At 59.3% G+C, this 115,343-nt stretch carries 83 protein-coding genes, 2 tRNA genes, 4 rRNA genes and 4 pseudogenes (2 of these 93 cut by a window edge); 35 read left to right on the top strand and 58 right to left on the bottom strand.

The window, feature by feature from the left end; genetic code table 11:
* On the bottom strand, positions 1 to 87 hold the beginning of the coding sequence (locus AB4O05_RS05785; protein WP_460132359.1) for a hypothetical protein. Its footprint begins 534 nt before the window's first position; the window shows 87 of its 621 coding nt (coding positions 1-87); its start codon is at positions 85 to 87; its stop codon lies beyond the left edge, outside the window.
* 652 nt (positions 88 to 739) lie between these two features.
* On the opposite strand from AB4O05_RS05785, the gene AB4O05_RS05780 reads away from it, so the two are divergent.
* Positions 740 to 1,486: a sulfite exporter TauE/SafE family protein gene (locus AB4O05_RS05780; RefSeq protein WP_460132361.1), complete on the top strand. Its 747-nt coding sequence runs from the start codon at positions 740 to 742 to the stop codon at positions 1,484 to 1,486.
* Positions 1,487 to 1,677: 191 nt separating this feature from the next.
* Here AB4O05_RS05780 and lepB read toward each other — a convergent pair whose 3' ends face one another.
* From lepB to AB4O05_RS05725, 11 genes and pseudogenes are all read right to left on the bottom strand, one after another.
* The gene (lepB, locus tag AB4O05_RS05775) at positions 1,678 to 2,463 is read right to left on the bottom strand and encodes a signal peptidase I (protein WP_460132363.1); all 786 of its coding nucleotides are present in this window, start codon (positions 2,461 to 2,463) and stop codon (positions 1,678 to 1,680) included.
* Positions 2,464 to 2,488: 25 nt separating this feature from the next.
* Complete coding sequence (locus AB4O05_RS05770) at positions 2,489 to 3,181, bottom strand: hypothetical protein (protein WP_460132365.1); 693 nt, start codon at positions 3,179 to 3,181, stop codon at positions 2,489 to 2,491.
* Positions 3,182 to 3,258: 77 nt separating this feature from the next.
* Positions 3,259 to 3,651 (bottom strand): DUF2846 domain-containing protein, encoded by a 393-nt coding sequence (locus tag AB4O05_RS05765; RefSeq protein WP_198140481.1) that lies wholly within the window; start codon positions 3,649 to 3,651, stop codon positions 3,259 to 3,261.
* 380 nt (positions 3,652 to 4,031) lie between these two features.
* On the bottom strand, positions 4,032 to 4,262 hold the full coding sequence (locus AB4O05_RS05760) for a hypothetical protein (RefSeq protein WP_460137754.1): 231 nt from the start codon (positions 4,260 to 4,262) through the stop codon (positions 4,032 to 4,034).
* 125 nt (positions 4,263 to 4,387) lie between these two features.
* Positions 4,388 to 4,798 carry an SCO4402 family protein gene (locus AB4O05_RS05755; RefSeq protein WP_460132367.1) on the bottom strand — a complete coding sequence of 137 codons (411 nt, stop codon included), beginning with the start codon at positions 4,796 to 4,798 and terminating at the stop codon, positions 4,388 to 4,390.
* A 355-nt stretch (positions 4,799 to 5,153) separates the two neighbouring features.
* Entirely contained in the window at positions 5,154 to 5,819 is a 666-nt protein-coding gene (locus AB4O05_RS05750; protein ID WP_460132368.1) for a hypothetical protein, read from the bottom strand.
* Positions 5,820 to 6,281: 462 nt separating this feature from the next.
* Positions 6,282 to 6,758, bottom strand: a complete 477-nt coding sequence (locus tag AB4O05_RS05745; protein WP_082036824.1) for a lytic transglycosylase — start codon at positions 6,756 to 6,758, stop codon at positions 6,282 to 6,284.
* Entirely contained in the window at positions 6,758 to 7,153 is a 396-nt protein-coding gene (locus AB4O05_RS05740; RefSeq protein WP_078482009.1) for a hypothetical protein, read from the bottom strand. The genes AB4O05_RS05745 and AB4O05_RS05740 overlap by 1 nt, the downstream gene beginning before the upstream one ends.
* Positions 7,154 to 7,239: 86 nt before the next feature.
* Complete coding sequence (locus AB4O05_RS05735) at positions 7,240 to 7,644, bottom strand: hypothetical protein (RefSeq protein ID WP_460132371.1); 405 nt, start codon at positions 7,642 to 7,644, stop codon at positions 7,240 to 7,242.
* A 432-nt stretch (positions 7,645 to 8,076) separates the two neighbouring features.
* Positions 8,077 to 8,421, bottom strand: a complete 345-nt coding sequence (locus AB4O05_RS05730) for a hypothetical protein (protein WP_460132372.1) — start codon at positions 8,419 to 8,421, stop codon at positions 8,077 to 8,079.
* Between the two features lie 1,270 nt (positions 8,422 to 9,691).
* Positions 9,692 to 12,044 (bottom strand): annotated as a pseudogene (locus AB4O05_RS05725) (DUF637 domain-containing protein); the annotation flags it as partial.
* Positions 12,045 to 12,314: 270 nt separating this feature from the next.
* On the opposite strand from AB4O05_RS05725, the gene AB4O05_RS05720 reads away from it, so the two are divergent.
* Positions 12,315 to 12,584 carry a hypothetical protein gene (locus tag AB4O05_RS05720; protein WP_460132373.1) on the top strand — a complete coding sequence of 90 codons (270 nt, stop codon included), beginning with the start codon at positions 12,315 to 12,317 and terminating at the stop codon, positions 12,582 to 12,584.
* Between the two features lie 210 nt (positions 12,585 to 12,794).
* On the opposite strand, the gene AB4O05_RS05715 is transcribed toward AB4O05_RS05720, so the two are convergent.
* Together AB4O05_RS05715 and AB4O05_RS05710 are read right to left on the bottom strand one after the other, a co-directional pair.
* On the bottom strand, positions 12,795 to 13,508 hold the full coding sequence (locus tag AB4O05_RS05715) for a hypothetical protein (protein ID WP_460132374.1): 714 nt from the start codon (positions 13,506 to 13,508) through the stop codon (positions 12,795 to 12,797).
* Positions 13,505 to 17,374: pseudogene (locus AB4O05_RS05710) on the bottom strand (DUF637 domain-containing protein). The gene AB4O05_RS05715 and the pseudogene AB4O05_RS05710 overlap by 4 nt, the downstream one beginning before the upstream one ends.
* A gap of 264 nt (positions 17,375 to 17,638) precedes the next feature.
* Here AB4O05_RS05710 and AB4O05_RS05705 point away from each other — a divergent pair.
* Positions 17,639 to 17,893 (top strand): hypothetical protein, encoded by a 255-nt coding sequence (locus AB4O05_RS05705; RefSeq protein WP_460137663.1) that lies wholly within the window; start codon positions 17,639 to 17,641, stop codon positions 17,891 to 17,893.
* A gap of 146 nt (positions 17,894 to 18,039) precedes the next feature.
* Here the strand turns inward: AB4O05_RS05705 and AB4O05_RS05700 are convergent, their stop codons facing one another.
* From AB4O05_RS05700 to AB4O05_RS05690, 3 genes are read right to left on the bottom strand one after another with little or no spacing between them, the layout of a single operon-like run.
* The gene (locus tag AB4O05_RS05700) at positions 18,040 to 18,705 is read right to left on the bottom strand and encodes a hypothetical protein (RefSeq protein ID WP_460132375.1); all 666 of its coding nucleotides are present in this window, start codon (positions 18,703 to 18,705) and stop codon (positions 18,040 to 18,042) included.
* Positions 18,705 to 26,816, bottom strand: a complete 8,112-nt coding sequence (locus AB4O05_RS05695; protein WP_460132376.1) for a two-partner secretion domain-containing protein — start codon at positions 26,814 to 26,816, stop codon at positions 18,705 to 18,707. Before AB4O05_RS05695 ends, AB4O05_RS05700 begins: the two co-directional genes overlap by 1 nt.
* Positions 26,817 to 26,848: 32 nt before the next feature.
* Positions 26,849 to 28,567, bottom strand: coding sequence for a ShlB/FhaC/HecB family hemolysin secretion/activation protein (locus AB4O05_RS05690; protein ID WP_460132378.1), 1,719 nt, complete (start codon positions 28,565 to 28,567; stop codon positions 26,849 to 26,851).
* A 72-nt stretch (positions 28,568 to 28,639) separates the two neighbouring features.
* Here AB4O05_RS05690 and AB4O05_RS05685 point away from each other — a divergent pair, with 72 nt between their 5' ends.
* The gene (locus AB4O05_RS05685; RefSeq protein WP_460132379.1) at positions 28,640 to 28,861 is read left to right on the top strand and encodes a hypothetical protein; all 222 of its coding nucleotides are present in this window, start codon (positions 28,640 to 28,642) and stop codon (positions 28,859 to 28,861) included.
* Positions 28,862 to 28,959: 98 nt separating this feature from the next.
* Here the strand turns inward: AB4O05_RS05685 and pgaD are convergent, their stop codons facing one another.
* The 18 genes and pseudogenes from pgaD to AB4O05_RS05595 all read right to left on the bottom strand — a co-directional run bounded on the left by pgaD (position 28,960) and on the right by AB4O05_RS05595 (position 54,790).
* A complete protein-coding gene (gene pgaD / locus AB4O05_RS05680; RefSeq protein ID WP_460132380.1) occupies positions 28,960 to 29,442 on the bottom strand; it encodes a poly-beta-1,6-N-acetyl-D-glucosamine biosynthesis protein PgaD in 483 nt (160 codons plus the stop codon).
* 2 nt (positions 29,443 to 29,444) lie between these two features.
* Positions 29,445 to 30,785 (bottom strand): poly-beta-1,6-N-acetyl-D-glucosamine synthase, encoded by a 1,341-nt coding sequence (pgaC, locus tag AB4O05_RS05675; RefSeq protein WP_460132381.1) that lies wholly within the window; start codon positions 30,783 to 30,785, stop codon positions 29,445 to 29,447.
* Between the two features lie 2 nt (positions 30,786 to 30,787).
* On the bottom strand, positions 30,788 to 32,782 hold the full coding sequence (gene pgaB, locus AB4O05_RS05670; RefSeq protein ID WP_460132383.1) for a poly-beta-1,6-N-acetyl-D-glucosamine N-deacetylase PgaB: 1,995 nt from the start codon (positions 32,780 to 32,782) through the stop codon (positions 30,788 to 30,790).
* A gap of 12 nt (positions 32,783 to 32,794) precedes the next feature.
* Complete coding sequence (pgaA, locus tag AB4O05_RS05665) at positions 32,795 to 35,275, bottom strand: poly-beta-1,6 N-acetyl-D-glucosamine export porin PgaA (RefSeq protein ID WP_460132385.1); 2,481 nt, start codon at positions 35,273 to 35,275, stop codon at positions 32,795 to 32,797.
* A gap of 334 nt (positions 35,276 to 35,609) precedes the next feature.
* Positions 35,610 to 37,106, bottom strand: coding sequence for a YdgA family protein (locus tag AB4O05_RS05660; RefSeq protein WP_460132386.1), 1,497 nt, complete (start codon positions 37,104 to 37,106; stop codon positions 35,610 to 35,612).
* A gap of 148 nt (positions 37,107 to 37,254) precedes the next feature.
* Positions 37,255 to 37,887 (bottom strand): NADH:ubiquinone oxidoreductase subunit N, encoded by a 633-nt coding sequence (locus AB4O05_RS05655; protein ID WP_460132388.1) that lies wholly within the window; start codon positions 37,885 to 37,887, stop codon positions 37,255 to 37,257.
* Between the two features lie 81 nt (positions 37,888 to 37,968).
* The gene (locus AB4O05_RS05650) at positions 37,969 to 39,411 is read right to left on the bottom strand and encodes an efflux transporter outer membrane subunit (protein ID WP_460132390.1); all 1,443 of its coding nucleotides are present in this window, start codon (positions 39,409 to 39,411) and stop codon (positions 37,969 to 37,971) included.
* Positions 39,408 to 40,298 (bottom strand): efflux RND transporter periplasmic adaptor subunit, encoded by an 891-nt coding sequence (locus AB4O05_RS05645; RefSeq protein WP_460132392.1) that lies wholly within the window; start codon positions 40,296 to 40,298, stop codon positions 39,408 to 39,410. Before AB4O05_RS05645 ends, AB4O05_RS05650 begins: the two co-directional genes overlap by 4 nt.
* Positions 40,295 to 40,504: a DUF1656 domain-containing protein gene (locus AB4O05_RS05640; protein WP_003187469.1), complete on the bottom strand. Its 210-nt coding sequence runs from the start codon at positions 40,502 to 40,504 to the stop codon at positions 40,295 to 40,297. The genes AB4O05_RS05645 and AB4O05_RS05640 overlap by 4 nt, the downstream gene beginning before the upstream one ends.
* Positions 40,501 to 42,579: an FUSC family protein gene (locus tag AB4O05_RS05635; RefSeq protein ID WP_460132393.1), complete on the bottom strand. Its 2,079-nt coding sequence runs from the start codon at positions 42,577 to 42,579 to the stop codon at positions 40,501 to 40,503. The genes AB4O05_RS05640 and AB4O05_RS05635 overlap by 4 nt, the downstream gene beginning before the upstream one ends.
* Positions 42,576 to 42,986, bottom strand: coding sequence for a MarR family winged helix-turn-helix transcriptional regulator (locus AB4O05_RS05630; protein ID WP_460132395.1), 411 nt, complete (start codon positions 42,984 to 42,986; stop codon positions 42,576 to 42,578). The genes AB4O05_RS05635 and AB4O05_RS05630 overlap by 4 nt, the downstream gene beginning before the upstream one ends.
* Positions 42,987 to 43,173: 187 nt before the next feature.
* Positions 43,174 to 43,431 (bottom strand): annotated as a pseudogene (locus AB4O05_RS05625) (Fic family protein); the annotation flags it as partial.
* Positions 43,432 to 43,461: 30 nt separating this feature from the next.
* Positions 43,462 to 43,707 (bottom strand): DUF2789 domain-containing protein, encoded by a 246-nt coding sequence (locus AB4O05_RS05620; protein WP_460132396.1) that lies wholly within the window; start codon positions 43,705 to 43,707, stop codon positions 43,462 to 43,464.
* A 9-nt stretch (positions 43,708 to 43,716) separates the two neighbouring features.
* Positions 43,717 to 44,328, bottom strand: coding sequence for an adenylyl-sulfate kinase (cysC, locus tag AB4O05_RS05615; RefSeq protein ID WP_460132398.1), 612 nt, complete (start codon positions 44,326 to 44,328; stop codon positions 43,717 to 43,719).
* Positions 44,312 to 45,826 carry a TolC family protein gene (locus AB4O05_RS05610; protein WP_460132399.1) on the bottom strand — a complete coding sequence of 505 codons (1,515 nt, stop codon included), beginning with the start codon at positions 45,824 to 45,826 and terminating at the stop codon, positions 44,312 to 44,314. The genes cysC and AB4O05_RS05610 overlap by 17 nt, the downstream gene beginning before the upstream one ends.
* 41 nt (positions 45,827 to 45,867) lie before the next feature.
* Positions 45,868 to 52,182 (bottom strand): Ig-like domain-containing protein, encoded by a 6,315-nt coding sequence (locus tag AB4O05_RS05605; protein WP_460132400.1) that lies wholly within the window; start codon positions 52,180 to 52,182, stop codon positions 45,868 to 45,870.
* A 51-nt stretch (positions 52,183 to 52,233) separates the two neighbouring features.
* Entirely contained in the window at positions 52,234 to 53,067 is an 834-nt protein-coding gene (locus AB4O05_RS05600) for a sulfotransferase family protein (RefSeq protein ID WP_460132402.1), read from the bottom strand.
* Positions 53,068 to 53,185: 118 nt separating this feature from the next.
* Positions 53,186 to 54,790, bottom strand: coding sequence for a glycosyltransferase family 39 protein (locus AB4O05_RS05595; protein ID WP_460132404.1), 1,605 nt, complete (start codon positions 54,788 to 54,790; stop codon positions 53,186 to 53,188).
* 197 nt (positions 54,791 to 54,987) lie between these two features.
* Here AB4O05_RS05595 and AB4O05_RS05590 point away from each other — a divergent pair, with 197 nt between their 5' ends.
* Both AB4O05_RS05590 and AB4O05_RS05585 read left to right on the top strand, forming a co-directional pair.
* Complete coding sequence (locus tag AB4O05_RS05590) at positions 54,988 to 55,575, top strand: phage tail protein (RefSeq protein WP_460132405.1); 588 nt, start codon at positions 54,988 to 54,990, stop codon at positions 55,573 to 55,575.
* A 56-nt stretch (positions 55,576 to 55,631) separates the two neighbouring features.
* Positions 55,632 to 55,940 (top strand): hypothetical protein, encoded by a 309-nt coding sequence (locus AB4O05_RS05585; RefSeq protein WP_460132407.1) that lies wholly within the window; start codon positions 55,632 to 55,634, stop codon positions 55,938 to 55,940.
* On the opposite strand, the gene AB4O05_RS05580 is transcribed toward AB4O05_RS05585, so the two are convergent.
* The 4 genes from AB4O05_RS05580 to AB4O05_RS05565 are packed head-to-tail and all read right to left on the bottom strand — an operon-like array spanning position 55,916 to position 60,605.
* Positions 55,916 to 56,431: a GNAT family N-acetyltransferase gene (locus AB4O05_RS05580; protein WP_460132409.1), complete on the bottom strand. Its 516-nt coding sequence runs from the start codon at positions 56,429 to 56,431 to the stop codon at positions 55,916 to 55,918. The genes AB4O05_RS05585 and AB4O05_RS05580 overlap by 25 nt on opposite strands.
* 15 nt (positions 56,432 to 56,446) lie before the next feature.
* On the bottom strand, positions 56,447 to 58,546 hold the full coding sequence (locus AB4O05_RS05575; RefSeq protein ID WP_460132410.1) for an efflux RND transporter periplasmic adaptor subunit: 2,100 nt from the start codon (positions 58,544 to 58,546) through the stop codon (positions 56,447 to 56,449).
* Complete coding sequence (locus tag AB4O05_RS05570) at positions 58,543 to 59,862, bottom strand: efflux RND transporter periplasmic adaptor subunit (RefSeq protein ID WP_460132412.1); 1,320 nt, start codon at positions 59,860 to 59,862, stop codon at positions 58,543 to 58,545. Before AB4O05_RS05570 ends, AB4O05_RS05575 begins: the two co-directional genes overlap by 4 nt.
* Positions 59,859 to 60,605 carry an efflux RND transporter periplasmic adaptor subunit gene (locus AB4O05_RS05565; RefSeq protein WP_460137665.1) on the bottom strand — a complete coding sequence of 249 codons (747 nt, stop codon included), beginning with the start codon at positions 60,603 to 60,605 and terminating at the stop codon, positions 59,859 to 59,861. Before AB4O05_RS05565 ends, AB4O05_RS05570 begins: the two co-directional genes overlap by 4 nt.
* 184 nt (positions 60,606 to 60,789) lie before the next feature.
* On the opposite strand from AB4O05_RS05565, the gene AB4O05_RS05560 reads away from it, so the two are divergent.
* From AB4O05_RS05560 to AB4O05_RS05530, 7 genes and pseudogenes are all read left to right on the top strand, one after another.
* A complete protein-coding gene (locus AB4O05_RS05560; protein ID WP_460132413.1) occupies positions 60,790 to 62,952 on the top strand; it encodes an outer membrane assembly lipoprotein YfiO in 2,163 nt (720 codons plus the stop codon).
* A complete protein-coding gene (locus tag AB4O05_RS05555; protein ID WP_460132415.1) occupies positions 62,949 to 63,671 on the top strand; it encodes a DUF3142 domain-containing protein in 723 nt (240 codons plus the stop codon). Before AB4O05_RS05560 ends, AB4O05_RS05555 begins: the two co-directional genes overlap by 4 nt.
* A 552-nt stretch (positions 63,672 to 64,223) precedes the next feature.
* Positions 64,224 to 64,934, top strand: a complete 711-nt coding sequence (locus AB4O05_RS05550) for a GntR family transcriptional regulator (protein ID WP_460132417.1) — start codon at positions 64,224 to 64,226, stop codon at positions 64,932 to 64,934.
* A 386-nt stretch (positions 64,935 to 65,320) separates the two neighbouring features.
* Positions 65,321 to 66,079 carry a DUF3050 domain-containing protein gene (locus AB4O05_RS05545; RefSeq protein ID WP_460132418.1) on the top strand — a complete coding sequence of 253 codons (759 nt, stop codon included), beginning with the start codon at positions 65,321 to 65,323 and terminating at the stop codon, positions 66,077 to 66,079.
* Positions 66,076 to 67,014 carry a diiron oxygenase gene (locus AB4O05_RS05540; protein ID WP_460132420.1) on the top strand — a complete coding sequence of 313 codons (939 nt, stop codon included), beginning with the start codon at positions 66,076 to 66,078 and terminating at the stop codon, positions 67,012 to 67,014. The genes AB4O05_RS05545 and AB4O05_RS05540 overlap by 4 nt, the downstream gene beginning before the upstream one ends.
* A pseudogene (locus AB4O05_RS05535) lies at positions 67,011 to 70,441 on the top strand (amino acid adenylation domain-containing protein). Before AB4O05_RS05540 ends, AB4O05_RS05535 begins: the two are co-directional and overlap by 4 nt.
* Positions 70,407 to 70,871, top strand: a complete 465-nt coding sequence (locus AB4O05_RS05530; protein ID WP_460132422.1) for an SRPBCC family protein — start codon at positions 70,407 to 70,409, stop codon at positions 70,869 to 70,871. The pseudogene AB4O05_RS05535 and the gene AB4O05_RS05530 overlap by 35 nt, the downstream one beginning before the upstream one ends.
* A gap of 36 nt (positions 70,872 to 70,907) precedes the next feature.
* Here the strand turns inward: AB4O05_RS05530 and AB4O05_RS05525 are convergent, their stop codons facing one another.
* The 9 genes from AB4O05_RS05525 to AB4O05_RS05485 form a co-directional block, all read right to left on the bottom strand.
* Entirely contained in the window at positions 70,908 to 72,788 is a 1,881-nt protein-coding gene (locus AB4O05_RS05525) for a methyl-accepting chemotaxis protein (RefSeq protein ID WP_460132423.1), read from the bottom strand.
* A 378-nt stretch (positions 72,789 to 73,166) separates the two neighbouring features.
* A 5S ribosomal RNA gene (rrf, locus tag AB4O05_RS05520) occupies positions 73,167 to 73,282 on the bottom strand.
* 109 nt (positions 73,283 to 73,391) lie between these two features.
* A 5S ribosomal RNA gene (gene rrf / locus AB4O05_RS05515) occupies positions 73,392 to 73,507 on the bottom strand.
* Between the two features lie 170 nt (positions 73,508 to 73,677).
* Positions 73,678 to 76,569: ribosomal RNA gene (locus AB4O05_RS05510) — 23S ribosomal RNA — on the bottom strand.
* A gap of 240 nt (positions 76,570 to 76,809) precedes the next feature.
* Positions 76,810 to 76,885: transfer RNA gene (locus AB4O05_RS05505), tRNA-Ala, on the bottom strand.
* Between the two features lie 10 nt (positions 76,886 to 76,895).
* Positions 76,896 to 76,972 (bottom strand) — tRNA-Ile (locus tag AB4O05_RS05500).
* A gap of 123 nt (positions 76,973 to 77,095) precedes the next feature.
* Positions 77,096 to 78,632 (bottom strand): 16S ribosomal RNA (locus tag AB4O05_RS05495).
* The 16S, 23S and 5S rRNA genes sit together here with 2 tRNA genes alongside, the layout of an rRNA operon.
* Before the next feature lie 564 nt (positions 78,633 to 79,196).
* The gene (locus tag AB4O05_RS05490; RefSeq protein WP_460132425.1) at positions 79,197 to 80,417 is read right to left on the bottom strand and encodes a CaiB/BaiF CoA transferase family protein; all 1,221 of its coding nucleotides are present in this window, start codon (positions 80,415 to 80,417) and stop codon (positions 79,197 to 79,199) included.
* A gap of 13 nt (positions 80,418 to 80,430) precedes the next feature.
* A complete protein-coding gene (locus AB4O05_RS05485; RefSeq protein ID WP_065886800.1) occupies positions 80,431 to 81,612 on the bottom strand; it encodes an acyl-CoA dehydrogenase in 1,182 nt (393 codons plus the stop codon).
* Between the two features lie 156 nt (positions 81,613 to 81,768).
* Here AB4O05_RS05485 and AB4O05_RS05480 point away from each other — a divergent pair, with 156 nt between their 5' ends.
* From AB4O05_RS05480 to AB4O05_RS05385, 20 genes are all read left to right on the top strand, one after another.
* Positions 81,769 to 82,668, top strand: coding sequence for a LysR family transcriptional regulator (locus AB4O05_RS05480; protein WP_460132426.1), 900 nt, complete (start codon positions 81,769 to 81,771; stop codon positions 82,666 to 82,668).
* Between the two features lie 452 nt (positions 82,669 to 83,120).
* Entirely contained in the window at positions 83,121 to 84,242 is a 1,122-nt protein-coding gene (locus tag AB4O05_RS05475; protein WP_460132427.1) for a Re/Si-specific NAD(P)(+) transhydrogenase subunit alpha, read from the top strand.
* Between the two features lie 15 nt (positions 84,243 to 84,257).
* Positions 84,258 to 84,578, top strand: a complete 321-nt coding sequence (locus AB4O05_RS05470; RefSeq protein WP_191949018.1) for an NAD(P) transhydrogenase subunit alpha part 2 — start codon at positions 84,258 to 84,260, stop codon at positions 84,576 to 84,578.
* Positions 84,578 to 86,014 carry an NAD(P)(+) transhydrogenase (Re/Si-specific) subunit beta gene (locus tag AB4O05_RS05465; RefSeq protein ID WP_460132429.1) on the top strand — a complete coding sequence of 479 codons (1,437 nt, stop codon included), beginning with the start codon at positions 84,578 to 84,580 and terminating at the stop codon, positions 86,012 to 86,014. Before AB4O05_RS05470 ends, AB4O05_RS05465 begins: the two co-directional genes overlap by 1 nt.
* 180 nt (positions 86,015 to 86,194) lie before the next feature.
* The gene (locus tag AB4O05_RS05460; RefSeq protein WP_460132431.1) at positions 86,195 to 87,688 is read left to right on the top strand and encodes an acetyl-CoA hydrolase/transferase family protein; all 1,494 of its coding nucleotides are present in this window, start codon (positions 86,195 to 86,197) and stop codon (positions 87,686 to 87,688) included.
* 318 nt (positions 87,689 to 88,006) lie between these two features.
* A complete protein-coding gene (locus AB4O05_RS05455) occupies positions 88,007 to 88,219 on the top strand; it encodes a DUF1127 domain-containing protein (RefSeq protein ID WP_181081882.1) in 213 nt (70 codons plus the stop codon).
* A gap of 262 nt (positions 88,220 to 88,481) precedes the next feature.
* Positions 88,482 to 88,655, top strand: a complete 174-nt coding sequence (locus AB4O05_RS05450) for a DUF1127 domain-containing protein (RefSeq protein WP_460132432.1) — start codon at positions 88,482 to 88,484, stop codon at positions 88,653 to 88,655.
* Positions 88,656 to 88,791: 136 nt separating this feature from the next.
* Complete coding sequence (locus tag AB4O05_RS05445) at positions 88,792 to 89,112, top strand: DUF2388 domain-containing protein (RefSeq protein WP_460132433.1); 321 nt, start codon at positions 88,792 to 88,794, stop codon at positions 89,110 to 89,112.
* A gap of 103 nt (positions 89,113 to 89,215) precedes the next feature.
* The gene (locus tag AB4O05_RS05440) at positions 89,216 to 89,524 is read left to right on the top strand and encodes a DUF2388 domain-containing protein (protein WP_460132434.1); all 309 of its coding nucleotides are present in this window, start codon (positions 89,216 to 89,218) and stop codon (positions 89,522 to 89,524) included.
* Positions 89,525 to 89,550: 26 nt separating this feature from the next.
* Positions 89,551 to 89,871, top strand: a complete 321-nt coding sequence (locus AB4O05_RS05435; protein WP_027608008.1) for a DUF2388 domain-containing protein — start codon at positions 89,551 to 89,553, stop codon at positions 89,869 to 89,871.
* Positions 89,868 to 91,829 (top strand): DUF7844 domain-containing protein, encoded by a 1,962-nt coding sequence (locus AB4O05_RS05430; protein ID WP_460164846.1) that lies wholly within the window; start codon positions 89,868 to 89,870, stop codon positions 91,827 to 91,829. Before AB4O05_RS05435 ends, AB4O05_RS05430 begins: the two co-directional genes overlap by 4 nt.
* Positions 91,830 to 92,189: 360 nt before the next feature.
* Positions 92,190 to 93,497: a CitMHS family transporter gene (locus AB4O05_RS05425; protein ID WP_460132435.1), complete on the top strand. Its 1,308-nt coding sequence runs from the start codon at positions 92,190 to 92,192 to the stop codon at positions 93,495 to 93,497.
* A 64-nt stretch (positions 93,498 to 93,561) separates the two neighbouring features.
* Positions 93,562 to 94,329 carry a TerC family protein gene (locus AB4O05_RS05420; protein ID WP_460132436.1) on the top strand — a complete coding sequence of 256 codons (768 nt, stop codon included), beginning with the start codon at positions 93,562 to 93,564 and terminating at the stop codon, positions 94,327 to 94,329.
* 211 nt (positions 94,330 to 94,540) lie between these two features.
* The gene (locus AB4O05_RS05415) at positions 94,541 to 96,199 is read left to right on the top strand and encodes a Na/Pi cotransporter family protein (RefSeq protein WP_460132437.1); all 1,659 of its coding nucleotides are present in this window, start codon (positions 94,541 to 94,543) and stop codon (positions 96,197 to 96,199) included.
* A gap of 57 nt (positions 96,200 to 96,256) precedes the next feature.
* The gene (locus tag AB4O05_RS05410) at positions 96,257 to 97,639 is read left to right on the top strand and encodes a M16 family metallopeptidase (protein WP_460132438.1); all 1,383 of its coding nucleotides are present in this window, start codon (positions 96,257 to 96,259) and stop codon (positions 97,637 to 97,639) included.
* Between the two features lie 71 nt (positions 97,640 to 97,710).
* Positions 97,711 to 98,742 (top strand): DUF5924 family protein, encoded by a 1,032-nt coding sequence (locus tag AB4O05_RS05405; protein WP_460132440.1) that lies wholly within the window; start codon positions 97,711 to 97,713, stop codon positions 98,740 to 98,742.
* Positions 98,743 to 98,796: 54 nt separating this feature from the next.
* Positions 98,797 to 99,945, top strand: a complete 1,149-nt coding sequence (locus AB4O05_RS05400; protein WP_460132441.1) for an MlaE family ABC transporter permease — start codon at positions 98,797 to 98,799, stop codon at positions 99,943 to 99,945.
* Complete coding sequence (locus AB4O05_RS05395) at positions 99,942 to 100,745, top strand: ABC transporter ATP-binding protein (RefSeq protein WP_460132443.1); 804 nt, start codon at positions 99,942 to 99,944, stop codon at positions 100,743 to 100,745. The genes AB4O05_RS05400 and AB4O05_RS05395 overlap by 4 nt, the downstream gene beginning before the upstream one ends.
* A 1-nt stretch (position 100,746) precedes the next feature.
* Positions 100,747 to 101,685 carry an MlaD family protein gene (locus AB4O05_RS05390; protein WP_460132445.1) on the top strand — a complete coding sequence of 313 codons (939 nt, stop codon included), beginning with the start codon at positions 100,747 to 100,749 and terminating at the stop codon, positions 101,683 to 101,685.
* Positions 101,682 to 102,293 carry an ABC-type transport auxiliary lipoprotein family protein gene (locus AB4O05_RS05385; RefSeq protein WP_460132446.1) on the top strand — a complete coding sequence of 204 codons (612 nt, stop codon included), beginning with the start codon at positions 101,682 to 101,684 and terminating at the stop codon, positions 102,291 to 102,293. The genes AB4O05_RS05390 and AB4O05_RS05385 overlap by 4 nt, the downstream gene beginning before the upstream one ends.
* A gap of 102 nt (positions 102,294 to 102,395) precedes the next feature.
* Here AB4O05_RS05385 and AB4O05_RS05380 read toward each other — a convergent pair whose 3' ends face one another.
* From AB4O05_RS05380 to AB4O05_RS05360, 5 genes are all read right to left on the bottom strand, one after another.
* On the bottom strand, positions 102,396 to 103,625 hold the full coding sequence (locus AB4O05_RS05380) for a nucleoside recognition domain-containing protein (protein ID WP_460132447.1): 1,230 nt from the start codon (positions 103,623 to 103,625) through the stop codon (positions 102,396 to 102,398).
* Positions 103,626 to 103,723: 98 nt separating this feature from the next.
* Positions 103,724 to 105,055: a glutamate/aspartate:proton symporter GltP gene (gltP, locus tag AB4O05_RS05375; protein ID WP_460132448.1), complete on the bottom strand. Its 1,332-nt coding sequence runs from the start codon at positions 105,053 to 105,055 to the stop codon at positions 103,724 to 103,726.
* Positions 105,056 to 105,778: 723 nt separating this feature from the next.
* Positions 105,779 to 106,246 (bottom strand): inhibitor of vertebrate lysozyme family protein, encoded by a 468-nt coding sequence (locus tag AB4O05_RS05370; RefSeq protein ID WP_460132449.1) that lies wholly within the window; start codon positions 106,244 to 106,246, stop codon positions 105,779 to 105,781.
* A gap of 2 nt (positions 106,247 to 106,248) precedes the next feature.
* Positions 106,249 to 106,413, bottom strand: a complete 165-nt coding sequence (locus AB4O05_RS05365; protein WP_002555679.1) for a DUF1328 domain-containing protein — start codon at positions 106,411 to 106,413, stop codon at positions 106,249 to 106,251.
* A 79-nt stretch (positions 106,414 to 106,492) separates the two neighbouring features.
* The gene (locus AB4O05_RS05360; protein WP_460132451.1) at positions 106,493 to 106,777 is read right to left on the bottom strand and encodes a hypothetical protein; all 285 of its coding nucleotides are present in this window, start codon (positions 106,775 to 106,777) and stop codon (positions 106,493 to 106,495) included.
* 389 nt (positions 106,778 to 107,166) lie between these two features.
* On the opposite strand from AB4O05_RS05360, the gene algB reads away from it, so the two are divergent.
* Together algB and AB4O05_RS05350 are read left to right on the top strand one after the other, a co-directional pair.
* Positions 107,167 to 108,513, top strand: coding sequence for a sigma-54-dependent response regulator transcription factor AlgB (gene algB, locus AB4O05_RS05355; RefSeq protein ID WP_460132452.1), 1,347 nt, complete (start codon positions 107,167 to 107,169; stop codon positions 108,511 to 108,513).
* 10 nt (positions 108,514 to 108,523) lie between these two features.
* The gene (locus AB4O05_RS05350) at positions 108,524 to 110,311 is read left to right on the top strand and encodes an ATP-binding protein (protein ID WP_460132454.1); all 1,788 of its coding nucleotides are present in this window, start codon (positions 108,524 to 108,526) and stop codon (positions 110,309 to 110,311) included.
* Positions 110,312 to 110,314: 3 nt separating this feature from the next.
* Here the strand turns inward: AB4O05_RS05350 and AB4O05_RS05345 are convergent, their stop codons facing one another.
* The 5 genes from AB4O05_RS05345 to AB4O05_RS05325 form a co-directional block, all read right to left on the bottom strand.
* Complete coding sequence (locus tag AB4O05_RS05345; protein ID WP_460132456.1) at positions 110,315 to 111,091, bottom strand: N-acetylmuramoyl-L-alanine amidase; 777 nt, start codon at positions 111,089 to 111,091, stop codon at positions 110,315 to 110,317.
* Positions 111,092 to 111,179: 88 nt separating this feature from the next.
* Complete coding sequence (locus tag AB4O05_RS05340) at positions 111,180 to 113,261, bottom strand: GGDEF domain-containing protein (protein WP_460132457.1); 2,082 nt, start codon at positions 113,259 to 113,261, stop codon at positions 111,180 to 111,182.
* Positions 113,258 to 114,136: an endonuclease/exonuclease/phosphatase family protein gene (locus AB4O05_RS05335; RefSeq protein WP_460132459.1), complete on the bottom strand. Its 879-nt coding sequence runs from the start codon at positions 114,134 to 114,136 to the stop codon at positions 113,258 to 113,260. The genes AB4O05_RS05340 and AB4O05_RS05335 overlap by 4 nt, the downstream gene beginning before the upstream one ends.
* 10 nt (positions 114,137 to 114,146) lie before the next feature.
* Entirely contained in the window at positions 114,147 to 114,782 is a 636-nt protein-coding gene (gene dsbA / locus AB4O05_RS05330; RefSeq protein ID WP_460132461.1) for a thiol:disulfide interchange protein DsbA, read from the bottom strand.
* A gap of 166 nt (positions 114,783 to 114,948) precedes the next feature.
* Positions 114,949 to 115,343, bottom strand: the 3' portion of a protein-coding gene (locus AB4O05_RS05325) for a c-type cytochrome (protein WP_460132463.1). 217 nt of this gene lie beyond the right edge of the window; the window shows 395 of its 612 coding nt (coding positions 218-612); its start codon lies off the right edge, out of view; the stop codon is at positions 114,949 to 114,951.

Genomic DNA, 115,343 nt, shown 5'->3' with positions numbered 1-115,343 from the left:
AAAACTTTGCAGGGCAGGCGCCGCGGCGAAGCTGCTGGTACAGGTCATCAGCGCAGCGAGCGAAATAAACAAACGATGCAATTTCATTGAAAGCTTCCTTGGGTCCAAGCAATGGGTAGGAGCGAACGCGCTAGCTCCTACAGTAACGGGTTAAATCGGTTAAACGCATACCGCGCTTTGAGCATGACGCCATCAGCCTCAAAACCACTGGACGCCTGGCGGGTATAGCGGGCGCCGACGCAGAAGTCCGACACCAAGCAGCTGATTTTTTAGAGCAGCTGCGCTGTCCATAAATGCTGGGCAATTAAAAAGATGGCCCTGAGCCATCAGCGTATCGGCAACCCAGGCAAACACATGAGCGATGGTCGCCAGCCTCGTCGACCAATAGTCGATGTAAGCAGGGCCGGAGCCGTCGCTCCAGATAGGCGTGAGCTTAAGCGAGTAGACGTATCAGGGCGCCAGGGCTTGCAAATAGGCAGGCTGAGTGTGCTTGCGCGCAGGCCAGCAGCGTATCGGGCAGGCTCAACGTGCTAACCGCATAAACAGGTCGAGCATAGTTTCGAAAGAGTTGGGCGACGCCTTTGATCGACGGCGCCCGATCATCGGCGAGTACAGCTTCGTACATACCGCAAAGCTTCATGTGACCGCCAATTCCCGAAACAGAAATTGCTATCACTGGATAGACCCTGCTTACTTGAGCGAGTAAACCGCGCTTTGAATCTTATGCGAGCACCTCAACATGATGAGTCATGAGTGGTTGACGGGCGTCGGCCTGGTTTTCCTCGGAATAATAACGGGATTCGTCGGGACCAACACCGGTGGAAGTGTGTTCTTAACCGTCCCGGTGATGATCTGGCTGGGGATTCCGCCTCAGTCGTCGATCGCCACAGCGCGCTTGGCCTCGGTAGGCACTATGGTTGCCGGACTACGGCACTTCCATAATCAGGGAAAGGTCGATTATGCGCTGGCCTTTCCAGCTGCGGCGTTGGGGCTGGTTGGGGCTCTGGGAGGAGCGAGCCTTCTTCTTCAAATAGATCCCGCGCTGCTGCACAAAGTAATTGGCGGCCTGACATTGATGCTCGTCGCATTATCCCTGATAAAAAAACCTCGTAGCGACGAAACACCTCCCTCAGCGATCAGGCGTCTGTTTGGCTATATCCTTTTTATCCCAGTAGGAATGATCGGCGGGTTATTCGGTGGACAAGCCAAACTTTCGACGTATTTATTCATTATCTTTTTCAGAAAAACCATCAGTGAATCGGTGGGTACCCGAAAAGTCGGCGGGCTAGTGCTCTCTGTGGGTTCACTAATAATTTTCGGCGTCAGCGGCATCATTAACTGGCAGTACGGATGTTGCCTAATTATTGGCACGCTATTGGGTGCAAATGCCGGCGCGAAGTTTGCGTTAAAGAAGGGCGACCAGTGGATGGAGTCAGTTTTCAATATGGTTGTGGTCACGTTGGCATTGAGGATGCTGTTCTGGTGAGCAGAAATCACGCAGCTCATCCCGATCGGATGGTGTATTTCCTAATCCGTCAATGTGTTGCCGATGCCGAGTTGACCCTTCAATTAAATAAATCTGTCCCCTTTTTTTGCCCAGGACGAATGCAGTGGCGCTGACGAACATCACCAGCAGGCACAGCCACTGGGCGATCCGGCATCCCATGCTCGAAAGGCTCATGGAAACGTCGTCCCGATGCGCGCCCGCTCATTCGAGAACCAGATGCCGGTGACCTTGCCCACCACATCATCAAGCGCGACCGGGCCCATGAAGCGGCTGTCGTTGCTGTTGTTGCGGTTATCACCCAGCAAAAACACGTGGCCCGGCTCGACCTTGACCGGTGCAAGCGTCAGCGACTCAGGGCCTTTGACGCGCTCAGCCGGTGCGTGAAACAAACCCAGGTTCTCACCGTTGCGGATCACCTCGCCATTGACGATGGCCAGCGTGTCACCACCAATGGCCGCCACCCGTTTGACCGCCTCAGTGCCATTCCAGCGATACACCACGATATCCCCCACGGTGGGCACGCCTGCCCGCAGGTCCGCCATGATGAAGTCGCCAACGGACAGCGTCGGAGCCATCGAGCCCGACGGAATGTAATAGTTCTTGAAGCCCAGCAACGGCACCCGAAAAACGTCAAGCATCAGCACCAGGATCAGCACCACCCCGACGTAAAGGGCATGGAAACGTTTACGCGGCACATTGGGCGGGCCGTTGTAGCGACGGGCCAACACGGCGGACACCATGGCAGAGGTCAGCTTGACCGTGATGACGAAAGCGAAGAAGGCATACAGCCCAAGTGGCGTGGTGACCACCCCCAAGGCGCCCATCAGCGCGACCCCGCCGAGCAACAACGCCGCCACCCGGATACCCCACTGCGTGCGGCCCACATACACCAGGCCCCAGCCGGGTATGAGGCAGGCCATCAGGAAGGCCTGGAGAGAGAGTTTTGCGGGTTTCATCGAAAGTCCTTGATCAAGCGGATGCCTACTTAAGCTCTTGCACCAGATAACGCGCGGAAATCTGCGTGATACCGGTGAGCGCCCGGCGCAATGCCTCGGGGTCGGTGCGATAGGTGAGCGGCGTATAGCCGTAGACATTCTCGCCATTGAACGGCGTGACCGCCTCGCTGGTGCGCCAGATCATTTCATCGCCGCGATTCATCTGCGCCAGCACGTTGAGGGTGGGGTAAATCACGCTGCTGAAACCTTGAGTGAGGCGAAAGCCCCATTCGGCCACGGTCAGCTGGATCTGCGCATCGGCGGGCTCGTCGTCGCCCACCACCTTGAGCGTTGAGGTCTTGCCCAGCGCATCGATAAAGCCCTGCTTGAGCAACACGCCTAGATCGATTTTTTCCGCCTCCATCACCGTCAGAATGGCCATGGGCGTCGGCATCTCAGCCAACTGCCCGAGCTTCATGCCGCCTGCAAAACCGGCACCGGTCAACGCCGCGGTACCCACCTTGGATGCACCGCTGGCCATGCCAACGCCCGCACCAAGCCCAGCCCCCAGGGCCGCGCCCCAGGCTTGCTCACGGCCGAAGTACACCATGTTCCTTTCCCACTTCACGGGCAGAACTTTAACGGTCTTGATCTGCGCACGGTTTTCGGGAGTGAGAGGGTGGCTGACGCAACCGCCGAGGATGAGGGTGGTGAGAAGGATGAAGAGGAGGTTTTTCACATCAGTCCTTTAATGTTTGCCGTTGAACAGCGACTGCCGGCAGAGCCTCGGGCCCGGCCGGCACCCAACGTGTTAACTCATTTGCTTTCTTTGGCAATGGTGCCCAAGGACGCATCCTTGACCAGATAGCGGCCTTCCAGATCGCTCAGCACTTTGAGACTGTTGCGCGCCACGGCGAAGCCCATTTCGACTTCCTGCTTGAGGTAAACCACCTGACCGGCCTTGACGTCGATTGGCATGTCCGCCCAGTTTTCAGCCTTGGAACTGATCACGTGCTTGCCCGGCGTCACGAAAAAATAGATGTACTGGTTACCGCGGTTGTAACCCATCTCCGAGTTGGCTTCCTTGTCATCCAGGAACACATTGAACCGTACCAGCATCCCAACGTTGCTAGGACGAACGACGTACACCAGGCCCTTATCGGCCACGGCAGCCTTGGGCAACGAATAGCTCGCCACGTCAGCCTGCATCTTCTCCACCGACGGCGTCGAAGAACAGCCAAACAGCGTGGCCAGGGACAGAACGACAGCGGCTTTGCAGAACAACTTGATCATGTATTTCTTCCTTGTGGGTAGCGGTGGGGGGGTTTCGAAAACGCCGGCGAAGGCCGGTTCAGGTTTTTGATGCGCCTGTGCATCGCCGGTGTGTCGGCAGTGGAAGGCACAACATGAGGCATTATGCTATCACCCTGATACCTTGCACGGTTTTGGGTGAGGGGCTTATAGACCGGCCGTCGCTCAAAACGCCACCGGGTTTGGCGACCCGAAGAACGAGCCCTCAATAATCAATAGAGAGCTTAATGATGAATCGATACATGCCCCTAACCGGTCACGACTGCACCGTCCCCGCCCTACTCATCGACACCCAGGCGCCCCTCGACGTCCTTCACGACGCCGCCGTGCACCGCATTCAGGTCGTTACCCAACTGCTGGAAAATCTGGCCTTCCGCGAGCAGCTCAGCAGCGACGCCGTAGTGCTTTCGGACGAAAAAGGGGACAGATTTATTTAATAATTCACAAACTAACACCACGCCTAAATAAATCCGTCCCCTTTTCCCTCTGAAATCGTTATCGCTGCGCACAACGATCTGGCCTGGCCCTTTTGCACCTCATTTTGTGTCGACATCTAATGCCAGTCGAGACAATACCATGCGAGACAGATTTATTTAACTCAGACCATTTAAATAAATCCGTCCCATCTTCCAGTTTAAATAAATCTGCTCTCTTTTTGTCTATTTGAAAGCAGAACATTTAAAGCACCCTTAGATACACTAACAACCCGCAACCATTCCTCTTTCTCCAAATATTCCTTGTCAGAAAGTCCAGTACCATACTTATCAAAAATGACGTCAAGTGCATTTACCATGCTTTCAACGGACATTGCTTCTTTTTCATCCTTCAGGACCAAACCAATCCAATCGGAAGCATTTTCAGCCAATCCTGTATCATCGTACAAAAAATGTACTGTGTAATTAAACTCGTCATAACCTAAATCCGGCGATGACCGCTCTACCCAAGCTTGGTACTGATAGTCAATGTCCGATAACCCGCTCAAGTATGAGATAAGCTCCTCCCTCATACTAGGAAATTTTAGTTCGGAGAGTTCCAGCCTTTCCATTTTTTATACTCGCTCAGAGGTATATGGACTTGTTCCGCATGTTCTTTAATCGATCCACTAACAAACAAAAAGGGGACAGATTTATTTAAATAACACAGCACTTCAATTAAATAAATCTGTCCCCTTTTCTTCCCAGACTTCGCCCATTTGCTGGCCATTCCGCTGCGCGATGGGTGTGATTTGCTGGATGTTATCAGTCGCAGGCTTAATGCTGATCCGTCCTGAGTGAAACCGGGCGGCCGTAGTGTCGCCCGCTTTATGCGTGAGCAGTAAAACTAAATAAGTCAATCCCCTTTATCATCAACCAAACCCAATTAGAGCAACATTTCACGTTCCACCTTGGCCAAACTAAAAATCAAACCATTAATTCCCTCAGTCTACCACCCACACTGATTAACTCGGCTGTAGAAATCGGGATATAGCTGATCACAATCAAGATACCTCCTTCAAACTCTCGCACTTCTTCCACATAACCACTCAACAATTCAACAAGTTGTGCTGGATCCCTTCCAAAGGCGCGAAGACACAGTTCTCTATCGAAATAGTTTGCTGCATTTATACGGAAAACGCCGTCTCTCCCATTAATGTCTTTCTTTGTAGCATCACAGGCTTCTAATACTAAGGGCCAATCGCCTCTCGTAATATCCCAATCATGCAAAACCGCGCGATAGGAACCAAATGTCTTGACATACCTCGGGAAAACAACCTTTAACAAATCCGAATAATTAACCTTATAGCGTGAAAACTCAATAAAGAGCGTATCATCAAACTGCGCGTCGTCTTCTAGGTGCTTCTTGTCACGCAGAGCATATGAAATTCGACCTTTAACACCGGTTGGAAGTAATTTATCCAAGGAGACTGAAACTACTAACTCACTGCCAATAGATGGAACTTCAAGAGGACCGTTCAAATTCCATGGAACGCCTAAGTCGCCTATAGCCTTCAAAAAATTTATATGCCTTTCTTCGATAGACTCTGAAACACTAGGTCTATGTCGAAATTCAAGCTTATATTTAGTCATTAATGAGGCTCCCTAAAAATAGCAAATAGGCGAAAAAGTTGACCAACCTACTTAAATGGCAAAGCTTTCAGTTAAATAAATTTTCAAACCTCATGCAGCTGATCAAATTCGAGATTTTCACAAACTTATGCAGCACAGAGATAAAGGGGACAGTTTTATTTAAATAACACAGCACATCAATTAAATAAATCTGTCCCCTTTTCTAGAGGTGCGTGTTGTGTATTGAGATTTTGCTCCTGTTAAGGAGCGAAAAATCATGCTCAAAAAGGGCGTATTGAGCAGCTAGACCGTAGGTCGTCAGGGTGGGTGCAAAAGGGATGCAACTTGACTGCAGAAAGGATGCAAATAGGATGCAAGAAGGCGGCAAAAAGGGTGCAGACAGGGTGCAAAAACACCGGCGCAAGGCCGGTGCCATATCAACTCAGACCCCTTAAAATTTATAATGGAACTCACCTGCCTGTTTCATCTATCAGCTTTTGTTAAATTAGAGTAACAACCAAACTTGGGAATTTTTTCATAATTTCGAGACGGTTCGAAACTTGATCTAGCCTCTTCAATCTCATGAGGATTAAATTTTTCTCGCCTAATAACAAGACCGCCTTCCTCATTGAAAATATAGGACTCCCCACCTATGACCTCGTCTCCATCCCCTTCAAACTCACGATGAGTCGCCATAGTCAAAAATAAGTTATCCGAATCTGTTACTTGAAATTGGTAGGTCAGGTACTCACGACATTTTTTATCTAAAAAACCGACACCAACCATTCCTTTATCTATGGAGAACTCAACAAAGCAAGATGGCGCAGAGTCCGAGCCAATGAGAGCCGTATATGACTCACCCGAGAGATGCCTAGAATGCGCCAGAGATTCATCCATAGGCTCTATCGCAAACTTCTTCATCCGAAACCAAGTTTTACAATAATAAATAGGTAGCTCCATCAATACACCTTCCCATTAGTATCTCTAATTAAAACCCCTGCTTTATTGGCAGAGTCCAAGATGGCTTTTGGAATTACTCCATTCTGTGGAGGAACCTCCAGAATAACAGTACCTTGCAATTTTTGACCACCCAAAGACCCACTAGATGGAACTTTCGCAATGGTCGCACCAGAAGGGTATTTCGTAATGGCCTCATTTATGTAGCTCTTTGCTGTCGCCTCTGAAACCTCAGAAAGCTGTGTCAATTTACGAGAGACGATTTCGCCTTTTATGGGATTATACGAATCAACACGATAATAGCCATTCCCGTCAGGTCGCTGAATATATACTTCGTTATTCGGGTAGTTTTTAGACTGTACCTTATTAAACTCATTACCCGCATCAAGCCGTTGCAACCATTCAGGTTTAGACGATGGAGCTGCAACATCATCTACCTTTCCAGCAGCGCCACCAGTAGCTTTTGGACCGCTTTACTTTGTGTTCAAAAACCTATATTTTCAACCATAATTCCGTGCGCAGCTTTCATATAAAAGCAATATTCTTCTCCTGCACGAATCAATACACCTCTCTCCCACCATTTCTCACCCGCCCTTATAAAAAGGTCGGGCTGCAGCAGACTCTTAAACATATCATCAAGGCAAGCCAGCTCATAAAAAATCTCTTTAAACTCATCTGCGCTAGAAATTTTTGGCTCTTCTAGCAATCGCTGCAGCAAGGACCTACATCTAATATCATTAAGGTATTCAGAATAATCCCAACGATATCCATCTTTGCACTCCTCAATAAAAAACCTCCACTTCTGAATTAAAGACACCAAACTTTCACCACCAAACCCAAGGCGCGTTAAAATACTCGCACATAGTTCAAATATACTTTCATCTTTCATAACTGATCCTTGAAGTATTTTAGCTGTGCGGCAGCATCACCGCTTGGCCTAAAGAACGTATTTATTTTCCCTCCTCTCATAACACCAAAGTATCCAGTCGCCGGTTCGAATCTAAGCATGGAGCCATCTGCCCGAGTTCCTTGCATTACTCCTCCGCGAGCAGCGGGAGACCAAAAAGATCGTGCGGCACTAACGTAAGAGTCTAACGAAGTAAATTCTGGTACATCCGCACCATCTGGCTTCGCTGTTGCTTTACCCTTTCCGCCCAGTATGACCCCTTGAGAATGTTTGGCATAATGCTCAAATGCTTTTCGCCCATTTGAAAAATCAGCTAATAACTGAAGTTCTTTAGGTCCTTGGTTGGCAACAACATCTACACCTTTAGCAGTACTTGGGCCGACTTCGCCTGTCGCTTTTGGACCGTTGCTTTACTTACTTCTCCGCCGCTAATTCCATCGCAATGGCTAGCTTCAACAGAGAATTACGACCTCGTAAAGTTTTACGATACTGTTCAACTTCAATAGTGACGAAGTTTTCAGGCTTCGCATCTTCACAGCTTCGAGACAGCTCAAAATTGACTACAACAGAGCCATTTACCAGAACCACGTAAAAGTCTTCCCCTTGGTCGGGTGTGTGGCTAAGCACATAGGCAGACGAAATCGGACCGAACATCCCCTCAAGAAAGGTCAAAACGACTACATTATTAAGTATGTAGCATGCTGAATAAATTAGCGTCTCTCTAATTTTAGCCTCAGTCACACTGCCTATAAGTTTCATTTGAGTACCCCAGGAAATGCGGACACTAAATTTCCAGCCTCATCTGTCAGCACGCTCATTTTCGTCGTTGGGGAAAAATTATTAAATTTATCCGTCCCAATATTTTTCCCTACGTCAACCTCCCGTACAAACCTTGGGCCATCTGCGCTAGGCAGCACTTTAGTCACTGGTGTGCTTACAACCTCTTTGCTTTGCAAAATTTGACGTAACTCATCTTGGGGAACAGTAAACTGACTCTTATTTTTCACTGCGGAGTAGTGCTCATTTGTCAAATGATTCCAGCCTGCTCCTTCTGCCTGGCTTCCATTTCGCAAGTTTACCCGGCTTTGCACTCTTCCAGGTACTTGCAAAGCAGCCTCTGTGGCTTGTATTCCTTTTGCACCTCTTAGTGGATTATCTCCATACAGAGCGTAAAACTCCGCACTTCTGAGGTTAACGATATCTGGACTGAAAGAAGTCCCTTCTAGGGTCGGTGTACCACCCGAAAATTCAATAGGCTTGCTGGGCAGTGTATTTGCGCTGCTACGTAGAGTCCAACGCCCACCAATCCACTCAACTGCCTTGCCGCCCACGCCCGCGGTAATTGCCCCCGTGGCTGCGTCAAACACAATTCCGCCAAGCTTATCCGGGGTTGCAAAAATCAGCTCGTCGCCGGCCCGCTCGAGGCTCTGTGCTGGTATGGGGCTATTGATCCAATTGACACCATCCTTACCCGCCTGAAGTAGATTTGCCGGGATGTCCGTCAGGTGAGTGATCGTGTCATAGACCTTACCTGGCCAATCTACAGCCCTCTTAACAAACCCAGACCCCATTTCGCCGGCGATATATCCCAGCTCATGAGCGGGTTCATAGCCAGTCCAGACTAGCTCGTTTTTATCGATTCCATTCCAATAAGAATCCAAGGCATCCTTGTACTCTCCAGGTGTCATTCCTTCTTGATAGTTAGCTAAATCCACCTGACGAATCTGATCAGCTCGCTCCATATTTCGAGCTTTATCAAGACTGTCCATCGCTTGCGTGATACTTCGCTTACAACCAGCGACATCTCCTCCACGTGCATTGCATCCTTCACGCGCTTTGTCCGCCGCTTCTATCTCCCCATGCAATAGCCAGTTGTACTGAGTAGCGTTGCCCGCAACCCAAGCCCCGGTCTGCAAGCTTTTGCCATCAGCATCACTGTCCACCGACGCCGCAAGCACACCAATCAACTGCGAGCTCATCACCAGCAAACCTTTTCTCTTATCCTCCGGCATGCTGGCGTACTGTTTGGCGAGGCTGTCTACAAGAGCTTCATTCACACCTGCTGCCAACGCACCGGTACGAAAATCGCCGCCAGCCGCTTCAGCTGCCAGCCCGCCCATCAATGCATGCAGCCCAATCTTGGTGATACCGCCGTCGGCGAACCGATTCTTAGAGACGTCACCAATCATGTTGAAGCCATAAGCAGCAAATGCATTGGCAAGGCTGCTTTGCAGTGCATCCCCAAGGCTGGCCTCTCCTCCCAGCGCTTTAGTCAGGATGGCCGATGTGCCGTTTTGCAGAACCTGATTCGCAGTAAATTGACCAACACCTTGCCAGGTACTCAATGGGCTAGCAGATGTCACTACACCCGAGTTCGGCAGCGCAGTAGTAGTGCCTGTCTGAGTGCTGGTCCAGTCGTCGTAGAACCCCGCGGTTAACCCCGCAGTAACGCCCGATACTACATAGCCTCGCATCGCGTCGCTGGAAGTTACGTCCTTAAACACTGCGCTCAAATTGCCACGGTTATTGATCGTGCTGATTGCACCATTACTGGCCATGCCGCCAAGCACGACGCTGCCGGCAGCATTTGCCCAGCCTGCGGCAGACGTGGCGGTGGCAGCAGCCGTGGCCCCAGCCATCGACGTACCCGTTCCAGCGGCGGCGATTGCGCCGCTGGCAGCCCCCATCGTGAAGTAGGTAACAATGATCGCTATGATAATTTGCGCGCCGGCACCCAGGCCCGAGTTGCTGTATTTGAAAGAATCATGCAGTTCTTTGACCTGACGCCAATCCACATCCCCGCGCTTCTCGGCTTCCTTGAGCCAGGCCAGTTGCGGGTCGGCCTTGACCATCGCGTCGATGGTCTGGCTGACGGTTTGCTGGTCGACTTGCTTCACGTCGATCTTCAAACCATTGACGGCCTGGATGACGGTCTGCCCCTGTGCTACCAGCTCACTCTGACGCAAGGTTTCATCGGTCTTGCCTTTGCCCTTCATCGAGAACCAAGCCATGTTGCTCTTGCTCTTGGTATGGCTCTCGTCGTGATAGTCCTTCACGCCTTCAAAGGTGATGGCCCCGCCGCTTTTCAGAATCAGGTCATTGCCGCTATTGAGCTTGGCGACTTGGTAGCGCTGGTCACCGTTGCTGACCAGCGTGAGGTTGCCGGCGGTTTTGATTTCGGTGCCGACGTTGGTGGTCTGGGTGACTTCGTCGCGCTTGGCTTTTTTCGCGCCCCAGCCACCGTTCTCCTTCATGTCATACAAGGTATGCGTGCTGTTCTGCGCCGCCAGCAGGTTCAACTTATCCCCGCTATACAGATAAGCCTCATTCCCCGCACTGATCCTGCTCGCCACCAGCGTCGTGTCACGCCCGGCCTGGCTGGTGAAATTCCCACCCGCCGTCAGCACGCTCGCCACTTGCGTGGTCTGCTCGTCCGCTGTCTTGATGCGTTTTTTGCCGTGCTTCTCCTTGCCCTCGACGTTGTGCACGTCGCTGACCGATGCCACGTTGAAGTCACGCCCGGCGTCGACGTTGAAGTCTTTGCCGGCGGTGGCATTGCTGCCGATGATGTTGACGTCCTGCCCGGCCTTCATGTTCAGGTTGCCGCCTGCGGTGACGGTGGCGGCGCGGTTTTTGACGTCGGTGGTGATGCTGGATTTGTGCCCGCCGTCGCTGAAGGTGTGTTTCACGCTGGTGTCGCTGACAGGCAGGAGGCTGATGTCGCGGCCGGCGGTTAAGGTCACGTCGGTGCCACCTGTGAGGGCGCCTCGGGTGATGAGGTCGCGGCCAGCGTTCATGGCCAGGTTTTCGCGAGCGACGATGAGGCTGGAGCCATTGTCGGTGAGGGTGCGCATGCCGGCGCCGTCGCGCACCTGGATGGCGGTGTTGTCGTTGGTGATGTCACCTCGAACCGCCGCCATGCTCACTTGCTTGCCGCGAATTTCGCCGGCCATGGCGTTGCGGATGCTGTCCTGAGCCAGCAACGTCAGGTTGTTGCCGGCTTCGATCAGGCCGCCGTTGTAGAGGCTGCCGGCGGCGGTCGCGGAGAGGTTGTTGCTGGCGCGCAGGGTGCCGACGTTGATCAGGTCGCCGCCAGTAAACAGGTTGAGGTCGCGGCCCTGGATCAGGCTGTTGCCGCGCACGTTGCGCGACTCCGCCTGGGCCAGGTAGAGCACCGGCATCAGGACGGTCTGGCCGTCGACCACACGGTTTTCCATCCACACAATGTCGTGGGTCAGGGCGCCGACTTGCTGGCGGGTGAGGGTGACACCCAGGCTCAGGCGCAGCGCGTCTTTGCTGGCCAAGGCGTTGTCCATCAGGTAGCGGAACTGGTCGGCGTCGCTGTAGAGGCCGCCAGCGAGGAAGCGTTGGCCTTTTGATGCCTTGCGCGTTTTTACGCGAAGGACTTATGTCTGCCGGTTGCCCCCATGGCGATTCAGTTTTAACGACCTGACGGTAGAGAATGCGCAAGCTGGTGGCTTTTTTGCAGCCACTTGCGCGCCTGCAAAGTCGTTTTATGACGGCTGTGCGTGGGAGACCTCGGATCTGCCGGTTTTCTCTACTGCCGGTTCGCCAACCTGCGTATAGCTGTCACCCATGCGTTTGACGACATTTGAGTGATGGCATTTATCACTTAAGTAGAGAGCTTAAACATGAACCGATACATACCATTAAGAGGCCATGACTCAACCATTCCCGCGCTGATGATCGACACGCAAGCGCCCATTGATGTTCTCTATGACGCCGCCGCGTATCGTATTCGCGCAGTGACGCAATTTTTGGAGAATCTGGCATTTCGGGAGGAGATCAGCAGTGATGCCGTTGTGCTACATGATTGCGCGCTGTTGCTAGCTATCCCGCTGAGGGATGGGTGTGATCTGCTGGATGTGGTTGGACGGAAGCTGAATACGCAAACTCTGTAAAAATGGGGGCGGTTAATAGATAACCACCCTGTTTATCAAATCTAAAGTAGATAAAAATGAACACCAAATTTTTAAAGAACTATTCAGACCAACCTTATAAAACATAAACACTAAAATATTTTCTATATTTGATTTTTCACCTAACGGTTCCACGCGCAAATAGATTTGCCATTTTTTCCTCTATTCATCTTTTTCTTCAAGATATACCCACTAGACTAGCCCCAAGATTGGCTTGAACTGCTCATTCATTTCTACAAAATTTTCATATGACATATTCGGGTCATCGTTAAGAACTAAATAAACCCCATCCATCAGACGTACCGCCATACGACATATGCCTTGCAGTCGCGCAATTACTTCATCAGGGCCATAGCCTAGAGCACGCTGACAAAGAGCCGCATCCCAGAACTGGGCAGGATAGAGTGTATAGATATTGTTGCGCCCATCAATATCTACAGTTTTGTCCTCACGCAACCGTTTATAAATCGAATTATCATCGTTCAGTCCCCCTTGATAATACAGACCGTACAGATCATAGGATACGTGAGCCTTATACCCTCTGAACGCCTCAACCATATTCGGAAAATGTTCATTCAAGACAACGGCATAATTAATAGCTTTGTTTGATATCTTAAACCCGAAACGCAAGTGCTCGTCATAGGAAGCCATATCTTCATATACGTATCGATCACCACGATACGTATAGTCCCCCACAAACCGGAGCCCTCTGATGGGAAGCTTAACTGTATAGGTAGCAACCAACCCGTCGCCGCAATCCGGGGTAGCCGGAAGCTCAAGACCTGCGAAGCCTAAAGGGGCACCAATCCGAGACAGCCTATTCATGACATCAGCATGTCGCTGGCTTATAGATAGTGTTCTGTCAGGACGCGCGTTAATCCATAGTTCTATATCTGCTGCACTCATTGGGCTCTTGTCCTAGTACTAACAACCTTATCAAAACCATTGGAACGAATAAAAGCCTTAGCCTGCGCCTCAACTTTTTGGTTCGGAAACTCATATACAACTTTATACCCGGGATTCTGATCCACGGCGGCTTTCACACGCTGCAAAGTATCCATAACCGACTTTTGCGTTGAAGGGCTCCAAATAGCCAATTTTGTCTTTGCATCAATTAACATAACGGATGAACCATCAACAGCCGCCTCAATTCCGTCAAACTTAATGAAATTTACACCTTTGTCGTTAGGATTAGTATAGCGCAGAGCCGGCCCCCCTCCTTTACCGGTAGTTAAATCACTAAACGCGCCATTGGTACCGGCCTGAAAGTCCTGCGCAGCTGGCTTCCCTTTCGGACCTTCAGCAACATAAATCAGACCTTTATTCTCACCACCTAAGGCTCTTGCTTCAGTCTCGGTAAGTACGCGGGTATTGAGGTTTGGCAGTAAGTCATCAACCTCACCTCCAAGCCTTTTTGCGCTTTGCTGATCAAGTACCGAATGAGGCAGTTTCTCCGTCAAATCAGGCCCTTTCGGGTTGCCTCCGATGCGCTCCAAAGCGGCCTTTTCAGCATTAACTAAAGCCTCTACCTCTTTTGCATCAGGATACCCATCAGGAGGTGCTTCAAATTTCGGGGGAGTATCCTCTGCCGCTTGACGGCTAGCTTTAAACTCAAGCACACGCTCCTTCAACGTCTTCGTTTCGGTTCCGGCCAGTATTTCTCGGCCTACCAACTCTTTCGTCGCAGTAGGAAAGGTAGCTTCTGCCGGTCGCCCTTTGAACAACAATGCTGCCAGCACTTCTAAATCTATATTTCCATTAGCGCTGTCGTTAGAGTGGAGATGGTTTCGCAACGTCGTCCATTGCTCTGTCGAAACTTCAACATCGCTGCTGACGGCACCAATTTCACGAAGTTTTTTAGTAGCGACGGCTTCACCGTACTGTTCCACCCATTTATCAGGGACAATGCTCGCGCCACCATCAGCATTTTTATAAGTAGTTCCACTTGAAGAATTAAACAGAAGCGAATCGTCGAACTGCTTTGAAGTTGCGCCAAATGCATAAACTTTCTCACCATGGGCTACGATAGGTGAACCATCAGACCATGTAAGTAAAACCTTTTCGTTCTGTATTTTAGAAATAACATTTTGAGCTGTGTCCAAATCTTCAAGCAGTCGCTGACCCGTTGGATTGTTCGGACCGTACTTATCCAATGCATCACTTAATTTCCGAGAGGACTGATCGTCAACTTCGCCTTCCGCAACATAAGTAAGCAGGTCGCCCCACGCTAACCCGGAGCGACTTTTAACGTGGGAACCTTCAAGCTTTTTCGCTTCTTCATCTATACGTTTTTGCTCAAGCGCATGAAGTTTTCGGTTATAAGATTGCGCATTGCCGGCAATTTCAGAACCCATGGCAACATCGCCATCGACTGTTGCGGCAGCGAGCAATCCCACCAGCTTGGACGCCGCATTGACTAGCCGATCATGCTCTGCGGGATCATTACTACTTAGTAGCGGTGATTTGTCCAGCGCCACAATGAGCGCCTCATTAGCACCTGCAGCAATCGCTCCTGTTTTGAAGTCTCCGCCCATTGCCTCTGAAAGCAACCCACCTACGACGGCATGCAATGCAGTTTTGCTTAAGCAACTGTCTTGCAGTTTGAAAGCAGTACCGAAATCACCCACACCTGTGAACGCAGTAGCCTGCAGCACATCGAAAAGACTTCCTTTCATTGCATCCTTGAAGCTGCCTTGCCCCAGCGCTTCAGAAAGTGTCCCGCGTACTGCACCACCAGCCAGTTGAATCGTTCCAAAACGACCAATAGCTGCCGGGTCGTTCCAATGAGGCACGACGCTAGGGCCGCTTACTTTGTTAGTTACGGGGTCACTCTGCGCGCCGAACCAATTGCCGCTGGCGTAATTCACAAAGCCTGCGGAAGCACCCGCGATCAGCGATTGTTTCAGGCTGTCGCTGCTGAATGTTTCCTTGAATGCTGCTCCCAGGTTGCCTTTATTATTTATGGTGCTAACAACGCCGGTGCTAGCGAGCGAAGTCAACGAGGCCGTTGCGATAACGTTGCCCAACCCAGCCGCAGTTCCTGCAACTGCAGCGGTGGTCGACGTCGCAGCAGTAGCGGCTGTCGCAGCTGCCATGGTCGAGCCCGCGCCGACTGCGCTCCCTGCAGAGGCAGCAAGTGCACTGGCCGCTCCTGCCGTCAACACAGTGACAACAATGATGATTGCCAGCATTGCGCCTTGACCGAGGCTGGAGTGGCTGTATTTAAAGGAGTCATGCAACTCCTTCACATGCCGCCAATCCACATCCCCACGCTTCTAGGCCTCTTTCAACCAAGCTAACTGCGGATCCGCCTTGACCATCACATCAATCGTCTGACTAACCGTATTCTGATCGATCTATTTGATATCAATCTTCAGCCCGTTGACGGCCTTGATTGCCAACGCCCCCTGCGCCACCAGTTCACTCTGGCGAAGCGTCTCGTCGGTATTACCCTTGCCCTTGGCGCTGGTCCACGCCAAGTCACTCTTGCTCTTCTCGTGGCTTTCTTGATGCAGGTCTTTGACCGCCTCGAACGTCACCGCGCCGCCACTGGTGATCGCCAGGTCCTTGCCGCTGTTTAGCTTGGCTCGCTGATACAACTGATCGCCGCCGCTGATAAGCGACAGATCACCACCAGTCTTGATCTCGGTCCCCACATTCGTGACGCGGGTGACTTCATCCCGCTTGGTCTTCTTCGCGCCCCAGCCGCCCTTCTCCTTCATGTCATACAAGGTATGCGTGCTGTTCTGCGCCGCCAGCAGGTTCAGCTTATCCCCGCTGTACAGATAAGCCTCATTCCCAGCACTGATCTTGCTAGCTACCAGCGTCGTGTCACGCCCGGCCTGACTTCTGAAATCCCCACCCGCCGTCAACACACTCGCCACTTGGGTGGTCTGCTCGTCTGAGGTCTTGATGCGCTTCTTGCCGTGCTTCTCCTTGCCCTCAACGTTGTGCACATCGCTGACCGACACCACGTTGAAATCGCGCCCGGCGTCGACATTGATGTCTTTGCCAGCGGTGGCCGTGCTGCCGATGATGTTTACATCCTGCCCAGCCTTCATATTCAGATTGCCCCCCGCCGTAACGCTGGCGGCGAGGTTTTTGACGTCGGTGGTGATGCTGGATTTGTGCCCGCCGTCGCTGAATTCGTGCTTCACGCGGGTATCGCTGACGGGCAGCAGGCTGAGGTCGCGGCCAGCGGTGAGGGTGACGTCGTTGCCGCCTGCGAGGGCGCCGCGATTGATGAGGTCGCGACCGGCCTCCATCACCAGGTTGTCGCGGGCGCTGATGGTGCTTGTGCCGTTGTCGGTGAGAGTGCGCATGCCGGCGCCGTCGCGCACTTGAATCGCGGTGGTGTCGTTGGTGATGTCGCCTTTGAGGGCAGCGAGGTTGACTTGGGTGCCGCGAATTTCACCGGCCATGGCGTTGCGGATGCTGTCCCGGGCCAACAAGGTCAGGTTGTTGCCGGCTTCGACCAGGCCGCCGGTGTAGAGGCTGCCGCTGCTGACGGCGGAGAGGTTGTTGCTGGCGCGCAGGGTGCCGACGTTGATCAGGTCGCGGCCCTGGATCAGGCTGTTGCCGCGCACGTTGCGCGACTCCGCCTGGGCAAGGTAGAGCACGGGCACGAGGACGGTCTGGCCGTCAATGACGCGGTTTTCCATCCACACGATGTCGTGGGTCAGTGCGCCGACTTGCTGGCCGGTGAGGGAGACGCCGAGGCTCAGGCGCAGCGCGTCTTTGCTGTTTTGATGCCTTGCGCGTTTTTGCATCAAGGACTTATAGTCCGCCGGTCGCCCCCATGGCGATTCAGGTTTGGCGACCTGACGGTAGAGAATGCGCAAGCTGGTGGCTTTTTTGCAGCCACTTGCGCGCCTGCAAAGTCGTTTTATGACGGCTGTGCGCGGGAGACCTTCGGGTCTGCCGGTTTTCTCTACTGCCGGTTCGCCAACCTGCGTACAGCTGTCACCCATGCGTTTGGCGACGTTTGAGTGATGGCATTTATCACTTAAGTAGAGAGCTTAAACATGAACCGATACATGCCATTAACAGGCCACGACTCAAGCATTCCCGCGTTGGTGATCGACACGCAAGCGCCCCTCGATGTCCTCCATGAGGCTGCAGCGTATCGTATTCGTGCGGTGACTCAGTTTTTGGAGAATCTGGCATTTCGGGAGGATATCAGCAGTGATGCGGTTGTGTTGCATGATTTTGCGCTGCTGCTGGCTATACCGCTGCGGGATGGGTGCGATCTGCTGGATGTTATTGGACGGAAATTAAACTCGAAGATCTAAAGCAGAATCCGGGCAGTTAAACCATAACTGCCCGGCCGATATATAAAACCATTTTATTAAAGAACCATAAAAGCAGAATCTTCCCAACAACTCTACCAGGCCCAGTCAAAACAGCCCTACACCGACCATCTTGACCAAAAAAACAATCAAATCACCAAGCTTTTTAGTCGATCACCCGCACTGAGGAGCTCGTCGGCAGATAGCGGATCATAACTAATCACAATCAAAACTCCATCTTCAAACTCACGCACTTCTTCTACATAGTCACTTATTAAATCAACAAGTTCACGAGGTCCCTTTCCAAAAGCACGAAAACACAATTCCTTATCGAAATAATTCGCTGCATTTATACGAAAAACACCATCCCTACCATTGACGTCTTTCTTTGTAGCTTCACAAGCTTCTACCACTAAAGGCCAATCGCTTCTCGTAACACTCCAATCATGCAAAGCGGAGCGATAGGAACCAAACGCCTTAATATATCTAGGAAAAACAACTTTCAACAAATCTGAATAGTCGACTTTTGAAGCAGTAAATTCAATAAATAGAGTATCATCAAACTGCGCATCATCTTCCAGATACTTCTGATCTCGCAGGGCGTATGAAATACGACCTTTAACGCCGACTGGAAGTAGCTTATCTAATGACACCGAGGTCACCAACTCGCTTCCAATAGGGGGAACTTTAAGGGAATCGTTCAAACCCCATGGAACGCCCAAATCGCTTACAGCTCTCAAAAAATCATTATGCCTATCTTCGATAGACTCTGAAAAATTAGGTCTATGTCGAAATTCAAGCTTATATTTAGTCATTAAGGTGCCACCCTTACAGAAATATTTCTGATATTTTGCTCAACAAGGATATCTGTTGCCCTATCAGCTGCTTTTTGATTGGGAAACTCAAAAACCGCCTTAACTCCCGGATTCTGCTTTAGCGCTGCCGATACTCGCTGAACGCTCTGTATCTGTTTATCAAATGTAGTTAGCGCCGTTTTTCGATCAATCAAGGTGATACCGTTAATATCCTCTATACCGTCAAACTTCACAAAATTGTTGCCGTTCGGATTGGGATTGTCAAATCTTATTGCCGGGACTGCTTTACGCTGCGATAGAACATCAGAAAATGCCCCTGTTGTACCCGCTTCGAACTTAACGAACGGTTTAGCAAAGTCTCCTTGAGGCTCCTGGACGAAAATCAGACCTCTGTTTTCGCCATCTAATTTCCGCGCATCCCTTATAGTCAAAACGTCGACCTTGGAAAGGTCCAACCCACTTCGATTAGGAGCCGGAAGTTCTTTCGTAGCCGCTGCGCTGGACGCTTCTCCAGCTAATTTTCCACTAAAATATTTACCAGCCCCGCCGAACAACGCCGCCAGCGCTACCGATTTAGCTGTACGGGTTGCCAAGTCAGACGTCGCACTTGACTCTCCCGGAAAGGTTTCAGGATAAAAAGAAGCCGCAACTTTTTCAGGCTCGCTGGACCTGAAATCCGCCGTAATTTGGCTCGCCGAGTCCCAGGCACTCACCATTGAAGTGGTGCCCAGTGCACCCAGGCCGACCGGTAACGCACACGTAACTACGCCGACACAGGCAGGTGACGAAACCAACATCCCTGCATATGCCGCGGCTCCTCCCGTGAGCCCGAGGGCAGTATCCTTGCTCGCGCCAACGACCTGTACGGCCTTGCCATGAGCATTAAGTGTGTCATCGCTCCAATCCTTCCAACTACGCCCACCGAACTGGCCGGTTGCTTGAAGCAGCGCAATCTCTTCACTATAAGTAGCCCCGCTATCCTGAAGTGCCTTGAACTTACCGTAGGTAGGATCGTCGGTCGGAATCGACTCTGCGCAGCGAGCCAATGCGCAGGCAGCTGCGTTCAAACGATCAGCTTTCTCAGGATGGAAGCGTCGCTGCTCATCCAGCGCATCGGTTTGGGATTTGTGAAGAGCATGGTTGTACTGCGTGGCGTTTTTCGCCACCCAGCCACCCTTTTCCAACGATTTAGCGTCGGCATCCTGCTGCGTAGCAGCCGCAATTACACCTACGATTTGAGAGCTCATCGAGAGAAGGGTCTTGTTGCCCTTGACTAGGGTGTTCAAGTGGCCAACTACAGCTTCATTGATTCCGGCTGCCAAAGCACCAGTTTTAAAATCGTCCCCAGTAGCCTCTGCAAGCAAACCACCCACCATTGCATGAACGATGATTTTCGGAGGATATCCGTCGGTCAAACGCCCTTTTGTATAGTCCCCCACAGCATTAAAGCTGACTGCCGCAAGCGTGTTGAATAGCGCGCTTTTCAGTGCGTCACTGCCACTTCCACCTTGTCCTAAAGCCTTGCCAACAAGCATCGACGTGCCGTTCTGCAACGTCTGATTCGCAGCAAACTGCCCAGCCCCGGCCCATGTATTCAAAGGCGGAGACGTAATATTCCCTGTCCCGTACTCGGTCTTGGTACCCGTCCAACCATCGAAATAAGCGGCAGTCAAACCGGCTGTTGCTCCTGCAATAACGTACCCCTTCATCGCATCCGAAGAGGTTACGTCCTTGAATACCGCGCCCAGGTTGCCTCGGTTATTAACGACACTGACGGTTGCATTGGTCGCTGCCCCTGCTGCAACGGCACCTGCCGCAGCTGAAATGCCGGCCGCCGTTTCTACGGAAATGGTTCCGGCAGCAACCATGCCTCCAGTAGCGGTGCCCATTGCGCCTGCCGCCAGCGGCCCAACCACTGCCGCCATCACAATCGCAATAATGATCTGCGACGCCGGCCCCAGCCCCGAGTTGCTGTACTTGAAGCTGTCGTGGATCTCCTTAACCTGCCTCCAGTCCACATCGCCACGCTTCTCAGCATCCTTGATCCAAGCCAACTGTGGATCGGCCTTAACCATCGCATCAATGGACTGGCTGACTGCCTCCTGATTGACTTGGTTGATGTCGATCTTCAAACCGGCAACAGCTTTAATCGCAACATTGCCTTCGGCGATCAGCTGACTCTGGCGGACGGTCTCGTCGGTGTTGCCCTTGCCCTTGGAAGAAACCCAAAACGCGTTGTTATTGCTCTTCTCATGGCTCTCTTGATGCAGATCCTTGACCGTTTCAAAAGTAATCGCGCCACCACTATCCAGGGTGATGTCCTTGCCGCTTTGAAGCTTGGCAAGTTGATAGGTCTGATCTCCTTCACTCTTGAGTATCAGGTCGCCGCCGGTCTTGATTTCAGTGCCGACGTTGGTAATGCGCGTTACCTCATCGCGCTGGGTCTTTTTGGAACCCCAGCCGCTGTTTTTCTTCATGTCATACAGCGTGTGCGTGCTGTTCTCAGCCGCCAACAAACTCAACTTATCCCCGCTATACAGATAAGCCTCATTCCCCGCACTGATCCTGCTCGCCACCAGCGTCGTGTCACGCCCGGCCTGGCTGGTGAAATTCCCACCCGCCGTCAGCACGCTCGCCACTTGCGTGGTCTGCTCGTCCGCTGTCTTGATGCGTTTTTTGCCGTGCTTCTCCTTGCCCTCGACGTTGTGCACGTCGCTGACCGATGCCACGTTGAAGTCACGCCCGGCGTCGACGTTGAAGTCTTTGCCGGCGGTGGCATTGCTGCCGATGATGTTGACGTCCTGCCCGGCCTTCATGTTCAGGTTGCCGCCTGCGGTGACGGTGGCGGCGCGGTTTTTGACGTCGGTGGTGATGCTGGATTTGTGGCCGCCGTCGCTGAAAGTGTGTTTCACGCTGGTGTCGCTGACAGGCAGGAGGCTGATGTCGCGGCCGGCGGTTAAGGTGACGTCGGTGCCACCTGTGAGGGCGCCTCGGGTGATGAGGTCGCGGCCAGCGTTCATGGCCAGGTTTTCGCGAGCGACGATGAGGCTGGAGCCATTGTCGGTGAGGGTGCGCATGCCGGCGCCGTCGCGCACCTGGATGGCGGTGTTGTCGTTGGTGATGTCACCTCGAACCGCCGCCATGCTCACTTGCTTGCCGCGAATTTCGCCGGCCATGGCGTTGCGGATGCTGTCCTGAGCCAGCAACGTCAGGTTGTTGCCGGCTTCGATCAGGCCGCCGTTGTAGAGGCTGCCGGCGGCGGTCGCGGAGAGGTTGTTGCTGGCGCGCAGGGTGCCGACGTTGATCAGGTCGCCGCCAGTGAACAGGTTGAGGTCACGGCCCTGGATCAGGCTGTTGCCGCGCACGTTGCGCGACTCGGCCTGGGCCAGGTAGAGCACGGGCACAAGGACGGTCTGGCCGTCGACCACGCGGTTTTCCATCCACACGATGTCGTGGGTCAGGGCGCCGACTTGCTGGCGGGTGAGGGATACGCCGAGGCTCAGGCGCAGGGCGTCTTTGCTGGCCAGGGCGTTGTCCATCAGGTAGCGGAACTGGTCGGCGTCGCTGTAGAGGCCGCCGGCGAGGAAGCGTTGGCCGGTTTGCGCGAGCACCGCGTCTCGGATCAGGCGGCTTTCGTATTGGCCATCGCCGAGGCGGCGCCAGGCGTTATCGCTGGTAAAGCCGAGTTTGCCGAGCATGTAGTCGGAGCTGAAGAAGCCGGTAAGGCTGGCAAATTCCGGGTTGGTTTCGATCAGGTAATGGCTGGTGGGGTCGGCGTTTTTGACGAACAGGCCGTACTCGCCCTTGGGCAGTTGGAAGTTGGGCGAGGTGGTGGGGTCGACCGGGGCGAAGGCTACGCCGGTGTAGTCCACGGGTACGAAACCGCCCCCCGCTGCGGGGGTGACCACCGGCAGTACGCTGCCAGGCGCCTGGGCGCTGGGGTCGTTGGCGTGTTTGCTCAGGTTGATGTTGATGCCACCGACCGGGACGCCGGTCTGGTCGTCGCCCAGGGTGCCGGTCAGTTGTGCCAGGGTGTTTTCGTGCAGCGTACCGTTTTGCACGTTGCGGGTGACTTTGGAGAGATCCACCTTACCACCGGCCTGGAGCGTGGCGTCGTACTCATGGCCAGCGTTGGGGGTCCAGGTGGTGACGTCGCTTATGTGGGCGAAAGGCAAGCTATTGGGTGAGCGGTTTTTCAGTTCTTCGAAGCGCGCCTTATCGAAATGCCCAGCCGCCGTGGCCGCATTGAAAGCGGGAACATCGACATATTGCATGAGCTCAAACAAATCGTCGGAAACGCGACCTGGCGTGCTGATGACAATCTTGCGCTGCCCCGTGCGCGTAGCTGCACCCTGGTTCAGCAGGTCACCGGCGGTGATACTCAGATCGCCATTGGCGGCCATCAGGCTGTAGCGGTTCTGCACATTGTCGCCTTGCAGCAGCATGTTTTTGCCAGCTACCAGGCGCGCCGATGCCGAATCCTTGGTCGCCGCCTCAAGGTACGTCTCGTAGATGGTGATTATGCCTTTTTCCCACCAGTCTTTTTCGCCGCAGTGCTGGCCACAGATCCAACTCAAGCTGCCGGTGGTCAGCGTCTGCCCGAGTTCGAATTCATCTTTGGCGTTTTCGATAAAGCCCGCATTGATGCCGATCGAGCCTTCGCTTTCCACGGTGCCGGAACGGTTGCTGAACAGCGCGGCACGCCCGCCATCGCGCGCGGCGAAGCTCAAGTTGCCTTTGCTGTAGACATCGCCATAGAGGTTGCTGAAACCATTGCTGCGCAAGGTCATGTCGCCGCCGCTGAACAGCAGCGAATCGGCGGCGTTGGTGATGCCATTCACGGCGGTCAGGTTCACCGCGCCCTGGGCGCCCAAGGAGCCACGGTTATTGATCTGCGCCGCCGCGATATCCAGCTGCTGACGTGCGGTGAGGAAACCGAGGCTGTCGAGGGTGCCGGTCAGGCTCAGACGGGTGTTGGTGCCGACCAGACGGCCGCCGTTCTGGCTCAGGTTATTGGCTGTAACGGTGAGCGTTTGCAGGGCCGATACGCGGCCGCTGTTGCTCATGTCGCCGGTGGTGATGCTCAGGTCACCGTCGCTGAGCAGTTCGCCGCCGTTATCCAGGCTGGCCACGTCGAGCACCAGGCCCTTGCTGCTGGCCATGCGGTCACCGGCTTTCAGCGCCAGCGCCTGACTGCTTTTATAGGTGATGACTTCGTTGAGTTGCACACGGCCCAGGCCATCGACTTTGCCGAATGCCCAGTCGGCGGTGCCCATGCCGTTGATGTTGCCCTGGCTGCCGGTGAGGCTGGCGGTGTGGACACGCATCAGGCCGCTGCCGGCGTGCTGCAGCACACCGGACTGGTTGTTCAGGCTGGCGGCGTCGAGGCTGAAGCCTTGGCTGCCAAACTCCAGAATGCCGTTCTGGTTATTGACTGCGCCGCTCAAGTTGATACTGCTGGTGGCCCCGTTCAAGGCGCGCAGTTGACCGCCTGCGCTGTTGTCGAGGTTGCCACCACCGACGGTCAGGCCCTGGTTGGCCTCGATCAGGCCACCCCGGTTGGTCAAGGTATCGCGTGACGTGAAGGTCAGCTGTTTGCCGCTGATCTGGCCGCCCGCGCTGTTGTCGAGGGTGGCGCCGCTGACGGTCACCTGCTCTTTGCCGAACAGCTTGCCGCCACGGTTGGCCAGGGTTTCGACGGTCAGTTGCAGGTCGCCGATCAGGCTCGCCATCAGGCCGTCGCTGCCGTTGTCGACCGAGTCGGCGGTGACGGTCAGGGCATCGCCCTGCACGGTGCCGCCCTGGTTGTCCAGGCTGCCGGTGGTCAATTCGGTGAGGGCACCGCCGCTGAGGATCAAGCCTTTGCGGTTGCTCAGCTCCTGGCCGCTGTAGTTCAGGCCGAGGTTGCCGGCCAACAGTTGGCCGTTATCGTTGTTCAGATGCTGCGCGGTGATGTCCAGGCGCTTGCCACGCAGCAGGCCGCCGCTGTTGTTGAGGGTGGTGAGCTGTTTGACCAGTACGCTGCGTTCACCGGCATCGATCGCGCCGCCGGTGTTGGTCAGCAGGTCGCTGATGGTGAGCGTCACGTCACCGGCATCGCTGATCAGCGAGCCTTTGCTGCTGTTGTTGAGGGTCTTGGCGGTCACGTCGACGGCGTTGCCCAGCACGGTGCCGGCGCGGTTGTCGATGTCGGCGGCGTCGAGCAACAGTTGCTTGCCGACAATTACGCCGGCCTGGTTATCCAGGCTCGCGGCATGCAGTTCGATATCGCCCTTGCCTGCCTGCAAACGGCCCTGTGCGTTGTTGAGCTGTTGCGCAGTCACGAGGGTGAGCTTGCCGGTGTCGGCGCTCAGCACGCCATTGGCGTTACTGCTGAGGCTGCCGGCGTTGAGGTTCAGATCCGTGCTGGCCTGGGCAAAGCCTTGGCTGTTGTTGAAGGCGTTGGTGACATTCAGGGTGAGCACGCCGGCGTCGGCCTGGATCAGGCCCTTGAGGCTGTTATCCAGGTCGGTGGCGTTCACGGTGGTGGTGCCGGCGACCACGACGCCGTTCTGGTTGTTGAGGCGGCCCGCGTTCACGGTCAGGGTGTTGGCGATGATTTGCCCGCCGCCGTTGTTCAGGTCGGCACTGGTAAGCAGCAGGCTGCCGCCGGCCATTTCGATGCGGCCTTGGCGGTTATCCAGCGAGGCGCTGTTGAGGCTTGCGGCCTGGCCGTCACCAAAACGAATCAGGCCGCCGAGGTTGACGATGGCCGGCGAGTTGATCGCCAGGCTTTGTTCGCCGAACAGGCGCGCGGTGGCGCCCTGGTTGGTCAGTTTGGCGCTGCTGACATCGACGGTTTTGGCCTGGATGATCGCACCCTGGTTGGTCAACGCCTGCGCGGCGGTAATCGCCAGGTTGCGGCTGGCCAGCAGGTTGCCGCTGGTGCTGACGGTTTGCGCGTTCACCACCAGATCACCGGTGGTGTTGCGGCTGTTGTCGGGCGCGACGCCGGCTTCGACGATGCCGGGGTTGGTGACGCTGGTCGCGTTGAGTTCGATGCGTTGGCCGGCCGCCACGCTCTTTTGGTTGACCAGGGCCTGGGCGCTGGTGACGTGCACGTTGCCGCTGGCGTAGACCTTGTCGGTAAGGTCGACGTTCTGCGCGGTGACCTTGATGTTACCGGCAGTAGCCGCCGCCTGCGCCATGCTCAGGCGCCCGTTGGCGTCCAACTGAATATCACCGCCACTGGCCGCCAGCGTGCCGTCGAGCTTCACGCCCACACCGGCTTCGGTGCCCACCAGCTTGATCGCGCCGGCGTACATGCCACCCAGGGCGCTGGAGTCGATGGCCAGCTCCGGCTTGGCGCTGCCGTCGTCGGCGCGCGCGGTGGCGTTCAGGGTTTGTGCATCCACGTCATTGCGCCCGGCAACTACGGTGAGCTGGCGCGCGTTGATCTGGGCGTTGATCTTGGCCGAGCGGGTGATGATTTCGAAGCGGTCGACGTTGCTGGCGTTCAGACCCTGGCCGTCGATGGTCACGGCGCCGCCGTCGACCTGGTAGCTTTTCAGTTGGCCGGTCGGATCGATGATGGGTTTGCCGGTGGTCAGGGTGACGTTGGGCGTGTTGATGAAACCGCAGCCACTGCAGGTGATGCCGTGGGGGTTGGCGACGATGACCTTGGCCGCCTGCCCTGCCACTTCGGTGTAGCCGCGTAACTGGCTGGGGTTGCCGCCATTGACTTCGTTGAGGATGACGCTCGCGGCGCCGCCCTTGAGGTTGGGGTTGCCGACGATGTAGCCGCCCAGCTGGGTGTTGGCCACGGCACCGCTGGCGTTGTTGAGGATCACGCCGTTAGGGCCGACGTTGTAGTCGCTGAACTGGTTATGGGACAAGCCGCTGCCGTTGGGCGTGGCAATGTTCACCACGGGTACGCCATTGCCCGCCGCGCCCACGGTGGTGCCTGGCGCGCTGACCACGATGCCCTCGGCCTGGGCCAGCAGCGGCTGCCAGAACAGCGCGTTGGCGAGGATCAGCGCCAGCCCGCGCTTGGGCAGGCCGAAGAACGCGTCGCGCGGCTTCAGGGCAGCAGAAGGTTGGCGGGCCAGGAAGGCAAATTGGCGAACATCCATTTTTCAAATTCTCATTGCTGCGGGGCGTTGAATTACAGGAAGAAGTCCATGCGGAAGTAGATCGGCGCTTCGCGCTCCATGACTGCCGGGCGTTCCAAAGAATGGGCAAAGGTCACGCTGGTGCTGACGTACTTGCCACGGGCGAACAGCTCCAGGGAGTTGCTCGAGACGCGGCCGTGCACGCCGCCGTTGTAGCGGTCATTGCTGATCACGCCCTGGTCGTAGCCGACGCTGGCGCCGTATTCGGCAAAGGCCGGGCGCAGCCAATCGAGGGTCACCGGGCGCGCCCAGCGCACGTCGTTGCGCCAGTAGCCGCCGCTGTCGCCGATCAGTTGCTGGTCCTTGAAACCCCGCACCGACGCCGAGCCACCCAGGCTCATGCGCTGGGGGCTGAACAGGATGTCTTCGCTGCGTTGGCCGGTGGCCAGGCTGGAAAAGCTGAACGACTCGCCCCACAAGGTGAACGGTTGCAGGTAGCTGACGGTGGCGGTGTATTTGCGGTAGCGCGCATTGGGCTGGCGATTGCCGAAGGGGTCGCGCTCTTCTTGAGACTGGGCGTCGAACAAACCGATGCCATTCTGCATGCCCAGGTCGAGGTTGACGAAGGCACTGCCGATGCGCCGCCCGTGGTTGACGCCCAACTGCAATTCGCTGAGGCGGTTGCTGCTGGGCCCGGTGCGTACGTCGAGCACGTAGTTGTTGGTGCGCAGGTGCGACAGGCCGACGTTCACCGACGTCTTGCTGACGTCATCGCGGTGGATGACTCGCTCGGCGCGCAGTTGGTGGTTCTGGTTGTCGCCGTTCTGCTTGAACTTGAAGTCGTTGGTCACACCGTAGGTGCGGTAATCGCTCTCACTGTAGGTGTAACTGAAGTTCCACCAGCCCCACGGCACGTTGTAATACAGCATGCTGTTCTTCGAGGTTTTCTGGTGGTCGCTGACGGCATCGTGGCCGCCGCGCAATATCAGTTGGTCAGCCAGGCCGAGGGGGCTGTCCCACTCAAGGCCCGCGCCCCACTGCTGTTCGCCGGTGCTTTTCTGCCCATCGTTATTGCGCGACAGGCTGGCGCGCCAGGGCTTTTGCGGGGTGTTCTTGACCACGACTTCGCTGCCGCCGATCTGCGTGCCGGGGGTCAGTTCCATTTGCGCCTGCTTGGACGGCAAACGGTTGAGCTGATCCACCAGTTGCTCGACTTCGCGCAGGTTCAGCGCCTCGCCAACCTTGCCGGGAAAGGCCATGGCCAGTTCGCGGTCGGTGACCGTGCTGCCCTGGGCGCCCTTCAAGCCTTCGAGCTTGCCTTCGACCACCAGCACCTGCAGGTGGCCGCTGGAAAGGTCTTGTTGTGGCAGGTAGGCGCGGCTGGTGACGCGGCCTTTGGCGATGTAGTAGTCGGTGATGACCTTGAGCAGTTCATTGAGCTGCGAGACGCCCAGGCACTGGCCGATATAGGGTTTGAGCAGGCGCGCGCGGTCGGCGGCGGACAGGCTGTCGGCGCCCTTGAGTTCGATGTCCTGGATGGGGAAGCAACGGGTGTCCGCCGGCAGTGCCGGCGCTTCCGGCTTGCTGCCTTTGCCGGGCAGGTCCTGGAGTTCTTCGAGGCGCCGACGCTGCTCTTCGAGCAGGCGGTTCTGGCGGTCGCGGATCAGGTCCTGATCCCCGGGCGTAGGGGCGGCCATGGCACTGTTCAAGCTCAAGTAAGCAAGCAACAAAGTGCACAGGTAATACCGAGTCCGTGGCAATAACGAAGACATGTTCGATCCATCGAAAATCAGGGGCCGGGGAAACTAACATCGAACTTCGATTAACCCAAGAAATCGAGCTAGTTGAATATTCGTGCCAGCCACTCACTCAAGCCATTGATTACTAACAATAAAAAATTATCAAAAGAGCAAAAACCCGCGACCACAACTGTTATTCCGACCGGTGGTAGCTCTTTTGATAACGATTCTTCGGACAACTTAAAAACTGCCATTATTTGGCCATCAAGTTGTTTCCGAGATAAGTTAGTACCGGGAAATACAGAAAAGTTCGCGGCCTTTTTGTGAATTGGATCCCACTTGTCGGCTTTCATCTTCACGGTCGGGAGGTGCAGACCCGCTGTGAAAGGGGGTTGCCCCCTCCCACAATGGATTGGGTTACAGCCTTAGCTGGCGTCTTTGTTCTGGCCCTTGCCAGGCACCAGGGCCAAGCCCGGTTTTTCCACATCACGGGAGACATGGGCTTTGACTCCCGATACGCCGCCGTCTTCATCGTTATGAATCACCAGCACACCCGGACGGCGTAATTGTTCCAGGTCGCCCTCGGCCAGACTAAAACTCTCGCTCAGGCGCTGGTCGCTCAGGGCCTTGGCCTCGGCGCGCCGCTGGGCGAACTTGCGCCCTTTGCGTTGCTGATAGCGCGCCCAGGTGACCAGGATCACGGCGTTGAACAACGCGATCCACAGGTAGATCTGCAACGTGTTGAGCGCCGCGAAAATCGGCGCCTCCAGGCGTGGGCCAGCGTGGGTTTCCAGCATCGAGCCAATGCCGCGCGCCAGCAACCAGACGAGTCCGGCCCAGGCCATCAGCGTCAACAGCACATCGATCATCCATAACAGAAAATGTTGGCGGGTTCTGACCAGCTTCATGATCACGCCTCCTCATTGAGCGGTTTGATACCGCGATCCGGGCTGACCCAGCGCGCGCGCCTCTGGTGCTGGTTGAACAGCACCCTGGGAAAACTGACCAACGTGGTGAACAGGCTGACCAGCCAGAACACCATCGGGTACCACACCGTCCAGAACAGGGTTTTCCACAGGTCTTTCTCGTACCGACGGTCGATCAGGATGCTCACCGCGAACTGCAACAGGCACACCATCGCCAGCACCAGCCCGGTAAACGCCGGCGGCATCAGCGAGTCGACGGCAATGGCTTGAGGCATTGGAATGAATTTACCCACGCCCCAGAAGATTACCGAGAGCATGAAGGTGAACGCCCACCCGGTGGACAGGCAGTATTCGAACAGCAACGGCCACAGGTAACGATGGCGCCACTGCCAAATGCCCCGGATGTTCTTGAACAGCACTTCGGCGCCGCCCTGGGCCCAGCGCAGGCGTTGTTTCCACAGGCCGCCGACGGTTTCGGGCATGAGGATCCAGCACAACGCGCGGGGCTCATAGAAGATGCTCCAGTGGTCGAGCTGCAGCTTCCAACTGACATCGATGTCCTCGGTGATCATGTCGGTGCTCCAGTAGTCGATGCGGTCCAGCGCCTTTTTACGGAACGCCACCACCACCCCCGACACCGTGAAGATGCGTCCGAACACGCGCTGGGTACGCTTGATCAACCCGATGATCGAGGAGAACTCGCCCACCTGCACGCGGCCAATCAAGGTCGAGCGCGTGCGGATGCGTGGGTTGCCGGTCACGGCACCCAGGCGCGGGTTGTCGAGCATCGGCGCGACCAGATACGCCGCCGCGTTTTTGTCGAGCAACGCATCGCCATCGATGCACACCAGGTATTCGCTGCGCGCGGCCACGGCGCCCATGCGCAGGGCCACGGCCTTGCCCTGGTTCTGCGCCAGGTGCAGCACGCGCAGGCGGGGGTGTTCCAGCGCCAGGGCGTCGAGTACGGCGGCGGTGTTGTCCTTTGAGCCGTCGTTGACCGCGATCACTTCGATGTTCGGGTACAACTGGCCCAGCGCCGCATGGAGGGTGTCGGCGACGTTATCGCCTTCGTTGTAGCAAGGGATAATGATCGAGATCAGCGGGTTGCCAGCCAGGACCGGCGCCGGCGTGTCCTCTTTCCAGGGCCAGTGGCGCTCCCAGTGCAACCAGAAGTACAAACCGCCGGCGATCCACAGCGCCGACATGAACAGTGGGTAGAAAAACACGAAGTCCATCAGGAACTGCCCGGTGACCAGGAAGATCAAGCCCAGGGGCACACCCAATACCAATGCCAGTACGAATAAAGCCAGGATTCTGTCGAACATGGTCAAGGATTCCATTGGTTGGAAAGGGCCGGACGCACCGTCTTCAGGTCCGGGGAGTTTTCCAGGAAGTTGTCCGGGTAGTAACCAAAACTCGTGACCCCCTGGCGTTTGAGCACACCCATCCATTCAGCCATCTGCGCAGCGCTGATATCGGTGGCGTCTTGGGTGCGCCAGTCTTTGGCTTGCAGTTCGAACACTGTTCGCTCGAGCGCGCCGCGCGCCTTGACCGTGGCCACCAGTTTTTCCAGCCAGGCGTTGGATGTTTTGACCTCCTGGCCTTCCATCAGGGGCATGGCCATCGGCGCGGTCCAGTCGTAGGCCTGGAGGAAGTCATCGAGGTTCTGCGCAAACCAGGTTTCGCTCTGCGGGTTGAGCATCGGCTCGGCAAAGATGTTGCGTGCGGTCAACACCTGCGGGCCACGGATGGCGCGGACCTTGGCGGTGAGTTCGTGGGTGAAGTCGATCAGGTAGCGGCTCTTGAAGCGCGTCCAGCGTTGCATCACTGCCGGGTCCGCACGCAGTGCCGCGATGGTGTCGGGCAGGCCATTGGCGGCATAGGTTTTCAGCGCCGCGGGGCTGGCGTCTTCGAAATCGTTGAACACCGCATCGTCGTGGTAAAGGATGCCGTCGATCGGCCCGACGCGCGCCAGGTCTTCATAGAGTTCGCCGATGACCTGCCGCACCTTGGGATCAAACGGTGACAGGCGCTGGTACTGGTCGGGGTCGAGGCCGATGGCGCCGGTCTTCGGGTTCCATCGCGTCACGCGTGGCAGCTTGGGATCAAGGGCGAAACTCAGGACCGGCATCCAGGCGTAGACACTGGCATGGGCGCGGGTGCGCAACTGCCAGGCGACGCGGTTGAACAGGTCGGCGCGCATCGGCAGATGGCGGTTGGGGAAGTACAGCGAATGCACCAGGCCATCGCCCTTGGGGTCGGCGAACGCTTGCAGGAACACCGTGCCGGCGCCCATGTCCACCACGCGCTGGACCAACTGGTCGAGGTTGCGCGCCTGTTGGGCCGGGTCGGGGTCGTACACATTGTCCAGGTCCACATGCAGGACCCGCAAAGGCACCTTGGCCTGCACGGTGACGATGCTGTTGGCGAAGTGTTCGCCATCCGGGTCGGAGGCCACCAGGAATCGTGGGCTGTTCATCAGGTTGCCCAGGTTGTCGAGGCCGTCCTCAAGGGTCAGGGCCATCTGGTAGCCCTGCTCGCCGACCACTGTCAGCGAGGTGCCATCCGCCGCGCCATAGGGCCACACCCACACCCGCGGTGCCTTGCCGGTGACCGCGCGGATTTTGTTGGAAATCGCGCTGACGTCAGCCCGCATACGCGCCTGGAACTGCGCTTCGCTTTCGTAGCGCTGGGTCGCTGGATCAAAGCGCCGTGTCGTTGCCGCCGGCTCCAGGTTGCCCTGGGGGTTGGCCAGAATGCCTTTATGGTTGGCATCGGTGTGCGCGGCAATTTCCACCAGGCCGGACTGCGACACTTCACGGATCTGCTGCCAGGTCAGGAACTCGCCACGTGGCCGTGGGGTACCGGCAAAGTCCACCGGCCGGTTCAGCGGTGTGTCGATCCACGTGCCTACCGGCGCCAGCAAGGCCGGCCAATGGTAGGCGCGCAGAATCGGCATCACCCGCGTGTAGAAGCTGGAATAGCCATCATCGAAGCTGAGCATGATGGCTTTGGGCGGCAACGCCGGGCCGCCACGGCGTGCGGCGAGGATCTGGTCGACACTGACCGCCTGGTAGCCGTTTTCACGCAGCCAGGCCAGTTGCTCGATCAAACGCTCGGTCCGCACCGCCACGACGGCCTGGTCGGGGTCGCGGTCCGAGACGTCGTGGTAGGCAATGCCCAGGAAGTGGTTTTTTGGCCACGCCACTTCATTGACCGGGGTCGGCCGCTCGGCGGGTGGGGTGAAAGGTGCGGGTTGCTGGGCGCAGGCACTGGCCAGCAATACACCCAGGACCAATAAGCAACGGCTGAGGACGGTCATGGTCAGGCTCTTTTAGAAACGGTAAGTGAGGTCGACGAGCAGGCGCAGATCGCGTTCGCGATCACCGTCGTAGGGTCGGCTGATCAGGCTCAGGTTGGCGCCGACTTCCAGGACGTCATTCCAGCGAAAGCGTTGGCCATAGCCCACCAGACCAATGCCACCGGTGGAATAATCCCGCTGGCTATACGTACCCGCACCGACCTGGAACTGCTGACTCCACTGAGTCTCGTAGCGGTGATAGAGCACATGGTTGATGTTGAGGACGGGCAACACGGTGAAGTCCGACTTGGGGTTGAAGTACACCGTGTCTTCCTTGCTGTTGCGGCTGGCGCCGACTTCCAGGCCCAGGTCCACTTGCACTTTCGGCGAGCTGTAGAGGCCCTCACGGCCGCTGAGCAAGGCTTCGAAGCGGTCGTTGCCATCGCTGAAATGGGAGGGGCTGAGGGTCAGTTTCCATTCGCGGCTTTCGTTGGCGCGCCAGCGGATAAAGCCGCTGCCGCCGTTGGCCGTGACGCCGTCATTCAACGCCCGCAGTGGCGTGGTGGTGAGCAGGTAGCCGAGGCTCGCGCCGTATTGCCAGTTATCGTTGATGTCGCGGGCAATCGATATCGCGGCGCCTTGCTTGGCGCCATCGCCGTAGGAATGGTTGGAGACCTCGGCTTCTATAGTCATGTCGCGGGTGCGCCGCTCCACGCCCACGCGCTGCCAGCGGTGCTGGCCGGTGCCTTCGCTGAAATCGGCGGTGGCATAACCGGCACCGGCGAACAGGCGCCAGTCTTCGTCGATGGGCGGCGTGTAGATCACGCTTTCGATGCCCCAGTCGCGGCTGCCGGCCACGGCCCCGGCTTCGCTGTCATTGCCGCCGCCGAAGCTTTTACCGGTGTAGGCTTCAACGCGTAATTCGGCCATGTCGTGCACATCGCGCAGGCGACTGAGGCGCTGCACCTGGCGGCTGTCCGGGTGGCGGGCGATCACGTCGTCGGTGAGCACGTCGAGCTGGCGCCACTCCTGCAGATCCAGGGCGGTGTAGGCCTGGCTGACTTCCAGGCCAATGTCGCGCGGGGCCTGGGCTTCGGTCTCTTTCAGAATACCTTCGGCGCGCCGTGGCAAGTCGCGGGCGCGGTACATGTCGGCCTGGGCCAGGCGCAGGCCAACGTTGCCAGGGGCTTTTGCCACCAAGGCGTTCAGGCCCTCTTCGCTGCCCGGCAGGTCGCCGCCGTAGACGCCGGCCTGGGCCGCCAGTTGCTGGGCGTCCATCCATGAATCGTTGGGGTTGCCGATGGGCAGGCCCTTGAGTTCGACCCGTGGTTTCTGACTGTTGGCGAGGTTGTTGGCGACCTCGCGGGCGTCCTCGCCTTTGTTGCTTTCCTGCAAGGCATAGAACAACGCCGTGGTGTCTTCAACGCGATCATCGGGTTCGGCGTCGGCGGCGCTCAGGGCCTGGCGATACAGCGGCTCGGCCTTTTCCGGCTGGCGCTGGTCGAGGTAGGCGGCGGCCACCCAGCGCACGGCGTAGGTGGGCAATGGCACGCCTTCGCTTTTAAGGGTTTCGTACTCGCGGATCACCTCGGCGGTGCGCGCGCGCGCCTTGAGCGCGCCGAGGCGGTCGATGCGCCAGCGCACGACGTCGTCATGGGCGCTGGCGTCGGGGGTCCAGCGAGCGAGCAGGGTGTCGTAATCGCGCAGCGCGCGGTCGGCGATCACATAGCGTTCTTGTTCGGTGCGGGTGGCGAACTCGGCCATTCGCACGCGCTCGGCGGCCAGGTCGCCTTCCAGGCGGCGCTGGGTCACCGGGTCGAGCAGGTCCGGGCGCTGGGCCGACAGGCGCAACGCGGCTTGCGGCAGGCGGGCCTTTTGCAGGGCGATGAGGTATTCGCGGGCGACTTCAGGTTTGTCGCCGGCGCGGATAAACGCCTGGTCGAATTCAAACAGCGCGTCATAGTTCAAGCCGGCACGGGTCAAGGCGTAGCCGAGGGCCATGCGGCGGTTGGGATCATCGGGCCTGGCGGCCACCAGCGCGCGGGTCCGTTGCACCGCTTCGCTGGCCTTGCCGCCGTCGGCCTGGGTGAGGGCCAGGCCCAGCTGCAGGTCGACGTTATCCGGCTCGCGCAGCAGTGCCCGGCGATAAACGCTCTCAGCCTGGGCCCATTGTTTCTGGTTGCGATAAGTACGCGCGACGGTGGCCAGCGCCTGGGGGCTGAGGTCGCGGTGTTGTCCCTGGGACTCGTACACCTGCAGCACTTCGGCGTCCTGCCCGGCCCAACCGGCAATCACCAGGTGGTCACTGACCTGGCCCGGCGTCTGGCGCTCGGCGGACAGTTGGCGCAGCTGGGTGAGCGCGGGAGTGAAGTGGCCGTTGCGCGCCTGGATGATCAGTGCGTCATAGGCCGGATCGGCCATGGCGATGGCGGGCACCAACAGCTGGCTGCATAAGGCTGCGCCGATGAGCAGTCGCAACCGGCCTGATGCACTGAGTGGTAGGTTTCGCAACATATCGTGAGCTTCCTTACACACGGAAAGCTGTAACGATAGGTGGTCCTGAGCGATTGGCTGCAGGATGCCGGCGTCTAATGACCCGGCCTAGCTTTCCTGTGTGAACTATCTCGTAGGAAAGCGGGCAGAAGTCCAATTGAGAACAATTGTTCAGAATTGGCGGGGAGCCGCTGAGTCGGGCCGACACAAAACCAATGTGGGAGCGGGCTTGCTCGCGAATGCAGTGGGTCAGTCACCGTATCGGGTGACTGACACTGCGTATTCGCGAGCAAGCCCGCTCCCACATTTTGACTGCATTTCAAGCAGCCTCGCTAAGAGGCCGGGTGTTGAGGTGTTACTGCGCGCCGCGCGCCGCACCGAGCTTGGCCATGACAAAGCTGATGAACTGCTCGACGGTCATCTTCTGGCCGTTGAAGGTCACTTCATTGTTGGCGTAGTGCAGCTTGGCAACCACGTCGCTGCCGACCAGGGTCGCCAGTTGAGTGCCGACGGCCATGCCGCTGACCATATCGGCGGCCATCTGGGATTGCTGCTCGATGGCTTTAGGGTCGGTCACGCCACCGAGTTGCGCTTGCAGGGCGGCCACATCGCCGATCATCGGCTTGGACAGGCTCAGGTTGGCATCCAGCAGCGAGACCATTTGCTTGCCCAGCTCAACCGGCGGCAGTTCCATGGACGCGGGCTTGGTCAGGTCCACCAGCAGGTTGAACTTGCTTTCGCCGTGGGTGGTTTTCAGCGACAGGTTTTCCAGCGCCAGGTGCGGCTTGGCGGCCAGTACCTGGTTGACGTTGGCTTCGGCCAGGGCTTGTTCGGCTTCGGTCAGTTGCAGCTCCGGTACCGGCTCGCCGGCGGCGGCGGCGGCTTGCACCGGCTGCATCTTGTCCTGGTAAAGCTTGGTCAGTACCAGCATCGCCGGGATGTCGACATTCTTCATGCTCAGGGCCATGGCCGCCGAACCCACGGGTTTACCCTGGTAACCGATCTCGTCGATCTTGTAGTCGACGCGGCCGGCCAGGTTGTTGTCCTGGGTTTCGCTGGAGTCTTTCTGCTCGAAGCCTTTGATGCTCAATACGGCCTTCTGCGGGCCGAAGGTGAACTTGCTATCGGTCAGCTCGATGGTGTTTTGCCCGGTGTAAAAACCGAACGTGGATTTTTCCAGGTTGCTGGCCACGGTCAGGCCAGACAGTTCAGCCTCGAAGGCTTCGCCCTTAGCATCCACGGCGGCGACCTTGAGGCTGTTCATAAAGCCGTCGGCCTTGACCTTCTGGCCTTCGGCGGTGCCGTCGAAATTCAGGTTGGCGCCGGAGAAGCTCACCGACGAGGTGTCGTCCTTGAACTCCAGAGGCAGCAACTCGACGTTGCCGTTGACGGAACGGGTGTAACCGATATTGGCCACGCCTTTGAGCGGCGATACGTCTTTGGCAGCGGCGAACCACTTCTCGGTGGTGGGGCTCTTTTCCAGTGCATAGTGACTGGTGGCCATGACCGGCAGCCACTTGAGCGTCACCAGGCGCGAAAACGGCAGCGGGCCGTGTTCGATATGGTCGACAAAGAGCAATTCTGGGTTCGGGTTTTCTTCACCAAACACCGAGCCCTGCGCCTTGAGACGGTAGTGGGCGGTGCTGCTGAACACGCCACGGTCCAGGGAAACCAACTCCAGGGCGACCGTGCCGTCGACACCGGCCATGGAGGTTCGCAGTTCGTTGTTGGCGTTCTGGATCGCGGTTTGCAGCACCGGCTCCAGTTGTTTACCGGTGTACCAGGCGCCGCCTGCACTGACGACGCCTACGGCGACAACGAAACCCAAAAGAACGACTCCTGGCTTATTCATGAGATGACCTGATCAAATCCTGTGAGAAGTGGGCTGTCTTCCTTGAACCCTATAGGGGGTTGGCTCAAGCCCGCCGAAAACGGGGGGAAGATTAGCACTGGCGACCGCAAACGGCCCAGCCTTTCAGAAGGACCAGTTCACCAGGAGTTCAGGAGTACTCCAACTCGATTTCATCCAACTGGTGATCGAAACTCTTCAAACGCGCCGTCCAGGTGTATACCAGCACCTCAAACTCGCGGTGTATCACCGCGTTGCCGGGGGTGTCGGCCTTGGGGTCGCAGAAGTCCAGTTGGTAGCGCTCGCGGGCCATTTGGGTGGCGACATCGGACAATTCCCGCGCGTTATTCAGCCAATGCCGGCCATCGGCGACTTGCTTATCGAGCATCACGCACTGTTTTTTCAGGACTTCGAGGCTTTTTTCCAGGGGCGTGCCGGTGAGGTCGCCCATGACTTCCTGAAAGGTGCGGCCCGGCTGCCAGTAACTGCCCCAGAAATAGCGGTCAAACACGGTTTCGACCCGGCGCAGCGCGACCTTGGTGTCCCAGATCGCCACACGGGTCTTGCCTTGTTCGAGGAGTTTTTTCTTGACCCGTTGGTTCTGGTAGGAGGCCCAGGCCACTACGCCGATGGACAGCGTGCCGATCACCAGGCAGGCACTGTCGAGAAACACCATGGCCTTGTCGAGCTGGTGGGCGAGCATGACGCCATAGAAATACGCGGCCGATAACAGCACCAGTGCGAAGAGCACGCACCAGAAAGCGGGAGCATAAGGGTTTTTCATTATTGGAATCCCCATGAGCAAACGCGAGCAGTGTCAGGTGAAGCGTCGCGGCGCTCCACCTGACAAAGCATAGTCATTCGCTCAGGGTTTGCCGGGTTGTGATGCTTGCGTTCGTCCGCTTTCCCAACCGCCGCCCAGGGCCAGGAACAGATCGATCTGACTCATGGCAACCTGGGTATTGGCCGCTGCCAGTTGCGCGCGCATATTGGTGTAGGTGCGGGTGGCTTGCAGGTCGGCCAGGAACGATTCGCGCCCGGCCTGGAAGAACCGGTGGGTCTGGTCTGCCGCTTCTTGGGCCGATTGCTCGGCGTCGGCCAGCGCGTCGCGGCGTTGCAACACGGCGGTGTATTGCGCAAGGCCGGTCTGGGTTTCGCGGATGGCATTGAGCACCACCCCGTCGAAATGCGCCAGGGCACCCTGGGTGGCGGCTTCGGCTTCATGGATGCGCGCGCGGGCGCCGTTGGTCGGCACCGTCCAACTGATCATCGGGCCAAAGCCCCAGCGGTTAGTGGCTGGCTGGCCGAGGTTGTCGAGCAGGCCGACCGTGCCCACCGTGGCGCCGATGGCGATGTCCGGGTACAAGGCGCCGGTGGCCACACCGATACGCGCCGTGGCAGCGGCCAGTTGGCGTTCGGCCTGACGCACATCGGGACGCCGCTTGAGCAGCGCGGCGCCATCACCCACTGGCAACAGCTGGGCGATGTGCGGCAGCTCGGCGCAGCTGGCGGTGCCCGTCGGCAATTGGTCCACCGGCTTGGCCAGCAGCATCGACAGGCGGAACAACCCGGCCTGGCGCGCGGCTTCGTAGCGCGGCATGTCGGCACGCAGGGATTTGTACTGGGTTTGCGAACGGGTGACCTGGGTTTCATCGCCACGGCCGGCGTCGCGCAGACGCTGGGTCAAGCGGGTGCTTTGGGCTTGCAGGTCCAGGGATTGGTGGGCAATCGCCAGCTCTTCGTTGGCCGCACACACCTGGGTATAGGAACGCACCACATCGGCGACCAGCGTGATACGCGCGATATCGGCGGCGGCCTGGGCCGCATCGGCGCTGGCGTGGGCGCTTTCGATACCGCGCTGCAAGGTGCCGAACAGGTCGAATTGATACGAGGTGGTGATGCCCACGCTGCCGATATTGCCCACCGGGACTTTGTCCGCCAGCAGGAACGCTTCGCCGGATTCCTGCAGGCGCTGCGCTTCGGCCTTGGCGCCGGCACTCCAACCGCCGGCGGATTCAGCCTGTTGCGTCTGGTAACGGGCACGCTGCAAATTGGCGGCGGCCACGCGCAGGTCGGTGTTGGAGGCCATGGCCTGGCGCACCAGCTCATCCAGGCGCGGGTCTTTGTATAACTTCCACCAATCGGCCGGCACCGGTGCCGACACCCCGTTTTTACCGTCCACAGGCAGTTGCCCTTGCAGGTCGGCACGGTTGACGGCGGCCGTGTCGGGCACCTGGTAATCCGGGCCTACGACCTGGCAGGCCGACAGCAACAACCCCAGCGCGGCGGTGGCCAGCAGCTGTTTCATGGCTGGGCTCCGGCATTGGGCTTGTCGCCAATGATCGACACCGTGGCCGTACGCCCGGCGATCATGCGAAAGTCCGCCGGCACCTCGTCAAAGGCAATACGCACCGGAATCCGCTGGGCCAGGCGCACCCAGCTGAACGCCGGGTTGACGTTGGGCAGCAGGTTGGAGCCGCTGCTGCGGTCACGGTCTTCGATGCCGGCGACAATGCTCTGCACATGGCCGTGCAGGCGAGCGTTGTCGCCGATCACGCGGATGTCCACACCCATGCCGACATGGATGCCGTCGAGCTTGGTCTCTTCGAAGTAGCCGTCGATATGGAAGGAATTGCTGTCCACCACCGACAGCACCGGGCGCCCGGCGGTGACGAATTCCTGGGTGCGCGGTGCGCGGTCGTTGACGTAGCCGTCCACGGGGCTGCGGATCACCGAGCGATCGAGGTTGAGCTGGGCCGCATCCACCGTCACCTGGGCTTCGAGCAGCGCCGATTGGGCACGGGCCACGCGGGACTGGCTCTCTTCCAGCTGCTCGCTGGGCACCAGGTTGCCCAAACCCCGGTTGCGCTTGTACTCGCGCTGGGCCTGGGCCAGGGTTTCCTGGCGGTCGGCGACGGCGGCCTGGGCCTGGCGCAGGGCCAGCTTGAAGCGGTCCTGATCGACGGCAAACAGCACCTGGCCCTTGGTCACCAGCTGGTTGTCCTGCACGTCGACGCGCTGGATCAGCCCGGAAACGTCCGGGGCGATCTGCACGATGTCGGCGCGGATGTGGCCGTCACGGGTCCAGGGCGCATACATGTAATACATGACCATGCGCCACACAACGACAACCGCAAAGCTCACGATCAACAACGTCAGGACTACACGGCCGATGGTCAAAAAAGGTTTTTTCATGTCATCAGGTATCGACTGAGTGAGTCCACCGCGCCCAGCAACAGCGCGTAGAGCCCCACATTGAACAATGCCCGGTGCCAGACCAGGCGATAGAAGTGCATGCGCGTCAACAGCCCGTGCACCACCAGAAACAACACGTACGTAATGCCCATCAGCACCAGCAGCGTGGGCAGGAACACGCCGCTGATATCCAGATCACCGATCATAAAGGCGCTCCATCCGGCAGCGGCGCCTGCACCTCGGTGCCGCCAATAAATTCCACGCCCGGCAGCAGCGCCAGGCGCAGGCCGGCCAGTGCGTGCAGCAAGTGCAGGCGGGTATCGTCTTCGTCTTGCAGGCCCTGGCCATTGAGGGCGCGACGCGTGCGGTCGAGGGTCATCAGCAGACCGCTCGGCGCGGGCAAGCGTTCACCCGCGTTAAGGCAGGCCTTGAAGTAGGCGCCCACGCCCTCCACCACTTGGTTGAGCAACACCCGTGGCACGCCGAGGATGCGCGGCGAGTAGGCCAGCAGGTCGAGCAGGTTCAGCGCCACGCGCAAATCGCGCAGGGCGATGCCGGTGTCCTGGCCGGTGAGGGCCAGGCGCGGCAGGTGCTGCATCAGACGGTCGAGCATTTGCACGGCCAGGTGCCGGTGTTCGGCCAGGGTGGCAGGTTCCGTCAGGCCGACGATGTCGCGCCAGCTGAAACGGGTCAGGCGCTTGGCCGCCAGTTCGGCGCCGAAGGGCCGCGCGACCAGCGTCCACACAAAGGCAAACAACAGGCCCACGGGACCTGCCAGGTTGACGTTGGCGAAGTTGAGGAAGTCTGCGTCGTAAGCACCCTGGATGCTGATAAACGATGAGGTATTCACCAGCGTCAGCAGCATGCCCAGGTAGAAGCGCGGCTGCACCGTCAGCGTGCCGATGCAGATAAACGGCAGCGCGAACGCCAGCACCAGCATCGGAAAGTCATGCAGATTGGGCAGCACCAGAAACAGATACAGGCTGGCGAACAGCACCGACAGCGCGGTCCAGAAAAAGAACCGGTAGATCTGCGGTGCGGGGTCGTCCATCGAAGCGAAAAAGCTGCAGGCGACGGCCGCCAGGATCACGGCACTGCCACCGTCGGTCCAGCCCAGCAGGATCCACAGCACCGAGGCGACGATGATCGCGGTGACGGTGGAAAACGCGGAGTAGAACATCAGGCCACGGTCGAGAAATGGCGTGAGCCGACCCAGGCGCCAGTGACGGTACACGGCGCGCCAGGTGTCCTGGCTTTCGCACTGGATGGCGGCTTGCAGGCTGCGGCAGTCTTGCCACAGGTCGATCCACTCACCCAGGCGATACAGCGCGTTGGAAAACAGCAGCGTGTAGCGGTCGTCCAGCGCTTGACCTTGGGGTTGCAGGGCGTCGACCTGATCACGCAGGGCGCGCCAGCGTTCCATGGGCGCACGCTCGGCGGTGCTTTGCAGCCACTGCTCAGTTGCGTGCAGCAGTGGCTTGAGTTGATCGAGAAATGCCGGTGCACGGTGTTCAATGGCGTATAGCGCGTCGTCGAGGGCGTCCACCACCGGCAGCAGATGGATCATGCGCCCACGCAGTTCCTTGGTGTTGCGCACGGTCTGCGGCCGCGCGCCTTCATGGGGCAGTTGGCCGATCATCAATTCCAGAGTGTTGAAGGTGGCGACCATGCCGCCGCGCAAGGTGCTGACTTCTTCAGGCTCTACCTTGCGGGTTAAAAAGCGCTGGCTATAGACCTGGGCATCGGTAAACCACTTGGCCACCGAGCCATCGAACACCGGCATCAGGCGGCGCGGCCAGAACATCGCGCCCACCACGGCGGCGACCACGATGCCGAGGAAGATTTCTTCGGTCCGCGCCTCGGCCACATCCCACACCGCCAGCGGGTTATCCACTACCGGCAGGGCGATCAACGGCAAGGTGTAGCCGGCCAGCATCAGGGCGTAGTTGTTGGCGGTGCGCAGGTGCATGGAGAGGAACAGTAAGGTGCCCGTCCACAGTGCAATCACCACCACCAGGATGTACGGCGCCTGCACGAACATCGGCACGAACACCACCGCCGCCGCCGCGCCCATGAAAGTGCCGATGGCGCGGTACAGAGCCTTGGAGCTGGTGGGGCCGACGAACGGGCTGGAGACGATATACACCGTGGCCATCGCCCAGTACGGACGCGGCATTTGCATGAGCATGGCGATGTACAAGGCGATCATCGACGCGGCGAAGGTACGTACCCCATAGAACCAGTCGCGGGCCGGCGGAAAACCGCTGAAAAATCCGCTCAAAGCGTCGCCGCCTCAAAAGCGCGCAGCACACGCAGCGCGGCGTCCAGATCGGCGGGCGCAATGTCGGCCAGCACGTCACGACGCAGACGCACCAATTGCGCCTCCACCGCTTGCACCAGCTCGCGGCCACGCTCGGTAAGGCTCAAGGATTTAGCGCGGCGATCGTGGAGGTCTTCGGTACGGCATACATAACCGTCATGGCACAGCCGGTCGAGCAGCCGCACCAGCGACGGGCTTTCCATCCCGGAGGCCTGGGCCACTTTCACCTGGTGCACACCGTCGCCCAAGCGGCCGATCATCAACAACGGCACGGCACAGGCTTCGGAAATACCGTAGCTGACCAACGTGGCCTGGCAGATTTTGCGCCAGTGACGAGCGCCCCCCACCATGCTGCTGCTGAGGCTCATCTGGAGTTGTTCGAGGGATTGGGGCAATGGATAGTTCGCATACAGTTAGTTTGCTAACTATCAATATGGCGGATGACAGAAGATGCGTCAAGTTTTGAAACAATTTCACGGACGAGTGACGGGGTGTGGGCATCAGCAAAATCGCGATATCTGCCACACAACAAAACAACGTGTGGGAGCGTCGGCGCAGGGCATGCCCCACCTCCTGCTCAATAAACTCAAACACCTCCTCTGGCACGCTGTACTGAAACTGCTTGCGCCGGTGCCTGGAAACCTTGCCCTCGTTATCCAGGCACATCATTACTAACTTCGACAAATCGCTGCCGCGCACGTCGTAACGTTGGTTCACGGCGTTGATTACGCGGTCGTAGCGGTCCAGACATTCGGTTTCTTCGCGCAGTTCCACTTCCAGCGCGCGGCGGGCCATTTGCAGGGTGAATTCGACGCTCAAGTTTTGGCGATTTCTCTAAGTTTTTTACACCCCTCGCCCACCCCGCAACATCAGATTCAACTCATCCACCACTTCCGCCCAATCCGCGTCCTCGCGGATTTCATCGCGCAAAAACGCTTTCTGGCTGTCCGTCCAGAAAAACGCATCTGCCAATTTCAGATCCGGCTTTAGTGGTGAGTGGACAGCCACAAATTTCTCGATACTGACCGCGTCATCCGGCAAACCCAGCTGTTTGAACAGTGACGACAGGTTATGCACTGGCGATTCCATGGCAGGCTCCTAAGAAGGCGGTTCCCCAGAGTCTAGCCCAGGCGCCAGCCAAGCCAGCAACCGCTCGACGCTCTGTTGCACCGACAGCGTGCCGGTATCCAGCACCAACGCAGCATCTGCGGGAGGCTCGTACGGTGAGCCAATGCCGGTGAACGCCGGCAACTCTCCCCTACGCGCCCGCGCATAGTGCCCTTTGGGATCGCGCCCTTCGCACACCGCCAGGGAGGCACTGCACCAGACTTGCCGGTAATCGGCCCCCAACCGTTTGGCAAACACCGCACGCAGTTCCACCAGCGGAGCGATCATCGCCAGGATCACGATTTGCCCGTTGTCCACCAGCAGCGCCGCGAGCTCGCTGGCACGGCGGATGTTTTCCAGGCGGTCGCTGTCGGCAAAGCCCAGGTCGTTGTTCAAGCCGCCGCGCAAGGCATCGCCGTCGAGCACGATGCTTTGCCGGCCTTGTTCGAACAACGCCGCTTGCAGCCCCTGGGCCACGGTCGACTTGCCCGACGCCGGCAGGCCGGTGAGCAGGATCGCGATGCCGCGATGCCCATGGCGGGCCTCGCGCTGGCGGCGGCTGATACTCGCCGCCGGAGCGACCAGGTTAGTCGACGAGCGCACGAGGCTGCGGCGCAGTGATGTTGCCGGCGGCCCACGCCGATTCGCGGCTGGCCAGGGCGCTGGCGATCGATTGCACGCGGTCGGAGTCGACCTGCTCGGGTAACGGGTCGAGCCCGGCGCTGGCGAAGATCTGACCGTAGGCGTTGCGCAGGTCGGCGTAGGCCAGGTCGCGGCGCAGATCGGCTTGCAGGGTGTTGAGTTCGCCCTGGATCAGGTCCAGTTCGCCCAGGCCCGCCGCCTGGTGGCGGTTGCGCAGTTGGGTGAGGATTTGCCCGTCGATATTGGCCAATTGTTCGGTGGTCTTGAACTGGCGTACCGCGTCCTGGAAGTTGGCGTTGGCCACATAGACCTGTGCCAGCACCGCGATGGACATGGCCTGGCGCCGCGCGGTGGCGACCTCTTCACCGGCTTTGGCGACATCGATGGCGGCCGGGGCGGAGAGCACGTTGAACAGGTTCCAGGTGATCTTGGCGCCGTAGTCGGCCCAGCGGTTGTCCACCAGGAACGAGTTGCTGTCGTAGTGGCCGCCGGCGGAGAACTCCAGGCCCGGCAGCAGGCGCAGCATGGCCTTGCGGGTTTCGGCGGCGCTGATGCGGGTCTGGTAATCCTGCTCGCGCAGTTCCGGCCGGTTGGCCAGGGCTTCCTGCTCCAGGCTGGCCAGGTTGACCTTGAGTTGGGGCACGGTGTAATCGTCCGGCGTGGCCAGTTTCAGGTCGCTGCCCATGGGCAGGTTGATCAGGGTCGCCAGTTCCGTCTTGGCCAGGGACAGGGCACGCCGCTGTTCCTGCAATTGGCGCGTGGCTTCGATCAGCGAGCGCTGGTAGCCGAGGGCCTGGACCGGGTCGCCGATCCGCTGTTCGCTCATGTTCTGGCTGTCGGTCTGGGCCTGGTCGACCCGTGCCATCAGGCTGTCGATCTGGGTCAGCAGACGCTCGGCCGCCACCGCTCGCCAATAGGCCGAGCGCACGTCCTGCACAATGGTGTTGATCACCTTGCGCCGGCGTTCCTGAATGATCAGGCGCTGGTCGCCTTGTTGCTTGGCGCTGATGTAGCTGACGCCGAAGTCGAGCACGTTCCACACCATGGTCAGGTCCGCCACGCGGCGGTCGCGGTCCTGGGAGGTGGACGGCTCCAGAGACTGGGTGCCCGTGAGCACGCTCTGGCTGCTGGAGGCGTTGGTGTTGTTGCGCCCGGCGTAGCCGGCCGACAGCGCCATGCGTGGCAGCATGTCGAAGCTGGAGAGGTCGGACTGGCGCTTGGCCAAGGCTTCTTCCATGACCTTCAAGCGGCCCTCGAGGTTGTATTTCACCGCACGGGCCATGGCCTGGTGCAAAGTCAGCGGGCCGCTCAAGGGCTCCTGGTTGGTGTACATGCCGTTCAGATCGCTGCGGGCTCGCTGCTCGCTGATGCTGCGTTCAATCGGCTCGCTGGTGACCGCACAACCACTCACCGCCAGCGCCAGCAGGCTGGCGCCGAACAACTTATGACCTGTCTTCATCCCTGTACTGCCCCTATTCCTGTGCCCGAATTCGAATATGTTCAAGCCTGCATTTCGCTGATGCCGACCTGTTGCAGCGCGGCCGCCAGGTCCATCACCTGGCGATGCTCTATGTCTTTGATCTGTTGCAGTTGCTGGCCAAGGGTCGGGGCACCCAACATGCCTCGCAAGCCCTGGGCCGCATCACCATTGCCCTTGATCGACTTGTTGTCGAACGCGCCGGGGCCACTGTCGCCGCCGCTGTTTTCGCGGTTGAACAGGCCCGACAACGTGCTTGAGCCAAATACCCCGCCGTCGCCCGCACCGAAGCCGAGGAAACCATTGCCAGCGCCATCGCCACTGCCATCGGTATCGAACACCTGGGCGATAAAGCTGGGAGACGACACACCGTTTTTGATGAAGATGCTGCCGATGGGCGGCAAGCCACCCCCCATCTCACGCTGCTCGAACAGCGGCGGGAAGCCGATGGGCGAACCCAGATCGCCACCTGGGCGGCCGAAGATGATCGGCTGCAACGGCGGGTTCGGCGCATCCTGGGGCGCCGCCGGCGCGGTGACACGGAACAGCGGGTCGCCCGTCAGCGCGATGGTGTTGACCGCAAAGTTGTTGGAGTTGGCAAAACCGCCGCCGGCGTTGCCCGCCAGGTCTGCCACCAGGCTGGAGTCCAGCGTGATGAAGTTGCTCGGGTCATTGATATTCGCGGTGGGTGTCAGGGTCGCGGTCCAGGTCGTGCCACCGTCGTTGGTGGCCAGGTTGGACAGGATACCGTTGGCCACACTGAGGTCGTCGAGCGCGAAGCCACTGACCTTCTCGCTGAAGGTGAAGGTCACCGTGGTGGTCTGCCCGACCGTCAGGTTGGGGTTGGCCACGCTGATAGTCGCGGTCGGGCGCTCCCCATCAATCGCAAAGTTGTTGGAAATCACGATGCTGCTGCCGGCGTTACCCGCGGCATCATTGACCAGGCTGGCGTCCAGTACGATCAGGTTGGTGGCATCGCTGATGGCCGCCGTCGGCGTCAAGGTGGCGGTCCAGGTTTTACCGCCATCGCTGCTGGCCAGGTTGGACAACACCGCATTGGCCACGCTCAGGTCCGACAGATCGAAACCGCTCACCGCTTCACTGAAGCCAATGGTCACCGTGGTGGTCTGCCCGATGCCCAGGTTGTTGTCGGCCACGGAGATCGTCGCGGTTGGGCGCTGCGTGTCGATCGTGAAGTTGTTGGAATCGGTGGTGCCCACGCCTGGGTTGCCGGAGACATTGACGACGCCGGTATTGTTCAGGGTGATCAGGTTGCTGGTATCGGTAATGTTCGTGCTCGGCGTGAATGTGGCCGTCCAGGTAACGCCGCCATCGCTGCTGCTCAGGGTGCTGAGTGTGCCGTTGCCGAGGGTCAGGTCGCTGTTGTCGAAACCGCTCACCGCTTCGCTGAAGGTGATGGTCACCTGCGAGGTTTCACCGATGTTCAACGATGTATCGGCGACCACGATGGTTGCCGTCGGCACCTGCGTATCGATGCTGTAGTTGGCGGAGTTACTGGTACCGGTGCCGGTATTGCCCGCCGCGTCGCTCACGCCAGTGTTGTCCAGGGTGATCAGGTTGGTGGTGTCTCGCACGCCGAGGGCCGGCGTGAAGACCGCCGTCCAGGTCAGGCCGCCGTCACTGCTGCTGACGGCGCTCAGGGTGCCGTTGGCAACACTGAGATCATCGTTGCTCAAACCGGTCACGGCCTCGCTGAAGGTAATGGTCACCAACGAGGTTTCGCCAACACTCAGGTTGGAATCGGCCAGCACGATCGTTGCGGTTGGACGCAGGGTATCCAGCGCGTAGTTATTGGAGTCGGTGGCGCCGAGGTTGATGTTGCCGGCCAGGTCAACGATGCCACCACTGTTTAACGTGATGACGTTGCTGGTGTCGGTGACGCCAGCGGTCGGCGTGAAGGTCGCGGTCCAGGTGATGCCGCCGTCGCTGCTGCTCAGCCCCGAGATCACGCCGTTGGCGACGGTCAGGTCAGCATCGGTGAACGCCGTCACGGCCTCATTGAAGGTGATGGTCACCAGCGAGGTTTGGCCGGCGGCAATGGCGGTGTCGGCGACGACGATGGTCGCGGTCGGGCGCACAGTGTCGACGGCGTAGTTGTTGGAATCGGTGGTGCCGACGCCTGCGTTGCCGGCGCCGTTGATTAAGCCGGTATTGTCCAGGGTGATCACGTTGCTGGTATCGGAAATACTGGCGCTCGGCGTGAACATGGCCGTCCAGGTGACGCCGCCGTCGGTGCTGCTCAGGGTGCCGAGGGTGCCGTTGCTGACGGTCAGGTCCGCATTGTCGAACCCGCTGACCGCCGAGTTGAAGGTCACGGTGACCAACGATGTCTCGCCAATACTCAGCGTGGTATCGGCGATCACGATGGTCGCCGTCGGCACGTTGGTGTCGACCTGGTAGTTGTTGGAGTTGGTGGTGCCGGTACCGGTATTGCCCGCCGCATCGCTGATACCGGTGTTGTTCAGGGTAATCACATTCGACGTGTCGCTGACGCCGAGGGCCGGGGTGAAGGTGGCGGTCCAGGTGATACCGCCATCGCTGCTGCTGACCGCGCTCAGCGTGCCATTGGCCACGCTCAGGTCCGAATTGTCGAAGCCGCTGACCGCTTCGGAGAACGTAATGGTCACCAGCGAGGTTTCGCCGACGCTCAGCGCGTTGTCAGCCACCACGAGGGTCGCGGTCGGGCGCTGGGTATCGACGGCATAATTGTTGGAGTCGGTGGTGCCGCTGCCGACGTTGCCCGCCCCGTCCACGACGCCGGTGTTAGTGAGGGTGACCAGGTTGGTGGCGTCGGTGATGCCGACGCTCGGGGTGAAGGTTGCGGTGTAGGTGATGTTGTCGCTGGTGCTCAAGCCGCTGAGGCTGCCGTTGGCGACGGTCAGGTCGGCCAGGGTGAAACCGGTCACCGCCTCGCTGAACGTGATGGTCACCAGCGAGGTTTCGCCAACGGTGATGGCGGTGTCAGCAACCACGATAGTGGCGGTCGGGCGCAGCGTGTCGATGGCGTAGTTGTTGGAATCGGTGGTGCCGCTGCCGGCGTTGCCCGCCGCGTCACTCACGCCGGTGTTGTCCAGGGTGATCAGATTGCTGGCATCGCTGGTACTGGCGGTCGGCGTGAGCGTGCCGGTCCAGGTGATACCGCCGTCGCCGCTGCTCAGGCCGGTGAGCGCGCCGTTGGTGACCGTCAGGTCGGCGCTGGTAAAGCCTGTCACCGCTTCGCTGAAGGTGATGGTCACCAGCGAGGTTTCGCCGACGCTCAGGGCGTTGTCGGCCACCACGAGGGTCGCGGTGGGGCGCTGGGTGTCGACGGCGTAGTTGTTGGAGCTGGTGGTACCGCTGCCCGCGTTACCGGCGGCGTCCGCCACACCGGTATTGGCCAGGACGATCAAATTGGTGGCATCGTTGGTGCTGGCGCTCGGGGTGAGCGTCGCAGTCCAGGTGATGCCACCATCGCTGCTGCTCAGCCCGCTCAACACGCCATTGGCAACGGCCAGGTCGGCCAGGGTGAAACCGGTCACGGCTTCGCTGAAGGTAATGGTGACCTGAGAGGTTTCGCCGATGCTCAGGGCGGTGTCGGCCACCACGATGCTGGCGGTCGGGCGCAGGGTATCGATGGCATAGTTATTGGAATCGGTGGTGCCACTGCCGGCGTTGCCCGCCAGGTCACTCAAGCCGGTGTTGTCCAGGGTGATCAGGTTGGTGGTGTCGCTGGTGCTGGCGCTCGGGGTGAGCGTCGCGGTCCAGGTAATGCCGCCATCGCTGCTGCTCAGCCCACTCAATACGCCATTGGCAACGGTCAGGTCGGCGAGGGTGAAACCACTCACGGCCTCGGTGAAGGTGATGGTCACCCCCGAGGTTTCACCGATCCTGAGAGCGCTGTCGGCTACCACGAGGGTGGCGGTGGGGCGTTGTGTGTCGATGGCGTAGTTGTTGGAGTTGGTGGTCCCCACGCCAGCGTTGCCATTGAGGTCCGCCACACCGGTGTTATTCAGGACAACGAGATTGGTGGTATCGGTGATAGCCGCGTCCGGCGTCAGCGTGGCCGTCCAGGTGATGCCACCGTCGCTGCTGCTCAGGCCGCTGATCGAACCGTTGGCGACGGTCAGGTCGGCAGCGGTGAAACCGCTCACTGCTTCGCTGAAGGTGATGGTCACTACGCTCGTTTCGCCGATCCTGAGGGCGGTGTCGCTGACCACGATAGACGCCGTCGGCGCCACGGTATCGTTGACGATGTAGTTGTTCGAGTCAGTGGTGCCCACGCCGGCATTGCCGGCCAGGTCGGCAACGCCGGCGTTGTTCAGAGTAATAATGTTGGTGGTGTCGGCGATGTTGCTGGCCGCGGTCAACGTACCGGTCCAGGTGATGCCGCCGTCGCCACTGGTCAAGGTGCCGACGCTGCCGTTCTGCACCGTCAGGTCTGCCGCAGTGAGGCCCGTCACGGCTTCGGAGAAGGTGATGGTCACCGTCGAGGTGCCGCCGGAGTTCAGGTTGGTGTTGGCCACCACGACGGTCGCGGTGGGAGGTGTCTCGTCCGGTACATAGTTGGTGTTGAGCGTGCCGCCGTCGCCATAGATATTGGCCACCGACGCCGGAGAAACACCGGCAGAGCCCGCGCTCGTCCCCCCTACGCCGCTGCCGCCGACGTTACCGGCCAGTGCCACGAAGTTGGCCGCGGTCATCAGGATCGAACCTTTGTTCCAGATAGCACCGACGCCGACGCCACCCGCACCGCCCGCCTGGTAGTAGCTACCCCCCGCACCGCCGCCGCCGCCGCCACCGCCGGCACCAACGTTGTTGGAGATGACCGAGTTACCAATGACCCGCAAGGTCGCGCCGGTATCGTTGTAGATCCCGCCGACCGCACCGCCGCCGGCGCCACCGATGTCGTTGTAGCCGTCACCACCGCCGCCACCGCCGATGGACAAGCCGCCGCTGGTCGCCGCGCCACCGGCTGAACCGGTGCTGTAGCCGGGGTATGCCGCGCCACCCGCGCCGCCACTGGTGGAACCGCCACGCCCGCCAATATTGAAGAAGCCACCGCCCGCGCCGCCCTGCCCCGCCGTGCCGTTGGCACCTGTGGAGTTCAACGTGTCGCCACCCTTGCCGCCTGTACCGCCGGTGATCGCGCCGCCGCCGCCGCCGCCGCCCCCGGCGTACTGCGGCGTCACGCCACCACCGCCACCACCGCCCGAAGCGGCGTTTGCGGTCACCGTGACGTTTTTCAGGGTCAAGGTACCGGCGTTGTAGATGCCGCCGCCCTTGCTCACCAACGCATCGTCGCCGCCGTTACCGCCGTTGCCGGCCGTCATGCCACGGGTAATCACCAGGCCATCGAAGGTGGCCGTGGTGCCGGCGGTCACATTGATGACCTGTGTGCGGTACTGGCCGTCGAGGGTCACGTCGGCAACGTTGTCGTTATTGAGGTCCCCATCGATGGTGATGTTCCTGTCGACCACCAACACCGACGTCAGCCCGACGGTCATGCTGGTGTTGAACGTGACGATGTCGCCGTTCTGCGCAGACCCCAGCGCCGCGCGCAGGGAACCCACGCCGGCATTGAGGTTGTTGGTGGCGGTCCAGGTGGCCAGGCCCCATTGATACTCGCTCATGGCACTGGCCGACAGCACGTTGGCGCTTTCGATGTTGCCGGTGGCGATTTCCAGCTCCCAGTCGCCGCCCAGGCCGGTGCGGTCAGTGGATGCGGCCACGTCGCGGCCGGTCAGTTGCGCCAGTGAATCGACCAGGCTCAGGCCCCGCTCGCCTTCGGCGGTGTAGCAGCCATAGATCAGGATATCGCCGCCCACGTTCATGTCCTGGCCGATCTGCGCCAGTACCTCGCTGCGGGACTGGACGTTATCCGCCGACAGGTAGCTGTTGCCTAGCCACAGATCGCCGGCGTTACCGTGGGCGATGATCTGCACTGAGCTCACGCCCTGGTGGCTGTCCAGGTAATCGGCAATTTGCTGCAAACCGTCCTTGCTCGCATCCAGTTGCACCACCTGGGTACCGGGCGCCACGCCTTCGAGCAGGCTGGCGGAGTCCTTGACCCGGCTATCGACGAACAACACGCTCTTGCCCGGCACCGCCGCCTCGGTGGCGTCGACCTGGCCTTGCGGAGCAGTGTGGTCCGCTGGCTGGTCGGCAGCGGGCGCAGTGGCGGCCTCGGCCGTGGGATGAGTGTCCGGTTGCGCCACCTCGGCCACGGTCGCGGCCACCGCGCCGTCGAACAGCATTCGCGGCTCCAGGGACACGATCATTGGCGATGCCAGGGCCTGGACGCCCTCGGTTACCCGCGATTTACCTTTGCTCCACCACATGATGATCACCTGGACTCGAACTTCTGGAACACACCAATGGAAAAACCGTGGTCAGCTGATTGCAGCGTCGGTTTTCATACGAATGACATTGGCCGCACTGGCAGACCCATCGCACCAGAACGACAACTCGGCATACTTTTCAAACAGGTCCGGTGGCAGCAGGGTTCGCCGTGCCTGTGGCGCGACCTTGGGCTTGACCTTGTGCAGCCCGGCAACGCCGAGCGCCTGATCAAAGGCCGGCGCGTCGTAGATCAGGTTGTTGAAATCGTGTTCGAACCAGGGCTCGCCGATGAACTCATAGACCAGCCGCATCACCCGCTCCGGGGCTTGGCTCAGCAGGTCGTAGTCGATGATCAACAGCGACTCGGCGTTCTCGCCGTAATAAGCTTCTTTGAGCGCCGTCCAGGCAAAGCCGACCAGGCGATTACGCTGGGCCAGGGTCTCGCAACGGCTGTACACGGTGTTGCGCTCGTCATCGTCGTTGAACAGCTTGGTGTTCTCGAACGGGTTGGCGCGGTACAGGCGTTCCAGGCTGTCGAGCACCCAGGCGACATTGCGCACACAGGCGATGGTCTTGGCCTGGGGAAACAGGTCCTGCAAAGCAGGCAAGCGCGCGCACCACTGGCGATTGGTATCGAAAATGACGGGTTTATCGGACTTATCGGCGTAGTAGGAATCGAAGAGCCCGCGCAACAGACGCCGCCGCAGTTGGGTATCGATCACCGAACCAAACTCGCTGCCGGCACTGCATTGCTGCAGGACGCTGCTGAACAGTGAGCCGACGGGGCTGGTCATACCCGCGTGAAAACGGGGGTTCTGCAACAGGATTGCAGAGAGCAGGGTCGAGCCCGAACGGGGCAAGCCAGAGATAAAGTGATACTGCATCCCTTCACCATTTTTTATAGGACAACATCCATTTGCAGGCGAAGCGTAGCTGAGGATGAACCACACAACCAGCGGGCAGGTGCCACTATTTTGATACTGCCCTCATAACGAACGGTTATTAGCGACAGCCTTGCGCCTGCAAAAGCGCTGGCCCATGACATAGCACGTAGAGGCGCGCCCTGGCGCCGCCCCCGTCCTGTTGGGTAATCAGCCGCCAATCCGCTGGCAGAGGTGCGAATTCGTCCGGTTGATCGGTGCTGCTGATCAGCCAGACGCGGCGCGTCTCGGCCGGTAATTGCGACAAGCGGTCAAGGTAAAGGCGACCGCCGTCCTGGTCCACCAGCGTGCCGAAACCGTAAGCGTTCGGCCGGGTGGAGGTGCCGTCAGGCTTGGGTGGGGTGTAGAGCTGCAACTGGGCGTCGGTCTGGTCGTAATACACGTAGCTGAGGTACCACATCATGTCGCTGAGGACGATGCGGTCATCTTCCTGGTAATTGCGGTTGACGAACTCGACCGGCACGTTGAATTGGTCGTGCTCGTCCACGTTAAAAACGTTCTTCAACCCCAGCAATTCCACACCGACGAACGCCACAAACAGCGCCCCCCCCAGCAGCGACAGGCGCGATGGCAAACGGTCGATGGCCACTGCCACCAGCATCGGCAGGGCCAGGGCGTAGACGGTGAGGTAACGCTCAGTAAACACCGACGAGATAAACGACACCCCGTACACCAGCAACAGCGGCAACAGGAACAGCAGCGCCAATAACGCGGCCGGGCGATAAGGCTTGCGATCATGCCAGACGGTGACGCCCAACACCGCAACCCACAGCAACGGGAACAACCAGAAGAGCGGCCCCCAGAAGTCCACGCCCTCGTCCTCAAGCAAGAATTGCCAGATCATCGACGGAAAGGAGAACACGCTGACCGGGTCTTCCCAGCCAATGTCGCCGCCGACCTTGAGCTGGTCGGCATGCTGCACCAGGTCCAGCAGGCTTGGCAGCCAGGGCAGGTACAGCAACACGATAGCGGCGTTGGCCAGCCACCAGTGGTGGTGTGTGATCACGCGCTGGCCCGGCGGTTGTGTCGCACATAACACCCCCAGCCAGGCCCAGTGCACTAGCACGCAAAAGGCAGTGAAGTAATGGGTATAAAAACCGGCACTCATCAGCAACACATACGCCGCCAGATAGCGCGTGCGTGTGGGTTGACGCACCCAGTACACCAGCGCCAGCGTGGCGCCGAGCAGCCACACACCCAACAAGGTATACATGCGCACTTCCTGGCTGTAGCGCACCGCCGTGGGCATCAGCGCCAGCAGCACGCCCGCCAGTACGGCCGCACGTGGGGTCGACAGCTGACGAGTGAGCCGGGCACCCAGGCCCACGACCACCACGCCGAGGATCGCGCTCATGCCGCGAATCGACCAGATCCCATCACCAAACAGCGCGATCCAACCGCGCAGCATGAAAAAATACAGCGGCGGGTGTACATCGTGGGCCGCGTGAAACCACAGGTCGTCAGAGGCGTACTCACTGAGCAGCAGGCTGGAGCCTTCGTCGTCCCAGATCGCCGTAGCGGTCAGGCCATAAAAACGCACGGCCACGGCCAAGCCCAGGATCGGTAGCCACCACAACCGGCTGAGCCAGCCGGCACCGGCCCAGGCACCTGTGAACGCGGCAATGGTGCCCGCCTTTTCGTCTTGTTCCACTACAGACCGTCGCACCTCAATTCCCCTGCTATTGCCCGTTTCCGGGGCAAAAACTGCGCATGCACAAACAAGCGCCACTCTAGGACAAACGCTCCGTTTTCGCTCGCTGTTTCGCAACCGTCCTGCAGCACTCAAAAGCTGCGTCTACGCTCTGCGATGACGCCAATCGACTGGTGTCACACCCCGTAAAGCCATACAAGGATGAACGATCCATGGAAGTATTCATCGGCACGATCCAACCCTTTGCGTTTAATTTCGCCCCCAGAGACTGGTCCTTGTGCGCCGGTCAGACCCTTTCCATCAGCCAGTTCCAGGCGCTGTTCGCCCTGCTGAGCGTGACTTACGGCGGCGATGGCGTGCAAACGTTCAAGCTGCCGGACCTGCAAGGCCGGCTGCCCATCGGCCAAGGCAACGGTGCGGGGCTGACGCCACGGATCATCGGTGAGTTCGCCGGTACCGAAAGCGTCACCGCCACCCTGGCCAACCTGCCCAACCATACTCACGGCACGGCAACACTCGCCGCCAGTACCTCCGTGCAATTGACCAGCGTCGCCAGCAACCCGGTGAGCACGCCTACCGCCACCCGCGCATTTATCGGCGCATCCGGGCCAGGGCCGGGCAGCGCCACCATCTACTCCGACCAGCAGGGTGCCAACCCGGTGACGCTGCAAGGCGTCAACACCACGCTGACGGGGACCCTTGCGCCCGCGGGCCAGGGCCTGCCCATGGGCACGATGAATCCGTTCCTGGCGATCAACTTCAGCATTGCGCTGAACGGCATCTTTCCACCACGCAGCTGACACCTGCACCTGGCCGAGGCCCCGGGGCCTCGGCGTACTTGAAGCGGAGCCCTCCTATGTTGAACCTGGTGACCCTCGAGCATTTTCGGCCCTTGCTGAACCATACCCACGTGCTTTACCTGCCCGACGGTTCGGCGCTGCCGGTGCAGATTCGACACTTGAGTGATGCGCCCAACGCCAACGTGCCAGGCGGCTCGCGCGAGGCGTTCAGGGTGTTGCTCCACAGCCTGGAGCCTACCGATTTCGTCGATGGCCTATGCCGCCTGCCGCTGGCGGACACCTGCCTGGAACACGTCTTTGTGTCCCGCGAACCGGCCATGGGTCGTGACGAGCAGCACGGCTACTTCTGCATCGTATTCAACTGAGACGGGTACCACACCAGCCGCTGCGCGGCGGGCGTCTGTTCCTCCACTCGAAACCCCAGCGCCAGGTAATGCTGGCGCGCATGGGGGTTGCTCGCCCAGACGACCGTGGCCACCGGGCAACCCACCTGCTGCGCGGCCCGTTGCACGCCATGCAGTACCGCCCGGCCAAAACCCTGGTTTCGAGCGGCGGGGATGAATGCCAGGTACAACACGCGAATTTCATTGGAACCGAAGTCGGCACTCAAGGCGCCGATGGGTGTGCCGAGCTTTTCGACGACGTAATGCAGGGCACCGGGAAAGTGCTCGTCCATGCCGCTTTCCTGCACCCTAAACTGCTGGGCGATGACCTCCTCCACCAGCGCCTGCTCGCCATCGATCCACTGCAGGTCCGCCCGCGCCGAGCGGTAGAGGTCGTGCAAAAACGGCCCATCGGTGTGGCGTGACGGGCGCACCACCAGGCCCTGGGCCAGGGCACCATCCTTATCCAGCATCGCATTCAACTCCTGTCAGAACCCGCTTTCCCTGACCCCCAGGGCCGCCGCTCGCCGCCAGGTCGCGCCCAGCACCGACTCGCTGCGCCCTTGCAACACCACCACGCCGCGCAGCGGCTGCCGGGGAGTCTGGATCGATTGCACACTGCTCAAGCGCACACCGTATTGGGCCTGCACCGGCGTCGCGCGCTGGTTTTCGTCACGGCGCACGGCAATCGGCCCATGGTGATCGGAGGCCAAGGCCTCTTGATCCAGGTAGGCCACGCCGTTGGCGTCGATGTCGGTGAGCTCCACCGCGACGGCGGCGTGCATCGGGTCATCGGCGATAAAACGCCCGCTGGCTCCGGGTGCCACGCGCCACAGATCGGCTTCGGCCACGTAGCCGCGCAGGCGCGCGCCGTCTTCCACCACTTGCACCAGCGCATCCTTGGGCGACAGCCAGCGGCCCAGGCTCAATTGCGGGAGCACATCGCGTACGGTGCCGGCATGGGGCGCGCGCAGCAGCAGGCGCTCGCGCTGGGCGGCAAGGCCACGGTATTCAGCCAGGGCCTGGGACAGTCGTTGGTCGTTGATGCCGGCGTCGGCCGCCGTTTCACTGCGCCCAGCCTGACGGCGCATCTGCAATTGCAGGATCTGCACTTCGCGGCGCACGATACTTTGCCGGGCGTCCAAGTCGGGGGATTCCAGTTCGATAAGCACCTGCCCCTGGCTCACCGTTTGCCCGTCCGTCACCCGCAACGCCTTGACCCGTGCCGCCACCGGCGCATGCAGGGCACTGGCACGCCCGGCTTCAAGCATGGTCGGCACCTCGACGGCGCTGCGCCACGGCAACACCAGCGCCAGCGCCACCAACGACAGGCCCAGGCCTGTCAGCACCACGCGCGGGGTATGGGCCTGGCCACGACGGCTCCACCATTGGCGCCACTCCCTGAAGATCGGCAGGAAGATGAACCACATCAATTCCACCAGCATCAGAAAGATGCCCAACACCTTGAAAAACAAGTGGTACACCGCCAGGGCAATCCCCAGGAACAACGCCGCGCGCCACAACCACGCCAGGTAGCCCCACCACAACAGCCGCCGCTGCATTGCCGGCGACCAGTGCTCCGGCGCCGGCTCGCCATAGCCGAACAACCACTCGCGCAGGCGCCAGCGGCACAGGGCAAAGGCGCGGCCTTGCAGGTTATCCACCTCCCATAAGTCGCTGATCAAAAAATAACCATCAAAGCGCATGAAGGGGTTGAGGTTGATCGCCAGGGTGGTCAGCCACGTGGCACTGGCCAACATGAACGCCGCCGTGCGCGCGGGGCCGTCCGGCAGCAATGACCAGGCCAGCAGGGCGACGCAGGCCAGCAGCAGTTCGGCCATCACCCCGCCGGCACCGATCAACAAGCGTGCGCGACGATCATTGACTCGCCAGGCATCGCTGACGTCGGTGTAGAACATCGGCAGCAGCACCATGAATGCCACGCCCATGCTCTGTACCCGGCACCCCGCGCGCTTGGCCATGAAGGCATGGCCGAACTCATGGCACAGCTTGGCGAAGAACAACGCAGTGCCGAAGGCCAGGGCGCCCCCCAGGCTGAACAGATGCGGGAAAGTGGCGAGGAAGCGCTGCCAGTCCCGCGCCACCAGATACACACCCAGGCACAGGATGATGGGCAAGCCGTAGCGCAATAACCCTGGACCAAAACGCGCCAGCCATGGCCATGCGCGGGTGAGGAACGCGTCGGGGCGCCACAATGGGATGCGGAAAAACAGGTATTGGTGCAGCAGGGCTTTGCCCAGGCTTTGCTTCTGGGCGGCCGCCTTGTAGAGGTAGCTGGCACGTTGTTGCGGGTCGAGCGCGGCGATCAGGTCGTGGGCGCGCAAAAAGCTCAGCAACTCGTCCACCTCGCTGGCGCCCAAGGGCAAGCCCGGCTCGCGGTTGGCGGCGTGCAGGACCTTTTCCGAATCGCCCAGGGCCCAGTGGCGCAACAGGCGAATGGCGGTGGCGCCCAGCTTGAAGTAACGCCCACGGACCGGGTCGGCCAGGGTCCAGCGCGGCGAACCATCCAGGGCCGCGCCAGCAGTGGACAATTGCAGGTCTTCGCGCAGCGGGGGCAGGCTCGTCACAGGCCCACACTCTGGCGCAGGGCCGCCAGCGGCCGGCGTAGCAGGTACAGGGCGAGCGGCGCGCGCGCGCCAAAGATCTTCGCCGTGCCGCGCAGGCCGATACGCGGCGGTGCGTCGTCGAACCCTGCATCCAGGCGATAGGCCAGTTGCCCGCCCGGCGTGGGCTGGGCTTCGTAGGCGACGCGCTGCAGGGTCGCGAGGTGGCGGTGCAACGGGTCGCTGTCGAGAAACAGCGCCACCTCGGCGTTGGGGGCCAGGGTGATCGCATCGCCCACCGCCAGTTCGATGCGCAACTCGGCCTGGCCGGGGTCGGCGATCTGCAACAGGCGCTCGCCGGTCTGCACGGGTTTGCCGGTCCAACGCTCGGCATCGGCGAACACGGCGATACCGTCGCGTTCGGCGCGGACTTCGCTGCGTTTGAGCAGCTCGCGGGCGTAGTCGCGCTCGGCGCGTTTCTGTTCGACCCGCGCGGCCAGCAAGTCGATGCGCGAGTTGGATTCGGCATCGGCAAAGGCGCGCTGGGCATTGGCCTTGAGTTCCGCTTCGGCCACGCCCAAGGCGCGCGCGGCCACATCGGCCTGGGCGGTGAGCGTGGTGCTTTCGAAACGCAGCAACAGGTCGCCGGTCTTGACCGCCTGGTTGGGTTTGACCAGGAATTCGGCGATCACCCCGTCCAGCGGCGCCGCCACCACCTGCCCGGCCAGCGGCACCACTTCGGCGGGCGCCAATACCGATTGCCGCACGGGGATCAGCAGCATCAGCAACAGCGCGCCCACTACCAGCACCTGGCGTTTGCGAGTCAGGCGCAGCCGCCACGGCTGGCGCGGTTGCAAGGCCAGCCAGGCATGGCTGCAGGTGCCGCCAAACTGCGCCAGCAATACCTGCTCGGCCGGGCTCCACGGGGTATCCCGCGCCAGCCACACACCACCGAACACACGCCCTTGCGGGTTGATCAGGGGCAACCAGAACACATGACCGGCCGACAGGCTTTGCCAGTCGTCCTGCACCTGGGCGCTCAATAGCTTGGCCGGCACCACGCGGGCGATCTGGCCCAGCGCCTGCTGGTGCAATTGCGCCACGGCCTGCTCGACGAAGGCCACAAACGGCGCATTCGGGTCGACGTTGCTCACCGCCGTGACCGCCCTCACTTTGCCGGTGATCAGCAACGCCGCATGGCGATAACCGAACAACGGCTGGCTGTCGTTGACCAGGCTGTAGGCCAACTGCTCGGTGGTACGGGCGGCACGGGTCTGGTGTTCAAGCGTCAGGAACTGCGCGAACGCCCGCTCGGTATGGCCCGGCATGGGTGCGTTCATTGCAGTTGGACAAAGTGGGCGGTACCGCTCATGCCTGCCATCAACCCGCTGACATTGGGTAAGGTTGCGACCAGCAGCAGGGTCTGGCTGCCTTCGTCGATACGTGCGCCCAGGCGTTTGACGGTGGCGCTGAGCGCTTGGCCGGTTTCATCCGGGGTAAAGCTGAAGGTCTGGCCGGGCTTGAGCTTGCTCATCCAGCGCGACGGCACCAGCAGGTGGATCTCCAGGCTGCGGTTGTCGACGATTTCCAGCAGCGGCGCGCCGGCCGATACGCTTTCATAACGCTGGACCTTGCGCTGCACCACCTGGCCGTCATACGGCGCCAGCACGCTGCAACGCTTGACCTGCACCTGGTAGACCTGGGACTGCGCCTGGGTCTCCTTGAGCTTGGCGTCGGCACGCGCCACTTCAAACCGGCCGACCGAATTGAGCGCGGCCAATTGCTTGTTATGCGCCAGCTCCTCACCGGCACCGCGGCTGGCCGCCGAGGCGGCATTGAGTTGGGCCTGGTAGGCCGAACAATCGAAGCGCGCCAGGGTGTCACCTTGCTTGAATGACTCACCTTCGCTGAACGGCAGCTCGACGATGCGCCCCGACAACTCGCTGGCCAGCATCGCCTGGTCGCGGGCGCGCAATACACCGCGCGCCTGGCTGTCCGTGGTGGCGGTGGGCGGAGGATCCAACAGCGGATCGGCGGCCAAAGCAGTGGTTGCCACACCCAGTACACAGAAAAAACTCAACATCCATTTGCTTAGCTGCGTCATGCGCGTGCTTCTCCCTGAAGATCAACGCAGTCTAGGACAGCAAGGTTAAATTGCCACTACCGTTCACCAGACAAATCAACGATTTGCGTAGGGCTTCACCGAAGCCCGAGTAGGAACACGCTATGATGGCTGCCCTCCAAGGACCCAGGATCAAGGACACGTCATGCGCATCGGTTTTCTCCCTCCTCTGGCACTGGCCCTGCTGGCCGGTATTTCCCAGCAGGCCCAGGCCAGCTCCGACGACTCGTGCTACCCCGACTGGCGAGTCTCGCGTGACAGCCTTGATCCGTGCAGCAACCAGCCCTTTCTCAGCCCAGGCAACGACAGTCGGGTAAACCTGCGCCTGTTGCTGGCCGACAAAAAAGCCGCGCCGCTGACGCCCAAGGCCTTGAGCGAGGATGACCTGTCCCAGGGGTTTGGCCCGGTGCCCTTTGCGGTGTATCGCCTCGCTGAAGCCTCCAGCGCAGAGACTGAGCCCGACTCGGACGATTCGCCGACCACTGAACTCGACACCCTGCTGACGTCCCTGGGCATCAAGCGCGAGGAGTACAAAACCGCGGGTCAAGCCTTCGTCGATGGCGAAGGCAGCCGCTGCCGCAGTAACGACGACGACAGCGCCGCGGCGTTTATCCGCCAAGTGGTGAAGGCCGACATGCCTTCGGCCGAACGCTCGGTGCTGGCCAATGCGCGCCTGCAATTGCTCACCGCTTGCACCTGGGAAGGGCCGGTGGTGGCTGAACCGCAGCAGATCCAGTCGACCAACGGCCAACTGTTTCGCACCTATTTGCAGGCCGCGGCCGATTTCTACAGAGGCCGCTTCGCCGACGCCGCACGGGGCTTTACGCAAGCCGGCAATGCCCAGTCGCCCTGGCTGAAAGAAACCGCGCTGTATATGACCGCTCGCACAGCGCTGAACCAGGCCCAGGCCGACACCTATGACGAAGACGGCGTACCGCACCTGGATCGTGTGGATAAGCCCGCATTGGCCACGGCTGAGCAGGGCTTCGACGCCTACCTGAAGACTTATCCACAGGGCGAATACGCGGCGTCGGCGCACGGCCTGCTGCGTCGGGTGTACTGGCTGGCCGACGACAACTCCAAACTTGCCGAGGCGTTCGCCTGGGCACTGACGGCGACCGATGAACAGCGCAATGTGACGCAAGACGAGTTGATAGAAGAGGCAGACCTCAAGCTGCTGATGGTCAATAGCGCGACCGTCAAGACCCCGATGATCCAGCTCGTCAGCGACCTGATGGTGATGCGCGGCGGTAACCAGCCGGCCCTCAGCCGCGCGGACCTGGAGAAGCAAAAAGCCGTGTTCGCCAGTGAGCCGCAACTCTACGACTACTTGCTGGCCGTGTGCGCGCTGTACATCGAACATCAGCCGGACGTCGCCTTGAAGCAGTTGCCTCAAAGCGTGCCGTCGAATTTGAATTACTTCGCCTTCAGCCAGCAGACCCTGCGCGCCCTGGCGATGGAAGCCAAGCAAGACTGGAAAGGCGCCGAGGCGCTGTGGCTGGAACTGTTGCCGCTGGCAAAATTGCCCCTGCAACGCGACCAACTGGAACTGGCCCTGGCGATGAACTACGAGCGCAGCGGCCAGTTGGCCAAGGTGTTCGCCAGCGACTCGCCGATCAGCGCCAAGCAAGTGCGCTACATCCTGCTGCGCAATGTCGCCGGGCCTGAACTGCTGCGCCAGCAGATCGCCCAGGCCAGCGATCCGCTGGAGCGCCAGACCGCGCAATTCGTGCTGCTCTACAAAGACCTGCTGCATGGTCAGTTCGCCACCTTCGCCGAAGACCTCAAGCAACTGCCGGCCCAGGCTTCCGACGACAAGCTGGGCACCAGCCTGGGCTATGTCTACAGCGCCAGCCAGAGCTTGAAGCTGTTCCAGTGGAACGGCGACAAAGCTGAATCCGGCTATGCCTGCCCAAGCATCGCGCAAACCGCCAGCACCTTGCAGACCGATGCCAAAAACCCACAGGGCCTGAACTGCCTCGGTGAGTTCATCCTGCGTAACAACCTGGACGGCATGCCGCTGGAACAGGCGCGCGCCGCTGGCAGCCTGGGCAGCACCGCATCGGACTTCAAGGGTGAAACCTTCTCGCGCCTCGACGGTTACAAACAGGTCATCGGCAATGCCAAGGCCCCGAAGAACGACAAGGCCTACGCACTGTTCCGCGCCATTAACTGCTACGCGCCGGCCGGCTACAACAGCTGCGGCGGCCAGGACGTCGAGCCTGCCGTGCGCAAGGCCTGGTTCCGCCAGCTCAAGAGTGGTTTTGCCGACACTCAGTGGGGCAAATCGCTGCAGTACTACTGGTGAAACATCTGTGGCTAGGCTTGCTGCTGCTGGCAAGCCCGGCCTTCGCCGCCGTCGACGCCCGCGACTATGACGCCTTCTGGCTGTGGAGCGGCGTCAAGCCCCAGCCGGTACTCAAGCAGGCCAGGACGCTGTACATCCTCCAGGGCCAGATCAACTCAACCCGCCGCGCGCCGGAGCGTGGCGTACGGATGATCGCTCAGGGCATCAGCGTGCCACGCATCACCGAAGGCGAAATATGGGTGGTGTATCGCGCCCACACCCTGCACTGGCCGGAACGGGTCTACACCCAATTGCTCGGCCAGGTACAACGTTGGCGCGACGCGGGCAACCCGGTGGTTGGCATCCAGATCGACTTCGACGCCCGCACTCAGTACCTGCATGAATACGCCGATTTCCTGCGCGACTTGCGCCAACGCCTGCCCGCCAACCTGCGCCTGAGCATCACCGGCCTGATGGACTGGAGCAGCAACGCCGACCCCGCCGCTATCGCCCAGCTCAAGGGCGTGGTGGATGAGGTGGTGGTGCAAACCTACCAGGGGCGCCATAGCATCCCGGACTACGCGGCGTATCTGCCACGGATGAACCGGCTGGGGCTGCCGTTCAAGATTGGCTTGATTCAGGATGGGGAGTGGCAAGCACCGGAGTATTTGAAGGGGAGTGAGTGGTTTCGGGGGTATGTGGTGTTTTTGCAGAATCCGGCACCGAGCGCGCGTCCCTGAACAGCGCATACCTGATGTGCAAGCAGGCTTGCTCGCGAATGCAGAGTGTCAGTCAGCATCTTCGGTGCCGACCCACCGCTTTCGCGAGCAAGCCCGCTCCCACAGTTTGGCCACGTCCGACCTAAGCACATCAGCGCTTGTCAGCCTGTAATGGGTACACCGAGTGTCTTGTACACGCCAACGACACACCGGTGGAGCTTTCTACCCGCTTGGTCGTCGGTGTCGCCTTCGGGCACGAAGCACAGCTCGCCCAGCGGCGCAAAGTGAACTGGGCGCAATCCTGACAGGGGGTGGCTGGATCAAACAGAAGAATGCCTTTGTAGATATAAGAACTACACTTTAAATATCGCTACTGAATATCCATAAGTCGCAATGCGGCAACCTGACGCCAGCTTGTAAGATGCGCGAAAACCCTGATGTGGGCTGCCGGCGCGGCGTGTTGAAACGCTTACAAGCCGAAACTGTGCACGTTTGACAAGCTTGGGGGCAGCCTCTAGTGTGCATTGGATCCAATTAGCCACCACCCTTCGAATAAACGAGGACAGCGTAACCGTGACGCAGAAGCCGACCCCTTTGAACAGCATTAAGATCAGCGGTCCCATTCCCGCCCACCTTGCCCGTTCCGTGATTGAAGAAACCTTGCGCAACGCTATCCTCGATGGCCGACTGCCCTGCGGTACAGCCATGCGTCAGCAGGAGTTGGCCAGCCTGTTCGGGGTCAGTCGCATGCCGGTGCGTGAAGCCTTGCGCCAACTGGAGGCCCAATCGCTGTTGCATGTGGTGACCCACAAGGGCGCCGTGGTTGCACCCTTGATCGAAGACAATTCGGCAGAGACCTATGAGCTGCGGATGTTGCTGGAGTCTGAAGCATTGCGCTTGTCGATCCCCTTGCTGACCAACGCCGATATCACGGAGGCGGAAGCGTTCATCTGTGCGCTTGAGCAGGAAAAAGACTACACCGAGATTGGTCGCCTCAATCGGCTGTTTCACATGGCCCTGTATGGCAAGGCCCCCAACCAGCGGTTGCTCAAGCTGGTGGAGCATGGGTTGAACGAAGAGGAGCGTTTCTTGCGTTTCAACCTTGAGGCGATGGGGTTGGGCGAGACGTCTCAGGAAGACCACCGTGAATTGCTGAGGCTGGTGGCGCAGAAAAAAGTCGATGAAAGCATCCTGACGTTGCGCAATCACCTGATGCGCGGGATGCACGTGATCACCACCTACCTCAATGGCCTGGATGCCGCCGGCAAGCACGTCGCGCAATAAGAGTTGCCACCCTGCGTGCCCCTCGACCAAAGCGGGGCGCTCTGCCTGTCGAGCAAGCCCCCCGTTACAACAACGATTTAAAGACAATCTATCGGCCTGACTGCCTGGCGGTGACGGCTCCTGTTCGTACCAAAGAAACTTCTCACGCTATTTAAAGTAACTAACTTACAGCAACTATTATTTGGAAAAATATCCAACACATTTGTATGTGTCGCCAAAGTGTTTAATCCGATTATTATCCTGCACCCAATAAACCAGACGTTTTAATCAACGGCCAAACCGTCCGGGTTCAGCGGCCTGGCTTATACCTACCTCTTTATTTTTTGCCGATCACAAAAGCTCATCGCTGTGTTAACAGCAGACGCAACAACTTATAGGCATCAACCATGCAGCAACTATTGCTTGAGCAAAAAAAACGGCAGTTATGCTGCCATCCGTTATTTGCAGAAACAATTTCACTGAGTAAGTTACGGTGTTTTATGGAGTTCCATGTATTTGCAGTTTGGGACTTCATGACCCTCACCAAACGCCTGCAACAGGACCTGACCTGCACTCGCATACCCTGGCTGCCGGCGGCCGACCCGAACGCCGCGCGGCTGATCAACGAAATTGTATTGGGTGAAGAATCGGACCAACACCCCAGCCAAGGCTATTGCAGCCATTTCGAGTTGTACCTGGAGGCCATGGCCGAAGTGGGCGCCAGCACCTCGGCAATCGACCGTTTCGTCGCGCTGCAACGCGAAGGTGTAGACGCAAGCACAGCCTTGCATATGAGCGACGTACCTGACGGCGCTGCACGTTTCGTGCGCACCACATTGGACATTGCGCTGAGAGCGCCAACGCACTGTGTGGCAGCCGCGTTTCTTCATGGCCGCGAGTGTGTCATCCCGGCGATGTTCGAACGCATCCTGCAGGCTGACGCACTGACCCGTCGCCAGGCGCCAACCTTGTATGGCTACCTTGAGCGCCATATCGAACTGGACTCCCAGCATCATGGCCGGTCCGCCGAGCAGTTGCTCGAGCGCCTGGCCGGCGCAGACCCCACCTACCCGCAACAGGCGAACAACGCCGCCCTAGGCGCCGTGGAAAGCCGGATCACCTTTTGGGACGAGGTGCAGGCCTCGCTGCGCGAGGTGCGTCCATGAACAGCGCAGATTACCCCTCCATTGCCGACGACTGGGAACGTCGTGCAACCATTCGCACGCGCCCTCGCCGCCTGCTGGAAAACGACGACAAGCTGATCTATCCGCCGTGCCGCCAACCCATGGTACTCAGTGCAACCTTTGTGGAACATTGCTCGCAATGGCGCGATTTCGTGCTGGTGCAGAGCTTCTACAAATTCATCAACGACGTGGTGATCTTCGAGACCGAAATCGTCGACAAGACGGCGCGCAGCATTGCCAAGAATCGCTTCGCGCTGCCCTTCCCCCTCGCCTGCCGCTACGACGCGATGACCGTCGTGGTGGACGAGGACTACCACGCCCTGGTCGCGCTGGATTTCCTGCAACAGACCGTGGCCATGACCGGCATACAACCGCTCGAGTTGCCTGAGCACATCGAACTGAGCCGCGCATTGCCAGCGGCACAGGCGCAGGCACCCGCCCACCTGCGCGATGCCGTGGAGTTGATTGCTGTGGCGATCGCCGAAAACACCGTTACCCACGACGTGGCAGCGTTTTCCAAGGACACCCGTGTCAAAGCCTCCGTTCGCGGCCTGATGGCCGACCACCTGTTTGACGAGGGCCGCCATGCGCAGTTCTGGACGCGGCTGGTACAGCGTTACTGGCAAGGTGCGAGCCCGGATGATCGTGACAATATCGCCAAAGTGTTGCCCACGTTCCTGGCGCATTACCTGACCAACGACCTGCAGAAAAATTTCGACCTGCACCTGATCGAGCATCTCGACATCAGCACACGCCTGCGCAGTGCGCTGCGCGATGAGGTCTCGGCACTGGCGTTCCCCATCACTCGCCAGCATCCATTGCTGGGCAATATCATGGGTTTCCTGCAACACAGCGGCTTGTTGCACACGCCGAGCGTGGCGCAGGCGCTGGGCGATTACCTGGCGGTGTCGAGATGAGACGTCTGACGATCGGCTGGCGCGGTACCAGCAGGGCGCTGGACGCTATCAGGCAGATGCTCGAGCAGTACGGGCATGGCTCGGGTGATGAAGCCATCGACCTTTGGATTGAAGACGGTAGCCAGCCGCTGCCGGCCCACTGCGCAGAAGCAGCCTGCATCAGCCTGCGCCTGGGAGTGGGCCCGCTGACCGATTACGGCTTGCCCGCGCTGCAACTGCGCGCCTATGGCCGTGACCGACGTGTGTCCGCCGTGCTGAATATCGCCGAGGAGCCCAGTGGCAATGGCCAGCGGCTGCGTGCGCAGGCGACGGACGCGCTGGTGGATTGGGTGGTATTGCAAGTCAGTGGCTTCTCGCGGGACGCCGAGTCTCTGTCGACGCGTGCGATTGCCACAGACTGGGCCGAGCAGGATCTGCATGGGCTGGAGGCGCTGGCGTATACGCATCGCTTCAACCGGACGGCGGACCCCGCATTGATACGCGAAGCCCAGATACCAGTGATCGAACGGGTGCAGGCCAGCCTGGCGGCTTTCGCCGAGCGGCCGGCGCTGAGTTTCGCCGAACATGCATTCACCTATCGTCAGCTACATATCCAGGCCATGGCGATCCAGCAGCAATTGCACCCCTTGTTGGCGGCGCTTGAAGCGCCGCCGGTTGTGGGCGTGTGCCTGGAAAAGTCCATCGAGCTCTACGCCAGCCTCCTCGCGCTGCTTGGTTGTGGCGCGGTGTACCTGCCACTGGCACCTGACCAACCCGTGCAGCGCCATCAGACCATGCTCGAAAGTGCAGGAGCGAATGTCTTGCTGGATGCCGGCTCGCACCCCTTGCGCAGTCAGTTCGTGTCATTGGATGTCAGCGCCGTGGCCCCGCATAACGCCGAGACCGCATCCCCGCTGATGCCCCATCGCCCCTGCATGGATGCGCCATGCATGATCCTTTTTACATCGGGCAGTACGGGCCACCCGAAAGGGGTGCTGCTCAGCCAAGGTAACCTGGCGCATTTCACGGCCTGGTTCAGCTCATGCATGACGCTGGACGAGCGAAGCCGTGTGTTGCAGTTTTCGCCCGTGAGTTTCGATTCTTCATTGATCGATATCTTCCCCGCCCTGATCGCGGGTGCAGAGCTGATTGTGCCCAGCCAGGAGCAACGGCGCGACCCTCATCAATTGGCGGAGCTGCTGCGCCGGCGGCATGTGACCCACGCCTTTGTACCCCCCGCGCTGCTCAGTCTCCTGCCGCTGGCCCCCCTCTGGGCGTGACGCACCTGCTGACCGGTGGTGATGCTTGCGAGCCCTATGTAATCGAGCGACTGGCAACTCAGTGCCAGTTGCACAACCTCTATGGCCCCACGGAAACCACGGTGCTGGTCACGCATCGAACGTTGAGCCTCGGCGACAGCCATCGCAACGTCGGCTATCCGATCGCCAACAGCCAGGTGCTGATCCTCGATGAAAACCTGCAACCGGTGGATGAGCGGGTGACGGGCGAGGTGTACATCGTCGGTCCTGGGGTAAGCCTGGGGTATATCAACGCCCCACTGCAGGACACCAGCCCGTTCATCGAGCTGCCAGTGCCAGGCGGCCAGACGCTGCGGGCCTATCGCAGCGGCGACCTGGCCCAGTGGACAGCCGATGGAATCGAGCTGGGTGGGCGCCGCGATGATCAGGTCAAGATCCGCGGCTTTCGAGTGGAGCCCCAGGAGATTGAACAATGCCTGCGTAACAGCCGATTGTTTCGCGAGCTGGCCGTCGTGATCGACCGTGATTGCAGGATCTGCGTCTTTGTCGCACAGGCCGAACAAGGTGCGACCTTGGCGGCTCTGCAGCGGCATGCACGACAGTACCTGCCGGATTACATGCAGCCGGGTTACTGGATTGAGCTACCAGGCATGCCGCACTCCAGCCACGGTAAAGTCGACCGCAATGCGTTGCTGGCGCTGCCGCGGCATCCCACTTCGCCGGCCACTTGCGCTGTTGCGCGCACGCCACTCCAGGCGCGATTGAGTTGCCTGTGGGGCGAGTTGCTGGCGCTGCCAGCAGCGGGGTTGTCGATCGACAACAGCTTCTTTGATCTGGGCGGCCATTCGATCCTGCTGTCGATGCTGCTGTTGCAAGTCCGCGAGCAATTTGGCCGCAGCTTCGCGTTGAGCCACTTCATTGAAGTGCCAACGATCCGCACCCTCGCGACCTTGATGGAGGAGGGTGCACTGCCTGAAATGGCGTCTGGCCAGGCGGTCCGGGATGCTCAACGGGAGTGGGTGGTCAACGCGCTGCATGAGGACCGCGCAGGCAACCCGCGCAAAGTGATCGTGACGGGGGCCAACAGCTTCGTCGGCGTCCATATTGTCGAAGCGCTCTTGGCCGGCGGTGCAACAAAGGTGGCGTGCCTGGTGCGCGAACGGCCGGGGCATTGCGCGAAGACACGGTTTGCCCAAGCACTGCGCGAGTACGACCTGGAACACCTGGACTGGAGCCGAGCCCAGGTATTCGCCGCCGATATCAGCCTGCCGCGATTGGGTTTGGCCAGCGATGCGTATGACTACCTCGCCAATGATTTCGGGGTGCTGGTGCACAACGCAGCACAGGTGAACCACGTGATGGACTATGCCTCGCTGGCCAGGGATAACGTCGACCCCATATTCGAATGCCTGCGCTTGTGCGAAACGCGCAGCAAGAAGGTCTTCAACTTTGTCTCGACGCTCTCGGCCTGCAGCAGCGTCGACTCACTCGGACAAGTGCTTGAAGTGCCAGCCGCGGCCACGCCGCCGCTGTACATCAGGAATGGCTACAACCTGTCCAAGTGGGTGGCCGAGCGACTGCTGGGGCGTGCGGTCGAACAAGGCGCCTGGGTGAATATCTATCGTCCGGGCAATATCAGTTTCAACAGCCGCAACGGTGTCTGCCAGCCCCGGAAGAACCGCTTGATGCTGATGCTCAAGGGTTCGCTGCAACTGGGCCTGATGCCGAGGTTGGATTTGAACTTCGATCTGATGCCAGTGGACTTCCTGGCGCGCTTCATTGCGTTTCACGGCGGGCGGTTTCAAGAAGATAGCCGTGTGTTCAACCTGCACAACCCACAGCCATTGAGCTGGGAGCATTACCTGGATGCGTTCAGCCGCGCGGGGCACAGGTTCGAACGTGTGAGCGCGGCGCATTGGCAGCAGGCGCTGCGGACGGTGGGCGAAGGCAACGCACTGTTTGGCGTACTCGGGTTTTATCTCGACCGGCTGGACGACGACATCGGTGACACCGCCATGATCTGCCATGACAGCGCGCGACGCGGTGTGCAGCAGATGGGCGAGCAGTACCCGGAAAAAGACCCGACGCTGTTGGGCAAAGGCTGCAACTATCTCCAGGCCATCGGCTTTCTTGGAACGGCTTCAGGACAACTTCATGAAACGGCTGCAACCCGATACGTTAATCCATAACCCGACGGCTCAACCGATAGTCGCCTCTGTGGTGGTCGACTGCCCTGCCAGTTGCCTGTGGAGCATGGTCGGGGAGTTTGCAGGTTTTGATGCATTCATTCCCGCCCTGACGCACATCGAAATGACCGGCACGGGTGTGGGTGCCTTGCGGACCAAATTTTTTCGCGATGGCCACCGAGTGGTGGAGCAACTCAACAGTCGGGATGAGCACGCCATGTCCATGACGTGGACCACGATCTACAACACCCTTGGCGTGGCCAGATTGTGGGCTGCAATCAACGTGGAAGCACTTGGGGCGCAATGTTCCAGGGTGACCTGGACCATCATCGCCGAACCCGTGGACGCCGCACAGGTGGAGTTTGAAGCGTTTGTACAGGGCTTCGCCGACAGTGCCCTGGACAATGTGCGGCGTTTGCTGGGCCAGCAATAGGAGCGAAACCGCTCGCTCCTACACACACTCAGCGGGTCAGATCTTGAAGCTGTCGACCAGTTGTTTCAATCGATTGGCCTGTTGTGACAGTGCATCGCAGTCTTTCAAGGTTTCGTTGAGGTTGGCCACGCCCTGCTGGTTCAGCAGGTTGATCTGGTTGATGTCGACGTTGAGGGTTTCCACCACGGCTGTCTGCTCTTCGGTGGCCGCCGCGACGGACTGGTTCATCCCGTCGATCTCGACGATCCGCTGAGTCACACTGATCAGGCGCTCCCCGGCCTGGTTGGCGACTTCAACGCTTTCTTCGCTGGAAGCCTGGCTGGCATTCATGGTGGTCACTGCTTCACGCGAACCCACTTGCAGCGAAGTGATCATCTTGTGGATTTCTTCGGCTGACTCCTGGGTACGGTGAGCGAGGTTGCGCACCTCGTCGGCGACCACAGCGAAACCACGCCCGGCCTCTCCGGCGCGCGCCGCTTCGATCGCGGCATTAAGTGCCAGCAGGTTGGTTTGCTGGGAGATACCTTTGATCACATCGAGGATGTGGCCGATGTTATCCGTGCTGGCGTTCAGGGTTTCGATCTGGGTGCAGGACAAGCTGATTTTTTGCGACAGTTGCGACATCGCCAGGATGGTCTGCTCCACCACCTTGCGCCCATCGTCGGCCTGTTCGCTGGCACCGCTTGCGTGCTGTGAAGCATCGGCGGCGTTACGCGCAATTTCCTGGGTGGCCGCGCCCAGTTCGTTGATCGCGGCAGCCACGCTGTTGGTGCGCGCGCTCTGCTCGTCGGAGCCGATGATCGACGCATTGGAAGAGGCCATCACGCGCTGGGACAGGTCATGCACCTGGCGTGTTGCCGAAGACACTTCGGAAATCGAGGCGTGGATACGCTCCACGAATCGGTTGAACGCACTGCCGACTTCTCCGAACTCATCTTTGCTGGTAACAGCCAACCGGCGGGTCAGGTCACCTTCGCCCTGGGCGATGTCCTGCATGGCTACGCCCATGGTAGTCAGGGGCCGCAACAACACTTGGATCAACAGGCTCAAGAGTACGGCGATCGCAACCACGGCGATCAACATAGCGACCAGCGCGGAAGTGCGGAATTTACCCAGCGGTGCGTAAGCTTTGTCTTTGTCGATCGACAGGCCGATATACCAGTCTGCACCTGGCAAGCCGCTGATGGGGGTAAACGACAGGATGCGGTCCTGCCCCTTGAGAACGACGTCCTGGCTACTCTTCTCAATACGGACGCTGGTGCCGGGGTAGATGTCCTTGAGGTTTTTCATTACCTGGTCCTGGTCAGGGCTGACGATGACCTGGCCATCGCCACTGATCAGGAACGCATGGCCGATACCACCGAAATCTACCGAGTTGATGATCTTGACCAGGGTTTGCAGGCTCAGGTCACCGCCGACCACGCCGAGCAGTTCACCGTTCTTTTTCACCGGCATGGCGATAGTCACGATCTGCCCACCCACTGCGGCCATATAGGGCGGCGTGAGCATGGGTTTATCGGCAGCCACGGCTTGCTTGTACCAAGGACGCTGACGGGGGTCGTAACCGTCGGGCATTTTTGCGTCCGGACGCTGGGTGAATACACCGTTGGTCTGGCCTACATAGGTGAACTGGAAGTTCGAGGTGAGCGCCGGCTGATCGATCAACCCAGGGAGATCGGCAGCACCGCCCTGATGAGCAAGGTTTTGCGTCAGGCTCTCGAGGACCAGGATTCGACCACTGAGCCAGTTCTGCACACTGCTGGCGGTGAGTTCGCCAGACTGCTGGATAGATGACTCCAGGTTCTGCTTGATGGTGCTGCGCTGCAGGTAATCGTTGTAGAGCGTGAATAATGCGAAGGCCAGGACGACAACGCCTGACGCGGCCAACAGAATTTTATGACTGAACTTAAGATTCATTTCATCGACTTCTTTTGCCAAAGGGTGGTTAGCGTGCAGAGGTGAACATTCCATGTACGGTCTAGGCGGACTTTCAAACCGCTCTATTTCGGTGCACGCATGGCTCATCAGGCTTTCGGCCAAATGGAGTGAAAGATTAAGGAGTTGTGGGAAACATCCTCTTTTTGAATGGGAAACCGACAAGTGGTAAAAGCGGACGGTTCAGCATTGAAAGATTCTGCCGCTGGCAAACGAAAGATTTTCTGCTGTCTGGTGGCAGGGAAACGGGACGTGGGCAGGAAGATAGCCAGCAGTTGCGAATGTGCAACCAGCCTTATCGATACCTGCTAAACGACAAAACCCCTGTCTGCGTTAGCAGACAGGGGTTTTGGAATTGGATCTTGACGATGACCTACTCTCACATGGGGAAACCCCACACTACCATCGGCGATGCATCGTTTCACTGCTGAGTTCGGGATGGGATCAGGTGGTTCCAATGCTCTATGGTCGTCAAGAAATTCTGTGTACCAGTCCGCTGCGCTAGCAGCGTGCCGGTGAAATTCATGGACTTCTACATAAACAAAACCCCTGTCTGCGTTAGCAAACAGGGGTTCTGGAATTTAATCTTGACGATGACCTACTCTCACATGGGGAAACCCCACACTACCATCGGCGATGCATCGTTTCACTACTGAGTTCGGGATGGGATCAGGTGGTTCCAATGCTCTATGGTCGTCAAGAAATTCGGGTACCGAACCGTGGCCAGCTGGCCGCGCTTCAGCAAATTGGGTATGTGACAGCTTTCGGTGATTTGTGAGATTCGAACTTTCGGTTCATTTCGTCTTCACACACCGCAATCTGGTGCTCTTTCGCCTTTCGGCTCGAAGCAAGCAAATTGCTTGGGTGTTATATGGTCAAGCCTCACGGGCAATTAGTATTGGTTAGCTCAACGCCTCACAGCGCTTACACACCCAACCTATCAACGTCGTAGTCTTCGACGGCCCTTCAGGGAACTCAAGGTTCCAGTGAGATCTCATCTTGAGGCTAGTTTCCCGCTTAGATGCTTTCAGCGGTTATCTATTCCGAACATAGCTACCCGGCAATGCCACTGGCGTGACAACCGGAACACCAGAGGTTCGTCCACTCCGGTCCTCTCGTACTAGGAGCAGCCCCTCTCAAATCTCAAACGTCCACGGCAGATAGGGACCGAACTGTCTCACGACGTTCTAAACCCAGCTCGCGTACCACTTTAAATGGCGAACAGCCATACCCTTGGGACCGGCTTCAGCCCCAGGATGTGATGAGCCGACATCGAGGTGCCAAACACCGCCGTCGATATGAACTCTTGGGCGGTATCAGCCTGTTATCCCCGGAGTACCTTTTATCCGTTGAGCGATGGCCCTTCCATACAGAACCACCGGATCACTAAGACCTACTTTCGTACCTGCTCGACGTGTCTGTCTCGCAGTCAAGCGCGCTTTTGCCTTTATACTCTACGACCGATTTCCGACCGGTCTGAGCGCACCTTCGTACTCCTCCGTTACTCTTTAGGAGGAGACCGCCCCAGTCAAACTACCCACCATACACTGTCCTCGATCCGGATAACGGACCTGAGTTAGAACCTCAAAGTTGCCAGGGTGGTATTTCAAGGTTGGCTCCACGCGAACTGGCGTCCACGCTTCAAAGCCTCCCACCTATCCTACACAAGCAAATTCAAAGTCCAGTGCAAAGCTATAGTAAAGGTTCACGGGGTCTTTCCGTCTAGCCGCGGATACACTGCATCTTCACAGCGATTTCAATTTCACTGAGTCTCGGGTGGAGACAGCGCCGCCATCGTTACGCCATTCGTGCAGGTCGGAACTTACCCGACAAGGAATTTCGCTACCTTAGGACCGTTATAGTTACGGCCGCCGTTTACCGGGGCTTCGATCAAGAGCTTCGCGTTAGCTAACCCCATCAATTAACCTTCCGGCACCGGGCAGGCGTCACACCCTATACGTCCACTTTCGTGTTTGCAGAGTGCTGTGTTTTTAATAAACAGTCGCAGCGGCCTGGTATCTTCGACCGGCATGAGCTTACGGAGCAAGTCCTTCACCCTCACCGGCGCACCTTCTCCCGAAGTTACGGTGCCATTTTGCCTAGTTCCTTCACCCGAGTTCTCTCAAGCGCCTTGGTATTCTCTACCCAACCACCTGTGTCGGTTTGGGGTACGGTTCCTGGTTACCTGAAGCTTAGAAGCTTTTCTTGGAAGCATGGCATCAACCACTTCGTCATCTAAAAGATGACTCGTCATCAGCTCTCGGCCTTAAGATCCCGGATTTACCTAAGATCTCAGCCTACCACCTTAAACTTGGACAACCAACGCCAAGCTGGCCTAGCCTTCTCCGTCCCTCCATCGCAATAACCAGAAGTACAGGAATATTAACCTGTTTTCCATCGACTACGCTTTTCAGCCTCGCCTTAGGGACCGACTAACCCTGCGTCGATTAACGTTGCGCAGGAAACCTTGGTCTTTCGGCGTGGGTGTTTTTCACACCCATTGTCGTTACTCATGTCAGCATTCGCACTTCTGATACCTCCAGCAAGCTTCTCAACTCACCTTCACAGGCTTACAGAACGCTCCTCTACCGCATCACTTACGTGATACCCGTAGCTTCGGTGTATGGTTTGAGCCCCGTTACATCTTCCGCGCAGGCCGACTCGACTAGTGAGCTATTACGCTTTCTTTAAAGGGTGGCTGCTTCTAAGCCAACCTCCTAGCTGTCTAAGCCTTCCCACATCGTTTCCCACTTAACCATAACTTTGGGACCTTAGCTGACGGTCTGGGTTGTTTCCCTTTTCACGACGGACGTTAGCACCCGCCGTGTGTCTCCCATGCTCGGCACTTGTAGGTATTCGGAGTTTGCATCGGTTTGGTAAGTCGGGATGACCCCCTAGCCGAAACAGTGCTCTACCCCCTACAGTGATACATGAGGCGCTACCTAAATAGCTTTCGAGGAGAACCAGCTATCTCCGAGCTTGATTAGCCTTTCACTCCGATCCACAGGTCATCCGCTAACTTTTCAACGGTAGTCGGTTCGGTCCTCCAGTTAGTGTTACCCAACCTTCAACCTGCCCATGGATAGATCGCCCGGTTTCGGGTCTATTCCCAGCGACTAGACGCCCTATTAAGACTCGCTTTCGCTACGCCTCCCCTATTCGGTTAAGCTCGCCACTGAAAATAAGTCGCTGACCCATTATACAAAAGGTACGCAGTCACCCAACAAAGTGGGCTCCCACTGCTTGTACGCATACGGTTTCAGGATCTATTTCACTCCCCTCTCCGGGGTTCTTTTCGCCTTTCCCTCACGGTACTAGTTCACTATCGGTCAGTCAGTAGTATTTAGCCTTGGAGGATGGTCCCCCCATATTCAGACAAAGTTTCTCGTGCTCCGTCCTACTCGATTTCATGACTAAGAGATTTTCGCGTACAGGGCTATCACCCACTATGGCCGCACTTTCCAGAGCGTTCCGCTAATCTCAAAGCCACTTAAGGGCTAGTCCCCGTTCGCTCGCCACTACTAAGGGAATCTCGGTTGATTTCTTTTCCTCAGGGTACTTAGATGTTTCAGTTCCCCTGGTTCGCCTCTTGCACCTATGTATTCAGTACAAGATAACCATCTTATGATGGCTGGGTTCCCCCATTCAGACATCTCCGGATCAAAGTCTGTTTGCCGACTCCCCGAAGCTTTTCGCAGGCTACCACGTCTTTCATCGCCTCTGACTGCCAAGGCATCCACCGTATGCGCTTCTTCACTTGACCATATAACCCCAAGCAATCTGGTTATACTGTGAAGACGACATTCGCCGAAAATTCGATAATACTCAATTAAGAGATACTCACAAATTTTACCTTAGCCTGAGCCGTTACCAGTGAAAGTAACGTCCAGTCTATCTTTCTATCACATACCCAAATTTTTAAAGAACGATCTAATCAAAGACTAGAAATCAATATTCACGCCGGAATATTCATTTCTAAACTCTAACAAGTAAAAGCAGTTAATGGTGGAGCCAAACGGGATCGAACCGTTGACCTCCTGCGTGCAAGGCAGGCGCTCTCCCAGCTGAGCTATGGCCCCATAACAAAATTGGTGGGTCTGGGCAGATTCGAACTGCCGACCTCACCCTTATCAGGGGTGCGCTCTAACCAACTGAGCTACAGACCCAATTTCGAGCGCGTAACTGTTAGCTTGGAGCTATCAGCTTGGAGCTTAAAGCTGCTTCTATCGTCTTCTTCAATGAATCAAGCAATTCGTGTGGGAGCTTATGGAGCAGCTGATGTCGTCGATTAAGGAGGTGATCCAGCCGCAGGTTCCCCTACGGCTACCTTGTTACGACTTCACCCCAGTCATGAATCACACCGTGGTAACCGTCCTCCCGAAGGTTAGACTAGCTACTTCTGGTGCAACCCACTCCCATGGTGTGACGGGCGGTGTGTACAAGGCCCGGGAACGTATTCACCGCGACATTCTGATTCGCGATTACTAGCGATTCCGACTTCACGCAGTCGAGTTGCAGACTGCGATCCGGACTACGATCGGTTTTATGGGATTAGCTCCACCTCGCGGCTTGGCAACCCTCTGTACCGACCATTGTAGCACGTGTGTAGCCCAGGCCGTAAGGGCCATGATGACTTGACGTCATCCCCACCTTCCTCCGGTTTGTCACCGGCAGTCTCCTTAGAGTGCCCACCATTACGTGCTGGTAACTAAGGACAAGGGTTGCGCTCGTTACGGGACTTAACCCAACATCTCACGACACGAGCTGACGACAGCCATGCAGCACCTGTCTCAATGTTCCCGAAGGCACCAATCTATCTCTAGAAAGTTCATTGGATGTCAAGGCCTGGTAAGGTTCTTCGCGTTGCTTCGAATTAAACCACATGCTCCACCGCTTGTGCGGGCCCCCGTCAATTCATTTGAGTTTTAACCTTGCGGCCGTACTCCCCAGGCGGTCAACTTAATGCGTTAGCTGCGCCACTAAGAGCTCAAGGCTCCCAACGGCTAGTTGACATCGTTTACGGCGTGGACTACCAGGGTATCTAATCCTGTTTGCTCCCCACGCTTTCGCACCTCAGTGTCAGTATCAGTCCAGGTGGTCGCCTTCGCCACTGGTGTTCCTTCCTATATCTACGCATTTCACCGCTACACAGGAAATTCCACCACCCTCTACCATACTCTAGTCAGTCAGTTTTGAATGCAGTTCCCAGGTTGAGCCCGGGGATTTCACATCCAACTTAACAAACCACCTACGCGCGCTTTACGCCCAGTAATTCCGATTAACGCTTGCACCCTCTGTATTACCGCGGCTGCTGGCACAGAGTTAGCCGGTGCTTATTCTGTCGGTAACGTCAAAACCACCACGTATTAGGTAATGGCCCTTCCTCCCAACTTAAAGTGCTTTACAATCCGAAGACCTTCTTCACACACGCGGCATGGCTGGATCAGGCTTTCGCCCATTGTCCAATATTCCCCACTGCTGCCTCCCGTAGGAGTCTGGACCGTGTCTCAGTTCCAGTGTGACTGATCATCCTCTCAGACCAGTTACGGATCGTCGCCTTGGTGAGCCATTACCCCACCAACTAGCTAATCCGACCTAGGCTCATCTGATAGCGCAAGGCCCGAAGGTCCCCTGCTTTCTCCCGTAGGACGTATGCGGTATTAGCGTCCGTTTCCGAACGTTATCCCCCACTACCAGGCAGATTCCTAGGCATTACTCACCCGTCCGCCGCTCTCAAGAGAAGCAAGCTTCTCTCTACCGCTCGACTTGCATGTGTTAGGCCTGCCGCCAGCGTTCAATCTGAGCCATGATCAAACTCTTCAGTTCAAACATCTTTGGGTTTTTAAGAAACCCTAAACTTGGCTCAGCAATCGTTGGTTATTCTTTGATTTCTCGCGGAGTAACTTGTGATGCTGATAATCTTGTTGACTATCAGTCTGACTCCACAAGCACCCACACGAATTGCTTGATTCAGTTGTTAAAGAGCGGTTGGTTAAGAGCTTTCGTCTCAACCGAGGCGCGCATTCTACAGCAGCCTCATTTGCTGTCAAGTGATTATTCTCAGAAGCTTTCGAAGAATTCTTCAACAACTTCAACCACTTGCGCCTCCGATCTCTCGTCAGCGGGAGGCGAATTCTACAGCGTTACACGCTGCTGTCAACACCTCTTTTTCAACTTCCTTCTGGCTTCGATGAACTGAAGCAACTTGCTGCTTAAAACCGATTAACTCATTGTTTAGCAAGGAGTTTTCCGTTTCTACAGCGCCGGAAGTGGGGCGAATTATAGGCTTCCAGAATCTGCCGTCAACTCTTAATTTTTGTTTTATATCAATTAGTTGAAGTTGATTAAAAAACCACCAAAGGCTCTCTCCTATCTATATGGAGAAACGACCTAGATAACACCCGCCGCTTTTAGCGCAGCCACACTCTCCACCCCCAACCCCAGTACACCCTGCAGCACATGAGCCGTATGCTCCCCTAATAGAGGAGGCGCACTGCGGTACTCCACCGGCGTCTTGGATAGCCGTATTGGGTTGGCAACCTGAGGCACCATACCCGCCAATGCGTGCGGCAACTGCATCGCCAACCCCCGTGCCTTGACCTGAGGATCGGCAAATACCTGCGCCAGATCATTGATCGGCCCGCAAGGCACCCCCACCTGCTCCAGCTGCGAAACCCACTCAGCCGTCGTCCGGAAGACCGTCACCTGGCGAATCAATGGAATCAATTCAGCCCGATTGGCGACTCGCACCTTATTAGAGGAGAAACGTGGATCGTCAGCCCATTGCGGCTGACCCGCCACCTCGGCGAACTTGCGAAACTGCCCGTCATTACCCACCGTCAGGATGAAGTCACCGTCGGCCGTGGGGAAGTCCTGATAAGGCACGATATTCGGATGAGCATTACCCAGACGCTTCGGGGGCACCCCGGTGGTCAGGTAATTCATCGCCTGGTTGGCCAGGCATGCTACCTGCACATCCAACAGCGCCATGTCGATATGCTGCCCGCCACCGTCATGATCCCGGTGCGCCAATGCAGCAAGGATCGCGACCGTCGAATAGAGCCCAGTAAGGATGTCAGTCAAGGCCACCCCCACCTTTACCGGCCCCGCGCCCTCATCACCTTCCGATCGCCCGGTCAGGCTCATCAACCCGCCTAACCCCTGAATCATGAAATCGTAGCCCGCACGCGCCGCATAAGGCCCCGTCTGGCCGAAACCGGTGATCGAGCAATAGATCAATTCTGGATTGATCTCCCTGAGAGACTCATAGTCCAATCCATACGCCGCCAGACCACCCACTTTGAAGTTTTCGATCAGGATGTCGCACTTGGCCGCCAGATCCCGCACCAGCTTCTGCCCCTCCGGCCGCGTAAAGTCGATAGTCACCGACTCTTTGTTGCGATTGGCCGAGAGGTAATACGCTGCCTCACTGGTATTCTCGCCATCGGCATCCTTAAGGAACGGCGGGCCCCAGGCGCGCGTGTCGTCACCATTACCCGGCCGTTCGACCTTGATCACCTCAGCGCCAAGGTCCGCCAGGATCTGTCCGGCCCAAGGGCCCGCCAATACTCGCGATAAATCCAGTACTCGCAGATGCGAAAGCGCGCCCATGCCCATGCTCCTATTAATAGAACGCCTGAAGACCGGTTTGCGCGCGCCCAAGAATCAAGGCGTGCACATCATGGGTACCTTCGTAGGTGTTAACAACCTCCAGGTTGACCAAGTGACGCGCCACACCGAACTCGTCGGAAATACCGTTCCCCCCCAACATATCCCGCGCCATACGCGCGATATCCAGGGACTTGCCGCACGAATTGCGCTTCATGATCGATGTGATTTCAACCGCAGCCGTACCCTCATCCTTCATACGTCCCAGGCGCAGACAGCCCTGCAGGGCCAGGGTGATCTCGGTCTGCATGTCGGCCAGTTTTTTCTGGATCAGCTGAGTCGCCGCCAATGGACGGCCAAACTGGTGACGGTCCAAGGTGTACTGGCGAGCGGTGTGCCAGCAAAACTCGGCAGCGCCCAATGCGCCCCAGGAGATGCCATAACGCGCCGAGTTCAAGCAGGTAAAGGGGCCTTTCAAGCCACGCACATCCGGGAAGATGTTTTCCTCCGGTACAAACACGTTGTCCATCACGATTTCACCGGTGATGGACGCACGCAGACCGACCTTGCCATGAATCGCCGGAGCACTCAGGCCTTTCCAGCCCTTCTCCAGCACAAACCCACGGATATCACCGGCGTCATCCTTGCCCCAGACGACGAACACATCCGCAATCGGGCTATTGGTGATCCACATCTTCGCGCCCGTGAGGCTGTAACCGCCTTCCACTTTGCGCGCCCGAGTGATCATCGCGCCCGGATCGGAGCCGTGGTTAGGCTCGGTCAGACCAAAACAACCAATCCACTCGCCAGAGGCAAGCTTGGGCAGATACTTCTGCTTCTGCGCTTCGGTACCGAACTCGTTGATAGGCACCATGACCAGTGACGATTGCACACTCATCATCGAGCGATAGCCGGAGTCGACGCGCTCAACCTCACGCGCAATCAACCCGTAGCTGACATAGTTCAAGCCACTGCCGCCGTACTGCTCAGGGATCATCGCGCCCAGCAAGCCGGTTTCGCCCATCTCACGGAAGATTGCAGGGTCGGTCTTTTCATGGCGGAAAGCTTCGAGCACACGTGGCGCCAGCTTGTCCCGGGCAAATTGCTCAGCACTGTCGCGCACCATGCGCTCTTCTTCGGTGAGCTGTTGATCCAGCAAAAGTGGATCAATCCAGTTGAAGCTTGCCTTGCCAGCCATGAATAAGTCCTCGCAAAGAAAAACAGAAGTCGTGGGTGCAGCCTAGGCTCGGGAGTGGCTAAGGGCAAACGAGGTTTCCGCATAGGCTTGTGCTATTTTCTCACTCCGTAATGGCCAGAATGGCGCTTATGCGACTTATGAGTGAGGACAAGGTACATGCGCAGAAAAATTCCCAGCACCACCGCCCTTGTCAGTTTTGAAGCGGCAGCCCGTCACGAGAGTTTTACCAAGGCGGCGCACGAACTTTCCATCACTCAAGGCGCCATCTGCCGACAGATCGCCGGCCTTGAGGAGTTTTTAAGTATCGAGCTGTTTCGTCGCTCAAAGCGCGGCGTAAAGCTGACAGAGGCCGGGCTGTCCTATAGCCGTCGCGTCGCCACGCAGTTGGACGCCGTGGAACGCGACACTCTGTCGGTAATGGGCCAGCAGGGCGCCAATGTGATTGAGCTGGCGGTGGTGCCGACATTCGGCACCCAGTGGCTGATCCCACGACTCAAGGATTTTCAGCGCAGGCACCCAGAAGTGACGGTCAACCTCACCAACCGCACGCGCCCCTTCCTGTTTGCCGATACCGAGTTCGACGCCGCCATCTACTTTGGGGATGCCGATTGGTCCGGCACCGAATCCCACCGCCTGATGGGAGAGAACCCAGTGCCTGTTTGCAGCCCGCGACTATTGGGCGAACGCAAGCAGCTTACCGCCCAGGAGATCGCGGAGCTGCCACTGCTGCAGCAGACCACACGCCCCTACGCCTGGCGGCAATGGTTTAACGCCCAGCAACTGAATGTCCCCCGTGACATGACAGGCCCTCGTTACGAGCTATTCTCGATGTTGTCGCAGGCAGCCATGCATGACATGGGCATTGCACTGATCCCACCGTTCCTTATCCAGCGAGAACTGGACGAGCACCACCTGGTGATTGCAAGCCCGCAAGCGCTGAGCAGCTCCAAGGCTTATTACCTGATGATTCCTGATAGAAAAGTCGAATCCGCCTCGCTGCACGCATTCAAGGACTGGCTGATTGATCAATCACAACGCTATAGCCCTGGTAATTGAAGGACATCGGCTATTTATTGACTTTGTAGTCAGATAAAAAGCATTCCTACAGATGTACATATATGTCGCATTTAAACAGACTGTCCCTTTCAGGTAAAAATAGGGCTCAAGACCATGATTCTCGTAGCTTGTAGCGACTATCACCTAACAATGCCCAGCCATTCACACCTGCGATGGAAAAAGCTGCGGCAATCTGTATAACTCACTCAAGTAACTGTATTTAAATGATTTATTTCAACAATCTGCGACAATCAGTCACAGGGTGACTTGTAGTTAATTTTTTGTCACCCGTCATAATTCCTTGAAGGCTGTAAAGTTCGCCTGCAAAATGCCGCGCCCCGCTGTTATTTCAGCGGGATCGTGCTGATCGGCCGCCCCAGTTGCGCCACTCGCGGTGCACTGGCCTTTTTACAAAAAGATCAAAAGCAAAAAGATCATGCAGGAGATTTGACGTGCACATTGGTGTTCCTCTCGAAACCCAGACCGGTGAAACACGGGTGGCTGCCACCCCCGAAACCATCAAGAAGCTGATCGGCCAGGGCCATAAGGTCACTGTACAAAGCGGGGCCGGCCTTAAAGCCAGCATCGTCGATAGTGCCTATGAAGCGGCCGGTGCAACCATTGGCAGCGCCAGCGATGCGTTGGGTGCAGAGCTGGTTCTCAAGGTGGTCGCCCCCAGCGACAGCGAGCTGGCGCTGATCAAAAGCGGCACCGTGCTGGTGGGCATGCTCAACCCGTTCAGCAACGAAACCATTACCAAACTCGCCGAGCGCGGCATCACCGCCTTTGCCCTTGAGGCTGCACCACGCACCTCGCGAGCCCAAAGCCTCGACGTCCTGTCCTCGCAAGCCAACATCGCCGGTTACAAGGCCGTGCTGCTGGCCGCCCATCACTACCCGCGCTTCATGCCGATGCTGATGACCGCCGCCGGGACCGTGAAAGCGGCGCGCGTGCTGATCCTCGGCGCCGGCGTGGCAGGCTTGCAGGCCATCGCCACGGCGAAACGCCTGGGTGCTGTGATCGAAGCGTCTGACGTACGCCCGGCAGTTAAGGAACAAATCGAATCCCTCGGCGCCAAGTTTGTCGACGTACCCTACGAAACCGATGAAGAGCGCGAATGTGCCGTCGGCGTCGGCGGTTACGCGCGCCCTATGCCGACCAGTTGGATGCAGCGCCAGGCCCTGGCCGTGCACGAGCGCGCCAAGCAGGCCGACATCGTCATTACCACTGCCCTGATCCCAGGCCGCAAGGCGCCAATCTTGCTCAGCGCCGAAACCGTCGCGCAGATGAAACCCGGTTCGGTGGTCATCGATCTCGCGGCAGCCCAAGGCGGCAACTGTCCGCTGACCGTTGCCGACCAGGTGGTAGTGGAAAATGGTGTGATCATCTGTGGCCCGACCAACCTGGCGGGCGCCGTTGCCGCCGATGCGTCGGCCCTGTATGCACGCAACCTGCTGGACTTTCTGAAGCTGGTCTTCACCAAGGAAGGGCAGTTTGAAATCAACCTCGAAGACGACATCGTCGCTGCGTGCCTGATGTGCCGCGACGGCCAAGTCATCCGCAAAAACGCCTAAGCAGGGATTCAGACGATGGAAGAGCTTATCTCCCCCGGTATCTACAACCTGATCATCTTTGTGCTGGCGATTTATGTCGGTTACCACGTGGTCTGGAACGTTACCCCCGCACTGCATACGCCACTGATGGCCGTGACCAACGCGATCTCCGCGATCGTCATCGTCGGCGCGATGCTGGCCGCCGCACTGACCGTGACTCCGCTGGGCAAGACCATGGGCACTCTGGCCGTGGCCCTGGCGGCGGTCAACGTGTTCGGCGGTTTCCTGGTGACTCGCAGGATGCTTGAGATGTTCAAGAAGAAAGCCCCGAAAGTAAAAGAAGAGGCGTCCAAGTAATGAGCATGAATCTCGTCACGACGCTCTATCTGATCGCGTCGATCTGTTTCATCCAGGCCCTCAAGGGCCTGTCGCACCCGACCACATCGCGGCGCGGCAACCTGTTCGGCATGCTCGGCATGGCGCTGGCGGTACTCACCACAGTGGGCCTCATCTATAAGCTCGGTGCCGAGCTGGCCACTGCTGGCATCGGCTACGTGATCGTTGGTCTGCTGATCGGCGGCACTGCTGGTTCGATCATGGCCAAGCGCGTTGAAATGACCAAAATGCCGGAGTTGGTGGCGTTCATGCACAGCATGATCGGTCTGGCCGCGGTGTTTATCGCGATTGCCGCAGTGGTTGAGCCGCAATCGCTGGGCATCGTCAAACACCTGGGTGACGCGATCCCCGCTGGCAACCGCCTGGAGCTGTTCCTCGGTGCCGCCATCGGCGCCATCACCTTCTCCGGCTCGGTGATCGCCTTCGGCAAGTTGTCGGGCAAGTACAAGTTTCGCCTGTTCCAAGGGGCACCGGTACAGTTCGGTGGCCAACACAAACTGAACCTGGTGCTCGGCCTGGCTACGCTCGGCCTGGGCCTGACATTCATGTTCACCGGCAACCTCAGCGCCTTCGCGTTGATGCTCGCCCTGGCGTTCGTGCTCGGCGTGCTGATCATCATCCCCATCGGCGGCGCCGACATGCCGGTGGTGGTGTCGATGCTCAACAGCTACTCCGGCTGGGCAGCGGCAGGCATCGGCTTCTCGCTGAACAACTCGATGCTGATCATCGCCGGCTCCCTTGTGGGTTCCAGCGGCGCAATCCTGTCGTACATCATGTGCAAGGCGATGAACCGTTCCTTCTTTAATGTACTGCTCGGTGGTTTCGGCAACGCGCCGGATGCCGGTGCAGCGGCAGGCTCCAAAGAAGCGCGCCCGGTGAAGTCGGGCTCCGCCGACGATGCTACCTTCCTGCTGACCAACGCCGACACCGTGATCATCGTGCCGGGCTACGGCCTGGCGGTAGCGCGGGCGCAACACGCACTGAAAGAGCTGACCGAGAAGTTGACCCACCACGGCGTGACCGTTAAATACGCGATCCACCCGGTGGCCGGTCGCATGCCCGGGCACATGAACGTCCTGCTTGCCGAAGCCGAAGTGCCTTACGACCAGGTGTTCGAGATGGAAGACATCAACTCCGAGTTCGGCCAGGCCGATGTGGTGCTGGTACTGGGCGCCAACGACGTGGTCAACCCGGCGGCGAAGAACGATCCGAAGTCGCCGATTGCCGGCATGCCGATCCTCGAAGCCTTCAAGGCCAAGACCATCATCGTCAACAAGCGCTCGATGGCCAGCGGTTATGCCGGCCTGGACAACGAGCTGTTCTATCTGGACAAGACCATGATGGTCTTTGGTGATGCCAAGAAAGTCATTGAAGACATGGTCAAAGCCGTCGAGTAACACTGCTTCAGCGCAATACTCGAAACCCCAGCCTCGCGTAGGCTGGGGTTTTTTATGGCCGCATGAAAACCCGACCAAAGGCTCTAAATCGCTGCCTTGCATTCGACCATGGTAGCGGGCCGAAATCTTTTGAAATCACTACACTGCCCACCTTGCTTCCGTAGCCTGAGATAACAATTCATGTACCGTGATCGTATCCGCTTGCCATCGCTGTTGAACAAGGTCATGAGCGCGGCAGATGCCGCCGCACTGATCGAAGACGGCATGACCGTCGGCATGAGCGGCTTCACCCGTGCCGGTGAAGCCAAGGCCGTCCCCCATGCCCTGGCCGAACGCGCCAAGACCTCTCCGCTGAAAATCACCCTGATGACCGGTGCCAGCCTGGGCAATGACCTGGACAAGCAACTGACTGAAACGGGCGTGCTGTCCCGACGCATGCCGTTCCAGGTCGACAGCACGCTGCGCAAGGCAATCAACGCCGGCGAAGTGATGTTTATCGACCAGCACCTGTCGGAAACCGTCGAGCAACTACGAAACAACCAGCTCAAGCTGCCGGACATTGCCGTGATCGAAGCCGTAGCGATCACCGAGCAAGGGCATATCGTGCCCACTACCTCCGTGGGTAACTCGGCCAGCTTCGCGATTTTCGCCAAACACGTGATCATCGAGATCAACCTGGCGCACAACCCGAACCTGGAAGGGCTGCACGACATCTATATCCCGACCTATCGTCCAACCCGCACGCCGATCCCGTTGGTGAAGGTTGACGACCGCATCGGCAGCACTGCGATTCCGATCCCACCGGAAAAAATCGTCGCCATTGTCATCACCAACCAGGCGGACTCCGCCTCCACCGTGACGCCACCCGACAGCGACACCCAGGGAATCGCCAATCACCTGATCAACTTCCTCAAACAGGAAGTGGACGCCGGGCGCATGACCAACAAGCTCGGCCCGCTGCAGGCCGGTATCGGCAACATCGCCAACGCGGTGATGTGTGGCTTGATCGACTCGCCATTCGAGGACCTGACCATGTATTCGGAGGTGTTGCAGGACTCGACCTTCGACTTGATCGATGCCGGTAAACTGAGCTTCGCCTCGGGCAGCTCGATCACTTTGTCGCAGCGGCGCAACACCGACGTATTCGGCAACCTGGAGCGTTACAAAGACAAACTGGTGCTGCGCCCGCAGGAAATCTCCAACCACCCTGAAGTGGTGCGGCGCTTGGGCATCATCGGCATCAACACCGCGCTGGAGTTCGACATTTACGGCAACGTCAACTCCACCCATGTCTGCGGCACGCGGATGATGAACGGCATTGGCGGCTCCGGCGACTTCGCGCGTAACGCACACCTGGCGATCTTCGTCACCAAGTCGATTGCCAAGGGCGGCGCGATTTCCAGCGTGGTGCCGATGGTCAGCCACGTGGACCACACCGAGCATGACGTCGACATCCTGGTCACCGAAGTGGGGCTGGCCGACCTGCGCGGCCTCGCGCCACGTGAGCGGGCTCGGGTGATCATCGACAACTGCGTACACCCGGCCTATCGCGATGCGCTGAACACTTACTTCGAATCCGCCTGCGCCCTCGGCGGGCATACCCCGCACATTTTGCGTGAAGCACTGAGTTGGCACATTAACCTGGAAGAAACGGGGCACATGCTCAAGGCCTGATTGGTACAGATCCGGGCTGACGCAAACACAGTTTGGTCAGCTCGGCCGTACCACTCTCAATTCCGAAGAAAACTGTACTGCTGTACCGGTCTTTTCCTAGCGAAATATCCCACGCCGAGACACAAAACTGCCAATTTCGCACCACTTAAGTGCGCACAGGTACAGTTGCTTCATTTTCGAACAGTACAGCCGCTATAAACAGTTAACTGGCCCCTCACAATACAGGTGAACTGTATCTAGAGAGTCTTGCGCCGGAAGAGGATCATTGGCATCAGTTAAACCACTACCTAATCCCGCCACAAGCGGAAGGATGTCATCATGGAACGTACACTCAGTTCCGAACTGTTCTCCGAAAAAGCCGTAAACAACCAAGCTGCTCTGCCTCTGCGCGTTCTGGCCAACCTGATGTTGTGGCAGCGCCGCATCTCCAGCCGCCACCAACTGGCTCGCTTGGATTCGCGTCTGCTGGCTGACGCCGGTATCAGCGAAGCTCAACGCTACGAAGAGCTGAGCAAGCCGTTCTGGCGCTAATTGGCGCCCGCTGGCCCTGACCCACCGGGTCCACAGCCAGCACTGATCTGTCAAAACAAAGCCCGCCCCGGGTCACCGGAGGCGGGCTTTGTTGTTTCTGGTATTCAGCCGTTTACCTGTTAAAACAGAAGCGGTTCACACAGAGCAGTACAGTTAAAAAATAACTACAGTTAACCAGTACAATTTTATTTCAGTGTATCTGTAACGGTCATTCCGAGTCACCCACCATGGTGTTCCAAGCCCTTCACGAAAGGTCCACGCCATGGCTACTCAAACCTCTTACCTACGCCGCCTGGCATCCATCTTCGCCAGATGGGTGCGCCACGCCCACGAACGTCGCCAACTGGCCCAGCTCAACGCTCGGGAATTGTCGGACCTCGGCATCAGCCCCGGAGACAGAATGGCCGAGCTGTCCAAACCCTTCTGGCGTGACTAGACAGTCAAAAGTCTTTCCGAACGGATAAGCGGCGGCTTACTATCCAGCCACTACGTGGCGAACTGAGTAGTACAGGCGTCTGATCACAATGGTTGCCCTGCGCCACCTTTATTCGTAGACCTACAGGAGTTACCCCATGTCCCGTCTTCGCCTGCTCAGTGCCGCTGCCCTGTTGGCCCTGGCCGCCAATGCCACCGCGAGCAGCTTCATCGTGACCACCGACTCGATCGTCGGCGCACTGAAAGCCACCTCCGACGCCAGCTCCGATGCCACTTCGTCACTGCGTGACAACAAGGTCGTGCGCGCCGCCCGCGACGATGCTGCCAGCTTCGTCGCCAGTGAAGGTGCGATTCGCGGGGTGAAACTGGAAAGCGCCTTGGCTCAGATCCGCCAACAAGCCCCACAACTGAACACCGCGACCGACGCCCAACTGGCCCAGGCCATCCTGGCTATCTAAGCCGCGCACACAGGGGAGTGCCCGTCGCTCCCAACTGCCATCGCACTGGTTCTCGGCCGGGCATTGCGCTAGCCTTGACGCTCGCTTCCAGTTGTCGAGTGCCATGGCTTTTTCATACCGCCTGTTCATTGTCCCTGCGTTGTTTTCTGCCTGCTGGTCGCCAGCGGCTTCGGCCCTTGACGTAACCATCCAGGGCACCGTCGCGAGCGCGTACGCCACCAGCAAGGTGACCTCGGCGCCCTTCGACCATAAAATAATCGCGGCCGCCCAGGATGACGCCGCCGCGTTCATCGCCACTGACGGCCAATGGCGGGGCGCACGCCTGGAATCCGCGCTGGATTACCTGCGCCGAACCCAACCAAAACTTCATGTCAGCGACCTTGAACTGGCACGGGCAATTCTCGTCCAATAGTCATCTTTGCATTTCGGAGTCATTCCATGCGTAGCCCGCTGATCGCCGCCACCCTTGGCCTGCTGTTGTTGGCAGACGTTGCCCAGGCGCATACCCTGGTGGCCACCAGTAACATCATTGTGCGCGCCTCTGGCCGCACTATCGACTTCACCTCGGACACCACCACCTCAATCCGCGATTCCAAAGTCGTACGCGAAGCCCACGATGACGCGGCCAGTTTTGTCGCCACCAACGGTGAGATTCGTGGTGCACAGCTGGAAGCCGCTTTCGACACCCTGCGCACCCGCCTGCCGGAAGCGCGCGACGCCAGTGACCAGACCCTCGCCGAAGCTATCCTCGCTCTGTGAGGCGTCTTGCCGCCTGGCTCCTGGCCGGGACTGTGCTGCTGTGTGCCAGCGCAGCCCAGGCCAGCCTGCAACTGCGGCTCAAGACCGAGGGCTTGAGCCCGGCGGAACAGCAGGCCAGCCAGGCATTGCTCGATGAAGCGATGCGTGCGTTGCCGCCACGCTTTATCGAGCAGTTGGACCGGCGCATCGATGTCGGCTGGACCGACAAAATGCCTGAAAACGCTTACGGCCAAGCCTCGCTGGTGTCCGAGCTGGACCTCAATCGCAACCTGCTCGCCAGCCTGACCGACGGCAGCGCCGCCACGCAAAAAACCAATCGCCCCCACGGTACTGTGCGCCGGGAAATGCTTGCCACCGTGCTGCATGAACTGACCCACATCTACGACCGTGCGCGCCTGTGGCCCAAAGACGAACGCGCGCTGATCCAGCGTTGCAGCCGCCAGAACAGCATCACTGGCCTGATCGGCCTGCCCGACCAATGCCGTGGTCAGAATGACCGGCGCTTCACCCTCAGCGATGACCCGCGCCTGCTGGACCTCGCCGGCTGGCCGCAATATGTCGGCCGTCGCGGTGAACGCGAGCAGCACAACCGCCAGGTTGCGCGCAGCCCGGATATCTACGAAACCACCAGCCCGCTGGAATTCGTCGCGGTCAACATGGAGTACTTCCTCCTCGACCCAAGCTACGCCTGCCGGCGCCCGGCGCTGTTCCGCTATTACCAGCAACACTTCGGCTGGGCCCCGCCTGCGCGAGACGCCTGCGCCAAGACGTACCCGTTCCTCAATGCCGGTAACGATTTCGCCAAGACCCCACTGGGCCATGTGGACCCGGAGCGGGTCTACGAAATCGACTACCTGCTGGCCGAAGCCAACCAGAACCTGGTCAGCCGCTGGGGCCACAGCATGTTGCGCCTGGTGATCTGCGCACCGGGCCGCCCCCGTGGGCCGGATTGCCGGCTGGACCTGGACCAGCACCTGGTGTTGTCCTATCGCGCCTTTGTCGGCGATGTACAGCTGTCGAGCTGGGACGGCCTGGTGGGTAAGTACCCTTCACGCCTGTTCGTATTGCCGCTGGCCCAAGTCATCGATGAATACACCAAGACCGAGTTGCGCGGCCTGGCTTCCGTACCGCTGAAACTCACGCGTCAGGAGATCAACGACACCGTCGAGCACGCCGCTGAAATGCACTGGAGCTACGACGGTAACTACTATTTCCTGTCCAACAATTGTGCCGTCGAAAGCCTGAAGCTGCTGCGCAGCGGCAGCGCCAACCCGCAACTGACCGGGCTGGACAACATCACTCCCAACGGCCTGCTCGAAGTACTTCAGGCCCGTGGCCTGGCCGACACCAGCGTGCTGAACGATAAACGCGAAGCCATGCGCCTGGGCTATCACTTCGACTCGTTCCGCGAGCGCTACCAGGCCATGTTCGATGTACTGCGCAAACACCTGCCGATCAAGCAGACCCAAGTTGAAGACTGGTTATCCCTGAGCGCGGCGCAACGCCGCCAGTGGTTCGACCAGGCCGACCTGCGCACCAGCGCCGCGTTGCTGCTGCTGGAACAGGCCAGCTTTCGCAAGCAACTGATGCTGGCCCAGGACGAAGTCAAACAACGCTATCTCGGTGCCCGCGAGCTGAAAAATGGCGGCATGGAGAAGGCTAACGCGACCCTGCAACAGATCCTCGCCAACAGCGGCTTCCTCAGTCGCCCGGCGGAATTGCTCGGCAGCGGCGGTTACGGCCTGCCGCAACCGTCCGAGGCCAAGCGCCTGGAATCGGAAAGTGCCGAGCGCCAGAAACAGCTGCAATCGCTGACCGGTGAGCTGGATAAAGAGGTGAGGGCGCTGCTGGAGCCTTCCCGTGCCGCGGAGATTGCCGCCTGCGAAGCCAACCTCAAGCAGGTGGGCGAGCATTTGCGGGCATTGCATAAAGCCGCGGGCGGTCTCGAACTCCCCTGAAGCCCCATCACAAACACTGTAGGAGCCAGCTTGCCGGCGATGGCGTCTGCACCGTCAACATCCTGGTTATCTGATCCACTGCTATCGCTGGCAAGGCAGCTCCTACAGTTAAATGGTGTTTTTCCGGAATAACCCACCGTCGCCTGTTTGCTCAGCGAAAGCTGGCTGAAAGCTAATCGGTCTAGGATCGCCCCAACTGCCGGCAACAGACCGGCTGTACACAACAACAATGGTGATCCCCGATGTCCGTCCGTACCCGCCTGTTCGCCCCCACTCCACCCGTACGCTTCGTGCCCTTCGTTCTGCGCTGACCCCACTCGGTTCGCCATTCCCTAGCCGCGCTACGCCTGGAGTATTCCTATGCTGACTTTCCTTGGCTTTGCCATGGTCATCACGTTCATGTTCCTGATCATGACCAAGCGCCTGTCCGCGCTGATCGCCCTGATCATCGTGCCGATCCTGTTCGCGCTGTTCGGCGGTTTCGCGCCGAAGATCGGCCCGATGATGCTCGAAGGCATCACCAAGCTCGCGCCAACCGGCGTGATGCTGATGTTCGCCATCCTCTACTTCGCCTTGATGATCGACTCCGGCCTGTTCGACCCGGCCGTGCGCAAAATCCTCAAGATGGTCAAGGGCGACCCGCTCAAGGTGTCGGTCGGTACCGCCGTACTGGCACTGGTGGTGTCCCTCGACGGTGACGGCGCCACCACCTACATGATCTGCGTGGCCGCCATGTTGCCGCTGTACCAGCGCATCGGCATGAGCCCACGGATCATGGCCGGCCTGATCATCCTCGCCGGTGGCGTGATGAACATGACGCCCTGGGGTGGCCCGACCGCCCGTGCCGCCAGTGCGTTGCATGTGGACCCTTCGGATATTTTCGTGCCGATGATCCCGGCGATGGCTGCCGGTGTCGTGGCGATCCTGGTGATCGCCTATATGTACGGCAAGCGCGAACGTGCGCGCCTGGGCGAACTGCACCTGCAAGGTGACGAGATCGACCACAGTGAAATCAGCGTGTCGCAATACCCGGACGCCCGTCGTCCAAAGCTGATCTGGTTCAACGGCGCCCTGACCTTCGCTCTGATGTGCACCCTGATCGCCGGTCTGTTGCCGCTGCCAGTGCTGTTCATGGTGGCTTTCAGTATCGCGATGATCGTCAACTACCCGTGCCTGCAACAGCAGAAAGATCGGGTCGCCGCCCACGCCGGCAGCGTACTGGCGGTGGTGGGGCTGATCTTCGCAGCCGGTATATTCACCGGTATCCTGTCGGGCACCGGCATGGTCGATGCCATGTCCAAGAGCCTGCTGGCGGTCATCCCTGAAGCCATGGGCCCGTACCTGGCGGTGATCACGGCGCTGGTGAGCATGCCGTTCACGTTCTTCATGTCCAACGATGCGTTCTACTACGGTGTGCTGCCGGTACTGGCCGAAGCGGCCAGCCACTACGGCATCACGGCGGTGGAAATGGCCCGTGCCTCGATCGTTGGCCAACCGGTGCACTTGCTCAGCCCGCTGGTACCGTCGACCTACCTGCTGGTCGCCCTGGCCGGTATCGAATTTGGCGATCACCAGCGCTTCACCCTGAAGTGGGCAGTGCTGGTATGCCTGTGCATAATGTTCGCCGCATTGCTGATGGGGATTTTTCCGCTGTTCAGCACTCTATAATCGTACAACCCAACTGCGCCGGCCCTACGCCGGCGTGGTCTAACACACGCACAAAGGAATACACATGGAATGGCTGACCAATCCGGAAATCTGGATTGCCTTCTTCACCTTGACGGCTCTCGAGATCGTTCTGGGCATCGATAACATCATCATGATTTCGATCCTGGTCAGCCGCATGCCCAAGCATATGCAGGCGCGTACCCGGATCTTCGGCCTGGCGCTGGCCATGGTCACGCGCATCCTGCTGCTGCTGTCGATCACCTGGGTCATGAGACTGACCGACGACCTGTTCGTGGTGTTTGGCCAGGGCATTTCCGGTCGCGACCTGATCCTGTTCTTCGGTGGCCTGTTCCTGCTGTGGAAAAGCTCCCAGGAGATGTACCACGCCCTGGAAGGTGAAGACGAAACCCACGACGAGCCCAAGGGCGCCGGTGGCAAGTTCATCTACACCATCATTCAGATCGCGATCATCGACATCGTGTTCTCCCTGGACTCGGTGATCACCGCCGTCGGCATGGTCTCTCATGTGCCGGTCATGGTCGCCGCGATTGTCGTGGCCGTACTGGTGATGATGCTGGCCGCCGGCACCATCAGCGAATTCATCGACAAGCACCCGTCGCTGAAAATGCTGGCGCTGTCGTTCCTGCTGGTAGTCGGTACCGTGCTGATCGCTGAATCCTTCGATGTGCACGTGCCAAAAGGCTACGTCTACTTCGCCATGGCATTCTCGCTGGCGGTGGAAGCGGTCAACATCAAGATGCGCACCGCCATCGCGAAAAAGAAGAAACAGCAGGATCCTGTGAAACTGCGCAAGGACATTCCGGGTCAATAATCTTGATCCGCTGCTGAAATGGGGCGTTCGCGCCCCATTTTTTCATCTGCAAGAAACTCACTTCATGACAGTTTTGTTTCAAACCCCACTTTAGCTATGCGATGCTGGCGCCGAGCCCATTCGCCAACTACAGCTTAAGTACAAGACGTAGAACGGCACGCGGCAATTCTCATTTGCTCCCTCTGGAGCACACCCAAACGGGGGGCCGAGCATGCTGACCTTGCTCAATCTGCTTTCCGCCGTGACCCTGCTTATCTGGGGCACGCATATCGTCCGTACCGGCATCCTGCGGGTCTACGGTTCCAATTTGCGCCAAGTCATCGGGCAGAACATGTCCAAGCGCTGGCTGGCATTTGTCGCCGGTATCCTGGTGACGGCCATGGTGCAGAGCAGCAATGCCACGGCCATGCTCGTGACCTCCTTTGTCGGCCAGGGCCTGATGGGGCTGATGCCCGCGCTGGCGACCATGCTCGGCGCGGATGTCGGGACCGCGCTGATGGCGCGAGTGCTTACCTTTGACCTGTCCTGGCTGTCGCCGCTGCTGATTTTCCTTGGCGTGATCTTCTTTCTCTCGCGCAAACAGACGCGGGCAGGGCAACTGGGGCGAGTGGGGATCGGCCTCGGGTTGATCATCCTGGCACTGCAACTGATCGTCGAAGCGGCAGGGCCGATCACCCAAGCCCAGGGCGTGAAGGTGATCTTCGCTTCGCTGACGGGCGACATCCTGCTCGACGCCCTGGTCGGCGCCTTGTTCGCGATGATTTCCTACTCCAGCCTCGCCGCCGTGCTGCTCACCGCCACCCTGGCCGGCGCCGGGGTGATCGGCTTGCACGTCGCCATCGGCCTGGTCATCGGCGCCAACATCGGCAGCGGCGTGCTGGCCTTTCTCAGTACCAGCATGCAGAACGCCGCCGGACGCCAGGTGGCCTTGGGCAGCCTGTTGTACAAGTTGATCGGCCTGCTGCTGATCATCCCGGTACTCGATCCGCTGGTACGCTGGATGGACGGCCTGGACTACAGCACCCAAGGCATGGTCATCACCTTCCACCTGCTCTACAACGTCAGCCGCTGCCTGATCCTGCTGCCCAGCATCGGACCGATGGCCCGCCTGTGCGGGTGGCTGCTGCCCGAACGCGAAGAGGCCAATGGCAAGGCCAAACCACGCCACTTGGACCTCACGGCGCTCACCACGCCGAGCCTGGCGCTGGCCAACGCCGCCCGCGAAACCCTGCGCCTGGGCGACCTGATCGACAACATGCTCGCCGCAATGCAAGAAGTGCTGCGCGGCAAACAAACAGCAGTCACCCAGGAGATGCGCAGCCTCAGTGATGACGTCGAGGCGCTCTACAGCGCGATCAAACTCTACCTGGCGCAAATGCCCCGCGAAGACCTCAGTGAACACGACAGCCGCCGTTGGGCCGAGATCATCGAGCTGTCGATCAATCTCAAGCTCGCCGGCGACCTGATCGAACGCATGCTGCGCAAAGTCCAGCAGCAAAAAACCTCCCAACGCCGGCAGTTCTCGGAAGTAGGCCTGGAAGAACTCACCGGGCTGCACGGCCAACTGATCGCCAACCTGCGGCTTGGCCTGTCGGTATTTCTCAGTGCCGACCCGGAAAGCGCCCGCCAACTGCTACGCGAGAAGCGCCGCTTTCGCGCCCAGGAACGGCGCCTGGCACACGCTCACGTCAGCCGCCTGCAACGCAAGATCGTGCAAAGCCTGGAGACCAGCTCCCTGCACCTGGAGCTGATTGCCGACATGAAACGCCTGAATTCGTTGTTTTGCAGCAGTGCTTATGTAGTGTTGGAAACGTCCGACACCGGCGCGCTCTCCGCCGAAGATATTACCGACATCACGCATTCGCCCTGAACGTACGATGGCCCGTGAAGTCAGTTAAAGCTGACCTCACTCGCCAGGAAGCCAGTTATGCGTCGCCTGTTATTCGCCTGCCTGCTCATGGGTTCTGCCCACACCTTTGCCTTTGACCGCCTGCAAGTCGAGGGCTACACCTTGCCCAACGGCCTGCAAGTGCTGCTCAAACCAGGCACCGAGCGCGGGCACGTGGCCATCCGTCTGGTGGTGGGCGTTGGCCTGGATGACGTCAGGTGCGAGGACAAGGAATTGCCGCACCTGCTTGAACACTTGCTGTTCAGCGGTATCGACGGCGGTGGCGAAGGCGACCTCGAAGAGCGCATGCAAGCCCTGGGCGGCGAGTGGAACGCCTATACCAGCAATGCCGATACCACCTTTGTGATCGAGGCCCCCGCGCAGAACCAGCGCAAGGTGCTGGACCTGTTACTGGCGATCCTCACGCGTACCGAGCTGACCGACGCGACTATCAACGCGGCCAAACACGTGGTCGAGCGTGAAGACGGTGGTCACTATTCACATCTGCAGCGGCTGCTGGATCGCCAGGACCTGGGCCACACCGCCAGCAATCAACTGGCCGTCGAGCTGGGCCTCAAATGCGCAGAGCGCGCCGACGTCAATCACTTGACCCGCGACCAACTGGAAACGCTGCGCAAAAACTGGTACGCCCCCAACAACATGACACTGATCATCGTCGGTGACCTCGACAAGCTGCTGCCCGCCTATCTGGAGCGCACCTACGGCCAGCTTGACCCGGTCGACCCCACCGAGCACTTGCCGCTGCCGCAAATCCAACACACCGCCGCCAGCCACCGCGAGCTGATCCATGGCTGGGTGGGAAACAGCGCCAAACTGCACTGGCTGTTCCCCGAACCGATGCTGGACGAGCAGCACGATGAAACCTACGACCTGCTCAAGGACTATCTGGATTGGGCACTGTACCGCCAGCTACGCCTCGAGCACGGGTTGTCCTACGGCCCATGGAGCGAGCGCGAAGTGCTCGGCGGCGTCGGTTTCATGAGTTTGAACGCCGACCTTGAACGCGACAACCTCCCCGAAGCCGAACGGGTGCTGCAAGACCTCAAGGCGCAACTGCTCAAGGACGGCCTCGATCCCGCCACCTTCGCCCGCCTGCAACACGCTGCCATCGCCCGCCAGGCATGGGCCGTGCAAGGTAACAGCGCGCTGGCCGACTACTACTGGGCGGCCTCGGGCGACTACGACAACGGGCGCTTCAGCGACCCCGTCAAGCGCATCAAGGCGGTCAACTTGAGCCAGGCCAACCAGGCAATGCGCCAAGTACTCAAGCAGCCAGGCTACTGGCGCATCGAAAAACCGCTGTTGAGCTATGACATGCTCAACTGGATCGGTGCCGGTGTGCTGGGGTTGATCGTGTTGGTGGTGACCGGCATGCGGGTTTATCGCAAACGGATCGCGTAATGAGGCACCGTACCCAGGGCTAAGACGTTATTCTGTCTGGGATTTTTCTTACCAAGACTGCGAACCGCCGAATGCCGAACCTGACCCATTACATCCAGCGCATCCTCGAACTGATGAAGCGCTACCCAGGGGTGATTGCACTCGGTGGTTTCATCTCGGGTGTGTCCAGCTTCATCCTGGTGGATCGCCAGCAGGGCATGGCCAGTTGGATTGCGGTGATCATGCTGGTGAGCTGGCTGTGGCTGATGCTGGAGAACAGCTTCACGCAGCTGTTTACCAAGGTGTTCAAGCGGGAAATTCCCGAACCGCTGCTGCGCTATGCCACCCAGATGATCCACCAGGAAAGTTTGTTCTTTGTGCTGCCGTTCTTTTTCATCACCACCGCCTGGAACAGCGGCCAATCGATTTTCACCGGCCTGCTCGGCGCCGCCGCACTGGTATCGATCATCGACCCGCTGTACTACAAATGGCTCGCGCCCAAGCGCTCGTTGTTCCTGGCGCTGCACACCCTGACCCTGTTCGCGGCGTTGCTCACCGCGCTGCCGATCATCCTGCACCTGACCACCGCCGAGAGTTACAAACTCGCCCTTGGGGTGGCCATGGCGTTGTCGATCCCAAGCCTGGCGGTCAGCCTGCCGCTGCGCAGCGCCAAAGGCTGGGCGATGCTGCTGGGGGTCACTGCCGCGATTGGCTGCGCCGGCTGGTTCCTGCGCAGTTGGGTACCACCGGCCACCCTGTGGATGACCGAAGTGGCGATCAGCACCCAGTTGCAAGACCGCACCCCCGGCGACGACCTCGAGGAAGTCAACGCTGGCCAACTGCGCAGCACCGGGCTCTACGCCTATACCGCGATCAATGCCCCGCGCGGGCTGGATGAACGCATCTACCACGTATGGAAATTCAACGGCAAAGAGGTCGACCGCATCGCCCTGGACATCCATGGCGGGCGCAAGGAAGGCTACCGCGCCTGGACCCATAAGCAGAACTTCCCGGCTGACGCAGTGGGGCGCTGGCAAGTACAGGTCCTGACCGAAGACGGGCAAGTGATCGGTGTGTTGCGCTTCAAAGTCACCGACACAGCACAAACGTACACGCCAAAGTAGCTTGGATCGTGCTATTACGTAAGGCTTGTGGATAGCCCTACAAGCTCGGAGCTTATGACCAGTCGCAGCACAGCCGGCGCCGCCCATTTGGATACGTCCACCGCTCCTCCATTACTCAGGATTACCGGAGACTGGACGCTTGCCCACTACGCTAACCTGAAAAAACTGTCGGACACACTTGACGGCCAATACGACGCCGGCGCCCGCATCGACCTCAATGGTCTCGGTGCCCTGGATACCGCTGGCGCCTCGTTGCTGGTGGAGTTGCTGGGGCCAACCCGTATCGAGCAATCTGCCGAGCAGACCGACTGCAGCCTGTCGGCCGCCGACCGCGCACTGCTCAAGACCGTCTACCGCTCCCTGAATGATTTCTGCGTACCGGAAAAACTGCCGGAAGAGGCCGTTGGCATTCAGGTGCTGGCGCGCATTGGGGCCGCGGTGGATGCGATCTGGCAGGACACCAAACAACTGCTGGGCTTTATCGGCCTGATCCTCGAAACCCTCGCCCGTGGCCTGTTCCGCCCCAAGCGCTGGCGCCTGACGCCGATGGTCGCGCATATCGAGCAAACCGGCCTAGATGCCGCGCCTATCGTCGCCTTGCTGACCTTTCTGGTGGGCGCCGTGGTGGCCTTCCTCGGCGCTACCGTACTCAAGAGCTTCGGCGCGACGATTTTTACCGTGGACCTGGTGGCGTTCTCCTTCCTGCGCGAGTTCGGCGTGTTGCTCACCGCGATCCTGATCGCCGGCCGCACCGCCAGCGCCTTTACCGCGCAAATCGGCTCGATGAAGGCCAACGAAGAGATCGACGCCATCCGCACCCTGGGCCTGGACCCGATGGAGCTGCTGGTCCTGCCGCGTGTGCTGGCGTTGCTGGTGGCGCTGCCGATACTGACGTTTCTGGCGATGCTGGCGGGGATCGTCGGGGGCGGGGTGGTGTGCGCCGTGGCGCTGGATATTTCGCCGGCGATGTTCCTGTCGCTGCTGCAATCGGACATTGGCGTGCAGCATTTCCTGGTGGGCATTGCGAAGGCACCGATCTTTGCTTTCCTGATCGCCGCCATCGGTTGCCTGGAAGGCTTCAAGGTCAGCGGCAGCGCCGAATCGGTCGGCGCGCACACCACTTCCAGCGTGGTGCAATCGATCTTCGTAGTGATCCTGCTGGATGCAGTGGCCGCACTGTTCTTCATGGAGATGGGCTGGTGAGTCGTCCACACCGTGCGCCCACCGAGGCGGTGATTGAAGTGCGAGGGCTGTGCAACCGCTTTGGCAGCCAAAGCGTGCATGAGGACCTGAACCTGGATTTGTTCAAGGGTGAAATCCTCGCGGTGGTCGGCGGCTCGGGCAGCGGCAAGTCCGTGCTGTTGCGCAGCATTGTTGGCCTGCGGCGCCCCAGCGCAGGCGAAGTGCGGGTGTTCGGTAAGAACCTGCCGAGCCTGCCGGAACATGAACGCTCGCTGGTAGAGCGCCGATTTGGTGTGCTGTTCCAGAAGGGCGCGCTGTTTTCCTCACTGACCGTGACCGAGAACGTCGCGCTGCCGCTGATCGAACACGCAGGCCTCAGCCGTGCCGACGCCGAACACCTGGCCGCAGTCAAACTGGCCCTGGCCGGGTTGCCGCTGTCGGCGGCCGACAAATACCCGGCCTCACTGTCCGGCGGCATGATCAAGCGCGCAGCCTTGGCCCGCGCCCTGGCATTGGACCCGGACATCCTGTTTCTGGATGAGCCCACCGCCGGTCTCGATCCGATTGGCGCGGCACAATTCGATCAACTGATCCTGACCTTGCGTGACGCACTGGGCTTGAGCGTGTTCCTGGTCACCCACGACCTGGACACGCTGTACACCATCACCGACCGCGTGGCGGTGCTGGCGCAGAAAAAAGTGCTGGTAGCCGATGCCATCGATGTCGTCTCGGAAACCAACGACGCCTGGATTCACGAATACTTCCACGGCCCCCGGGGCCGCGCGGCATTGGATGCCGCTCAACCGCTCAACGAGGTATGACATGGAAACCCGAGCCCATCATGTGATGATCGGTCTGTTCAGCGTGATCGTGGTGGTCGGCGCGATGCTGTTTGGCCTGTGGCTGGCCAAATCCAGCGTCGACAGTGCCTTCCAGGATTACGAAGTGATTTTCAACGAGGCCGTCAGCGGCCTGTCCCAGGGCAGCTCGGTGCAATACAGCGGGATCAAGGTGGGCGACGTGATCAGCCTGCGCCTGGACCCCAAGGACCCGCGCCGCGTACTGGCGCGCATCCGCCTGGTCGGGCAGACGCCGATCAAGGAAGACACCCAGGCCAAGCTGACGCTGACCGGCATCACCGGCACCTCGATCATCCAACTCAGCGGAGGCACCCCGCAAAGCCCCGTACTCAAGGGCAAGGACGGCAACCTGCCGCAGATCATCGCCTCACCGTCGCCCATCGCGCGCCTGCTCAATAACAGCAACGATCTGATGACCAGCATTAATCTGCTGCTGCACAACGCCAACGAGATGTTCTCCGCGCAGAACGTCGAGCGCCTGAGCAACACCTTGGACCACCTGGAGCAAACCACCGGCGCCATTGCCGACCAGCGCGGTGATATCAAGGTGATGATGCAGCAACTGATGCAGGTGAGCAAACAGGCCACAACCGCCCTGGAGCAAACCACGCTGCTGATGCGCAATGCCAACGGCCTGCTCAACGATCAAGGCAAGCAAGCCTTTGGCAGCGCCGAACAGGCAATGAAATCCCTTGAGCGAAGCACCGCGACCATCAACACCTTGTTGACCGATAACAAGGACTCGGTGAACAGCGGCATGCAGGGTCTCAACGAACTGGCGCCAGCCGTGCGCGAGCTGCGCGAAACCCTCGGCTCGCTGCGCGCTATCTCCCGCCGCCTGGAAGCCAACCCCAGCGGTTACCTGCTGGGCAGCGACAAGAATAAGGAATTCACGCCATGAAGCGTATTTACCCACTGATCGCCCCCATGGCCCTGATACTGCTCAGCGCCTGCTCGATCCTGCCCAAGGCCGACCCGTCCGACGTGTACCGCCTGGCAACAGCCCAGACGACCAGCCAAGGTGCGCCGGTCAGTTGGTCACTGCGCCTGGCCAAGCCGCAATCCAGCGAGTTCCTCGACAGCCAGCGCATCGCCGTGGTGCCCAAGGGTGACCTGATCAGCAGCTATGCGAATGCGCGCTGGAGCGATCCGGCGCCGGTGCTGCTGCGCAACCGCCTGCTGGACGGGTTCCAGCGCGATGGGCGAGTGACGCTGCTGAGCACCGACGACACCAACCTGCAGGCTGACTATGAATTGGGCGGGCAGTTGCAGGCGTTTCAGAGCGAATACCACGGCAGTGTGGTGGAGGTGGTGATTCGCCTGGACGCGCGATTGGTGCGCGCAAATGATCAGCGAATTGTTGCCAGCCGACGGTTTGAGGTGAGGCAACCGGTGGCGGATACCAAGGTGCCGGCGGTGGTGGCCGGGTTTGGGCAGGCGGGCGATCAGTTGAACGGGCAGGTGGTGGATTGGGTGGTGGCGCAGGGCAATAGCGCAGCGAAACGCTGAGGGCCTCTTCGCGAGCAAGCCCGCTCCCACAATTGACCGCGTTCATCCAGACGAAACGCGGTCACTGTGGGAGCGGGCTTGCTCGCGAAAGCGGCCTAAGCCTCAGCCAAAAAACCAGTAGCACACCGCAATCGCCGCCACGACACCGGCAAACTCCGCCAGCAACGCACAGCCCACCGCATGCCGCGCCCGCTGGATACCCACCGAGCCGAAGTACACCGCCAATACATAAAAGGTGGTTTCGGTACTGCCCTGGATCGTCGCCGCCACCAACGCGGGGAAGCTGTCCACACCCTGGGTCTGCATGGTCTCGATCAGCATCGCCCGCGCCGCACTGCCGGAGAACGGCTTGACCATCGCGGTCGGCAAGGCGTCGACAAAGCGCGTGTCCATGCCGGTCCAGGCCACTACATGTCGGATGCCTTCCAGGCCGAAATCCAACGCGCCGGATGCGCGCAGCACGCCCACCGCACAGAGCATCGCCACCAGGTACGGCAGCAGATTCCTGGCGACGTCGAAACCTTCTTTGGCGCCTTCGACAAACGCCTCGTACACCTTCACCTTGCGCAACGCGCCGATCACCAGGAACAGCATGATCAGGCCGAACAACGTGAGGTTGCCGAGGATCGACGACAGGCCCGCCAACGCCGTGGCGGACAAGGTTGCCAGCAGCGCCATGAAGCCACCCAGTATCAGCGCGCCGGGAATCAGGTACGCCAGCACCACCGGGTCCCACAGGCGCAGGCGCTGCATCACCGCCACCGACAGCAAGCCCACCACGGTCGAGGCGCTCGTGGCCAGCAGGATCGGCAGAAACACCAGCGTGGGGTCGGCCGCACCTTGCTGGGCGCGGTACATGAAGATGGTGACCGGCAACAGCGTCAGCGAGGACGCGTTCAGCACCAGGAACAGGATCTGCGCGTTACTCGCGGTGTTGGGGAGGGGGTTGAGTTCCTGCAGTGCCTTCATGGCTTTCAGGCCGATGGGTGTGGCGGCGTTGTCCAGGCCCAGGCCATTGGCGGCGAAGTTGAGGGTGATCAAACCGATGGCCGGGTGACCGGCAGGCACTTCCGGCATCAGCCGACGAAACAGCGGGCCGAGGGCCTTGGCCAGCCAGTCGACGATCCCGGCTTTTTCGGCGATGCGCAAAAAACCCAGCCAAAGGGTCAGGGTGCCGAACAGCAGCACCATCACTTCCACCGACAACTTGGCCATGGCGAAAATGCTTTCCACCATCGCCGCAAAAATCCCGGCGTTACCACCCACCAGCCATTGCGCCAGTGCAGACACCATTGCCACGACAAAGAAGCCAAGCCACAGGCCATTGAGCATCAGTTGAATCCCCCGAAAGATGGGGCGAATGATAGCGGGGCCGGCAGAAACGACAAACCCCGGATTTACCCGGGGTTTGTTTCTGCGCGGTCGTATTATCAGGCGCGAGTGGCTTGGGCAGCCGGCAAGGCTTCCTTGCTGCGCCAGTGCGGCAGGGAGTTCCAGTAGCGCTCGCCCTTGGCGTCGTCGTACATGCCTTCCCAACGAGAGATCACCAACACCGCCAGGGCATTACCGATCACGTTGAGCGCGGTACGCGCCATGTCCATCACGCGGTCGACACCGGCGATGAACGCCAGGCCTTCCAATGGGATGCCCACGCTGCCCAGGGTAGCCAGCAACACGACGAAGGACACACCCGGCACGCCGGCGATGCCTTTGGAGGTGACCATCAGGGTCAATACCAGCATCAGTTGCTGACCAATCGACAGGTCGATGCCATACAGCTGGGCGATAAAGATCGCCGCGATGCTCTGGTACAGGGTCGAACCGTCGAGGTTGAATGAGTAACCGGTGGGTACCACGAAGCTGCAGATGGCCTTTGGCGCGCCATAGGCTTCCATCTTCTCGATCACGCGCGGCAACACGGTTTCGGAACTGGCGGTGGAGTACGCCAGCACCAGCTCGTCCTTGAAGATGCGCATCAGCCTGATCACCGAGAAGCCGAACAGGCGCGCGATCAGGCCGAGAATCACAAAGGCGAAGAACAGAATGGCGACATAAACCAGGATGACCAGCTTCGCCAACGGCAGCAAGGACGCGAAGCCGAAGTTGGCCACGGTCACCGCGATCAACGCGAATACGCCAATGGGGGCGTATTTCATGATCATGTGGGTGACCTTGAACATGCTCTCGGACACGCCCTGGAACATCGTCACCAGCGGCTCGCGCAGCTCAGGCTTGAGGCTCGACAGGCCCAGGCCGAACAGCACGGAGAAGAAGATGATCGGCAGCATTTCGCCACGGGCGACAGCGGCGAAGATGTTCGACGGGATCAGGTTGAGGATGGTCTGGATAAACGCATGCTCATGCTGCACCTCGGCGGCGGTCGCCTGGTACTTGGAGATGTCCACGGTACCCAGGGTGCTCATGTCGATGCCCGCGCCGGGGTGGAACATGTTGGCCAGCAGCAGGCCGACAACAATGGCGATGGTGGTGACCACTTCGAAGTAAAGGATGGTTTTGACACCGATGCGACCGAGCTTTTTCGCGTCCCCCACACCGGCGATGCCAACGATCAGCGAGGAAATCACAATCGGGATCACGATCATCTTGATCAGGCGGATAAAGATGTCACCCGCAGGCTGCAGCACATTGCTGATCCACCAAGCCTTTTCAGCGCTGAAATGGTTGAGCACTGCACCGATTGCAATCCCCAGCACCAAACCGATGAGGATCTGCCAGGCGAGGCTTAGCTTTGCCTTCTTCATGTCATTACCCTTACTTCAAGTGAACTTAAGGCAAATGCGCCAGCTGGAACGCTCGAAAGCGAAAAAGTGTGTGCATCTGCCTCCATGGAAGGTCACCGCAGCGTGGCCGAAATGGCTTACTGGCAGGCGAAAAAAGGCGCAACTATTCCGACGCGAGGGGGCGACGTCTAATGCCGTAAACGACTACCCCATGCCGAATCGGCATGACTTTTTTTGAAAATAACTGTCCGAGCGGTCAGTTCAAATCCGTCATTCTCACCGGTGAATATGCCGTGAACCGGCCATTTCAGGCTCGCGCCGAGAATATGCACGTCTTTGGGGCATTGGCAGAAATACCTGGGAATTACGCGGGCGGGTGTCAGAAATGTCTTATAGCGCTGGCGAAATTTTATCGATAAATGGTCGCCACGACACACCCAGTAATGGTTGTCGGCGGGCAAAACGAAAAGTTTCAGCTAAAGGCGGCATAAAGGACAGGAATGAGCGTGATAAGCCCGCCGCAGGTCCACACAGCTTTTGGCTTGTGAACCTGCGTCGCAGCTTTTCGCCTGACCCGGCCCTTGCGCAGGCACTCCCTGTACCCGTAGGTCACGCCGATCCTGGTTGATCAGAGCAACCCGGCCCCCTGGTCATGCACCGCCCTTGGCGGGGGTGCAAACAGAAAGAAGCAAGGCGCTTCTCTCCATGGACGCTGGCCCCGTTGACAGACGTGTCAGACGGAACCTAGTACCAATTCGGATCTTTCTTCAGTTGCTCCATCAGCAACTTTTGCATGCCTTCATCCGGCTTACCGATAAAACGATAATCGGCATGCCGCGTAGGAGACTTGTCCGCCGGCAACCCGGCTGGGACTTCCACCAACATGGCGTAGGCATCTTCCTTGTCGAAGCTGAAGGCGACGATCAGGCGCTTATTAAGGCAGGTGTCGGCCGTTTCGCAGAGCGGCCCGACCAAGTACTGATCACCGTCTTCTTGCACGGCATTCATCTGCTCGGCGGTACCAGACAGGTTGATCACCCATTCCGGCAGCCGCTCTTCTTTCTTCACCACGCCTTGCCAGGTCTCACGGTATTGCGGGTCCGCGCCAAGCAATTCGTTGGCCCTCGATTGGCCATCGTTGGCGGCCAACACCAAGCCGCTACCGCCCATGAGCAGAGCGGCAGCGATGGCTTTGAGAGACAAAGTGGTCATATTCAGCCTCGGCCGCGACGACCAAAGAAGAACGACACAACGAACATCACCAGGAAGACTACGAACAGGATCTTGGCGATACCCGTAGCGGTGCCCGCAATACCACCGAAGCCCAGGACTGCAGCGACAATGGCGATGATCAGAAATGTGATTGCCCAACTCAACATGGTGATTCTCCTTACGCGTTCATAGAATTAACAGCGGTAGTGCCATGCGGACGCTCAACACAAGCGACCGCTTTCTTGCCTAGAACACCCAGCGCTCTTGAGTAGGAAGCTGGTCCAGAGTGGAATCCTGGTCAACCACTCGCAATTGCGGGGCAGCTACATCGGCAGAAACACTACCGACGGAACGAAAATGGGTTTGGGTCATCACTGAACGCTCGAACTGCGGGGTTTGCTGCTGACTCTGCTGCCAATGTTGCATCTGCTGGCCCGCAATCAACGTGACCATCAAGGCCAGGCTGGCAAACAAGCCTTGTTGCAAGCGCAACGGCGATACATGCAAGTGGCTGAGGCTTTGGCGAGTCATGCTGCTGTTCTCCCGCATTCTGATTATTCGTTCATGACGCTGTCGGGAGAGATATTGCAGAGCGCGTGCCAGCTTTTTTATAAAATAAATTCCAATAAAATCAATAGGTTATTTATTACGTCTTGGTAGGCGGTGCAGCATCCTGCACGATGCCCCCTTGTGTGCCGTGCGAAATGCACGATGGCCAGCGGTCGGATCCATGGATCGAAAGTAGATCCCGCGTTGCCGAAGTGGCGAGAAGGCATGAAGACGCGAGCAGATGAGGCGCTGCAGGACGACGCACAGATACCTGCACGACTCTGCTTTTTATCGATCAGAATAAACCATGCAACTTGCCCGATTATTCCGGGACTAAACAGCATCATTCATAGTTAAGGAGCGCGGAACAGATGGAATCAGCCAAGGAACTTCAAGGGCGCATTCTTTTAGTAGATGACGAGTCCGCGATCCTCCGCACCTTCCGTTATTGCCTGGAAGATGAAGGCTATACCGTCGCCACCGCCAACAGCGCCGCCCAGGCCGATGCCCTGATGCAACGCCAGGTGTTTGACCTGTGCTTCCTCGACCTGCGCCTGGGCGAAGACAATGGCCTGGACGTGCTGGCGCAGATGCGCATCCAGGCACCGTGGATGCGTGTGGTGATTGTCACCGCTCATTCCGCCGTCGATACCGCCGTGGACGCTATCCAGGCGGGCGCCGCCGACTACCTGGTCAAGCCCTGCAGCCCTGATCAATTGCGTCTGGCCACGGCCAAACAGTTGGAAGTCCGCCAACTCTCCGCACGCCTGGAGGCATTGGAAGGCGCGGTGCGTCAGCCCAAAGACGGTCTCGACTCCCACAGCCCGTCGATGATGGCGGTGCTGGAAACCGCGCGCCAAGTCGCAGGAACGGACGCCAACATCCTGATCCTTGGGGAGTCGGGTACAGGTAAAGGCGAACTGGCCAGGGCCATTCACGGCTGGAGCAAGCGTGCGAAGAAATCCTGCGTGACCATCAACTGCCCGTCGCTGACCGCCGAACTGATGGAAAGCGAACTGTTCGGCCACAGCCGTGGCGCCTTTACCGGCGCCAGCGAGAGTACCTTGGGCCGGGTCAACCAGGCAGACGGCGGCACGCTGTTTCTCGACGAGATCGGCGATTTTCCGCTCACTTTACAACCTAAACTGCTGCGATTCATTCAGGACAAAGAATACGAACGCGTCGGCGACCCGGTCACTCGTCGCGCCGATGTACGCATCCTCGCCGCCACCAACCTGAATCTGGAAGACATGGTGCGCGACGGACGCTTCCGAGAAGACTTGCTGTACCGCCTCAATGTCATCACCTTGCATTTGCCACCGCTGCGCGAACGCAGCGAGGACATTCTGACCCTGGCAGACCGTTTCCTGGCACGGTTCGTCAAGGAATACGCACGCCCGGCGCGCGGTTTCAGCGATCAGGCGCGCGAAGCACTGCTCAACTATCGCTGGCCAGGCAATATCCGTGAACTGCGCAACGTGGTGGAACGAGCCAGCATTATCTGCCCGCAGGAAAAGGTTGAAATCAGCCATCTGGGGATGGCCGAACAACCCACCAACAATGCCCCACGCATCGGTGCAGCACTGAGCCTGGACGAGTTGGAGAAAGCCCATATCGGCGCCGTATTGGCCACCAGCGACACGCTGGACCAGGCGGCAAGGACCCTCGGCATCGACGCGTCGACCCTGTACCGCAAACGTAAACAGTACAACCTGTGAGCTGTACCCTATGAAGTTAGCGATGAAATTGCGCACTCGATTGTTCCTGAGCATCTCAGCGCTGATTACCGTCGCCCTGCTGGGGCTGATCCTGGGATTGGTGAGCGTCATGCAAATGGCCAAGGTCCAGGAGTCCTCGATTCGCAGCAATTTCATCACGCTGGATCTGGGGGTCAAGCTGCGCCAGAGCCTGGGTGATCAGCTGATGATCATGCTGGAAAAGCGTCCCGACTCCGAGGCGCTGCAAAGCGCAAAGCAGCGTTATATCGACTTGCTGGACCAAGGCGTCGCCCACGAACAACAAACCGGCACTGGCAAAGGTTTCAGCCAGGCGCGCATCGACTACGAAAAATTGCTGGAGGCATTTGACGAGTCTCAGCAACCCTCGCCACCGCCGGAGATCAAGCAAAAACTCACCCATACCTTCAATATGCTACGCAAAGGCCTGATCGACGAGCACAAGCAGGCCCTGGAAAATATCAGCAACAGCGAACACAAATCCCGTGATCGCGCCTTGCTGATCGCCGGCCTGATGGGCCTGGTGGGGCTGGCAGTACTGATCATCGGGTTTGTCACGGCCCATGGTATTGCCCGGCGTTTTGGCGGGCCGATCGAAGCACTGGCCAAAGCGGCCGACAAAATCGGGCAGGGCGATTTCGAAGTAACGCTGCCGATCTCGTCGGCGGCGGAAATGAATCAACTGACACGCCGCTTCGGCATCATGGCCGAAGCCCTGCGCCAACATCAGGCGACCAATGTGGACGAACTGCTGGCGGGACAGCAGCGCCTGCAGGCGGTGCTCGACAGCATCGATGATGGCCTGCTGATGATTGATCGCCAAGGCCGCCTGGAGCACCTCAACCCCGTCGCGCAACGCCAGCTGGGCTGGGACGAGGAACGCCTTGGCCAGGGCCTGGGCGAGGCGATGGTGCGCCCGGAACTGGATGAGCAACTGCAATTGGTGCTGCGTGGCGGCAACCTCGAGCGGGCACCGGACGACCTGGAGGTGGAAGTCGAGGGCGAACTGCGCCTGCTGACCTATAGCCTCACTCCTGTCAGCCATACCCAGGGCCACATCCTCGGGGCGGTGATGGTGCTGCACGACGTGACCGAGCAGCGCGCCTTCGAGCGAGTACGCAGTGAGTTCGTTCTACGCGCCTCCCATGAACTTCGCACGCCGGTCACCGGCATGCATATGGCGTTCGGGCTATTCCGCGAGCGCGCGAAGTTCCCGGCGGAGTCCCGCGAAGCGGACCTGCTGGATACGGTAAATGAAGAAATGCAGCGCCTGATGCAGTTGATCAACGACTTGCTCAACTTCTCGCGCTACCAGAACGGCCTGCAGAAACTCACCCTGGGGCCGTGTGACGTGCCCCATCTGCTCGAACAAGCCCGGGCGCGTTTCATCGAGCCAGCCAATGCACAACACATCGAACTGCTGGTAGAAGCGCAACCCGACCTGCCCCGGCTGTATGCCGACCAGGCGCAACTGGAGCGAGTGCTCGACAACCTGCTGGGCAATGCTCTGCGGCACACCGCCGACGGCGGACAGATTCGCCTGCAGGCCCGCCGCCACGGCGAGCGGGTGATTGTCAGCGTCGAGGATAACGGCGAAGGAATCGCCTATGGCCAACAAGGGCGCATTTTCGAACCCTTCGTCCAGGTAGGCCGAAAGAAGGGCGGCGCCGGCCTGGGGCTGGCGCTGTGCAAAGAGATCGTGCAATTGCACGGCGGCCGCATGGGGGTGTATTCGCGGCCAGGGCAGGGCACCCAGTTCTACATGGCCTTGCCGCTCTAAGGCCTAACGCCGGCTCAACGCACGCAGAATCGCGGCACTTTCGGCATCTGGCGTGCCATCGAACAGCGACGGTCGGAAATGCATCTGGAACGCTGCGATCACATGACGCGTGGCGACATCCAGTTCGCCGGTCTGGGGCGTCTGGTAGCCCAAATGGGCCAACTCTTCCTGGAACCAGGTGATGCTCGGCAGCTCCGCGGCATACTGCACCTGGAAACGTGCGACAGCCTGGACGTCCGGCCACACACCCAACCCTTCATCGGCCAGGCGCTTCCAGGGGAACAACGGACCCGGGTCCAGCTTGCGCAGCGGTGCAATGTCGCTGTGCCCGATGATGTTCCTGGGATCTATGCCATTGCGCTTGCTGATGTCCTTGAGCAGCACCACCAGCGACTTCACCTGCGCCTCGGAATACGGATACCACAGTCGGCCTGTGGGCGTGTCCTTGTAGCCAGGGTTCACAATCTCGATACCGATGGAGCTGGAGTTGAGCCAGGTGCGGCCCATCCACTCACTTTCGCCGGCATGCCAGGCGCGCTGGCTTTCATCTACCAGTTTATAGATCGTGGCGCCGGCATCGTCGCCAATCAGGTAATGGCTGCTGACTTGGCCATGGGTAAGCAGGGCCAGGGACCGTTCAAGGTTGGTCGAGGTGTAATGGACAACCACGAACTGCACGCGGTTGTCGTGGTTGACCGAGGGATGGCTGGTATCCAGTCGAGGGCCGCTGGCGCAGCCTGCCAGCAGGAGAAACACACAGGCGAAGTACAAGGATTTCATAGCAGAGGACAGTACGCAGAAGACGATAATGCAACAGTGTAACGTACCGTTTGTGGCCCTGCGGTCAAATTACAAAATGGAACATCTTTTACGCCGGCTGCACTTGGTTACGCCCAGCCGCCTTGGCCCGGTATAACGCTTCATCAGCTCGCTTGAGCGCCAGCTCACTGCGCTCGCCCGCCAGCAGTTGCGCCACGCCCATGGACACCGTGATTGTCACGGGCTCGCCCTTGAAGTGGAAAGGGCAGGCCTCAACCGCGCCGCGCAGCACTTCACCCACTGCCAGGGCAGTCGACAGGGATGAGTCGGGCATCAGCAACACAAACTCTTCACCACCAAAGCGCGCAATGAAGTCGATGGGGCGCAGGCGCTTGCGCAACACGGTGGCGATGATCTTCAACACCTTGTCACCGGCCAAATGGCCGTAGTCATCGTTGATGCGCTTGAAATGGTCCAGATCCAGCATCGCCAGCGACAGGTTATTGCCGCACTGGTGCCAGGCATTGATCTCATGGTCCAGGCGCTCGCTCCAGGCCGCGCGATTGGGCAAGCCGGTAAGCGGATCGATCAGGGCCTTCTGGCGCTGCACCTCCAGGTGCTCGCGATAGCCCTGGGCCTCCTGCTCCATATTGGCGACCCGCTCGGCCAGCCCCTTCAAGCGCTCTAGCGTTTCCTGCTCGCGCCGGTCACGGTGTTGCTGGTGCTCATCCAGGGTGCCGAGCAAACCTTCGAGATGGTTTTCCAGTACCTGCTTGAGGCTGTCCAGGTCCGCGGCTTCCTGCACGCTGCTTTGCAGACCATCGACCTGCTCACGAATCTGCGTGTCCAGCTCCCTGGCGGCAATGCGGCTGTCGGCATGCCCCTGGCTGGCCACCTGCAGATGTCCCTGGAAGGCTTCCAGACGCTCGTTGAGCCGCTTCAGGTAAGCCTCGAACTCATGCTGGCCGCTGTCGGTGACCGCCAGCATCAGCACTGCCAGGTCATCGAGGATCGGCAGCAGTTCGTACCAGTTCAAACCTTGGGCCAGGCGCTCGCGCATCGCTTCGGCCTGGGGCCGATGGCGCTCGGGCAGAGACAGCTCTTCCAGCAGCCCGAGCAGGGTGTCTTCGATATGCTTGGCCACAGAACTGTAGGACGGCTCCGGCGAGTCCGGCAAGGAATAGATGCCGTCCGATTGCAGCTCTTCGGCGCCGGGCTCCTCGGTTTCCAGTACCGGGGGGAGCGAGAGGCTGCCGATTACCGTTTCGTCCGGTACCGCTCCCTGAGCCTGCGGCGCTTCGATAAAGGCCGCGAGGGCGCTTTCGGGGGCCGGTTCTTCCGCCTGCGGCTCAGGCACCTCGGGCTCGACAGGCGCTACGGCGGTGTCGATAGCTTCAGCTGCCGCGACCCTTTGCGAAGGCGCTTCGTAGACAAACGTCTCGCTGGCTGCCTCGACAACCTTGGCTGGCGCTGCGGCGGGCTCTGGCTGCACGATAATTGCCGGCAGAGGCTCTGGCTGGGGCTGTGGCGCAAAGGCGCGCAAGGCTTGTGTCAGCGCCTCGGAGGGCTCGGCTTCCTGCGGCTCGGCTGTGGGCTTGGGCACCACGGCTTGCGGTGACGGGCTGGGGGCCGGTTCGCTTGCCACCGCTTCGTTTGAAACGTCCCGGGCACCAAACAGACGCTGTAGAAGCCCGGGCCCAGAGCGCGTGGTTTCGCCCTCCGGCTCCAGGTTATCCAGTGCCTGCCCTTGCAGGCCGCTCAACTCGCTGAGCAACAGGGGGATCTCACGCGCCTGGCTGACCCGCCCGTCCAATTGCTTGGCAAAGGTTTTCAGCGGGCGCGACACCTCACGGGGCAACGGCAGCTTTTGCAACTGCGTGACCAGCGAAGTCAGCGCGGTGCTCATTTGCTCGATCCGGGTTTCGCGACGCTGTTCCGAATCCAGCACGGCTTTTTCCAAACGCGGCAGCAAGGCGGCGAGGGCGGCGTCCATGTCGTCGGTACGCACGACGTCGCGCATTTCCTTCATGCATTGATCGACCGCGCGGTCGGTACCTTCCGCAGCCAGCGTGCTACGCACCAGCCCCCGGCGCAGCAAGTCGAGGCGGGCGGCCCAACGGCGCTCGAGCTTTTCTTGTTGCTCGATGCTTAACAGGTATTTTTCTTTCCAGCGCTGGGCTTCGTCGCTCATGCAAGGGGTCCGCTGGTGCCTGGGCTCAACGCGGGCAATGCATCAACCGTGAGCGAACCCGGCAGACGAATCTCTACCGCGACCGGCAGGTGATCGGAGATAGGCTGCGCAAGCACCTGCACACTTTCGAGCGTGAGGGTCGGACTGAGCAGGATATGGTCAAGACAGCGTTGCGGGCGCCAGCTGGGAAACGTGGCTTCGGCTTGCGGCGCCAGCAACCCGAGGTCGCGCAACGGAGAATTCTGCAACAGGTCGTTGGCGTGGGTATTCATGTCCCCCATCAACACCTGGTGCTTGTAATTGCCAATCAGCTCTCGGATGTAGGCCAGTTGCAGGGTGCGGGTACGTGCGCCCAGCGCCAGGTGCATCATCACTACGACCAAGGCTTCCGGGCCTTCGCCGAACCTCACGAGGATCGCGCCGCGGCCCTTGGGGCCTGGCAACGGGTGATCCTCGATAGCCGACGGCTTCAAGCGGCTGAGCACGCCATTGCTGTGCTGCGCCAGGCGCCCGAGGTTGCGATTGAGTTGTTGATACCAATAGGGGAACGCACCCAGTTGCGCCAGATGTTCCACCTGGTTGATATAGCCGGAGCGCATGCTGCCGCCGTCGGCTTCCTGCAAGGCCACCAGGTCGAAATCATTCAACAGGTCGCCGATCTTCTGCAGGTTACCGGCCCGCCCGTTGTGGGGCAGCAAGTGCTGCCAGCCACGGGTGAGGTAATGCCGGTACTTTTCGGTGCTGATGCCCACCTGGATATTGAAACTGAGCAGCCGCAAGCGGCTGTCCGGCGCCAGGCCCGTGGACTCCAGGTGATGCTCGTTGACCCGAGGATCGTGCAGGCCAACGACGCGTTCGGTACCCCAGCGGCGCATGACGGGCCCCTTACTTGGCTGCGCGCTCTTTGGCGATCAGTTGGTCAGCAACATTGAGGGCGGCTTCACGACCACCGGTACTGCCCAGGTCGAAACGGTATTTGCCGTTGACGATCATGGTCGGTACGCCTTGCACACCGTACGCCTTCGCGAGTTCCTTGGCCTGCTGGACCTGGCCCTTGATCGCGAAAGAGTTGAAAGTAGCGAGGAACTTGTCCTTGTCGACACCTTGAGTCGCTACGAAGTCAGCCATGTCTTTCGCCTCGGTCAGGCGCTTGCCTTTTTCCTGGATGGCCTTGAATACCGCGTCGTGGACCTTGTGCTCCACACCCATGGCCTCGAGGGTCAGGAACAGTTGACCATGAGCATCCCACGGGCCGCCGAACATGGCCGGAATACGCTTGAAGTTCACGTCTTTTGGCAGCTTCTCAACCCATGGGTTGATGGTCGGTTCAAAAGCATAGCAATGCGGGCAGCCATACCAGAACAACTCCACTACTTCGATCTTGCCTGGTACCGATACCGGAACCGGGTTAGCCAATTCAACGTAGGTCTTACCGGCTTCAAGCGGCACGTCGGCAGCTTGTGCGGTCATGCCGAAGAGGCTGGCAGTGACGAGAGCGGCGCTGAGGATCAGATTACGCATGCTTTACTCCTGGGCAAATAAAGTCGCCTCACGCGACCTTTAGGTATGACAGGTCTACGCGGGCATCAGTTCGTTAGTGTAACGGCACCGGCCACAAAAAAGGGCGGCCTGGGCCACCCTTTTTATGCTTGCATCGCGGGATTAATCGAGCGTTAACTTAGCGCGCTTAGTGCAGGCCTTGAATGTAGCTGGAGACAGCGGCGATGTCTTCGTCGCTCAGCTTGCGGGCGATGGTACGCATGATCATCGTATCGCCGTCGTTGGTGCGGCCCGCTTCTTCCTTGCGGAAATCGGTCAACTGTTTGGCGATGTACTGCGCGTGCTGGCCGCTCAGGTGCGGGAAGCCCGCGGCGGCGATACCTGCGCCATTGGGCGAGTGGCAGCCAGTGCAGGCAGGCAGGCCTTTATCCAGGTCGCCACCGCGGAACAGCTTCTCTCCACGGGCCACCAATTTAGGATCAGTCGCTCCCACGCTGCCCTTCTGGCTGGAGAAATAGGCTGCGATATCCGCCAGGTCCTGATCGCTGAGGTTGGTCAACAAGCCGGTCATTTCCAGCACCG

This window comes from Pseudomonas sp. S1_G07 (genome assembly GCF_054668565.1).
Note: the sequence above shows the minus strand (reverse complement) of the source record. Positions and strands in the feature narration are given on the sequence as shown.

Coding starts and splice junctions, on each gene's coding strand:
- AB4O05_RS05780 (WP_460132361.1), top strand. CDS start 740: ATGATGAGTCATGAGTGGTTGACGGGCGTCGGCCTGGTTTTCCTCGGA.
- lepB (WP_460132363.1), bottom strand. CDS start 2,463: ATGAAACCCGCAAAACTCTCTCTCCAGGCCTTCCTGATGGCCTGCCTC.
- AB4O05_RS05765 (WP_198140481.1), bottom strand. CDS start 3,651: ATGCAGGCTGACGTGGCGAGCTATTCGTTGCCCAAGGCTGCCGTGGCC.
- AB4O05_RS05755 (WP_460132367.1), bottom strand. CDS start 4,798: ATGGAAAGGCTGGAACTCTCCGAACTAAAATTTCCTAGTATGAGGGAG.
- AB4O05_RS05750 (WP_460132368.1), bottom strand. CDS start 5,819: ATGACTAAATATAAGCTTGAATTTCGACATAGACCTAGTGTTTCAGAG.
- AB4O05_RS05745 (WP_082036824.1), bottom strand. CDS start 6,758: ATGGAGCTACCTATTTATTATTGTAAAACTTGGTTTCGGATGAAGAAG.
- AB4O05_RS05735 (WP_460132371.1), bottom strand. CDS start 7,644: ATGAAAGATGAAAGTATATTTGAACTATGTGCGAGTATTTTAACGCGC.
- AB4O05_RS05730 (WP_460132372.1), bottom strand. CDS start 8,421: ATGAAACTTATAGGCAGTGTGACTGAGGCTAAAATTAGAGAGACGCTA.
- AB4O05_RS05720 (WP_460132373.1), top strand. CDS start 12,315: ATGAACCGATACATACCATTAAGAGGCCATGACTCAACCATTCCCGCG.
- AB4O05_RS05715 (WP_460132374.1), bottom strand. CDS start 13,508: ATGAGTGCAGCAGATATAGAACTATGGATTAACGCGCGTCCTGACAGA.
- AB4O05_RS05705 (WP_460137663.1), top strand. CDS start 17,639: ATGCCATTAACAGGCCACGACTCAAGCATTCCCGCGTTGGTGATCGAC.
- AB4O05_RS05700 (WP_460132375.1), bottom strand. CDS start 18,705: ATGACTAAATATAAGCTTGAATTTCGACATAGACCTAATTTTTCAGAG.
- AB4O05_RS05695 (WP_460132376.1), bottom strand. CDS start 26,816: ATGGATGTTCGCCAATTTGCCTTCCTGGCCCGCCAACCTTCTGCTGCC.
- AB4O05_RS05690 (WP_460132378.1), bottom strand. CDS start 28,567: ATGTCTTCGTTATTGCCACGGACTCGGTATTACCTGTGCACTTTGTTG.
- pgaD (WP_460132380.1), bottom strand. CDS start 29,442: ATGAAGCTGGTCAGAACCCGCCAACATTTTCTGTTATGGATGATCGAT.
- pgaC (WP_460132381.1), bottom strand. CDS start 30,785: ATGTTCGACAGAATCCTGGCTTTATTCGTACTGGCATTGGTATTGGGT.
- pgaB (WP_460132383.1), bottom strand. CDS start 32,782: ATGACCGTCCTCAGCCGTTGCTTATTGGTCCTGGGTGTATTGCTGGCC.
- pgaA (WP_460132385.1), bottom strand. CDS start 35,275: ATGTTGCGAAACCTACCACTCAGTGCATCAGGCCGGTTGCGACTGCTC.
- AB4O05_RS05660 (WP_460132386.1), bottom strand. CDS start 37,106: ATGAATAAGCCAGGAGTCGTTCTTTTGGGTTTCGTTGTCGCCGTAGGC.
- AB4O05_RS05655 (WP_460132388.1), bottom strand. CDS start 37,887: ATGAAAAACCCTTATGCTCCCGCTTTCTGGTGCGTGCTCTTCGCACTG.
- AB4O05_RS05650 (WP_460132390.1), bottom strand. CDS start 39,411: ATGAAACAGCTGCTGGCCACCGCCGCGCTGGGGTTGTTGCTGTCGGCC.
- AB4O05_RS05645 (WP_460132392.1), bottom strand. CDS start 40,298: ATGAAAAAACCTTTTTTGACCATCGGCCGTGTAGTCCTGACGTTGTTG.
- AB4O05_RS05640 (WP_003187469.1), bottom strand. CDS start 40,504: ATGATCGGTGATCTGGATATCAGCGGCGTGTTCCTGCCCACGCTGCTG.
- AB4O05_RS05630 (WP_460132395.1), bottom strand. CDS start 42,986: ATGAGCCTCAGCAGCAGCATGGTGGGGGGCGCTCGTCACTGGCGCAAA.
- AB4O05_RS05620 (WP_460132396.1), bottom strand. CDS start 43,707: ATGGAATCGCCAGTGCATAACCTGTCGTCACTGTTCAAACAGCTGGGT.
- AB4O05_RS05610 (WP_460132399.1), bottom strand. CDS start 45,826: ATGAAGACAGGTCATAAGTTGTTCGGCGCCAGCCTGCTGGCGCTGGCG.
- AB4O05_RS05605 (WP_460132400.1), bottom strand. CDS start 52,182: ATGTGGTGGAGCAAAGGTAAATCGCGGGTAACCGAGGGCGTCCAGGCC.
- AB4O05_RS05600 (WP_460132402.1), bottom strand. CDS start 53,067: ATGCAGTATCACTTTATCTCTGGCTTGCCCCGTTCGGGCTCGACCCTG.
- AB4O05_RS05590 (WP_460132405.1), top strand. CDS start 54,988: ATGGAAGTATTCATCGGCACGATCCAACCCTTTGCGTTTAATTTCGCC.
- AB4O05_RS05585 (WP_460132407.1), top strand. CDS start 55,632: ATGTTGAACCTGGTGACCCTCGAGCATTTTCGGCCCTTGCTGAACCAT.
- AB4O05_RS05580 (WP_460132409.1), bottom strand. CDS start 56,431: ATGCTGGATAAGGATGGTGCCCTGGCCCAGGGCCTGGTGGTGCGCCCG.
- AB4O05_RS05570 (WP_460132412.1), bottom strand. CDS start 59,862: ATGAACGCACCCATGCCGGGCCATACCGAGCGGGCGTTCGCGCAGTTC.
- AB4O05_RS05565 (WP_460137665.1), bottom strand. CDS start 60,605: ATGTTGAGTTTTTTCTGTGTACTGGGTGTGGCAACCACTGCTTTGGCC.
- AB4O05_RS05560 (WP_460132413.1), top strand. CDS start 60,790: ATGCGCATCGGTTTTCTCCCTCCTCTGGCACTGGCCCTGCTGGCCGGT.
- AB4O05_RS05545 (WP_460132418.1), top strand. CDS start 65,321: ATGCAGCAACTATTGCTTGAGCAAAAAAAACGGCAGTTATGCTGCCAT.
- AB4O05_RS05540 (WP_460132420.1), top strand. CDS start 66,076: ATGAACAGCGCAGATTACCCCTCCATTGCCGACGACTGGGAACGTCGT.
- AB4O05_RS05530 (WP_460132422.1), top strand. CDS start 70,407: ATGAAACGGCTGCAACCCGATACGTTAATCCATAACCCGACGGCTCAA.
- AB4O05_RS05525 (WP_460132423.1), bottom strand. CDS start 72,788: ATGAATCTTAAGTTCAGTCATAAAATTCTGTTGGCCGCGTCAGGCGTT.
- AB4O05_RS05490 (WP_460132425.1), bottom strand. CDS start 80,417: ATGGGCGCGCTTTCGCATCTGCGAGTACTGGATTTATCGCGAGTATTG.
- AB4O05_RS05485 (WP_065886800.1), bottom strand. CDS start 81,612: ATGGCTGGCAAGGCAAGCTTCAACTGGATTGATCCACTTTTGCTGGAT.
- AB4O05_RS05480 (WP_460132426.1), top strand. CDS start 81,769: ATGCGCAGAAAAATTCCCAGCACCACCGCCCTTGTCAGTTTTGAAGCG.
- AB4O05_RS05470 (WP_191949018.1), top strand. CDS start 84,258: ATGGAAGAGCTTATCTCCCCCGGTATCTACAACCTGATCATCTTTGTG.
- AB4O05_RS05465 (WP_460132429.1), top strand. CDS start 84,578: ATGAGCATGAATCTCGTCACGACGCTCTATCTGATCGCGTCGATCTGT.
- AB4O05_RS05460 (WP_460132431.1), top strand. CDS start 86,195: ATGTACCGTGATCGTATCCGCTTGCCATCGCTGTTGAACAAGGTCATG.
- AB4O05_RS05455 (WP_181081882.1), top strand. CDS start 88,007: ATGGAACGTACACTCAGTTCCGAACTGTTCTCCGAAAAAGCCGTAAAC.
- AB4O05_RS05450 (WP_460132432.1), top strand. CDS start 88,482: ATGGCTACTCAAACCTCTTACCTACGCCGCCTGGCATCCATCTTCGCC.
- AB4O05_RS05445 (WP_460132433.1), top strand. CDS start 88,792: ATGTCCCGTCTTCGCCTGCTCAGTGCCGCTGCCCTGTTGGCCCTGGCC.
- AB4O05_RS05440 (WP_460132434.1), top strand. CDS start 89,216: ATGGCTTTTTCATACCGCCTGTTCATTGTCCCTGCGTTGTTTTCTGCC.
- AB4O05_RS05435 (WP_027608008.1), top strand. CDS start 89,551: ATGCGTAGCCCGCTGATCGCCGCCACCCTTGGCCTGCTGTTGTTGGCA.
- AB4O05_RS05425 (WP_460132435.1), top strand. CDS start 92,190: ATGCTGACTTTCCTTGGCTTTGCCATGGTCATCACGTTCATGTTCCTG.
- AB4O05_RS05420 (WP_460132436.1), top strand. CDS start 93,562: ATGGAATGGCTGACCAATCCGGAAATCTGGATTGCCTTCTTCACCTTG.
- AB4O05_RS05415 (WP_460132437.1), top strand. CDS start 94,541: ATGCTGACCTTGCTCAATCTGCTTTCCGCCGTGACCCTGCTTATCTGG.
- AB4O05_RS05410 (WP_460132438.1), top strand. CDS start 96,257: ATGCGTCGCCTGTTATTCGCCTGCCTGCTCATGGGTTCTGCCCACACC.
- AB4O05_RS05405 (WP_460132440.1), top strand. CDS start 97,711: ATGCCGAACCTGACCCATTACATCCAGCGCATCCTCGAACTGATGAAG.
- AB4O05_RS05400 (WP_460132441.1), top strand. CDS start 98,797: ATGACCAGTCGCAGCACAGCCGGCGCCGCCCATTTGGATACGTCCACC.
- AB4O05_RS05390 (WP_460132445.1), top strand. CDS start 100,747: ATGGAAACCCGAGCCCATCATGTGATGATCGGTCTGTTCAGCGTGATC.
- AB4O05_RS05385 (WP_460132446.1), top strand. CDS start 101,682: ATGAAGCGTATTTACCCACTGATCGCCCCCATGGCCCTGATACTGCTC.
- AB4O05_RS05380 (WP_460132447.1), bottom strand. CDS start 103,625: ATGCTCAATGGCCTGTGGCTTGGCTTCTTTGTCGTGGCAATGGTGTCT.
- gltP (WP_460132448.1), bottom strand. CDS start 105,055: ATGAAGAAGGCAAAGCTAAGCCTCGCCTGGCAGATCCTCATCGGTTTG.
- AB4O05_RS05370 (WP_460132449.1), bottom strand. CDS start 106,246: ATGACCACTTTGTCTCTCAAAGCCATCGCTGCCGCTCTGCTCATGGGC.
- AB4O05_RS05365 (WP_002555679.1), bottom strand. CDS start 106,413: ATGTTGAGTTGGGCAATCACATTTCTGATCATCGCCATTGTCGCTGCA.
- AB4O05_RS05360 (WP_460132451.1), bottom strand. CDS start 106,777: ATGACTCGCCAAAGCCTCAGCCACTTGCATGTATCGCCGTTGCGCTTG.
- algB (WP_460132452.1), top strand. CDS start 107,167: ATGGAATCAGCCAAGGAACTTCAAGGGCGCATTCTTTTAGTAGATGAC.
- AB4O05_RS05350 (WP_460132454.1), top strand. CDS start 108,524: ATGAAGTTAGCGATGAAATTGCGCACTCGATTGTTCCTGAGCATCTCA.
- AB4O05_RS05345 (WP_460132456.1), bottom strand. CDS start 111,091: ATGAAATCCTTGTACTTCGCCTGTGTGTTTCTCCTGCTGGCAGGCTGC.
- AB4O05_RS05340 (WP_460132457.1), bottom strand. CDS start 113,261: ATGAGCGACGAAGCCCAGCGCTGGAAAGAAAAATACCTGTTAAGCATC.
- AB4O05_RS05335 (WP_460132459.1), bottom strand. CDS start 114,136: ATGCGCCGCTGGGGTACCGAACGCGTCGTTGGCCTGCACGATCCTCGG.
- dsbA (WP_460132461.1), bottom strand. CDS start 114,782: ATGCGTAATCTGATCCTCAGCGCCGCTCTCGTCACTGCCAGCCTCTTC.